This is a genomic window from Alsobacter sp. R-9, from assembly GCF_054612375.1.
This window is the reverse complement of sequence record NZ_JBTSWJ010000007.1, coordinates 56323-147623: the sequence shown is the minus strand read 5'-3', so window position 1 is coordinate 147623 and position 91301 is coordinate 56323. Positions and strand designations below refer to the sequence as shown.

Below are 91301 nucleotides of genomic sequence, written 5' to 3'. Positions count from 1 at the left end.
ACGACGGCGGCCAACCTCGCGCTTGGCCTCGCAACGCTCGGCCTGAAGGTCGGCATCCTCGACGCCGACATCTACGGCCCGTCGATGCCGAAGCTCTTCGCGCTGCACGAGAAGCCGGAGATCCTCGAGGGGCGGGTGATGAAGCCGCTTTCGGCCTATGGCCTGAAGGTGATGTCCATCGGCTTCCTCGTGGAGGAGGACACCGCCGTGATTTGGCGCGGGCCGATGGTGATGTCGGCGATCCAGCAGATGCTGCGCGAGGTGGCGTGGGGCGACCTCGACGTGCTGGTGGTCGACATGCCGCCGGGCACGGGCGACGCCCAACTCACCATGGCGCAGGCCGTGCCGCTCGCCGGCGCCGTGATCGTGTCGACGCCGCAGGACCTCGCGCTCATCGACGCGCGGCGCGGCATCGCCATGTTCAAGCGGGTCGAGGTGCCGGTGCTCGGCATCGTCGAGAACATGTCGACCTTCATCTGCCCGCACTGCGGCGAGCGGTCGGACATCTTCGGCCATGGCGGGGCCCGGCAGGAGGCGCAGCGCCTCGGCGTTCCGTTCCTCGGGGAGGTGCCGCTGGCCATGCGCATCCGCGAGAAGTCCGACGCCGGCCTGCCCGTCGTCGCAACCGAGCCGGACGGCCCGCACGCGGCGGTCTACAAGGACATTGCGCGGCAGGTGTGGGGCACGATCTCCGGCCAGCCGGTCCGGGCGGCACCGCGCATCGTCATCGGCTGACGGGCGAAGGGCCGGGCGCCTCGGACGACGGCGCCCTCCCCTCCCCTTTCGGACGCCGCCGGGCGGCGCGTCAGTAGACCTCTTCCAGCATCCGCAGGTAGTCCTCGCGCGTCGCGGTGCGCGCGTTGGTGGCGTGCGTGTGGTCGAGCAGCGCCGCGTCGGCGATGGCGGGCAGCACCTGGCGGGGCACGCCCATCGCGGAAAGCGTGGCCGGCAGGCCGAGGCCGGCGCTGAAGCGGGCCACCGCATCGGCCACATCGGCGCCCGGGGCGAGACCCATGGCGCGACGCAGCCCGTCGTACTTGGCGCCCGCGGCCGGCTCGTTGAACCGCAGCACCGGGGGGAGCAGCACGGCGTTCAGCGTGCCGTGATGCAGACGGAACTCCTTGAGGGCGCCCAGCGGGTGGGACAGCGCATGGACGGCGCCCAGCCCCTTCTGGAAGGCGAGCGCACCTTCAAATGCGGCGATCATCATCTCGCGCCGGGCTTCCCGATCCGTGCCGTCGGCGACGGCGCGCGGCAGCGCCTTCGTCGCGCGTTCCAGCCCGTCGATGGCGATGGCCGCGGCCACCGGATTGTCGACGGGCGAGATGAAGCACTCGATGCAGTGGCTGACGGCATCCATGCCGGTCGCAGCGGTCAGGAGGGGCGGCAGGCCGACCGTGAGTTCGGGGTCGCAGACCGCGCGCTTCGGGATGAGGTGGGGCGACAGGAGCGCCAGCTTGCGGCCGTCGCGGAAGGTGATGACCGCGCCCCGCCCCACCTCGCTGCCCGTCCCCGCCGTCGTGGGGATCGCCACGACCGGCGCCGTGGCGGCCGTGATGCGGGGCGCTCCGCCGAGCACGGCGGCGTAGGTCTGCAGCGGGCCCGGATGGGCCGCGAGGACGGCGACGCCCTTCGCGAGGTCCATCGGCGAGCCGCCGCCCACGGCGATCAGCCCGTCGCAGCCTTCGGCCTTGTAGACGGCCAGCGCCGCTTCGACGGCCTCCTCGGTGGGATTGCTGGGCGTGTCGAGAAAGGCGGGGGCCGTGGCGCCGCCAGGAAAGGCACGGCGCACCCTGTCGAGCAGGCCGGCGGTCTCGACGCCCCGGTCGGCGACCAGCAGGGGACGCGCGATCCCGGCGGCAGAGAGGTCCTCCGGCAGGGCGGAGAGAGCTCCGAAGTCGAGCCGGATCGTCGTCAAATAGTTGATGAGAGCCACGGGAGAGTCCTCGGAAACGCGCGGATTTCGCCGAGAATGCCCACGCTTTCGGCGTCCTGTCGACCATTGAGGCAGGGCATGCGCAAATCGCAGCCCAGCCCTGAGGGGTGCCGAATTGTGGGCCAAAGGTGGTTCCGACACTGTCGCGAACCCCAAAAGGGCCCGGAAATCTGCCGTTTCCGGTCAAGCTTACGTGGACGCGGGCGAGCCGACCTCGTCACGCATACCGGAGAGAATGCCCATGAAGCGTCGTGAGTTCGTCAAGGCGGCCGGTCTCGGCCTCGCCGCATCGGCCGTGGCCGCCCCGGCGGTCGCGCAGTCCAACCCGGAGATCAAGTGGCGCCTGGCGTCGAGCTTCCCGAAGTCGCTCGACACCATCTACGGCGCGGCCGAGGTCTTCGCGAAGCAGGTGTCCGAGCTCACGGACGGAAAGTTCCAGATCCAGGTGTTCGCCGCCGGCGAGATCGTGCCGGCGCTGCAGGCCCTCGACGCCGTCCAGAACGGCACGGTCGAGGCCTGCCACACCGTCTCCTACTACTATGTCGGCAAGGACCCGACCTTCGCCATCGCCTCGTCCGTCCCCTTCGGTCTCAATGCCCGGCAGCAGAACGCCTGGCTCTACCAGGGGGGCGGCAACGAGCTCTTCAACGAGTTCTACAAGTCCTACAACGTCGTCGGCTTCCCCTGCGGCAACACCGGTACGCAGATGGGCGGGTGGTTCCGCAAGGAGATCAAGACGCCGGCCGACCTCAGCGGCCTGAAGATGCGCATCGGCGGCATCGCCGGCCAGGTGCTCGCCAAGCTCGGCACGGTGCCGCAGCAGATCGCCGGCGGGGACATCTATCCGGCGCTGGAGAAGGGCACCATCGACGCGGCGGAGTGGGTCGGCCCCTACGACGACGAGAAGCTCGGCTTCGCCAAGGTTGCGCCCTTCTACTACTACCCGGGCTGGTGGGAGGGCGGGCCGACCGTGCACGCCTTCGTCAACAAGGAGAAGTTCGAGGCGCTGCCGAAGGCCTACCAGGCCGCCGTGCTGAACGCGTCGGCCTACGCCAACACGTGGATGCAGGCCCGCTACGACGTGCAGAACCCGGCGGCGCTGAAGCGGCTGGTGCAGGCCGGCGCGCAGCTGCGGCCGTTCTCGCCGGAAATCATGGAGGCCTGCTTCAAGGCCTCCAACGAGCTCTATGCCGAGATCAGTGCCAAGAACGAGCCGTTCAAGAAGGCCATCTCGGCCATGACGGCGTTCCGCGGCGATGCCTACCTCTGGTGGCAGGTCGCGGAGTTCACCTACGACAACTTCATGATCCGGGCGCGCACGCGCGGCTGATCGACGAGGCGCCCCAGCTGGAGCGCAGCAGGAAAGAGAGGGCGCGGATCCGATTCCGCGCCCTTTTTCGCGGTGTCTGCCGAAAAATACGTCCGGCAGCTTGAAATTTGAGGTTCCCCGGACAAGTGGGCCCGTGGTATGCGGCTCACGGGATGGACGTCCGCGTCAGGCGCATAAGGACGACAGCCCGTCATTCGTGGGAGGAACCCGATCTATGAAGCGTCGCCAGTTCATCAAAGTCGCCGGTGCCGGTCTCGCGGCCGGCGCGGTCGCCAGCCCCGCCATCGCGCAGTCCCAGCCCGAGGTGAAGTGGCGCCTGACGTCGAGCTTCCCCAAGTCGCTCGACACCATCTACGGCGCGGCTGAGGTGTTCGCGAAGTACGTGAGCGAGGCCACGGACGGCAAGTTCCAGGTGCAGGTCTTCGCCGCTGGCGAAATCGTCCCCGGCCTGCAGGCCGCCGACGCCGTGCAGAACGGCACCGTGGAGTGCTGCCACACGGCTTCCTACTACTACGTCGGCAAGGACCCGACCTTCGCCTTCGGCACGGCGGTTCCGTTCGGCCTGAACTCGCGCCAGGAAAACGCCTGGATGTACCACGGCGGCGGCCAGGAGCTGCTGAACGAGTTCTACAAGAAGTACAACATCTTCTCGCTGCCCGGCGGCAACACCGGCACGCAGATGGGCGGCTGGTTCCGCAAGGAAGTGAAGACCCCTGCCGACCTCAACGGCCTGAAGATGCGCATCGGCGGCCTCGCCGGCCGCGTGCTCCAGAAGCTCGGCTCCGTGCCGCAGCAGATCGCCGGCGGCGACATCTACCCGGCGCTCGAGAAGGGCACCATCGACGCGGCTGAGTGGGTCGGACCCTACGACGACGAGAAGCTCGGCTTCAACAAGGTCGCCCCCTTCTACTACTACCCGGGCTGGTGGGAAGGCGGCGCCGCGCTGCACTTCTTCATGAACCAGCAGAAGTGGGCCGAGCTGCCGAAGGCCTATCAGGCGATCGCCACGGCGGCCGCGGGCTACGCCAACGTCGACATGCAGGCGAAGTACGACGCTCGCAACCCGGGCGCGCTGAAGCGCCTCGTGCAGGGCGGCGCCCAACTGCGTCCGTTCCCGCCGGAGGTCATGGACGCCTGCCTCAAGGCCTCCAATGAGCTCTACGCGGAGATCGGCAAGGACAACGCCGACTTCAAGAAGGTGTACGACGCCTACGTCGCCTTCCGCGGCGACCAGTACCTCTGGTGGCAGGTTGCGGAGTTCAACTTCGACAACTTCATGATCCGCTCGCGCGCCCGCGGCTGATCAGAGCCAGCATCGCTTCCGGAACCCCGCGGGCCCTGCCCGCGGGGTTTTTCTTTTGGCGGGATCGCAAGCGCCGCCCCGCCAGCCTGCGTCCTTCGAGACGCAACGCTGCCGCGGGTCAGGAGCAGGACGCGCGCCTGCGGCCCTTGCCTGACGCCATCAAGGAACGCCTGACGAGAGCCCGGCCAGCCACTGCGTCCCCCCAAACGCAGACCGGGCCCGCGAGGGGCCCGGTCCGTGTCTGGCGGTGCGCTCGCCTTACTGGATCTTCGGCGGGCCGAGGTCCAGCGGCGGCAGCTCGATGCCGCCGGGCGAGAGGTTCTGCAGTTGCTCGAGCGCCTTCTTCTCGTCCACGACGGGGCCGGCGCTCTTGTAGTGCATGACCATGCCCGGGAAGATGATGACGAGCGCCACCATGATCAGCTGGATGACCACGAACGGCACGGCGCCCCAGTAGATCTGACCCGTCGTCACCGGCTCCATGGTGTGGCCGGTCACCTTGTCCTTGTAGGCCTCGCGCGGCGCCACGGAGCGCAGGTAGAAGAGTGCGAAGCCGAAGGGCGGATGCATGAACGACGTCTGCATGTTCACGCCCATCATCACGCCGAACCAGATCAAGTCGATGCCGAGCTTGTCGGCGGCGGGCCCGATCAGCGGGATGGCGATGAAGGCGAGCTCGAAGAAGTCGAGGAAGAACGCGAGGACGAAGATCAGCGCGTTGACGAAGATGAGGAAGCCCACCTGGCCGCCGGGCAGCGACGTCAGCAGGTGCTCCACCCACACGTGGCCGTTGACCCCGTAGAAGGTGAGCGAGAAGACGCGCGCGCCGACCAGGATGAACAGCACGAAGGCCGAGAGCTTGGCGGTCGCCTCGACCGCCTGCCGGGTCAGGTCGAAGGTCATCCGGCGCTTCATCAGCGCGAGCACGATGGCGCCCGCCGCGCCCATGGCGCCGCCCTCGGTCGGCGTCGCGACGCCGATGAAGATGGTGCCGAGCACGAGGAAGATGAGGCCCAGCGGAGGCACCATCACGAAGGTCACCTGCTCGGCGAGCTTCGAGACGATGCGCTTGCCGGTCAGACGCTCGATCAGGCCCGCGGCCGTGGCGTAGAGTGCGCCGGCGGCCAGCGCCTCCGACAGCAGCGCCGTCTTCTGCCAGCCGCTCTGCTTCAGCAGGTACCAGCCGAGCACGAACAGCGCCGTGACGACAGTCGTCATGACGACCCGCTTGGCGCCGAAGAGGTGGTTGAAGATGGCGCAGAGGAACGACACCACCACGCCGACCGACATGGTCAGGACGACGAAGTCGGCGCCGGGGCGCACGTCCGTCTGCTTGATGACGTAGTAGCCGACGACGCCCGAGAACAGCACGAGCAGGCCGAGCTGCCACACGCCGCGGGCGCCCGAGGGCTCGCGGAAGCCCACGGCATCGGCCGGCAGGCCGGGAGCCGCCTTCGGGAACAGCATCGAGACGAGGAACACGTAACCCGCATACAGCAGGGACAGCACGAGGCCGGGAATGAAGGCGCCCTCGTACATGTCGCCGACCGAGCGGCCGAGCTGGTCGGCCATGACGATCAGCACCAGCGACGGCGGGATGATCTGGGCCAGCGTGCCCGACGCGGCGATCACGCCGGACGCAAGCCGGCGGTCATAGCCGTAGCGCAGCATGATGGGCAGGGAGATCAGGCCCATCGAGATGACGGAGGCCGCCACGACGCCCGTCGTCGCCGCCAGCAGCGCGCCGACGAAGATGACCGCGTAGGCGAGGCCGCCGCGCAGCGTGCCGAAGAGCTGCCCGATCGTGTCGAGCAGGTCCTCGGCCATCCCCGATCGTTCGAGGATCAGCCCCATGAAGGTGAAGAAGGGGATGGCCAGCAGCGTGTCGTTGTTCATCACGCCGTAGACGCGCTCCGGCAGGGCCTGCAGGAAGTCGGGGCGGAAGAGGCCGAGCTCGATGCCGAGCAGGGCGAAGACGAGGCCGTTGGCAGCCAGCGCGAAGGCCACCGGGTAGCCCAGCAGCAGGAAGATGACGAGCGCGCCGAACATGATCGGCGCCATGTTCTGGACGATGAAGGCGGTCATGGGCGTGGATCCGGAGTGAGCGTCGGGCGGGCGTCAGCGTGTCGGCGTCGCGCCGGCCTGCGCCTGCTCGAGCAGGCGCTGGGCCTCGGCCTCGGCCGCCGCATGGTGGCCACCCCCGGTGGTGGTGTCCTCCAGGTGGCCCGTCATGATCGCGAGGCGCTTGATGAGCTCCGACACGCCCTGGATCAGCAGCAGCACGAAGCCCAGCAGGATCAGGAACTTGGCGGGCCATTGCGGGAGTCCGCCCGCATTCAGAGACTGCTCGTTGATCGAGAAGCTGCGCATGAAGAAGGGGTAGGACGTGATGATCATGATCACGCAGAAGGGCATGAGGAAGAACACATGCCCGATGACGTCGATCATGTTGCGCACGGTACGCGGCAGCAGGCTGTTCACGACGTCGATGCGGATGTGCTCGTTGGAGAGCAGCGTCCACGGGGCGCAGAGCAGGAACACGGCGCCGAACAGCACCCACTGCGCTTCCAGCCACGCATTGGAGGAGGTGTCGAAGACCTTGCGGATGACCGCGTTGACCGTCGAGATGATGACGGCGACGAAGATGAGCCACGCGACCCAGCGGCCGACGAGCGTGTGGAACCGGTCGATGAGCCGGCTGATCCCCAGGAGACCCGACACTGGCAACCCCTCCGATGGCATCCGCCCGCGGCAGCAGGCGGCAGCTTCTTGATTGGCAGGCTATGGTTATGGTGCATCGTCTGCGTCCGGGGAGGGGCAGACCCGCAGCCGCCGTATAGCACCCGGATTTCACGCCTGCCAGCGGCGTCTCAACCCGGCGGTGGATTTTTCGCAGCCAGGGCAGCCACGTTGCGATGGCGCACGCGCTCCCTGTGGAGAGTGTAGAGCCCGCTGCCCGCGATGAGCACCGCGCCGACCGTTCCCCAGAGGTCGGGCACGTCGCCGAAGACGACGAGGCCGTAGACGGCGGCGAACAGGATGACCGCGTAGCGGAACGGCGAGACCACGGCGATGTCGACGCCGCGGAAGGCGGTGATGACGCAGTAGTGCCCGAGCGTGACGAAGATGCCGGCGAGCGCGAGTTCGACGGTCACGCTCCACGTGACGGGCTGCCACGTTTCCGTCAGCAGGCCGTAGAGGCTGCCCCCTCCCGCCACCACAGCCGTGGTGGTGGCGAGGATCAGCACGGTGGGCACGCTGTGGTGCACGCGCCGGGTCACGAGGTCCCGGCCCGCGACGAGGACCGCGGACATGCAGCCCAGCACGCCGTAGATGTCGAAGCTCGGGCTGCCCGGCTTCACCACGAGCAGGACGCCCAGGAAGCCGACGAGGATGGCCAGCCAGCGCCGCCAGCCCATCTGCTCCTCCCCGGTCAGCGCCACGTAGGCGGCGAGAAGCAGGGGAGCGGATTGGCCCATGGCCGTGATGTCGGCCAGCGGCAGGTGGCCGAGGGCGACGATGAAGCAGATCGCCACGGCCAGCTCGAGGGAGCCGCGCAGCAGCACGACCCCCCGCAGCACCAGCCGCCAGCGCCCCAGCTCGCCGAATGCGACCACCATCGCGAAGGTGCACAGCGCGGCGAAGATGCCGCGCACGCCCATCACCTGACCCGCCGGGAGTTCCTCGCGGGCCATCTTCATGAGGGTGTCGTTGGTGACGAAGAACGCCATCGCCAGCAGCATCGCCACGATGCCCCGGCGGTTGGCGGCGAGGCGGGCGGCCGTCGCCTCTGACTCGGTGACGTGCGCCGGCTTCATGCGGCGAACCGCGCGAGCGCGAAGCTCGACAGGTCGAAGGCCGGCTGCCGGCCGGTGGCGAGATCGGCGAGAATCTCCCCCATCACGCTGGCGAACTTGTAGCCGTGGCCCGAGCAGGGCGAGGCGACGACGACCTGCGGGTGCCCCGGCAGCGTGTCGATGACGAAATGCTCGTCAGACGTGAAAGTATAGAAACACACACGCAATGCGAGACAGTCTCCGTCGAGGTCTGGGAGGTGGCGGCGCAGGCAATCGCGAAGGAGGTCGACGTCCGCCGGGCGCGCGGTGCGGGACAGCGTCTCCGGGTCGCACGCCTCGCGGGCATGGTGCGGCCCGCCGACCTTGACGCCGGGGTGGTTCCAGAGCGGGAAGCCGTAGTAGTGGCCGTCCTCGACCTTCAGGGTGAAGGACGGCATCGCTCCCATGCGATAGGGCGCACGGTCAGCCGGCCGGAACCAGCCGAACACCTGCCGGTAAGGGCGGAACAGCGACGCCAGCTCCGGCGCAAGCGCGCCGATCCAGCCGCCCGGCGACAGGACGACGCTGCCGGCCTCGTAGGTGCCGCGGTCGGTCGTCACCCGCACGCCTCCGGCGAACGGCTCGAAGCCGAGCACCCTCTCCTGCGCGCGGATGTCGGCGCCGGCATCCATGGCGAGGGCGGCCTGCACGACGATCCCGCGCTCGCTGGCGATGAAGCCTCCCTGCGGCTGGTACAGGGCGGCATGGCCCGCCGGCAGCCGGAACTGCGGCCAGCGGCGCATGACCTCGGCCGCCGTCATCGCCTCGTAGGGCAGTCCGTGGTCGATGCACGCCTGCCGCGCCGGCTCGACGACACCATCGCCCTCGGCCGCCATGTCGAGGGAGCCCGTCTCGAAGAGCAGCCGCTCGCCGGCAAGTGCGCCGATCTCGTGCCAGAGCGCATGGGCGCGGCGCACCATCGGCACGTAGGCGGGCCCCTCGAAATAGGCGAGGCGGATCATGCGGGTGTCGCCGTGGGAGGAGCCCATGGCGTTGGGGATGTCGAAGCGCTCCAGCCCGAGCACGCGTTTGCCGCGCCGGGCAAGCTGCCAGCACGTCGCCGCGCCCATGGCGCCGACGCCGACGACGATCGTGTCGTACACAGCCCCCATTCGTCCTCCCCGAGTTCACCCTAGCGCAAGGACCCCTGCCCCGCTTCCCGGCGATCCGCAACCGTTCCATGCGCGACGCGGGGAGCGGCATGTAACGCTGCGGTTGACGCCATTTTAACGGAGGATCCGCCTATGCTCGGGAACGGCCGGGAAGGCCGCCGCGCGAGCTTTTTCACATGTCTTTCGAGAACGACCTTCAGGCCCGGAAGCGGACCTTCTTCATTGACGAAGAGACCGTCGCGCTCGTCCGCAGCCTGCGCAAGCGGGTATCGGAGGACGCCGAAACCGTCCTGACCCGCTATTACCAGACCTGGCTGGGCCTTCCCAACTTCGACGAATTCGCGCGAGCCCACGCCGAGGAGTTCGTCGCGTTCCAGTCCCGCTACTTCGCCGACATCTTCAGCGGCGAGATGGACGCCCATTACGTCGAACGGCTGCGCGAGACCATCGCGCGGGAGATGCAGTCGGGCTTCGGCCCGAGAATCAGGCTCGCGACGTCCGTGCACCTCGCCGGCTATCTCTTCGGCGAGCTCGGGCGCCGGCACCGGTGGTCCGGGCCGAGGACCGCCGAGGATTGCCGCCGGCTGATGCGCTACATCGCCGTCGACACGCTCAACGCCATGGCCATCGAGCAGGCCGAGCTGAAGCGCTCCCTCGAGGATCGTCGCAACGCGGTGGAGCAGGCCATAGGGGCCTTCACGGGTGGCGCAGGCGCGGTCTCGAACACCATCACGCTGGCCGCAGAGGCCGTCGAGACGACGGCGGCCGCCGCCTCCGACGCCTCCGAGCACGCCCGTGTCCAGATCGACGTCGCCGACCAGGCGGCCCGGACCTCGATCGGCCTGATCACCCGGACCGCCCAGGCGACGGCGGCGCTGTCGCAGTCGATCGGCAGCATCGGCGAGCAGGCGACCAACACCCTCGCCGTGACCCACCGCGCCAGCGAGGACGTGGCCGAGATGAACCGGGCGATGCAGAAGCTCGCCGAGGCGGTGGAGCAGATCGGCTCGGTCGTCGGGCTCATCGCCGAGATCGCCAGCCAGACGAACCTTCTCGCCCTCAACGCCACGATCGAGGCGGCGCGCGCCGGAGAGGCAGGCCGCGGCTTCGCGGTCGTGGCCTCGGAGGTGAAGTCCCTGGCCGCCCAGACCAGCCGCGCCACCGCCGACATCGGCGACCAGATCGGCGCCATCCAGGAAGCGACCCGCAAGTCGGTCGAGCAGATCGCCACCATCGTGTCGACGATCGACCAGCTGTCCGGCTTCACCAAGGCCATCTCGGACGCGGCGCGGGACCAGACGATGTCGACCGCAGAGATCGCCGAGAACGCTCGCGAGGCGGCGGCGAGCGCCAATCGCGTCGGCGACGCCGCAAACGCGGTGCGCTCCGCGCTCGACCGGCTGAACTCGGCCGGCGGCGAGATGCGGCGCCGGTCCGCCGAGCTCGCCGGCCAGTCGACCGGCCTGCGCACCGACCTCGACACCTTCGTCTCCCGCCTGCGCTCAGCCTGAAGGACAGCGTCCCGTCTTGACCGCGGGCGACCGCGGTCGCATCACGGGATCTCCATCCGCAGGAGAGCCGTCCGTGACTCCCATCGCCCCCCGCCTCGCCGGTCGCTTCGCCCTGATCACGGGGGCATCTCGCGGCATCGGCCGAGCCGTCGCCGTCCGCTTCGCGGCCGAGGGGGCGACGGTGGCCGTGAATCACTTCCGTGACGCCGGCGCCGCGCAGGAGACGGTCGCCGCCGCTGCCGCCGCCAGTGCCGCCTCCGGGCACGGGGCGCGCCCCCACCTCGCCTTCGACGCCGACGTCGCCAGCGAGACCGCCGTCGAGGCGATGGTGGAAGGCTGCCTGGCGGCGTGGGGTCGGCTCGACATCCTCGTCAACAATGCGGGCATGCAGACGCCGACGCCGGGCGACAGCTTCGTCACCGCCGACCTGCGCAAGGTGCTCTCGATCGATCTCGAGGGCCCGGCCTACTGCGCGCGGGCGGCGATCCGACATTTCCTCTCCCGCCCAGGCGGCGGGACCGTCATCAACACGACGAGCGTGCACGAGATCGTGCCGAAGCCCGGCTACGCGGCCTATGCCATGGCCAAGGGCGGCCTCGGCCACCTCACCCGCACGCTGGCGCTGGAGTTCGCCGACAAGGACATCCGCGTGAACGCGGTCGGCCCCGGCGCGGTGGTGACCGACATGAACGCGGCATGGACAGGCGACGCCAGGGCCCGGGCTGGTGTCGAGAGCCACATCCCGATGGGGTTCGCGGCGGACGCGGAGCGCGACATCGCCCCGGTCTTTGCGTTCCTCGCGAGCGACGACGCGCGCTACATCACCGGCCAGACGATCTTCGCCTGCGGCGGAATCACGCTCTTCGGCGACTTCAAGCAGAACTGGGCGAGCTGACGCGGCGGCCTCAGCCGCCCGTCACGCTCATGTGGCGGCCCACGGCCGGGCGCGACGTGGCCCGGTCGATGACGAAGTCGTGCCCCTTAGGCTTGCGGGCGATGGCCGCCTCGATGGCCCGCTCCAGCCGCTCGTTGCTCTCCGAAGCGCGCAGCGGCGTGCGCAGGTCGGCGGCATCCTCCTGCCCGAGGCACATGTACAAGGTGCCCGTGCAGGTGACGCGGACGCGGTTGCAGCTCTCGCAGAAATTGTGGGTCAGCGGCGTGATGAACCCGATGCGTCCGCCCGTCTCGCGCACGCTGACGTAGCGGGCGGGGCCGCCGGTGCGGTAGTCGATGGGATCCAGGGTCCAGCGCTCCATCAGCCGCGCGCGCAGCTGCGAGAGCGGCCAGTACTGGTCGAAGCGCGAGGGCTCGATGTCGCCAAGCGGCATCACCTCGATGAAGGTGATGTCCATGCCGAGCCCGTGGGCCCAGGCGATCATCGTCTCGACTTCGTCCTCGTTCACGCCCTTCAGCGCCACGGCGTTGATCTTCACTGCGAGACCGGCCTTGCGGGCGGCTTCGATCCCGGCCAGCACGCGGTCGAGGTCGCCCCAGCGGGTGATCGACCGGAAACGGGCCGCGTCGAGCGTGTCGAGCGACACGTTGATGCGCTTCACGCCGCACGCGGCCAGGTCGCCGGCGTAGCGGGCAAGCTGCGAGCCGTTGGTGGTGACGGTCAGCTCCTCCAGCGTCCCCGCCTCGAGGTGGCGGGAGAGCGAGCGGAACAGGGTCATGATGTCGCGGCGCACGAGCGGCTCGCCGCCGGTGATGCGCAGCTTGCGCACGCCCTTCGCGACGAACACGGAGCACAGCCGGTCCAGTTCCTCCAGCGTCAGCAGGTCCTGCTTGGGCAGGAACGTCATGTCCTCGGACATGCAGTAGACGCAGCGGAAGTCGCAGCGATCTGTCACCGAGACGCGGAGATAGGAGATGGAGCGACCGAAGGGGTCGACGAGGGACTGGGGATCGGACAACACGGCTGGCATCACGGTATCGGGCATGACGGGCGCACTATCGGTCCATATATGGTCCCTTGCAACGCCCGGAAGGGGCTTTTCAGGCCTTCCGGGCCGCAGGGACACGAGATGAGCGATCACTGGCCGACCGAAATCAAGCTGTCACCCGACAAGCGCACGCTGCAGGTCTCCTTCGAGGGAGGGGAGACGTTTTCCCTGCCGGCGGAGTACCTGCGGGTCACGAGCCCGAGCGCCGAGGTGCAGGGGCACACGCCCGCCGAGCGCAAGACCGTGCCCGGCAAGCAGGAGGTGCAGATCCTCGCCATCGATCCCGTCGGCCACTACGCGGTGCGCCTGCGCTTCGACGACCTGCACGATAGCGGCATCTACACCTGGACCTATCTCCACGAACTCGGCGCCCGCCACGAGGAGAAGTGGGCGGCCTATCTCGCGGAGTTGCAGGAGAAGGGGCTGTCGCGGGAACCGGTCCGGCGGCGCTGAGAAAGCCGCGCATCGCGGCGAATATGTCACTTTTCCGTGAGCGAACCTCTGTTAAGCTTCCGCCTCGGGATCGGGCGCAACGACGTCCGCGGGAGGGTGGAGAGTGTCGGAGCGGCCCCTCGCCGAGCTGGCGCAGGACGAGGCCGAACGCAGTGGCCGGTCCTTCGAACCGGCGGTGGCGAAGAAGTTCCTGCTATTCTCGGGTGGTTTCTGGCGCGGGTCCACGCGCCGGACAGCGTGGCTGCTGACCGCCCTTCTCGCCCTCGGGCTCGTCATGCGGCTCGGCGTCGACGTGGCCGTCAACCGCTGGAATCGCTGGTTCTTCGACGCGCTGGAGCGCCGTGACGCGGCATCGGCCGGGGTGGCGGTGCTCGCCTTCGCCGGCCTCGTCTGCGCGGTCGCGGCCGTCGGCGTCATCATCGTCGTGATGCGCGAGCGCCTTCAGGTGCGCTGGCGAGAGTGGTTCACGGCCCGCCTGCTCGACCGCTGGCTGGCGCGCCACGCCTTCTACCGGCTGGGGATGGCGGGGACGGACGTCGCCAACCCCGAGTACCGCATCTCCGACGACGTGCGCATGGCGACGGAACCACTCGTCGACTTCGCCATCGGCCTCTTCACCGCGCTGCTGGCCTTCGTCACCTTCATCGGCATCCTGTGGAGCGTCGGCGGCTCGTGGCGCGTCGACCTCGGCGGCGCACCGGTTGTGATCCCGGCCTTCATGGTGCTTGGCGCACTCGTCTACGGGACCATCGCCTCGCTGCTCGTTCCCATCGTCGGGCGCCGGCTCGCTCCCGTCGCAGCCGCCAAGAACGAGGCGGAGGCGCGGTTCCGCTCGCAGATGATCCGCCTGCGCGAGAATGCGGAGGCCATCGCGCTCGCCGGCGGCGAGGCGCAGGCCCGCGCCGGGCTCGACAACACCTACGGCGGCCTGGTGCGTCATTGGCTGGCGCTCGTGCGCCAGCACGGGCGCGTGACATGGGTGATGAACGCCAACACGGCGCTCATCCCCGTGGTCCCCCTCGTGCTCGCAGCGCCGAAGTACCTCGCCGGAGAGTTGTCTCTCGGGCAGGTCATGCAGCTCGCCTCGGCCTTCGCGCAGGTGCAGGTCGCGATGGCGTGGCTCGCCGACAACTACTGGCGCGTCGCCGAGTGGTTCGCCTCGGCACGGCGCGTGATCGAGCTGACCGACGCGTTCGACACCCCCGGCGCGGCCGAGGGCACCGCCCCGCTGCGCGGGCCGAGCGGCGACGCCGCGCTTCACGTCGCCGGACTGCGCCTGGCCGACGGCGAGGGCCGCCCCATCGTGGCGCAGGCGGACCTCATCGCCGCGCCCGGCGAGCGCATCCACCTCGACGGCGAGGCCGGGACCGGCAAGAGCGTGCTGGCCCGGGCCATCGCGGGCCTGTGGCCATGGGGGACGGGCGCGGTCCTGCTGCCGCAGGACGCGCGGGTGGCGGTGCTGTCGTCCCACCCCTTCGTGCCGGACGGCACTCTGGAAGCCGCCCTGCTCTTCCCGCAGCCCATCGGCTCGCGGACGCACCAGGAGTTGGCGGCGGCTCTCGCGGCGGTGGGGCTGGAGGGCCAGATCCCGCGGCTCGGGCACGCGGCCCGGTGGGAGGCCCTGCTCTCGACCGGCGACCAGCAGCGGCTGTCCGTTGCCCGGATGCTGCTGCTGCGCCCGGACATCCTCGTCGTGGACGAGGCGTTCAGTGCGCTCGGCGACGCCGCGCAGAACGCCCTGCTCTCGGCACTCGACGAGGGGCTGGCGGACGCCGTCCTCATCGTCGTGGGCGCGCGCCATGGCCTTCCCGGCCGCGGCATCCGCCGCGTGGTGCTGACCGCCGGGCCGGCCGGCAGCGCGCTGGCCGAGGCGCCGGCGGCGCCCGGGCTTTCGCTCGTCTTTCCCGACACATCACGCCGGCCGCCGCGGCCGGCCTAGCCACGGACCTCGCATGACCCCCGATACGGAGACACCGATGCTGCACTACTGGGACGCCTACTGGGGCCTGCGGGTCCAGGAATGCCCATGTGACGTCCACTTCATCGAGTGGCTGCGAAAGGACGGCCTGCGCAACGGCTCGATCTTCCACTTCGGCACGGGCGGGCATCACGTCGTCGGCATCGAGACGGCGACGGACGGGTCGAACAACGCCGTCCTCGGTATCACCGCCTCGCCGCAAGAGTACGACGACTACGTCAAGCTCTGCATCGAGCGACCGGAGGTGTCGAAGACCTACAAGGCCTATTTCGGTGACATCTACCAGCTGGATGCCCGGCTGTTCCCGATGTTCGACGTGATCACCGCCTTCCACCTCGGGGAGTTCCGCAGCGAGAAGAACGACGCCTATGGCGGCCTGACCGACCTCGAGGTTGCCTCGCTGATGGTCGACCACCTGAAGCCGGGCGGGCGCCTGCTCACCTATTCCGGCTCGTACGCCTACGATGTCGCCGAGCGCGACGTGGGCAAGCTGGTCACGGCGGGGCGCCTCGCCTTCGTCGAGAAGTTCGAAACCCTCATGGTGTTCCGCAAGACCGCCTGACCCGGCCCACCGCGATTCCCGCCCCGCACCGCCCAAGGCTGGCGCGGGGCGGCGGGTTCGGTCCATAGTGGGGCTGCCGCGCCCGCGGCATGCGCCTTGCCTGTCCCGCCCATGATCTTCGGCCTGCCCCCAAACCCCGTGACGTGCCCATGGACAAAGTGCTGATCCTGCTGTCCTGGGGCGACAAGGGGTGGCTGGACGAACTGGTGGGCGGCGCGCTCGTCACGATCCTGCTGGCACTGGCCACCCTGCCCTTCGGCCTCGCGCTCGGGCTGCTGATCGCGCTTGCCTCGCGATCCGGGAGCCGGGTGCTGAAGGGCCTCGCGACGGTCTACACGACCGTTTTCCGCGGCGTGCCGGAGCTGCTGACGCTCTACATCGTCTATTTCGGCCTGCAGATCGGCCTGCAGAAGGCGTGGAAGGGGCTCGGCTTCTCCGGCTCGGTCGAGATGCCGGCCTTCGTCGCGGGCATGATCGCGCTGGGGATGGTGCTGGCCGCCTTTTCCTCGGAGGTGTGGGTGGGCGCGCTCAACGCGGTGCCCAAGGGCCAGCGGGAGGGAGCGTTCGCGCTCGGCCTCAACCGCGGGTTGACCTTCCGCCTCGTCGTCTTCCCGCAGTTGATGCGCGTGGCCCTGCCCGGGCTCGGCAACAACTGGATGGTGCTGCTGAAGGAGACGTCGCTCATCTCGGTCATCGCCCTGCCCGACCTGATGTTCTGGACCGGGCGGGCGAACGTGGTGACGAAGGAGCCGTTCCTGTTCTTCGGCGTCGCCTGCCTCATCTACCTCGTCTTCTCGCTCGTCTCGGCCGCCGGCATCGCGGCGCTGGAGCGGCGCAGCAACCGCGGCTTCGCCACGGGCGCGGGAGGCGGGCGATGACGTGGTGCGAGTGGCCGGGCTACATCATCGGCAACGAGGCGGTGACGAACTACGGCTGCCGCATGTTCGGCGGGCTGTGGGTGACGCTCCAGCTCGTCGGCATCTCGGTCGGCCTCGGGGTGATCCTGGGCTTCCTCGTCGCGCTGGTGCGGCTCTACGGCGGCCCCGTGTCATCCCGCGTCGCGCTCGGCTACACGACCTTCTTCCGCGGCACGCCGCTGCTGTGCCAGCTGTTCCTCGTCTACTACGGGGCCGGGCAGTTCCGGCCGGCGCTGGAGGCGGTCGGGCTGTGGGGCTATTTCCGCGACGCCTTCTTCTGCGCCGCGTTCACCTTCACCATCAATACCGCCGCCTACCAGGCCGAGATCTTCCGCGGCGCCATCGCGTCCGTGCCGCGCGGGCAATGGGAGGCGGCGAAGGCGCTCGGCCTGCGCTTCCCGGCTATCCTGCGCACCATCGTCATGCCGCAGGCGACGCTGGTGGCCCTGCGGCCGCTCGGCAACGAGCTCGTCATCATGGTGAAGTCGTCGGCGGTGGCCTCTCTCGTCACGATCTTCGACCTGATGGGGACGACCCGCCTCGCCTTCGCCCGTTCGTTCGACCTGACGGTGTATCTCTTCGCCGCGATCCTCTATCTGCTGATCGTGGAGATCATCCGCCGCGTCTGGACGCTTGCCGAACGGCGCCTGACGCGGCATCTGAGCCACGCCTGACCGCGTTCAGGCCGCGCAGCGACACCGGCGGGACGCCGGTGTGACAATCGGAGCAACGATCACGATGGCGAAAGTCGCTTTCCTCGGACTGGGCGTCATGGGCTACCCCATGGCCCGCCACCTCGCCTCCAAGGGCCACGAGGTCACCGTCTACAACCGCACCTTCGCCAAGGCGGAGAAGTGGGTGTCCGAGCACGGCGGCAAGGCCGCCCGCACCCCGCGCGAGGCGGCGGCGGGCCAGGAGTTCGTCTTCGCCTGCGTCGGCAACGACGACGACCTGCGCTCGGTGACGACCGGTCCCGACGGCGCCTTCGCCGCCATGGAGAAGGGCTCGGTCTTCGTCGACAACACCACGGCCTCGGCCGAAGTGGCGCGCGAACTCGCCGCCGAGGCGGCCAAGCGTGGCTTCTCCTTCATCGACGCGCCCGTCTCCGGCGGGCAGGCCGGCGCCGAGAACGGCGTGCTGACCGTGATGTGCGGCGGCGACGAGGCGGCCTTCGCCCGCGCCGAGCCCGTGATCATGAGCTTCGCCCGCGCCTGCCGGCGCCTCGGCCCGTCCGGCGCCGGGCAGCTGACCAAGATGGTCAACCAGATCTGCATCGCCGGCCTCGTGCAGGCGCTGTCGGAGGGCGTCCACTTCGCCCGCAAGGCCGGCCTCGACGTCGAGGCGGTCATCGAGACGATTTCCAAGGGCGCCGCGCAGTCGTGGCAGATGGAGAACCGCTACAAGACGATGAATGCCAACAAGTTCGACTTCGGCTTTGCCGTCGACTGGATGCGCAAGGACCTGTCAATCTGCCTCGAGGAGGCCCGCCGCAACGGCGCCAACCTGCCGGTCACGGCGCTCGTCGACCAGTTCTACGCCGAAGTGCAGAAGATGGGCGGCCAGCGCTGGGACACGTCCAGCCTGTTCGCGCGCCTGGAGCGCTGACGCGGCGACGGAGCCGGACACCACTTCAGAAAGGCCCGCCCGTGCGGGCCTTTCGTCGTTTCAGGCGGCGGCCTCGGCCGGCTCGCGGCTGACGAAGGCCAGCGCCTCGCGCAGCGTCGCGAGTCCCGCCGACGGCTTCACGCCCTCGGTGGCGAGGTGACGGCGCCAGGCGCGGGCCCCCGGGCGGCCGTTGAACAGGCCGAGCATGTGGCGGGTGATGGCGTGCAGCCGCGTGCCCTCCGCGAGCCGGGCGGCGACATAGGGCTCGAACGCCTGCAGCGCGGCGAAGGCATCGGCGGCGGGCCCCTCCTCGCCGAACACGCGGCGATCGACATCCAGCAAGAGGCCAGGATCCTGGTAGGCGGCGCGGCCGAGCATGACGCCGTCGAGCGCGTCGAGATGCGGCAGCGCCGCGTCGAGATCCGCGAGGCCGCCGTTGAGCACCACCGGCAGGTGCCAGCCCGACGCGCTCCATCGCGCCTTCAGCCGGTGGACGCGGCCATAGTCGAGCGGGGGAATGTCCCGGTTCTCCTTGGGCGACAGGCCCTGCAGCCACGCCTTGCGGGCGTGGACGACGAGCCCGTCGACGCCCGCCGCGCGGACGGCGTCGGCCAGCGCGTCGAGCGCCGCCTCGGGATCCTGCTCGTCGACGCCGATGCGGCACTTCACCGTCACGGGGATGCGCACGGCGGCCTTCATGGCGGCGACGCACTCGCCCACCAGCGCCGGCTCGCGCATGAGGCACGCGCCGAAGCGGCCGTCCTGCACGCGGTCGGACGGGCAGCCGCAGTTGAGGTTGACCTCCACGTACCCCTCCGCCTCGCAGATGCGGGCGGCGGTGGCGAGATCCTGCGGGGACGAGCCGCCGAGTTGCACCGCCACGGGATGCTCCAGCGCGTCGAAGCCGAGGATGCGGGCCCGGTCGCCGTGGATTACCGCCCCCGTCGTCACCATCTCCGTGTAGAGCAGCGCGCGTCGCGTGAGATGGCGGTGGAACGCCCGGCAGTGGCGGTCCGTCCAGTCCATCATGGGCGCGACGGAGAAGCGGTGACTCGGGTGGGACGCCATTGCGGCGGGAACTCCTGGTGGCCGGACGGCCGGCCCTGATATCGGGATGCGACCGGCGATCCGCATTGGCATCAAATTGGGACGAACGGCAAGTCCACAAGGTCCGGGATCGCCGGGCGCCGTCGCCTCGTAGCCGCCTGAGCCGCCCCGGCGACCGCCCCTCCACACGAAGTCTCAACGCCCCTGCCCTAGCCTGACGGCGCCATCGCGTCGCGCGGCGGCAAGTTTCGATGCCAGCGCGGACATCGTTTGGCCGCGGCGGGATGTATGCTGATGGTCGGGGGAGCGTCGGCCGCAAGGCCATCGGGGAGACGCATGAGCCAACGCGACACGTTCGACCGCGAGGCCGCGGCGGGCATCATCGACGGATTGCGGCATCTCGACGGGGCGATGCTGCCGGTGCTGCACGCGCTGCAGGAGCACTTCGGCTACATCGACGACGCGGCGCTGCCGCTGGTCGCGGAGGCGCTGAACGTGTCCCGAGCGGAGGTGCACGGCGTCGTCACCTTCTACCACGACTTCCGCCGCGCCCCGGCCGGTCGCCACGTCCTGAAGCTGTGCCGGGCCGAGGCCTGCCAGTCGATGGGCTGCGAGGGCCTCGCGTCGCATCTTTCGAGCGCTCACGGGATCTCCTCCGGCACCACCTCGCCGGACGGCCGGCTGACGGTCGAGGACACCTATTGCCTTGGCCTGTGCGCCGTCGCGCCGGCCGCCATGATCGACGGCGAGCCGGTCGGCCGCCTCGACACCGCGACGCTCGACGCGCTCGTCGAGCGCGCGCTCGGCCGGGAGGGCGGCCGATGACGCTGCGGCTGTTCCTCCCCCGCGACGCGGCCGCGCTGGCGGTGGGAGCCGAGCGCGTCGCCGGCGCGCTCCTCGCTGAGGCGGCGACGTCACGGATGCCGGTCTCCCTGATCCGCACGGGAACGCGGGGCATGCTCTGGCTCGAGCCGCTGCTGGAAGTGGAGCGGGATGGCGTCCGGCACGCCTACGGCCCGGTGACGCCGGCCGACGTGCCGTCGCTGTTGCGCAGCCTCGCGACGGGCGAGCCGCATCCGCTGGCGCTCGGTCCGGTCGACGCCCTCGCCTGGATGCCGCGGCAGCAGCGCCTCACCTTCGCGCGCTGCGGCATCATCGACCCGCTGTCGCCGGCCGACCATGCGGCCCACGGCGGGTGGCAGGGCCTTTCGGCCGCGCTGGGCATGAGCCCGCAGGCGATCGTCGACGCCGTCACGGCCTCGGGCCTGCGCGGACGCGGCGGGGCCGGATTCCCGACCGGCATCAAGTGGAACACGGTGCTCAAGGCGCAGGCGGAGCAGAAGTACATCGTCTGCAACGCCGACGAGGGCGACAGCGGCACCTTCGCCGACCGAATGCTGATGGAGGGCGATCCCTTCCTGCTCATCGAGGGCATGGTCATCGCCGGCCTCGCGGTCGGCGCGACGAAAGGCTTCGTCTACATCCGCTCCGAGTATCCCCACGCCATCCGCACGCTGCGGGAGGCGGTGGCGCGGGCCTACGGGACCGGCCACCTGGGCGACAGCGTCGCAGGGTCCGGCCGCGCCTTCGACCTCGAGGTCAGGGTCGGGGCCGGCGCCTACATCTGCGGCGAGGAGACCTCGCTGCTGGAAAGCCTGGAAGGCAAGCGCGGGCAGGTGCGGGCGAAGCCGCCGCTGCCGGCGCTGCAGGGCCTCTTCGGCCAGCCGACCGTCGTCAACAACGTGCTGTCCCTCGCCGCCGTGCCGTGGATCCTCGCCCATGGCGGACCGGCCTACGCCGCCTTCGGCATGGGCCGCTCGCGCGGGACGCTGCCGGTGCAGATCGCCGGGAACGTGAAGCGCGGCGGCCTCTTCGAGACCGCGTTCGGCATGACGCTGCGCGAGATCGTCGAGGACCTCGGCGGCGGCACGGCCTCGGGCCGACCCGTTCGGGCCGTGCAGGTGGGCGGTCCGCTCGGCGCCTACCTGCCCGCGTCCCTGCTCGACACGCCGCTCGACTACGAGGCGCTGGCGTCGGTGGGCGGGATGCTCGGCCATGGCGGCCTCGTCGTGTTCGACGACACGGTCGACATGGCGAAGCAGGCCCGCTTCGCCATGGCGTTCTGTGCCCTGGAGAGCTGCGGCAAGTGCACGCCCTGCCGCATCGGCTCGACGCGCGGCGTCGAGGTGATCGACCGGATCGTGGCCGGCGAGGAGCGCGAGGCGAACCGCGCCGTGCTCGACGACCTGCTCACACTCATGACCGACGCCTCGCTCTGCGCGCTGGGGGGGCTCACGCCCTTGCCGGTGAAGAGCGCGCTCGACCATTTCCCCGAGGATTTCGCGCCGCGCCCGATTCTGCGCGCGGCGGAGTGAGGAGGCAGCCATGCCGCTCATCAAGGAAATCGACACCGGCACGCCGATCCGCGTCGCGGAGACGAGCGTCACCCTGACCATCGACGGCCAGAGCGTCACCGTTCCCACCGGCACCTCGGTGATGGCGGCAGCGATGAGCATGGGGACGAAGATCCCGAAGCTCTGCGCCACCGACATGCTGGAGGCCTTCGGGTCCTGCCGGCTCTGCCTCGTCGAGATCGAGGGCCGCCGCGGCACCCCGGCCTCCTGCACCACGCCGGCCGAGAACGGCATGGTCGTGCGCACCCAGACCGACCGGCTGGCGAAGCTGCGCAAGGGGGTAATGGAGCTCTACATCTCCGACCACCCGCTCGACTGCCTCACCTGCGCCGCCAACGGCGACTGCGAGCTGCAGGACATGGCCGGCGCCGTCGGCCTGCGCGAGGTGCGCTACGGCTACGAGGGCGCCAACCATTTCGACGCGCCCAAGGACCAGTCGAACCCCTACTTCCAGTTCGACCCGGCGAAGTGCATCGTCTGCTCGCGCTGCGTGCGGGCCTGCGAGGAGGTGCAGGGCACGTTTGCGCTGACCATCGACGGGCGCGGCTTCGCCAGCGCCGTGTCGCCCGGCGGATCCGATTTCCTCGGCTCGGAGTGCGTGTCGTGCGGCGCCTGCGTGCAGGCCTGCCCCACTGCGACGCTCGTCGAGAAGAGCGTGGTCGAGATGGGCCAGCCGGAGCACTCCGTCGTCACCACCTGCGCCTATTGCGGCGTCGGCTGCTCCTTCAAGGCCGAGATGCAGGGCGACCGCGTCGTGCGCATGGTGCCCTACAAGGGCGGCAAGGCGAACGAGGGCCACTCCTGCGTCAAGGGCCGCTTCGCCTGGGGCTACGCGACCCACAAGGACCGCATCACCAAGCCGATGATCCGCGAGAAGATCACCGACCCGTGGCGCGAGGTGAGCTGGGAGGAGGCGATCGCCCACGCGGCGGGCGAGTTCCGCCGCATCCAGGCGACCTACGGCAAGGACGCCATCGGCGGCATCACCTCCTCGCGCTGCACCAACGAGGAGACCTTCCTCGTCCAGAAGCTGATCCGCGCCGGCTTCGGCAACAACAACGTCGACACCTGCGCCCGCGTCTGCCACTCGCCCACGGGCTACGGCCTGCGCACGACCTTCGGCACGTCGGCCGGCACCCAGGACTTCCGCTCCGTCGGGCAGTCGGACGTGGTGCTCGTCATCGGCGCGAATCCCACGGACGGGCACCCCGTCTTCGCCTCGCGGCTGAAGAAGCGGCTGCGGCAGGGCGCCCGCCTCATCGTCATCGACCCGCGGCGCATCGACCTCGTGCAGTCGCCGCATGTGCGCGCAGAGCACCACCTCCAGTTGATGCCGGGCACGAACGTGGCGCTCGTCAACGCCATGGCCCACGTCATCGTGACGGAGGGCCTCGTCGACGAGGCCTTCGTGCGCGAGCGCTGCGACCTCGGCGACTTCGAGGTCTGGGCGCGCTTCATCGCGGAGGAGCGGCATTCGCCGGAGGCGACGCAGGCGCTGACGGGCGTCCCGGCGCCGGAGGTCCGAGCGGCGGCGCGGCTTTACGCGACCGGCGGCAACGCGGCCATCTACTACGGCCTCGGCGTCACCGAGCACTCGCAGGGCTCGACCATGGTGATGGCGATGGCGAACCTCGCCATGGCGACCGGCAACATCGGGCGCGACGGCGTCGGCGTGAACCCGCTGCGCGGCCAGAACAACGTGCAGGGCTCGTGCGACATGGGCTCGTTCCCTCACGAGTTCTCCGGCTACCGGCACGTCGCCGACGACGCGACGCGGGAGATGTTCGAGACGCTGTGGGGCCGGCCGCTGTCGTCGGAGCCGGGTCTGCGCATCCCCAACATGCTCGACGAGGCGGTGGGGGGCACGTTCAAGGGCCTCTATTGCCAGGGCGAGGACATCGCCCAGTCCGATCCCAACACGCAGCACGTGGTGGACGGCCTGAAGGCGATGGAGTGCATCGTCGTGCAGGACATCTTCCTCAACGAAACGGCGAAGTACGCCCACGTCTTCCTGCCGGGCTCCTCCTTCCTCGAGAAGGACGGCACCTTCACCAACGCCGAGCGCCGCATCAGCCCGGTGCGGAAGGTGATGGCGCCGCTCGCGGGCCTCGCGGACTGGGAGGTGACGCTGAAGCTCGCCGAGGCGCTCGGCTACCCGATGCACTATGCGCACCCCTCCGAAATCATGGATGAGATCGCCGCGCTGACCCCCACCTTCGCCGGCGTCAGCTACGCGAAGCTGGAGGAACTCGGCTCGATCCAGTGGCCCTGCAACGACAAGGCGCCCACGGGCACGCCCATCATGCATGTCGACCGCTTCGTGCGCGGGCTCGGCAAGTTCATGATCACGGACTTCGTACCCACCGACGAGCGCACGGGGCCGAAGTTCCCGCTCATCCTCACCACCGGCCGCATCCTCAGCCAGTACAATGTCGGCGCGCAGACGCGGCGCACCGCCAACACCGTCTGGCATGACGAGGACGTGCTGGAGATCCACCCCTTCGACGCCGAGAGCCGCGGCATCCGCGACGGCGACCTCGTCGCCCTCCAGTCCCGCTCCGGCGACATCGCGCTGCGCGCCCACATCACCGAGCGGATGCAACCGGGCGTCGTGTACACGACGTTCCACCACGCCCGCAGCGGCGCCAACGTCGTGACGACGGACTACTCCGACTGGGCGACGAACTGCCCTGAGTACAAGGTCACGGCCGTGCAGGTGCGCCGCACCAACCACCGCTCCGGCTGGCAGGAGCAGCACGACGCCGAGGACGTCGCGCTGACGCGCATCGACCACGGCCCCGTCCCCGTCCCCGAGGCGGCGGAGTGACAGGCGGAGCCGGAGCATGACCACCGACCGCATGGTCCACATGGCGAACCAGATCGCCGCCTTCTTCCGCTCCTATCCGCACGACACGGCGGTCGAGGGCATCGCGGGCCACATCCGCCAGTTCTGGGCCCGCCCCATGCGCGAGCAGCTGTTCGCCCACGTGGATGCCGGCGGACAGGGGCTCGAGGGGCTGGTCGTGGAGGCCGTGCAGCGGCTGCGGGTCGGGGCGTAGGCGCGAGCGGCTCCGGCGACTCTTCTGCCGTCAACTGGAGTGACCGTCTCCCCGCGCGAGCCAGCCTCGCGCAGGTCACGCTTGCCCTTCGCGGGGAAATGCCGCAAGGGGGGCGCGCCGCGTGCCGGCCGCATCGCCTTCCGAGGGTGTCCCCCATGTTCCATGACGTCGCCTATGCCCAGCTCGCCTTCCTGGCCGTCGGCCTCTTGGCGGCGGGCGCCTTGACCGGGCTGCTGGCCGGCGTGTTCGGCGTGGGCGGCGGCGCGATCATCGTGCCGGTGCTCTACGAGATGTTCCGGCTGCAGGGCATCCCCGAGGACATCCGGATGCCGCTGGCTGTCGGCACCTCGCTGGCGGTGATCATCCCCACCTCGATCCGCTCGTTCCGCGCGCACCGCGCGAAGGGGGCGGTGGACCTCTCGATCCTGAAGACCTGGGCGCTGCCGGTCGTCATCGGCGTGGTCGTCGGCTCGGCGGCGGCACGCTACGCCCCGCCGGACCTGTTCAAGGCCGTTTTCGTCCTGGTGGCCGGCGCCAGCGCCATCCGCCTGCTCTTCGGCCGGGACAGCTGGATGCTCGGCAACGACCTCCCGGGCGGGCTGCTGATGCAGTTCTACGGGCTGCTGATCGGCGTGCTGTCGGCGCTTATGGGCATCGGCGGCGGGCAGCTGTCGAACCTGTTCATGACCTTCTACGGGCGGCCGATCCACCAGGCGGTGGCAACCTCGTCGGGGCTCGGCGTGCTGATCTCGATTCCCGGCGCCATCGGCTACGTCTATGCCGGATGGCCGAAGATGGCCGACTGGCTCAACATCGGCGCCGGCGCCGTGCTGCCGCCGCTGTCGCTCGGCTACGTGTCGGTGCTCGGCGCAGCGCTGCTGATCCCAACCAGCATCTGGACGGCGCCGCTGGGCGTGCACCTCGCCCACAAGCTGTCGAAGCGGCGGCTGGAAGTGGCCTTCGGCCTCTTCCTGATGGTGGTGTGCCTGCGCTTCCTCCTCGGCATCATCGCCTGAAGGCTCAGGGCGTGCCGGATCAGGGTCTGGCGACAAGCGCCAGCAGCAGCACGATCTCGGACGCCTGCGTCGCAGCGCCGGCGACGTCGCCGGTCTGCCCGCCGATCATGCGGCGGGACAGGGCAGCGAGCGGGATCGCGACCGCCGCCGCGAGCGCCAGCGCGAATCCGGCACGGACGGGCCCGTAGGCCGGGAGCAGGAGAACGAGCCCGATGACCGCCGCCAGCACGGCGGCGTGCAGCATGGTGGCGTCGGTCGGGCGGCCGACGGCGGCGGACTTGCCGTCCGGCTTGGCGTTGGGCAGGTGCCAGATGAGCCCGAGGCCGGCGACCCGCGACACCGCGCCGGCCGCCACCATGGCGAGCGCCGCCGGCCCCCACCCCTTCTGGTCGACGAGCGCGGCGACGAGCAGCACGCGCCCCAGCAGCGACAGCACCAGCGCCGCACCGCCGAAGGTGCCGATGCGGCTGTCCGTCATGATCTCGAGGCGCCGGGCGGGCGTGGCGCCGCCGCCGAAGCCGTCAGCCGTGTCGGCGAGCCCGTCCTCGTGGAAGGCGCCGGTCGAGGCAACGGTCGCCGCGATGGCGCAGGTCGCCGCCAGCGCCGCCGGAAGACCCAGGCCATGCGCGAAAGCGAGCGCCAGGGCCCCCACCATGCCCAGCAGCGCCCCCGCCACCGGCAGCATGCGGACGACGCGGGTGAAGTCCGGGAGGGCGTGGGGGTCCGTCTCGCCGGGCATCCGCGGGATCGGCAACCGGGAGTAAAAGCGCAGGCATTGCGCCAGCGCAACGAGTGGGCCCACCGGGCGGGGCTGTGCGTCGTTCATCGGGGTTCCCGGCCTCCGCCGTGCTTGCTATGGCAGTCCGCCGCGCGAATCCCGCCGGCGTGACAGCGAGTATGCAGCATGGGTCCGACACCGGGCGGCACGCCTTTCGACGACATCCGCGGCCTGATGTCCATCCTGCCGGAGGGCGACGAGGCCTCGGCGGCCGCGGCCCGGGCGCGCGACGCGCAGCTGACCAAGCCGGCCGGCTCGCTCGGGCGGCTGGAAAGCCTCGTCGAGTGGCTGGCACGCTGGCAGGCGAAGCCCATGCCGGAGATCCTGCGGCCGCTCGTGTGCGTGTTCGCCGGAAACCACGGCGTGGTGGCGCAGGGCGTCTCGGCCTTCCCGCAGGCGGTCACGCGGCAGATGCTGGAGAACTTTTCCGCCGGCGGCGCCGCGATCAACCAGATCTGCGCGACCCACGACCTCGGATTCAAGGTGTTCGACCTCGCCCTCGACATTCCCACGGGCGACATCACGCGCGAGGCGGCGCTCGACGAGAAGGCGTGCGTGGCCACCATGGCCTTCGGCATGGAGGCGATTGCGGGCGGCACCGACCTGCTCGGCGTCGGCGAGATGGGCATCGGCAACACCACCGTCGCGGCGGCCATCTACGCGGCGCTGTACGGCGGCGACCCGGCCCGGTTCGTCGGCCGGGGGACGGGCGTGGACGACGCGGGGCTCTCGCGCAAGGTGCGAGCCGTCGAGGCGGCGCTCGCCACCCACGCCGGGCATCTCGAGGACCCGCTCGAGGTGCTGCGCCGCGTCGGCGGGCGCGAGATCGCGGCCATGGCGGGGGCCATCCTCGCGGCGCGCCTCCAGCGGGTGCCCGTCGTGCTCGACGGCTACGTGGCGACCTCGGCCGCGGCCGTGCTCCATGCGCTCGATCCCGCCAGCATCGACCACTGCGTCGCCGGCCACCGCTCGGCGGAGGGGGCCCATGCGGAGGTGCTGGAACGGCTCGGCAAGCCGCCGCTCCTCGACCTCGGGATGCGACTCGGGGAGGGCAGCGGAGCGGCGCTGGCGATGGGCCTGATCCGGGCAGCGCTGGCCTGCCACCGCGATATGGCGACGTTCTCGCAGGCCGGCGTCAGCGGGAAGGATTGAGCCGTCAGGCGGCCCGCTGGCGCCGCAGCGTCGGCGGAGCCTGGGGCGGGCGGACGTCTCCCCGATCGTCGACCGGGGGAACCGTGTCCATCACCCGCGATGCGGGGAAGGTCACGATGGCGTCCGTGCCCTCGCGCAGAACGGAATTCAGCGTCAGCGTGCCCCCGTGCATGTCGATGAGGCCCTTGACGATGGGCAGGCCGAGCCCCGTGCCCTGTTCCGCCGTCTTGATGGCGAGAGAGCCGCGCCCGAAGGACTGCAGCACCACCGGGATCTCCTCCTCGGGAATGCCGGGGCCGTTGTCCTTGACGCTGAGATACTGGCCGCCCGCAGCGGTCCAGCCGATCTTGATCACCACCTCGCCGCCCTGCGGCGTGAACTTGATGGCGTTGGAGAGCAGGTTCAGCGCGATCTGGCGCACGGCGCGCTCGTCGGCCCAGAGCCGCGGGAGGTCCTTCTCGACGCTCTCGCGGATGGTGATCGAGCGGCTCCTCGCCCGCATCTGCAGCATGTGCCGGCAGTCCTCCACCACATGGACGAGGCTGATCGCCTCCTCCTTGAGCTCGTAGCGCCCGGCCTCGATGCGCGAGAGGTCGAGGATCTCGTTGATGATGTCGAGCAGGAGCTGACCCGACGCGTGGATGTCGTTGGAGTACTCACGATAGGCCGGCACCTGGTGCTGGCCGAAGAGCTCGGACTTCATCACCTCGGAGAAACCCAGGATGGCGTTGAGCGGCGTGCGCAGCTCGTGGCTCATGGTCGCGAGGAAGTGCGACTTGGCGACGTTCGCCTCCTCGGCGCGGCGCCTGGCCTCGTCCGAGTTCGCCTTCGCCTGTTCCAGCTCCGCGATGAGGGCGTCCTTCTCGGCACGGAATTCCATCGATGCGAGCGTCGTCGAATAGAGCCGCTTCGACAGGGACGCGAAATAGAGCTGTCCGCCGACCGCCATCGCCACCATGGCCGTCCATTCGATCTCGCCCGGCGCCACGGCGAGGTGCGCCGTGATCACCGCCGTGATCGGCAGGATGCCGGCGTAGACGCTCAGTGGCAGGTTGAACGACAGCATCACCGTGACGGCGGTCACGAGGAGGCCGAGGAACAACAGGAAGGTGCGCGCCTCGGGGCTGTCGACCTGCAGCAGCAGGTTGATCAGGATCGACCAGCTCAGGCCGTTCAGCAGGGACGACAGCGCGAAGATTCGGCGCCACGTCGCCGTGGAGGCCTTCTCCGGGTCCATCCTGAGGAAGCGGCCCGCGATCACCGTCGAGACCGCGATCGCGGAGGTTGCGACCACCATCCAGCGCAGGATGCTGGGGACGTCGAGCCAGATCTTGCAGGTGACGCCCACCACGAGCGCCAGCAGGAGCATCGCCGTGAGGCTGCCCCGCTGCGTCTCGGCATAGAGGCGGAGCAGCTCGTGCTCGAAGGCGCGCTCGAGCCCGCTGCTCGACGTCAGTTTCTCGCGCACGGCGCGCAATTCCGACGTCACCTGCCGGCGGCGGGCCACCGTGGCGGGGTCTGCGCCGCGTCCCCGCTGGATGATTTCTGGCGTAAGGTCAGTCATTGTCCCTGCCGCTCCGGCCCCGGTGCGGCTCCCCATGGGGACCATGTCCCAAAAGAGTTAACGTCGGGATGCTTCGACCGCTCGAATTGCTTTCGTTCAGCCTGAATCCTTCATGAGCAGGATCCTTCGCCGGCCGGTCCGTGTACTCGTCACGGCCGCGCTCGCGGTCGTCGTCTCGGGGCTCCTCGCGCGGCTGGGCCCGCTTCAGACATGGCTGGAACGGCGGCAGGATCTCGCCGGGGCGGTCAGCGTCATCGACGGTGACAGCCTGAGGCTCGCCGGCGTCGAACTGCGGCTCGAGGGCATCGACGCGCCCGAGCTGGCGCAGACCTGCCTTGCCGAAAAGGGCGAGGTGGCCTGCGGGCGCATGGCCAGGGAAGGGCTGGCCGGCATGTCCGCGTCTGGCCCCGTGCAGTGCCGCGTCGGCCGCGAGGACCGCTTCGGCCGGGGCCTGGCGCTCTGCCGCGCCGGCGACCTCGACATCAACCGGGAAATGGTTCGCCGCGGGCTTGCCGTCTCGTTCGGCCGGTACGAAGCCGACGAGGCGGAGGCGCGCCAGGCGCGGCGGGGGATCTGGGCCATGCGCTTCGAGCCGCCGTCGGCCTGGAGGGGGCGCCACCCCAGGCCCTGACTGCCCCGATCGCCCAGACGCGGCCTCCCCGCCGTTGACCGCATGGCCCGCCCATGGTGGGGTCGGCGCATGAAACTCTACGACTCCGTCTTCGCGCCCAACCCGAGGCGCGTCCGCATCTTCCTCGCCGAGAAGGGCATCTCCGTACCCACGGAGACGATCGATCTCGCGAAACTGGAGCAGAAGGCCGAGGATTTCACCCGCCTCAATCCGCTCCAGCGCACGCCGGCCCTGGTCCTCGACGACGGAGCGGTGCTGACGGAATCGGTGGCGATCTGCCGCTATTTCGAGGAGTTGCAGCCCGAGCCCGCTCTTTTCGGCCGATCGGCGCGGGAGAAGGCCTTCGTCGAGATGTGGAACCGGCGAGTCGAGCTCGGGCTCTTCGCCAGCGTCGCCGCGGTGTTCCGGCACCTCCACCCCGCCATGGCCGCGATGGAAGAGCAGATGCCGGCCTGGGGCGAGGCCAACAAGCCCCGCATGATGGAGCACCTCGCCTTCCTCGACCGCGAACTCGCCGGGCGGGAGTTCATCGCCGGGGACGCCTACTCGATCGCGGACATCACGGCGCTCTGCGCGGTCGACTTCATGCGACCGACGCGCATCCGGGTGCCGGAGGACCACGTCCACCTCCTGCGCTGGCATGCCGCCGTGTCGGAGCGGCCCAGCGCCAAGGCCTGATGCCCAGCGAGACCCTCGACGACCTGCTGGCCCGCATCGCCGCGTGCCGGATCTGCGTCGAGACGCCGCGCGGGCGTCCGCTGCCGCATGAGCCGCGCCCGGTGGTGCGCGTCGGCGCCGGCCTCGCCCCCGTCCTGGTGTGCGGCCAGGCCCCCGGCATTCGTGTCCACGGCAGCGGGCGGCCCTTCACCGACCCCTCGGGCGTGCGGCTGAGGGAATGGCTCGGCGTCGACGAGGAGACCTTCTACGACACCGACCGCTTCGCCGTCGTCCCGATGGGCTTCTGCTTTCCCGGCTACGACTCGAAGGGCGCCGACCTGCCGCCGCGGCGCGAGTGTGCCGCCACCTGGCACGACCGGCTGTTCGCGCTCATGCCGAGGGCGCGGCTCGTCGTCGCGCTTGGCTACCACGCCCAGGCCTACCACCTGCGCCGGCTGGGACGCGCCGACCTGCTCGGCAGGACCTTGGGCGAGACCGTGGGGAAGTGGGAGAAAATCCGCGCGGAGACGGGCATTTATCCCCTCCCCCATCCCTCCTGGCGCAACAATGCGTGGTTGAAGCGCCACCCCTGGTTCGCGGAAGAGCTCCTCCCCCGGCTCCGGGACGACGTGGCCGCGCTGCTCGCCACGACGGACAGGACCTGAGCTCGAGGGTGGACGCGGCGGAGCCTCCAGTCCAAAAAGGGGGCCTGCAGCGAGGGGAGTCCCGATGATCAGGTCCGTAGTCCGGCACGCCGCACTGTCGATCGTGGCCATGATCCCGGCGGTCGCCGGTGCCCAGACGCAGCAACAGCTTCCTGCCGTGCTGGTGACACCGGCCGCGATGCAGGCGGTCTCGACCACGGCAGACTTCCTCGGCCGCGTCCAGGCCGCCGAGAAGGTGGACCTGCGGGCCCGCGTCGAGGGGTTCCTGACCGAGCAGCGCTTCAAGGAAGGGCAGATGGTGAAGAAGGGCGACGTCCTCTTCGTCATCGACAAGGCGCCCTACGAGGCCACCGTCGAGCAGCGCAAGGCCGACGTCGCCTCGACCGAGGCGATCGAGGCCAACGCCGTTGTGCAGCTGGCGCGAACCCGGGAACTGGCCGAGCGCGGCAATGCGCCCACCGCGACGCTCGACCAGCGCATCGCCGAGGAGGCGAAGGCCAAGGCCGACATCGCCAAGGCCAAGGCTGCGCTGCGTTCCGCCGAGATCGACCTTTCCTACACGAACATCATCGCCCCGATCGACGGGCGGATCGGCCAGGCCGCGGTGACGCCGGGGAACCTCGTGAACCCCGCGACCGGGACGCTGGCGACGATCGTCAGCATCGATCCGATCAACGTCACCTTCCCGGTCACCCAGCGCGAGCTGCTGCAGGCCCGGCAGCGGGCCGGCGGCGTGCCGGAGAAGATCATCGTGCGGCTGCGACTGGCGGACGGCACGATGTACGACCAGACCGGCCGCATCCAGCTGCTCGACGTCGCCGCGAACCAGGGGACCGACAGCGTCACCGCCCGCGCGACGATCCCGAACCCGAAGGGTACGCTCATCGACGGCTCCTCGGTCCGCGTCATCCTCGACGTGGGCGAGCCGGAGGAGCGGCTCGTCGTGCCCTCGGCGGCCGTCGCCATCGACCAGCAGGGACCGTTCGTCCTGATCGTGGGACAGGGCGACAAGGTCGAGGTCCGGCGGCTTCAGCTCGGCGCGCAGCGCTCGGGGCTCAGCGTCGTCGAGAAGGGCCTCAATGCCGGCGACCGCGTCATAGTCGAGGGCCTCGTGCGGGTGAGGCCGGGCATGCAGGTGGCGCCGTCGCTGGCGCCCGCCGCCCCGCGCAGCTGACCGCCCGCAGCCTCGACAGGACCCGCCCATGATCTCCGCCGTCTTCGTCGACAGGCCCCGGATGGCCTTCGTGATCTCGATCGTGATCACGATCGCGGGCCTGCTCGCCATCTTCCGCATCCCGGTGGCGCAGTTCCCGGACATCGTGCCGCCGCAGGTGTCGGTGAAGGCGAGCTACCAGGGCGCCTCGGCGCAGGTGGTGGAGCAGACGATCGCGCAGCTGATCGAGCAGCAGGTCAACGGCGTCGACAAGATGCTGTACATGAAGTCGACGTCCGGCAACGACGGCAGCTACAGCCTGTCGGTGTCGTTCGAGGTCGGCTCCGACCCGGACATGAACGCGGTCAACGTGCTCAACCGCGTGCAGCTCGCCCTGCCGAAGCTCCCGCAGGAGGTGCAGCGCTCGGGCGTGACCGTCGCGAAGGCCTCCTCGGCGCTGCTGCAGGTCCCGGTGGTGTACTCGCCGAAGGGCACCTTCGACGGGTTGTTCCTGTCGAACTACGTGACCATCAACATGCTCGACACGCTGGGCCGCGTGCCGGGCGTGGGCAGCGTGACCCTGTTCGGGCCGCTCGACTACGCGATGAACATCAACGTCAACGTCGAGCGCCTCACGGCGCTGTCGCTGACGCCGGGCGACCTGATCCGCGCGGTCCAGTCCCAGAACGCGCAGGCCGCCGTCGGCCGCATCGGTGCCGCGCCCCTCACCTCCGACACTCAGTTCCAGCTGACGATCACCACCCAGGGTCGGCTCAGCACGCCGGAGGAGTTCGGCGCCATCATCGTGCGGGCCAACCCGGACGGCAGCACGGTGCGCGTGCGCGACGTGGCGGACGTCTCCATCGGGGCGCGGCGACTCGACGCGGAGAGCTTCCTCAACGGTCGTCCGGGGGCGGCGATCGGCATCTACCAGGCGCCCGGCGCGAACGCCGTGGCCGTGGCGGAGGGCATCCGCAAGGCCATCGGAGAGATGAAGAAGCGCTTCCCGGAGGACATGGACGTCGAGGTCATCTACGACACCACCGTCTTCGTGAAGGACACGATCAACGAGGTCATCCGCACCCTCGTCGAGGCCTTCGTGCTGGTCGGCATCGTCGTCTTCATCTTCCTCGGCAGCCTGCGGGCGACGCTGGTCCCGATCATCGCCGTGCCGGTCTCGCTCGTCGGCACCTTCGCGGTGATGCTCGCGCTGGGCTTCTCGGCCAACACCGTGTCGCTGCTGGCGCTCGTGCTCGCCATCGGCATCGTCGTCGACGACGCCATCGTGGTGGTCGAGAACGTCGAGCGCGTGCTGCACGAGCATCCCGAGCTTTCGCCCGCCGAGGCGACGAAGAAGGCGATGGGCGAGATCACGGGGCCGATCATCGCCATCACGCTCGTGCTGCTGTCGGTGTTCGTGCCGACGGCGTTCATCCCCGGGATCACCGGCCAGCTCTACCAGCAGTTCGCCGTCGCCGTGTCGGTGGCGATGCTGATCTCGGCGGTGAACGCCCTGTCGCTCTCGCCGGCCCTGTGCTCGATCCTGCTCAAGCACGGCATGAAGCCGATCGGCATCGTGCGTCGCATGCAGGCGGGAATCGACAAGGCCCGCGACGGCTACGTCGCCGGGTGCCGCGTGCTCGTGCGGCGGGTCGCGCTCACGCTCGGTCTCCTCGTGGTGTCGCTGGCGCTCGCCGGCTGGTTCGGCAAGATCACGCCCACCGGCTTCCTCCCCGACGAGGACCAGGGCGCCTTCATGGCGGAGCTGCAGCTGCCCCCCGGCGCCTCCGTCAACCGCACGAAGGAGGTGGCGTCGGCGGTAGCGGAGATTCTTCGCAGCGAGCCGGGCGTCGCCAACCTCATCACCATCAGCGGCAACTCGATCACCGAGGGACTCGTCCTTTCCAACCGCGCCTCCTTCATCGCCGGCCTGAAGTCCTTCGAGGAGCGGCAGAAGCTGGCGAAGGAGACGGGGCAGCCGCAGAGCGTGCAGGCGATGATCCGGCGGCTGCAGCCGAAGCTCAACGCCATTGCCGCGGGCATCACCTTCCCGTTCAACCTGCCGCCGATCATCGGTCTCGGCACCGGCTCGGGCTTCGAGTACCAGCTCCTCGACCTGCAGGGCGCGTCGGTGGAGACGCTGGCGCAGGCGGCCCGCGGCCTCGTGTTCAACGCCAACCAGGACCCCGACCTCGCCGCGGTCCGCACCAGCTTCGCCGTGTCCACGCCGCAGCTGCAGCTCGACCTCGACCGCGAGCGGCTGCAGCAGCTCGGCCTCGACCTGTCACACGTCTTCGCCGCCCTGCAGGCCACGCTCGGCGGATACTACGTCAACGACTACAATCAGTTCGGCCGGACCTGGTCGGTCATGCTGCAGGCCCGGGCCGAGGACCGCATGGCGGCCGACGACATCTACCGGGTGAACGTCCGCAACACCCGCGGCGAGATGGTCCCGCTGCGGGCCTTCGCCTCGACCAGCCTGCAGGTCTCCACCGCGAGCCTCGTGCGCTACAACAACCTGCGCTCGACGACGATCAACGGCGAGCCGCGGCAGGGCGTGGCGTCCGGCACGGCGCTCGCCGCGATGGAGCGCATCTCCGAGAAGACGCTGCCGGCCGGATTCGGCTTCGCGTGGACGGGCACGGCGCTGCAGGAGAAGGAGGCGGCGGGGAAGACGGGCTTCATCTTCGCCCTGTCGATCCTGTTCGCCTACCTGTTCCTCGTCGCGCTCTACGAGAGCTGGTCACTCCCGGTGGCGGTGATGCTGTCCGTCGGCGTCGCGGTGGCGGGCGCCATGGGCTTCCTGCTGCTGATGGGCCTCGACAACAACCTCTACGCCCAGATCGGCCTCGTCGTGCTGGTGGCGCTTGCCGCCAAGAACGCCATCCTCATCTTCGAGTTCGCCATGGAGGCGCGCAGCCACGGCAAGGAGATCGTCGACGCGGCGCTCGAGGCGGCGCACCTGCGCTTCCGCGCCGTGATGATGACGAGCTTCGCCTTCATCCTCGGGCTGGTGCCGCTCGTGATCGCGCAGGGCGCGGGCGCCGCCAGCCGGCAGGCCGTGGGGTCCGCCGTCTTCGGCGGCATGCTGGCCGCCTCCATCGTCGGCATCTTCCTGATCCCCGGGCTCTACCGCGTCGCGCAGCAGCTGCGCGAAAAGGGCCACGCCTTCGTCGGACGCGGGAAGACGGCGGCCGAGCCGCCGGCGCACGGCTGAGGAACCGCAGCGGCGTTGCCGCTCCCTTCTCCCCGCCCGCGGGGAGAAGGGAGAGCTCGGCGATCCCGGACGCGGCTGGGACGGGCGCAGGGGGCCCGGCGCCTACGTCGTCGGCAGGCGGTAGCCCTGGAAGTCCTTGCGCAGGGTGGTCTTCTGGATCTTGCCGGTGGCGGTGTGGGGGATCTGCTCCACGAAGACGACGTCGTCCGGCATCCACCACTTGGCGATCTTGCCGTCCATGTAGGCCAGCAGCGAGTCGCGCGTGGGGTTGGTGCCGGGCTTCGGCACCACGATGAGCAGCGGCCGCTCGTCCCACTTGGGGTGCGGCACGCCGATCACCGCCGCCTCGGCGACTTCGGGATGGCCGACCGCGAGGTTCTCGAGGTCGATGGACGAGATCCACTCGCCGCCCGACTTGATCACGTCCTTGGCGCGGTCGGTGATCTGCATGTAGCCGTGCGCGTCGATGGTGGCGACGTCGCCGGTATCGAAGAAGCCCTCCTCGTCGAGGATGTTGCCGCCCTCGCCCTTGAAGTAGGCGCTGGAGACCGCGGGCCCGCGCACCTTCAGGCGGCCGAAGGCCTTCCCGTCGTGCGGCATGCGCTTGCCCTCGTCGTCGGTGATCTTCATCTCAACGGTGAAGGGCGCGTAGCCCTGCTTCATCTTGAGGTCGTAGAGCGCGTCACCGGAGAGGTTGCCGAGTTCCGGCTTCACCTGGCAGACCGAGCCGATGGGGCTCATCTCGGTCATGCCCCAGGCGTGCACCACGGTGACGCCGTACTTGCGCTCGAAGGCCTCGGTCATCGCCCGCGGGCAGGCCGCGCCGCCGATGAAGACGCGGTTCAGCGTCGTCAGCCGCTTGCCCTGCTGCTCGAGGAAGGCCAGCAGCCCGAGCCACACCGTCGGCACGGCGGCCGAGATGGTGACGCGCTGGCTTTCCAGAAGGTCATAGACCGAGGCGCCGTCAAGTTTCGCGCCGGGCATGACCATCGTCGCGCCGGCCATCGGCACCGAGAAGGCGAGCGACCACGAGTTGGCGTGGAACAGCGGCACGATGGGCAGCACGCGGTCGGTCGGGGAGAGCCCCATGGCCTCGACGGGCAGCACGGCCATGGCATGCAGCACGTTGGAGCGGTGCGTGTAGAGCACGCCTTTGGGGTTGCCGGTGGTGCCGGAGGTGTAGCAGAGGCCGGCCGCCGTGCGCTCGTCGAAGGCCTTCCAGCCGAAGTCGCTGTCCGCCTCGGCGATGTAGTCCTCGTAGGCGACGGCATTCTTCAGCGAGGTCGCCGGCATGTGGGCGCCGTCCGTGAGGATGACGTAGCGCTCCACCGTGTTGAGGCGCGGTGCCATCTTCTCGACCATGGGCACGAAGGTCAGGTCGAGGAAGAGGATCCGGTCCTCCGCGTGGTTCATGATGTAGACGATCTGGTCCTCGAACAGGCGAGGATTGACCGTGTGGTAGATCGCGCCGATTCCGGTGATGCCGTACCAGGACTCGAGGTGGCGCCACGTGTTCCAGGCGAGCGTCGCCACGCGGTCGCCGATGCGGATGCCGTCGCGCTCCAGCCGCTTGGCGAGCTGCAGCGCCCGCCGCCGGACGTCGATGTAGCTGATTTCGTGCAGCGGCCCCTCAACGGAGCGGCTGACGACCGTGCGCCGGCCATGCTGGCTCGCGGCGTGGTCGATGATGCGGTGGATCAGAAGCGGCCAATCCTGCATCAAGCCGAGCATGCAATTCCCCTCCGGTCGCGGCGCCGTCCGGCGCCCATCCGCGGCTCTGTGGCCGCCTGCGGGGCAACGCTAGACCAAGCCGCGGGCGAGGGGAATGGCCGGCCGAGGCCGGTTCAGCGGATGAACCGCTCCACGTAGTCGGCGCCCAGCCCGACGGCGGCGTAGTGCTTCTTGCACATCTCGATCTTGGTGAAGACGTCCTCGTAGCCCTGCACGCGGCCGTCCGGATCGACGTAGATCATCGCCCCGTTGACCTGGAAGAGCGTCATCATCTCCTCCACGTCCTCGTCGACCACGAGCGTGTGGGTCTCGCCCGGCGCCTCGTAGACGTAGCCGCCCTCGGTCGCCACCCAGTCGTGCTCTAGATAGCGCCACCTGCCCTTCAGCACGAACCCATGCACCGGCTGCGGGTGGCGGTGCCGGGACAGCACGCCCGACTTGCGCACCCGCAGGATGTTCTGCCAGTAGCCGCGCGAGGCGGAGAGGCAAAGCGGGCGGAACCACACGTTCTCCGCCTGCGGCACCCAGATGCGCTCGTCGGTCGGCACGGCATCCGGGATGACGATCTCGGGCGGCGAGTACTCCGGCTGCGGGTGGCGGTACGGCATCCGCTTCTCGGCCTCGGTCTCGGTCAGGCCGGAGCGGTTGGTGCGGTCGATGGCGTTCATCGCGTTCTCCTCGATCTCGCGACGGCTGGGCCGCCGATGAACTGAATCAGGCGACGGCGGTGCCGCCGAACGCTCCTCAGGCGACGGCGTAGCCGCCGTCCACGGGCAGGATGGTGCCTGTGACGAACCGCGCGGCGTCCGACAGCAGGAAGCCGACGACGCCGGCGACGTCCTGCGGGGAGCCCCAGCGGCCCATCGGCGTGCGGCCGACGATGCCGGCGGAGCGCACCGCGTCCTCGACGGCCGGCTTCGTCAGCGGCGTCTCGATCCAGCCCGGCGCGATGGCGTTGACCCGGATGCCTTCGGGCGCCCACGCGACGGCGAGCGACTTGGTGAGCTGCATCACGCCGCCCTTCGAGGCGGCATAGCCGGGAGCATGGGGTGCGCCGAAGAACGAGTACATCGAGCCGAGGTTGACGATCGCGCCGCCCCTCTCGGCCAGCTTCGACCGGGCGGCGAGACAGGTGCGCATCGTGCCGAACAGGTTCACGGCGACGGTCTTCTCGAAGGCCTCCATCGTGAATTCCGCCCCGCCGCGGATCAGGATCCCGGCGCAGTTCACGAGGCCGTCCAATCGCCCGCAGCCGGACACGACCTCGGCGACCGAGGCGTCGGACGTCACGTCGAGCCGGACAGCGCGGATAGCGGGGTCGGGAGCGAAGGCGGCGATTTCCTCCTCGGAGGCGCTGCCGACGACGACCTGCCAGCCGGACGCGGCCAGGGCGCGGGCGATGCCCTCGCCGATGCCACGCGTTCCCCCGGTGACGAGCGCTGTGCGCGGTGCGTCCTGCGGCATCGACGACATCCTCCCGGCCGGCCTGCGCATCGATGACGCAGCCGCCATCCTGATGTGGCAGGCCCCGAACGGGAGGACAAGGGCGCCACCGTCAAGCCTGTGATGCCCTGGTGGCACGCCGCATGCTAGAAGCGACGGGCTTTCGCCACCGTGGAGTGCCATGCGCTGCCTTTTCGTCGCCGACCTGCACTATTCGCTGCCGCAGTTCGACTGGCTGCTGCACGCGGCGTCCGGCTACGACCTCGTCGTGCTGGCCGGCGACGCGCTGGACGTTGGATCCATCGTCGACTTTCGTGCGCAGACCCTGGTGGTGACCAAGTACCTGCAGCGCATCGCCGGGGTGACGCGGCTCGTCGTCTGCTCCGGCAACCACGACCTCGACGCGCGCGGTGACGATGGCGAGAAGTATCCGCGCTGGATCGCGGAACTGCGCGGGCTCGGAATCGGCGCGGACGGCGACACGCTGGAGATCGACGACGCGCTCATCACCGTCTGCGCGTGGTGGGACGGACCGCTGGCGCGCGAGCGCCTGCTGGCGCAGATCGCCGCGGACGCCGGGCGGCGCCAGGGCCGGCGCTGGATCTGGATTCATCACGCGCCGCCGAAGAATTCGCCGACCAGCTGGTCGGGCAGCCGGACCATGGGCGACGGCGACGTGGAGCAGTGGATCGCCCAGTACGAGCCCGACATCGTCGTGGCGGGCCACATCCATCAGTCGCCGTTCGTCCGGGAGGGCTCCTGGGCAGACCGGATCGGCAAGACATGGGTGTTCAACGCCGGCCACCAGTTCGGCGCGCCGCCGGCGCAGGTCGCTCTCGACACGACCGCCGGCGAGGCGGTTTGGGTGTCGGCGATGGGCGTCCAGCGCGTGCGGCTCGACGCTCCGCTGGAGCGGCCGATTCCGCCGGCGACCGCCCTGCCCGACTGGTTTCCGGCAGGCTGACGCAGCCGGGCGCGACGCTTCAGGTGCCGAGAGGGTCGCGGTCGGAGCCGGGGCGGAAATCGCGCTCCTGCTGGTGCATCAGGGTCTCGAGCACCTCGCCCACCATCTCCAGGTGGTCGCCATGGTTGGCGAACTGGCGCTTCAGGTCCACGAGGTAGGTCGTCGCCGCGTTGAGGCGGTGGGCCAGCAGGCTCGCCACCAGCCAGCTCAGCGCCGGATGGGCGCGAAAGAAGCTCGCGGCGTCCTCGACCCAGTGCAGCTGCGTCTCGCCGTGCGTCCGGGCCGTCGCGGTATGCGGCGCCCCGAGCAGGACCGACATCTCGCCGACCATGGATCCGGGCTCCTGCAGCAGCGTCACCTGCGTGCCGCCGCGCAGCACCTCGATGGCGCCCGACACGAGCACGAAGACGCGTCCGGTGGTCTGACCCTCCTCCAGCAGCACGGTGCCGGAGGGGATCGTGCGGACGGGGACGCCGGCGCAGAGGTCGAGGATGGCGCGCATCAGCCCGCCTTCCCGCCGCGGGCGGCCGCCGGCGCCGCCTTGCGGGCCTTCTTCGCCTTGCCGTAGCCGATCTTGTCCATCAGCGCGGCAATCTCCTCGCTGGCCTTGGGATCGCGCGGGCGCAGCTCCGTCACCGCAAGCCCGGCCGTCGCCGCCTTGGCGTAGGACTTCCGGTTGCCCAGCGCGACAGGCAGGAACTTCAGCGCCGGCTGCTTGCGGATGATCTCGGCCGCGGCCTCGTTCTCACCGCCCTTCGCGTCACCGCGGTTGAGAAAGGCGACCGCCTTGAGGTCCGGGTTGGTGACGCGGGCCTCCTCGACGAGCTCAGCGACCTTGTCGAGCGTCCAGACATCGAAGGAGCGCGGCGCGAGCGGGACGACGCAGATATCGGCCACCGCCAGCGCTCCGCGCTGGCTCGCCGTGTCGCCGGCGCCCACGTCGATGATGATCTCGTCGTACTTGGGCGCAAGGCGGCGGATCTCGGTGACGACCGCACGCCCCTTGAGGGCGATGCAGGTGTAGCCGGCCCCCTCCTCGCGCGACTGGTTGCGCATGGTGGTGAAATCGGTGGCGGTGCCCTGCTCGTCCGCGTCGACGAGCAGCACGTCCTTGCCGGACGCGGCCAGAAGCACCGCGATGTTGGTGGCGACCGTCGACTTGCCGGTGCCGCCCTTCGTTCCACCCACTGCCGTGATCACGCCCAACCCCCAGCCTGCCGCGGTCCCGCGCGGCCCCGGCCCGAAATCAGACAAGCCTTGCTGCACCGCGTCAAGAACGGATCGGCGGGAGACCGGCGCCTTGCCGCAAAAGGCTGAGCCCCTGCAGCGCCGATCATCGAAAGATCCGCCTGCCGCGATCCCGGCACCGTTGTCGGAGGCTCCCCGGCAATCTACATGAGCCGCACGCGTGACCGGCACCCCGCCGGGCGCGGCGGAAGCCTGACGATGAGCGCACTCGCCCACGACGCCCCCGGCTCCCTTGCCGGGCCGCGCGTCCCGCCCGCCCCGGCGCCTTTGCCCGCGCAGCTGCCGTTCTGGGACTTCTTCCGCGCGCTGCGGGCCAACCCCATCGCCGCATGGCCGCTCGAGGCCTACGAGAAGCCGTACCTGCTGCTCGAAGGAGGGCCGCTGCGGCCGGACCTGCTGTTCGTCAGCGACCCGGCCATGGTGAAGCGGATCTTCCTCGACGCCGTGGACGTCTATGACAAGGGCGAGGTCGTGCGCCGGCGGCTGCGGCCCTTCCTCGGCGACGGCGTGCTGATCGCCGCGACTGAGAGCTGGCGTCCCCAGAGGCGCATCGCCGCGCCGATGTTCCAGGCCCGCCGGGTCGAGGCGTTCTTCCCCGACATGCTGGCCGCTGCCGTTCAGGAAGCGGAACGGCTGGAGGCGCTGGGGCCCGACGCGGTCACCGACATGCACGACGCGCTGGTCGGCTTCACCTACGACGTCATCGCGCGCACCGCGTTTTCCGCCGACAGCGTCAGCGATCCGCACGCCTTCTCGCGCGCCATCGCCGCCTATTTCGACACGCTGGGCCGGCTCGACGCGGCGAGCTACCTCAACCTGCCGAGCTGGGTGCCGACGCTGGGCCGCCTTCGGGCGATGCCATCCCTCGCGCTCTTCCGGCGCGAGATCGGCGGCATCATCGCCCGGCGGCGCAAGCGGCTGGAGGACGAGGGCGCGCCGGCGCTGCCCGACGACCTGCTGACCCGCCTGCTGACGTCGACGGACCCGCAGACCGGACAGACCCTGTCTCCCGAGCGGGTCTACGACAACGCCGTGACCTTCCTCGCCGCAGGCCACGAAACCACGGCGAACGTGCTCGCCTGGACGCTGTTCCTGCTGTCGGAGAACCCGGAGTGGGACGACCGGGTGGTGCACGAGATCCGTCGCGAGGTCCCCGACGGCGTTCCCACCCCGGCCGCGCTGGCGCGGCTCGAGGCGACGCGGATGGTGGTCGACGAGGCCATGCGGCTCTACCCGCCCGCCCCGCTGATCCCCCGGATGCCGCTGTCGAACGACCGGCTCGGCCCGGTCGACGTCAGGGCGGGCACGATCGTGATCACCGCGCCCTTCGTCTCGCACCGGCACCGGGCGCACTGGGACGAGCCGGACGCCTTCCGCCCGGAGCGCTTCGCCCCCGGCCGGCGGGAAGCGGTGGACCGCTACGTCTACTTCCCCTTCGGCGTGGGACCGCGGGTGTGCATCGGCGCGACCTTCGCGGTGCAGGAGGCGCTGACGGCGCTCGCCGTCCTGCTGCCGCGGCTGCGCTTCGTCGCGACGGCGCCGCAGGACGTGTTCCCGCAGGCGACCATCACGCTGCGGCCCGGCTCCAGCCTGCCGATGCGGCTGGAGCCGCGTGCCGGACGCCGCTGACCCGACCGGTCAGAACGTCTTCGCCCCGCGCACCAGCGTGAAGTAGGAGTAGAGCGAGGTCGTGCCGCAGATGTAGAGGCGCGAGCGGTGGCGACCGCCGAAGCAGACGTTGGCGACCACCTCTGGCACGTGCACCTTGGCGATCAGCGTGCCGTCTGGGTGGTAGACATGCACGCCGTCGGCGGCCGACGTCCAGATGCGCCCGTCCTCGTCGAGGCGGAAGCCGTCGAAGAGGCCGGCCGTGCAGGTGGCGAAGACCTTGCCGCCCTTCAGCTTCGTGCCGCCCTTGCCCGTCACGTCGAAGACGCGGATGTGGCGCGGGCCGTTCTCGACGTGCGTGGCTCCGGTGTCGGCGATGTAGAGCTTGCTCTCGTCCACCGAGAAGGCGATGCCGTTCGGGCGCACGAAGTCGTCGGCCACCATCGTCACCTCGCCCGAGGCCGGGTCGACGCGGTAGACGTTGCAGGCGCCGATCTCGCTCTCGGCCCGCTCGCCCTCGTAGTCCCAGTCGATCCCGTAGGCGGGGTCGGTGAACCAGATCGAGCCGTCGGACTTCACCACGACGTCGTTGGGCGAGTTGAAGCGCTTGCCCTTGTAGCGGTCGGCGACGACCGTGATCGTGCCGTCGAACTCGGTGCGGGTGACGCGGCGGCCGAGGTGCTCGCAGGAGACGAGCCGGCCCTGCCGGTCCACGGTGTGGCCGTTGGTGTTGTTGGACGGCTGGCGGAAGACCGAGACCGAGCCGTCGGTCTCGTCGTAGCGCATGATGCGGTTGTTCGGGATGTCCGACCATACGAGGTAGCGGCCCGCGGGGAAGTAGGCCGGGCCCTCCGCCCAGCGGCAGCCGATGTAGAGGCGCTCCAGCTTGGCCGTGCCGTTGAAGAGCCCATTGGCCCGCTTGTCGAGGATCTCGAAGGGCGTCGGGTGGATGTCGGCGTAGGCGGGCTGGGGGGCGTTCGGCTTGTCGGTGAACATGGGCGTCTCTCTCCGTGTCGTCTCTGCAGCGTCTGGCGCGCCGTGGTTCGGGATCAGACCGCGGCGGTGAAGCCGCCGTCGACCATGAGCAGGTGTCCGTTGACGAAGTCCGAGGCCGGCGAAGACAGGAAGATCGCCGCGCCGACGAGTTCGTCGAGGCGTCCCCAGCGGCCCGCCGGGGTGCGCTTGGCCAACCAGTCGTTGAATTCGGGATTCGCCATCAGCGCCGCGTTGAGCGGCGTCTCGAAATAGCCGGGGCCGATGGCGTTGACCTGCACGCCGTGCTTGGCCCACTCGGCCGCGAGGCCGCGCGTCATCATCTTCACCGCGCCCTTGGTGGTCGTATAGGGCACGATGGTCGGCCGGCCGAGCTCGCTCATCACCGAGCCGATGTTGATGATCTTGCCGTGGCCGCGGCCGATCATGCGCCGGCCCACCGACCGGCACATGAAGAACACGCTGTCGAGGTTCACGCGGATCATGTCGTGCCAGCCGTCATCCGGGAACTCGGCGGCCGGGGCGCGGTGCTGCTTGCCGGCGTTGTTGACGAGGATCTCGAGCGGACCGATCTCCGCCTCGATGGCGGCGACGGCGGCCTCGGCGGCCGCGGGGTCCGACACGTCGAAGGCGCGGCCCAGCACGTCCAGCCCCTGCTTGCGCAGCCCCTCGACGGCGGCGTCGAGCTTGGCCGCGTCACGGCCGTTCAGCACCACCTTCGCGCCCGCCCGTGCAAGGCCGGCGGCGAGGGCGAAGCCGATGCCCTGGCTGGAGCCGGTGACGAGGGCGAGGCGGCCGGAGAGGTCGAACAGCGCGAGCGACATGATGCAGGGGATTCCGGAACAGCAATGACGGGAGCGTCACTGTGGTCGAGGTCGCCGGCCCGGGCAAGACGAGCGTGCGGGGCACCAGCCCTGCACGGCACGGCGAGGCTCAGCGGCCGCGGACGCGCGCGATATGATCCCGCAGGACCGCCACGACGGTCTCCTCGGGGCGGTCCCCCGCAGCGAAGAAACCCGCCACGTCCGGCGGCAGTGTCACGGTCAGCCCCGGCGACGGTCGCGACGCCGGCGGCCCCGGAACCGGCGCGGGTGCCGGCCTGACGGCCGTGGGCCCGGCAACGGACGACGGTTGGGCAGCGAACTCCGCGGGGACAGCCGATGCGGGCGGCGGAACGGCCGGCCGCGCCTTGCGCTCGACGATCTCGGGGGACGGGCCCAGCGGGCCGTCGAGGACGGAGGGAAGCCGCAACCGGCGCGGCGGGACATCGGACGACACGACAACCTCCCGGCGGCGGGGGCCGCTGGACCGCACCAGCATGCACAACCGCCGCGCGTTCGCCAAACGGCGGCGCGATCAGGCCGCGAGCATGCGGTCGAGGTGCAGCGAAGCGTCGACGAGGGCGCGCGTCACCGCATGGCGGGGCGCATCGAGCACGGACTGCGTCGGCCCCTCCTCCACCACACGGCCGGCGGACATCACCAGCACGCGGTCGGTGATGGCGCGCACGACGGTGAGGTCGTGGGTGATGAAGAGGTAGGTCAGGCGCAGACGCGACTGGAGGTCGGCCAGCAGGTCCAGCACCTGCGCACGGATGGAGACGTCGAGGGCCGACACGGGCTCGTCCAGCACGATCAGGTCCGGCCGGGTGATGAGGGCGCGGGCAATGGCGAGGCGCTGGCGCTGGCCGCCCGAGAACTCGTGGGGGTACTTGCCGGCGTCGGCGGGGGAAAGCCCCACCTCCGTGAGAGCCTGTGCCACGCGGCGGACCCGCTCCGCGCCGTCGATCTCCGGGGCGAGGTGGAGAGGTTCGGCGACGATGCGCCCGGCCTTGTGACGCGGGTCGAAGGATCCGTACGGATCCTGGAAGACCATCTGCACGCGGCGGCGGAACGTGGCGAGCGCGGCGCCCGATAGACCGTCGGTCCGTCCTCCGGCCAGCCGGATCTCCCCGCCCTGCAGTGGCTCCAGCGCCAGGATCGCCCGCGCCAGCGTGGACTTGCCGCAGCCGGATTCGCCCACGAGCCCGAGGCTCTCTCCCCGGCGAAGCGTGAAGCTCACCCCGTCCACCGCCTGGTGCGCCAGCGCCGGCGCGAAGGGGTGCGGACGCGGCAGGCGGTATTCGCGCACGACGTCCGTGACGGTGAGAAGATCCTCCCCGGGCGGCTCGGCCGAGCGCACGGGACGATGCGAGGACGCCTCCTGCAGCGCCTGCGAATAGGGATGCCGAAGCGTGGCGAAGGCCTGCGCCCCGCCGGGGCCGCGCTCCACCACCTCGCCCCGGCGCATCACCGCGACGCGGTCGGCCATGGCCGAGACGACGGCGAGATCGTGGCTGATGAGCACGAGGCCGGCGCCGTCCTCGGCGACCAGTTCGCGCAGAAGGCGTAGGATCTGCGCCTGCGTGGTGACGTCGAGGGCGGTCGTCGGTTCGTCCGCGATGACGAGGCGCGGCTTCAGCGCCACCGCCATGGCAATGACGACGCGCTGGCGCTGGCCGCCCGACAGTTCGTGGGGATAGCGCGTGGCCGGCACCCGTGCGGCCGGCAGGCCAACCCTCTCTAGCACCGCCGCCGCCCGGTCCGCCGCCTCGGCGCGCGGCAGGCCGAGATGCAGCCGGAACCCTTCCGCCACCTGGTCGCCGATGGTGCGCAGCGGGTTCAGCGCCGTCATCGGCTCCTGGAACACCATGCCGACGGTGCGCCCGCGCAGCGCGCACATGTCCCGCTCGGACGCCGCGAGGAGGTCGCGGCCCTCCAGCGTCACGGCGCCGGTCGCCCGCGCGCCGCGCGGCAGCAGGCGCATGACCGAGAGCGCCGTCATCGACTTGCCGGAGCCTGACTCGCCCACGATCCCCAGCGTCTCGCCCGCCTCCACCGACAGCGAGACGTCGCGCAGGATCGGCACGCCGGCGATGGAGAGGTCGAGACCGCGGATGTCGAGCAGCGGCACGTCAGCGCTCCCTCGCCAGGCGCGGGTCGAAGAGGTCGCGCAGCCCGTCGCCCAGCAGGTTGAGGCCGAGCACGGTGACGACGATGGTCAGGCCGGGCGCGATGGCGAGCCGGGGCGCGAGGGCCATCATGGTCTGCGCCTCGAACAGCATCCGCCCCCAGCTCGGCAGGGGCGGCTGCACGCCGAGGCCGATGTAGGAGAGCGCTGCCTCGGCGAGGATGCCGAGCGATAGCTGGATCGTCGCCTGCACGATGATGAGGCTGCCGATGTTGGGCAGGATGTGCTCGGCCGTGATCCGCGCGGGAGACTTTCCCGCCACCCGCGCGGCCATGACGAAGTCGCGCTGCCACAGCGGCAGTGCACCGCCATAGGCGACCCGCGCGAAGACCGGGATGTTGAAGATGCCGATGGCGATCATCGCGTTGATCGCGCCCGGCCCGAACACCTCGCGCAGCATGATGGCGATGAGCAGCGCCGGGAAGGCGAAGACGAAGTCGGCAAGGCGCATGATGCCCTGGTCGACGACGCTGCCGCGCCGCTGCGCGGCGAGCAGCCCCAGCGGCACGCCGATGCCCGCGCCGATGCCGACCGCGACGAACGACACCGCGATGGACGTGACGGCGCCACGCATGATCATCGAGAACGTGTCGCGGCCGAACGGGTCGGTCCCCAGCCAGTGCTCCGCCGAGGGCGGCCGCAGGCGGCGCGCCACCTCGATGGCGGTGGGATCGTGCGGCGTCCAAACGAGCGACAGCGCTGCCATCGCGGCGATCGTCGCCGTCACGACGGCGCCGACGAGGAAGCTCGGGTGGCGCAGGGCCCGCGCTGCGAAGCCCGCCGGCGCGGTGGCGGCGACGTCGCTCATCGTCCCCTCCGCAGGCGCGGGTCGACGACGGCATAGGCGATGTCGACGAGGAAGTTGACGACGATGACGCTGGTGACGAGCAGCATCACCACGCTCTTCACCACCATCAGGTCGCGCTGGTTGATCGCCTGGAAGACGAGGCGACCAAGGCCGGGCAGGTAGAAGACGTTCTCGACGATGATCGTCCCGGCGAGCAGGAAGGAGAACTGCAGCCCCATGATGGTGAGCACCGGGATGAGCGCGTTGCGCAGCGCGTGCCGGCGCAGCGCCTGGCCCTCCGACAGCCCCTTCGCCCGCGCCGTGCGCACGTAGTCGTCGGAGAGGGTCTCGAGCAGCGAGGAGCGCATCACGCGGGCGAGGATCGAGGCCTGCGGCAAGGCCAGTGCCACCGCCGGCAGGATCAGCGCGCGGAAACCCGGCCACACGCCGGCGTTCCAGCCCGGGAAGCCGCCGGCCGGCAGCCAGCGCAGGGTGATGGAGAAGAGCAGCACCAGCAGCATTGCGAACCAGAAGTTCGGCACGGCGATGCCGACCTGCGTCGCCCCCATGATGGCGACGTCCGCCGGACGGTTGCGGCGCGCCGCCGCCACCGCCCCGACGGGGATCGCGATGAGCGCGGTCAGCGAGAGCGACAGCAGGGCGAGCGGCAGCGAGACCTGGATGCGTTCGCGGACGAGCTCGGCGACGGGCGTGGAGTAGGTGTAGCTCTTGCCGAGATCGCCGCGCAGCAGCCCGCCGACCCAGTCGACGTAGCGTTCGACCGGCGGCCGGTCGAGGCCGAGCTGGAGCCGCAGCGCGGCCAGGGTATCCGGGCGGGCCTGCGTGCCCAGCATCACCTGCGCCGGGTCGCCCGGCAGCACCTCCATGGCCGTGAACACCACCGCCGACGCCACGACGAGCGTGACGAGCAGGGCGACGAGTCGGCGCAGGGCGAAGGACAGCATCGGCTTCCGGGAACTGCGGCCGCAGGGACGGCGCCGCGTGGCGAGTCGGTTCGATGGTGTCAGCTTGGCGGGGGCCGATGCAATGGCCGAGACGGCCGGCCGGACGCGCTGGCGTTAACCCTTTTTCAAGAATTCACGCGCTCGGGTTTAACTTTTGTTAACCTTCACGGGTTGCGCGCGCCCGACGCACGAGGTGCGCCGCCATGGCTTCTGAAGGGGGACCCATATGCAGAAGAAATTGATCGCCGAGGCTTTCGGCACGTTCTGGTTGGTTTTCGGCGGCTGCGGCTCGGCGCTGTTCGCCGCGGCCTATCCGCAGCTCGGCATCGGCTTCCAGGGCGTCGCCTTCGCCTTCGGCCTGACGGTCCTCACCATGGCCTACACGGTCGGCCCGATCTCGGGAGGCCACTTCAACCCGGCCGTGACCGCCGGCCTTGCCGCCTCGGGCCGCATCCCGTGGTCGCACTTCGTGCCCTACACGCTCGCGCAGCTGGTCGGTGCCGTGCTGGCGGCGGTGGTGCTGTACCTCATCGCCTCGGGCAAGGCGGACTTCTCGCTCGCCGGCGGGTTCGCTGCGAACGGCTACGGCGAGCACTCGCCGGGCAAGTACTCCATGTTCTCGGCCCTCGTGGCCGAGGTGGTGCTCACCGCCTTCTTCCTGCTGGTGATCCTCGGCTCCACCGAGGACCGCGTGCCGCCGGGCTTCGCGCCGATCGCCATCGGCCTGTGCCTGACGCTCATCCACCTGATCTCGATCCCGGTCACCAACACGTCGGTGAATCCGGCGCGCTCCACCAGCCAGGCGCTGTTCGCCGGCGGCTGGGCACTGCAGCAGCTGTGGCTGTTCTGGGTGGCGCCGATCGCCGGCGCCATCGTGGCGGGCGGCCTGCACAAGGCGCTGTTCGCCAAGGACGCCGTGGTCGGCGAAGGCCACTGAGCCAGGACGACGGCGCGGCGGACCTTCCGCCGCGCCGTCCATCATCGCCGGCTGCCTCAGCCGATGAAGTCCATCTTGCCGAGTTCGACCCCGTTGTGACGCAGGATCGCGTAGGCGGTCGTCACGTGGAAGAAGAAGTTCGGGATGACGTTGTGCAGCAGGTAGGGCTGCCCGACGAAGGTGCGCGTCTCGCCGCGGATCTGCATCGACACCTCGCGCGTCTCCGCCCCGGCGAAGGCCGCCTTGTCGAGCCCGCCGATGAAGTCGAGCGTCTTGCGGATGCGCGCCGAGAGCTCGGCAAAGGTCTTCTCCTCGTCGGCGTACTTCGGCACCTCGACTCCCGCGAGGCGGGCGGCGCCACCCTTGGCGAAGTCGCTCGCCAGCTGCACCTGCCGCGCCAGCGGGAACATGTCCGGCGCGAGGCGCGCCTGCAGGAACACCGCCGGATCGATCTTGCGCGCCTCGGCATGGGCCGCCGTCTTGGCGAGGATGGCGTCCAGCGCCTTCAGGGTGCGGGTGAAGACCGGGACGGAGACGTCGTACATCGACAGCGACATGGCGGTGCCCTTCTCAACATGTGGGACGGAGGCGACGGCCCCGTGCCGCCGACTCACTCCCCGGAAATGACGGCGACACCGTATTCCGCGGAACTCTCCTCCAGCCAATGCCAGAAGCTGCCGGCGAAGCCGCGCGGGATCACGAGGTCGTAGGTGGGCTCCGCGTCGCGCTGCCAGAGCGTGACGTCAACATGCGCGCACCACGTCATGGCGGCGTCGCCGGGAGCGAATGCGCGTGGGTGCAGGTCGATCCCGGTGCCCTTAGCCAGGACATCCCGGGCGCGGGGACCGGAGAGGCGCAGCACGCCGCGCCCATCCGACTGGTCGATGACGGACGCGGACTGTCCGACGGCCTGCCGGAGAGTGTCCGCGAAACGGGCTCCAGCGGCCGGAGAGAGACTGTCCCCGCCGCAGAGGGGGGCGAGGAGGGACCGTTCCGCCACGGCCAGCCACTGTCCCGGACCGGCGAAGACGAGCGAGAGCCCCTCCCCCGCGGTTCCCGCGGCACCTTCGATCCGCTTCCCTCCGGGCGGAAGCGAGAGCCCGAAGGCGGCCGACAGGGCCGCGCCGAGCGCCCCCTCCTGCCCGCGCCGCGCGATGACGCTGGCGAGCGCGAGGCCCGAAATCTCCTTCACCGTCAGGCCCGGAGCGCCGTCGGCGGCGCCGAGGCGGCCCGGAAGGGCCAGTCCCGCGAAGGCGGAGCGGCGGGTCATCGTCACGTCAGCCACGCAGCCGCTCCCCCTGCGGATCGAAGAAGCACGGGTGCCGCAGCTCGACCACCACGTCGCGCCCCCGCACCCCGTCCCAGCAACGGACTTTCTCACCGATCCGCTGCGGACCGCGCCGCATCAGGCCGAGGCCGATCCAGCCGTTCTCAAAGGGTGAGAACGCCGTGGCCGTGACGTGCCCGAGGTCATTGGCGAGCGTCGGCTCCTTGCCGATATCGAGGAAATGCGAGCCTGCGCCGACGCGCTGCACCGGATCCAGCACCTTGAAGCCGACCAGCGTCTCGCGGTCCGGATCGACCAGCGCCGGGCGCGTGGCCATGACCCTGCCGATGCAGTCCTTCTTCTGCGACACCATCTTGCCGAGCCCGAGGTCGGCGGCCGTGGTCTGGCCGTTGAGCTCGCCGCCGGCGACGTGGCCCTTTTCGATGCGCATCACGCTCATCGCCTCGAGGCCGTATGGCGTCACGCCGAGGTCCGCGCCCGCTTCCATCAGCGCGCGCGGCAGCGCGTCGCCGCAACTGGCGGGCACGCCGAGCTCGTAGGCCAGTTCGCCGGAGAACGACAGGCGGAAGAGCCGCCCCGGCACGCCTCCACGCAGCATCACCGGCGCGCAGGCGAGGTAGGGGAAGGCCTCGTTCGAGAGATCCTGCCCGGGCTCCAGGACACGCTGGAGCAGCGCGCGCGAGTTCGGGCCGGCGACGGCGAACTGGGTCCACTGCTCCGTCACCGACCCCGCCTGCACGTCGAGGTCGGGCCAGAGCCACTGGAGGCACAACTCCAGATGGGCCATCACCTCGCCAGCCTTCGCCGTGGTGGTGGTCATCAGGTAGTGGTTCTCGCCGAGGCGGGCGATCGTGCCGTCGTCGAAGACGAAGCCGTCCTCGCGCAGCATCAGCCCGTAGCGGCACTTGCCGACCGGAACGGTGGACATGGTATTGACGTATACGCGGTCGAGGAATTTCGCCGCGTCCGGCCCCTGGATGTCGATCTTGCCGAGGGTGGAGACGTCGCAGATGCCCACGGCGGAGCGCGTAGCCTTGACCTCGCGGGTGCAGGCGGCGAGCCAGTCCTCGCCCGGCTTCGGGAACCAGCCGGCGCGCAGCCACACCCCCGTCTCGATGAAGACGGCTCCCTGCTCCTGAGCCCAGCCGTGCGCGGCCGTCAGCCGCGTCGGGCGGAACGCCTTGCCCCGGTGATGACCCGCCAGCGCGCCGATGGCGACCGGCGCATAGGGCGGGCGGAACGTGGTGGTGCCGGTCGCGCCCAGCGGCTTTCCGGTCAGCTCGGCCATCAGCGCCATGGCGTTGACGTTGGACGTCTTGCCCTGGTCGGTCGCCATGCCGAGAGTCGTGTAGCGCTTCATGTGCTCGACCGAGCGGAAGGCCTCGCGCTCGGAGAGCTCGATGTCCGAGGTCGTGACGTCGTTCTGGAAGTCGACGAAGGCCTTGCCGCCCGCCTTCGGCGACCGCCACAGCGGCGCGACGGCGGCGCTGTCGCGTTCGGCGCGCGGCACCTCGACGGCCGGCGGCTCGAAGCCCGCGGCCCGGGCGGCCTCGATCCCGGCCCAGGTGCCCGTCGTCAGGCATTCATCGAGCGAGAACGCCCCCGCAGCCGAACCGGCGACGGCCATGCCGGGCGGCAGCGCGCCGGGCAGGAAGGCGAGCTTCGCGTCGTCCCACACCGGCTTGCCGCCGAGGTGCGAGGTGAGATGCACGGCGGGAGACCAGCCCCCGGACATGGCGACGAGGTCGCAGTCGAGGCTCAGGCGGGCCCCGCGGGGGCCCTCGATCTCGAGGCCCTGCACGCCGGCGCGGCCATGCGCCTGCAGGGGCACTGACCCCGTCAGGAGCCAGGCGCCCGCGGCATTGGCCGCAGCCCGGACCGGCTCCGACACCTCCGGACGGCTGTCGACGAGCGCCTGCACGCTGACCCCGGCCGCCGTGAGGTCCGCGACAGTGCGGGCCGCGTCGTCGTTGTTGGCGACGACGACGGCGCGGTGGCCCGGCAGGGCGGCAAAGCGGTTGACGTAGGTCCGGACCGCGCCCGCGAGCATGACGCCGGGCCGGTCGTTGTCGCCGAAGACGAGCGGGCGCTCGATGGCGCCCGCGCAGAGCACGGCCCGCCTGGCGACGATCCGCCAGAGCTTCTGGCGCGCGCCGTGCTCGGGCGGCGTCGGCCGATGGTCGGCGAGGCGCTCCACCGCGCCGTAGGCGCCGTGGTCGTAGACGCCGAAGACCGTGGTGCGCGTCAGCAGCGTCACCTCGGGCATCGCGGCGAGTTCCGCCGCCATGCGTGCGGCGAACGCCGCCGCGGGCTCGCCGTCGACGGCGGTGGTCTCGGCGTTGAGCCGCCCGCCGACGAGCGTGTCATCCTCGGCCAAGACGACACGCGCGCCGGACCGCCCCGCCGCCAGCGCGGCCATCAGGCCGGCCGGACCGGCGCCGATGACGAGCACGTCGCAGTGCAGCGTCGCCTTTTCGTAGCGGTCGGGGTCGTGCTGGTCGGCGGCGCGGCCGAGGCCGGCGGCGCGGCGGATCAGGGGCTCGTAGACCTTCTCCCAGAAGGGCGCAGGCCACATGAAGGTCTTGTAGTAAAAGCCGGCACCGAAGACGGGGGCGAGCAGCTGGTTGACGGCCATGGCGTCGAACCGCAGCGACGGCCAGCGGTTCTGGCTCGCGGCGACGAGGCCGTCGTAGAGCTCGACGCCCGTCGCGCGCGTGTTCGGCTCGCGCCGCGCGCCCTGGCGCAGTTCGACGAGGGCGTTCGGCTCCTCCACCCCCGCCGACAGGATGCCGCGCGGCCGATGGTACTTGAAGGACCGGCCGACGAGCCTGACGCCGTTGGCGATCAGCGCCGAGGCCAGCGTATCGCCGGCGAGGCCCGTGTAGGACTGCCCGTCGAAGGTGAAGGACAAGGGCCGCGACCGGTCGACGAGCCCGCCGTCAGGCCGGCGGTGTGTGTCGGAACGACCCGCCATCACGCGCCTCCCTTCCGGGCGAGGGCAACGGCGCGCGCGTCCTCCACCGCCGCGATGGCGTGGGTGCGGATGTCGCGCGTCACGACCAGCCAGGCGCGGCAGCCGTGGACATGGTGCCACAACTCCCGGTGCTCTCCCGCCGGGTTGTCGCGCAGGTAGACGTAGTCGTACCAGGCGTCGAACCCCTCCCCGCCCGCTCTGGCGTCCGGCAGGTGGTCGGGCCGGCGCACGGTGGCGTCGCCGAGATAGGCGAACTCCTCGTTCCCGCGTTCGCCGCAGTGGGGGCATCGGATGCGCATGTCAGGCCTGCCGCCGCGAGGGAAAGGGTGGAAGGCCCCTCATCCGGCGCTGCGCGCCACCTTCTCCCCGTGCACGGGGAGAAGGTGCCCCGAAGGGACGGATGAGGGGCGGGCGGAACTGGACGCGCATCAGTGCTTGTTGGGCGTCGCGCCCGTTCCCTTCTCGTCGATGAGGCGGCCGGTGGCGAAGCGGTCGAGGCGGTAGGCGGCGTTGAACTCGTGCGGCGCGTCGCGGGCGATGGTGTGGGCGAAGCACCAGCCGGAGGCCGGCGTCGCCTTGAAGCCGCCGTAGCACCAGCCGCAGTTGAGGTAGAGCCCCTCGACCGGCGTGCGGTCGATGATGGGAGATCCGTCCATCGACATGTCCATGATGCCGCCCCAGTGGCGCAGCACACGCAGACGGCCGATGGAGGGCATCAGCGCGAAGCCCTCCTCCATCACGTCCTCGATCGTCGGGAGGTTGCCGCGCTGCGCGTAAGAGTTGTAGCCGTCGATGTCGCCGCCGAAGACGAGGCCGCCCTTGTCGGACTGGCTGATGTAGAAATGGCCGGCGCCGAACGTGATGACCTGGTCGATCATCGGCTTCACGCCCTCGGACACGAAGGCCTGCAGCACGTGGCTCTCCAGCGGCAGGCGCAGCCCCGCCATGGCAGCGACGCGGGAGGTGTTGCCGGCGCACGCCAGGCCGATCTTCTTCGCCCGGATGATGCCGCGGGTCGTCTCGACGCCAACGGCCCGGCCGTTCTCGACGCGGATGCCGGTGACCTCGCAGTTCTGAATGAGGTCGACGCCGCGCTGGTCGGCGGCGCGGGCGTAGCCCCACGCCACGGCGTCGTGGCGCACGGTGCCGCCGCGCTTCTGCAGCAGGCCGCCCTGGATGGGGAAGCGGGCGTTGTCGAAGTCGAGGTAGGGCGCGAGGCGTCGCACGCCGTCCTGGTCGAGCAGCTCGGCATCGACGCCGCACAGCATCATCGCGTTGCCGCGACGGGCGTAGGCGTCGCGCTGGCTGTCGGAGTGGTAGAGGTTGAGGACGCCGCGCTGGCTCACCATCGCGTTGTAGTTGATGTCCTGCTCCAGCCCCTCCCAGAGCTTCAGCGACCACTCGTAGAAGGGCGTGTTGCCGGGCAGCAGGTAGTTGGACCGCACGATCGTGGTGTTGCGCCCGACATTGCCCGAGCCGAGATAGCCCTTCTCGACGACGGCGACGTTGGTGAGGCCGTGGTTGCGGGCGAGATAGTAGGCGGTGGCGAGGCCATGGCCGCCGCCGCCGACGATGACGACGTCGTATTCGGCCTTCGGCTCCGGCTCGCGCCAGGCGGGCCGCCACCCCGTGTTGCCCTTGAGCGCCTGGGAGAGAAGCGAGAAGACCGAGTACCGCACGTGCCTGCCCCCGCGCGCCGTCCGCGCGCGTTTGGACGAGGAGGGAACGCGGTCGCCTGCGTCGAGTCAATGGGTGGCGCTGCGCACAGGCCCCTCATCCGCCCCTTTGGGGCGCCTTCTCCCCGCTGGCGGGGATAAGGTGCCGGAGCGCAGCCGAGGCGGATGAGGGGTCGGTGGTCGGTTTCCCCTCATCGGCCCTTCGGGCCACCTTCTCCCCGCGGACGGGGAGAAGGGCAGAGCGGCACGAGGTTCGGTGAGCTCAATCCAGCATCGCGAGCGACTTGGTGAAGAAGTCCACGGTGCCGAAGTTGCCGGACTTGAGGGCGAGCGCCAGCGGACGGCCATCGGCGGCCAGCGTCCACGGCACACCGGGGTCGATCTCCGGGCCGATCTCCAGCATGGACACGCCGAGCGCGCCCACGACGGCACCCGAGGTCTCGCCGCCGGCGACGACGAGGCGGGTGACGCCGGCCTGCGCCAGCCCGACCGCGACCTCGCCGAGCAGCCGCTCGATCATCGCACCGGCCTCCTCGCGGCCGAAGCGCTCCTGGATGGCGCGCACCGCCTCGGGGGCGGCGGTGGAATAGACGAGGACCGGCGTCCGCCCGAGGCGCGGCTTGGCCCAGCCGAGCACATCGGCGGCGCCCATGCGCTTCTCGGCGATGGCGACCGGATCGAGCGGAAAGGCGGGGACGCCGCGGTCGACCGCATCCTTCACCTGTGCCCGCGTGGCGGCCGAGCAGCTGCCGGCGAGGACGGCCGTGTGGCCGGCCGGCGCGGCGAAGGGCCGCGGCCCGGCGGCCGGCGCCAGAAGGCCCGCGCGGCGGAAGTTCTCCGGCAGGCCGAGCGCGATGCCGGAGCCGCCCGTGAGCAAGGGCTGGCCGTCGAACGCTTCGCCGAGGACCCGCAGGTGGCGGTCGGCGATGGCGTCGCCGACGCCGATGGCCGGCCCGTCCTTGGCCAGCGCCTCGAAGGCGGCGCGGGTGGCGGCAGGGCCCTGCTCCACCGTCTGCACCGGCACGAGCCCGACCGGAAGGCGCGTCTGGCGGGCGAGCACACGCACGAGGTTCGCGTCGCGCATCGGCGTCAGCGGATGATCCTTCATCGGGCTGTCGGAGAGCAGTTCGCGGCCGACGAAGAGGTGGCCCTGGTAGACGGAGCGGCCGTTGGCCGGGAAGGCCGGGCAGGCGATCGTGTACGGCGCCTTGAGCCGGGCCATCAGCGCCTCCGCGACGGGGCCGATGTTGCCGGCGTCGGTCGAATCGAAGGTCGAGCAGTACTTGAACAGGATCTGGCGGGCGCCTGCCTCCAGCAGCGCCTCGCAGGAGGCGAGCGACCACGCCACCGCCTCGGCGGCCGGGTTGGTGCGCGACTTCAGCGACACCACGACGGCGTCGGCCTGCGGCAGTGCTGCGGCGGAGGCCGGCACGCCGACCGTCTGCACGACGCGCATGCCCTCCCGCGAGAGCATCAGCGCGACGTCGGTGGCGCCGGTGAGATCGTCCGCGATGACGCCGAGCAGCATGGGCTTACCCCTCCCCTGCCCCCTCGCCCAGGCTCACGGCCGATGCTCGGGGGACCTGCCCCTCCCCTACCACCGCGCGCCGAAGGTGTCGCGCAGTTCGGCGATCTCGGCCTTGCCCAGCGGCGGCAGGCAGGCGCCGCGCGTGAGGAAGAAGAGCTTCGCGGTTTCCTCGGCCTCCTCCAGCGCATATGCGGCGGCGGAGACGCTCTCGTGCCAGAAGGTCGGGCCGATGCGCGACAACATGACGCCGCGGCAGGCCTTCACGTGCGGGCGCACGAGGTCGGCGACCGCCGGGTCGCCCGGGCGCCGGTAAGGGATCAGCGGGATCCGTCCCGCCTTCATCACGTGGTAGGCGGTGAGCGGCGGCAGGATGTTGGCGGGATCGACGCCGGGCGTGAGCGACAGCGCGACGAGGTGCGTCGAATGGGTATGGACGACGCCGCCCACTGCCGGGTCGGCCTCGTAGATCGCGCGGTGCAGGCGGATGGTCTTCGAGGCCCGGTCTCCCGAGACCTGCTCCCCGCCGGGCCCGACCTTGGCGAGGCGCGCGGGATCCAGCGATCCGAGGCAGGCATCGGTCGGCGTGATCAGCCAGCCGTCCGGAAGGCGTGCCGAGATGTTGCCGGCGCTGCCGACCGTATAGCCGCGCGCGTGCAGGCTCGCGCCGATGCGGCAGATCTCCTCTCGCAGCGCTGCCTCGGCGCCCATCGGCCTCTCCTCAGGCGAAGGTGAGCCAGGCGTGGTCGGGCGCCATCGTGAACTTCCACGAGCGCACCGGGCCTGCCATGACGTTCAGGTAGTAGAGGTCGAAGCCGTGCGGCGCGCCGACGGGATGGTAGCCTTTGGGCACCAGCACCACGTCGCGGTCGCCGAAGGCCATCGTCTCGTCGAGCGAGCGGTCGTCCGTGTACACGCGCTGCACGCCGAAGCCCGAGCCGCGCGCGAGGCGGTGGTAGTAGGTCTCCTCGAGATAGGTCTCGCGGGGCGGGTCGTCGACGTCGTGCTTGTGGGGCGGGTAGCTCGACCAGTGCCCGCCGGGGGTGATGACCTCGACGACGAGCAGGCTCTCCGCGTGGGGCGACGTGTCGGGCAGGATGTTGCGCACGTAGCGCGTGTTGGTGCCCTTGCCGCGGGTCTCCTGACCCACCTCGGACGGCGGGATGAGCCGCGCCGGCAGCCGCCCCTGCGCCGGAGCCGAGCAGACGGCGAGTTCCACCGGCGTCCGGGCCGTTGCGCTCCAGGCAGCGCCGGCGGGCACGTAGACGGAGGCAGGCGAACCCTCGAACGGGCTCGTCCGGTCGCCGACCGCGCCGAAGGACTGCCCGGCGGCCTCGATCTCCGCGGTGCCCGACACGAGCACGAGGCAGACCTCGGTGCCGGGCGTCCCGCCGGTCGCCGTCTCGCCCGGGGCGAGGACGTGGACGTCGAAGCCGACATAGCGCCACCCGGCGCTCTGCGGCGTGACGTGGTGGATGCGGCCGGCCGTGCCGGATGGGTGGACGAGGAGGCGGGGCATGGTCAGGCGAGCCCCGCGGCGGCGAGCGTCTTGCGCAGATGGGCGACGCCCTTCTTCGCGTAGGGCAGCGCCGGGGCCTTCTTCGGGTCCTGCTCGGCCTCGACGACGACCCAGCCCGAATAGCCCGGCAGCGCGCGGAAGACGGCCTCGTAGTCGACGCAGCCGTCGCCCGGGACGGTGTAGACGCCCAGTTCGTCGCCCTTGCCGAGGATCGAGTCGAGGAAGCTCCAGTCGCCGGCCTCGGCCTTCGCCTTGATCGCCGGGCGGACGTCCTTGCAGTGCACGTGACTGATGCGCTCGCGATAGCGCTTCGCCAGGGCTGCCGGGTCGGCCCCGCCCCAGGTCGCGTGGCCGGTGTCGAGCAGCAGGTGCACGGCGGGGCCCGTCGCCGCCATGAACGCGTCGATGTCCGCCTCGCTCTGCACCACCGTGCCCATGTGGTGGTGGTAGACGACCCGGACGCCCTCCGCGAGCGTTGCGTCGGCGACCTGCGTCATCCGACGGCCGAACTCCGCCCACTCGGCGCCCTTGAGGTGCGGACGCTTCGAGAGCGGCATCGCGCGGTCGCCGTGGATGGCGTTCGACGTCTCGGCGATGATGAACACGTTCGAGCCCACGGCCTTGAGGAGGTCGAGGTGCTTCCGGAGCGCCTTGATCTCCTCCTCCGCCGAGCGCACCAGCAGCTCGCAGGAGTACCAGCCGCCGATGCAGGCCATGCCGTAGGGGGCGAGCGCCGCCTTCAGCGCGTTCGGCTCGCGCGGGAACTTGTTGCCGAGCTCCATGCCGACGAAGCCGGCCTCCTTCGCCTCCGCGAGGCAGGTCTCCAGCGGCGTGTCGCCGCCGATCTCGAGCAGGTCGTCGTTGGACCAGCCGATGGGGTTGGCGCCGATGCGGATGGGCATGGTGGGCTCCTTCGTGTTCGAAAGCGGGCGGCAGCCGGCTCAGTCGCCGACGCGCTGGCGGGCGAGCGCGGCCTCGTAGCGGCGGCGGGCCTCCAGCACCTCGCCGCGCTGCGACACCTCCGGCACCGCGACGTCCCACCAGTGGCCGCCGGCGTCGGTCGACTTCAGCGGGTCGGTGTCGATGACGAGGACGGTGGTACGGTCGCTGGCGCGGGCGCGCTGCAGGGCGGCCTCCAGCTCCGCGATCCCGGCGACCTTCTCCGCCGTGGCGCCCATGGCGGCGGCATGCGCGGTGAAGTCGATCTCGGGCAGCACCTCGTGGCGGGCGTGCTGGAGCAGGTTGTTGAAGCTCTCGCCGCCAGTGGCGCGCTGCAGGCGGTTGATGCAGCCGAAGCCACGGTTGTCGAGCACGACGATGGTGAGCTTGAGCCCCAGCATGACCGAGGTGGCGATCTCGGAGTTCATCATCAGGTAGGACCCGTCGCCGACCATGACGAAGACGTCGCGGGAGGGGTCCGCCATCTTCACGCCGAGGCCGCCGGCGATCTCGTAGCCCATCGTCGAGTAGCCGTATTCGAGATGGTAGCCGCCGGGCGCGCCCGCCTGCCAGAGCTTGTGGAGCTCACCGGGAAGGCCGCCGGCGGCGCAGACGACGACGTCCGTCTCGCGGGCCTGCCGCTGCACCGCGCCGATGACCTGCGCGTCGGAGGGAAGCTCGGCGTTGGTCGGCGCCGTATAGCGGGCGGCGACCGGCGCCCACCCGGCCTTCTCCTCCTGCGCCCGGGCCGTCCAGGCGGCCGGCGCCTTCCAGCTGCCCAGCGCCTGGTCGAGTTCCTCGAGCCCGACTCGCGCGTCGGCGAGGAGCGGCAGGGCCCGGTGCTTGCCGGCGTCGAAGAGCTGGGTGTTGAGGCCGACGATCCTGCGCCCCTCGCCCTGGAACAGCGCCCACGATCCCGTGGTGAAGTCCGCGAGCCGGGTGCCGACCGCGAGTACCACGTCCGCCTCCGCCGCGAGCGCGTTGGCGGCCGCGGTGCCGGTGACGCCGACGGCGCCCATATTGAGGGGATGGTGGTCGACGAGGCTCGACTTCCCGGCCTGCGTCTCCATGACGGGGATGCCGTGGGCCTCGGCGAACACCCGCAGCCGGGACTCCGCCTCGGAGTAGAGCACGCCGCCGCCGGCGACGATCACGGGCCGAGTCGCGGCCTTGAGGGCGGCTGCGGCCTCGGCGAGCTCCCTGTCGTCAGGGCGCGGCCGGCGCGGCGTCCACAGGCGCGGCTCGAAGAAACTCTCCGGCCAGTCGAAGGCCTCGGTCTGGACGTCCTGGCAGAGCGCCAGCGTCACCGGCCCGCACTCAGCCGGGTCGGTCAGCACCTGCATGGCCCGGGCGAAGGCAGGGATCAGCTGCTCGGGACGGGTGATGCGGTCGAAGTAGCGCGACACCGGGCGGAAGCAGTCGTTGGCCGAGACGGTGCCGTCGGCGAAGCTCTCCACCTGCTGCAGCACCGGGTCGGGGCGCCGGCTGGCGAAGACGTCGCCGGGCAGGAACAGCACCGGCAGGCGGTTCACGTGCGCCATCGCGGCGGCGGTGATCATGTTGGTCGCGCCGGGGCCGATGGAGGTGGTGACGGCCATCATGCGGCGGCGGCGGCTCGCCTTGGCGAAGGCGACGGCAGCGTGGGCCATGGCCTGCTCGTTGTGCGAGCGGAAGGTGGGCAGGACGTCGCGCGCGGCGTAGAGCGCCTCGCCGAGGCCGGCGACGTTGCCGTGGCCGAAGATCGCCCAGCACCCGGCGAAGAGCGGCACCGACGTCCCGTCGATCAGCGTGTCCTGCGCGGCGAGCGCCCGGACGAGGGCCTGCGCCATGGTGAGACGAACGGTGGCCATCGACTTCTCCTAGCTGCGTGGCGCGCGCCGACGGGGGCAGCGGCCGTTCAGGCTCATCGCATGCCGGGACGCTGTGGGCCAGCGGTCCGGTGACGGCGTCATCGGCCCGCCGCCGCCAGCGCGTCGTCCCAGGCCCGGCCGAGCGCGGCGAAGCGCGTCGCCATGTCGTCCACGGCGGCCGCGTCGTCGATGCGGCCGGCGAGCCAGGCCCGCGCGGCGTCGGCGAAGATCGTGCGCCCGACGGCGAAACCCTTCACGCGCCGGCAGCCTGCCGCGATGCGGAACGCCTCCGCCAGTGTCTCGTGCGGCGCGTCGAGGCCGAGCATGACGATGCCGCGGCAGTGCGGGTCCTCGCGATCGATCACGGCGGCGATCCGGTCCCAGGCCGCGGCCGAAGCCTGCGGCTCGAGCTTCCACCAATCGGGCTTCACATCGGCCGCGTAGACCGCCTCCACCGCGCGGGCGGCGGTGGCGTCGTCCACGGGTCCGTTCTTCGAAGCGATGATCTCGACGAGGAGCTCCCGGCCCACCGTGCGGCACGCGTCGAAGACGCGGCGCAACTCCCGGTCCTGCCGGGCCCGGAGGTCCGCAGGATCGTCCGGGTGGTAGAAGCAGAGCACCTTCACCGTGTGCAGGACCGGCCATTCGGCGAGGTGGGCGCCAAGCGAGTCCATGCCGTCGAAGTCGAGCGGACGGGACCCCGGCCTCTCGACCGGCCGGCCGATCCAGAACGGGTGGTCGGCAGCCCGAAAGAGCGCCTCGCGACCGTGCGTGCCGTCGATCAGCATGCCGAAGCCCTCGCGACCGCCGGCGACGCGGGCTGCCGCGTCCACCGCGAGCCGCTTGAAGGCGGCGATCCGCTCGTGCGGGGCCCCTGCGGCGTCGGCCATCTCCTCCATCTGGGAGCGGTGGTCGATGGCGAGCGCGACCAGCCGGTCGGGCTGCGGCCGGCGCGTGGTGGCCCAGTGGACGTGGTTCAGCGCCTCGTCCTTGCGCAGCGCCCTGAGCGGCGAGCCCTGCTTCAGGAACAGCTGCAGTTCTTCCCAGGTAGGATACTCGGGCGCGCACATCAGGCGCGACACTGCGAAGGCGCCGCAGGCGTTCGCCCAGGCGCAGCAGGTGGCGATCGGCTCGTCGCGCAGCCAGCCGCGCAGGAAACCGGCCATGAAGCCGTCGCCCGCGCCCAGCACGTTGTAGACCTCGACGGGAAAGCCCGGGCCCTTGATGCCGTCCTCGAGGCTGTCGGGGATCGGGCCGGGGAACACGACACAGCCCATCGGCCCGCGCTTGCACACGATGGTGGCGCTGCTGAGGGCGCGGACCGCGCGGATCGCGGCGAGCGTGTCGGTGGTCCCGCCGGCGATGTGCAGTTCCTCCTCGGTGCCGACGATCAGGTCGCACGAGGGCAGGATTTCCTGCAGGTGGGCCGTGACGGTGTCGGAGCGGATGTAGCGCTCCTCTCCCGCACCGTGACCGGCGAGGCCCCAGAGGTTCGGCCGGTAGTCGATGTCGAAGGCGACGCGGCGGCCGTGCTTGCGGGCGAGCGCCATCGCCTTCTTCTGCGCGGCGGCCGTGTTGGGCCGCGAGAAGTGCGTCCCGGTGACGACGACGGCCCGGGCCGAGGCGACGTAGGTCTCGTCGACGTCGCTCTCGTCGAGGGCCGCGTCGGCGCAGTCGGTGCGATAGAAGATCAGCGGGAACTGGCGGTCGTCGCGCACGCCCAGCACGACAAGGGCCGTGAGGCGGTTCGGGTCCGTCTTCACGCCGCGGGTGTCGACGCCCTCCCGATCCAGCTGCTCGCGGATGAAGCGACCCATGTGCTCGTCGCCGACGCGGGTGATCAACCCGGGCCGGAGACCGAGGCGGGCGACGCCAACGGCCATGTTGGTGGGGCTGCCGCCCACCGCCTTGACGAAGGCCGCCATGTCCTCCAGCCGCCCGCCGACTTGCTGGCCGTAGAGATCGACGGACGAGCGCCCGATGGTGACGACGTCGAGGACGGGCTCGGCCATGGATCAGGCCTTCCGGGCCGGTTTCGGCGGGTGCGGCGCGTCCTGGTAGGCGCCCAGCACCTGCTGGTCGAAGTCGATGTTGGCCCCGGTCATCAGCCCGGACTCGGAGGACGAGAGGTAGGCCACGGCCCGGGCCACCTCGCGCGGGTCGAGCAGCCGGCCGAAGGGCTGCTCCGCGGCGGCCTTCTCCAGCCAGCCGTCCTGCGCGCCGTGGTGCCGGCGCATGACGGCGTCCTCGCCCGGCGTCGACATCCAGCCGATGTTGAGCCCGTTGACCCGGATGCGGTGCGGCATCAGCGAGAAGGCGGCGTTCTTCGTCAGTGTCGCCAGCGCGCCTTTCGAGACGCAGTAGGCGGAAATGAAGGGCTGGCCGCCATGGGCCGACATCGACTGGATGTTGACGATCGAGCCCTCGATCTTCTCGCGCACCATCACCTTCGCGGCGGCCTGGATGAGGAAGAAGGGCGCCCGGCAGTTCACCGCCATGATGCGGTCGTAGAGCGCCGGCTCCGTGTCGAAAATCGTGCCGCGGTCCGTATCGCCGGCGGCGTTGACGAGGATGTCGACGCGCCCGAAGGCCTTGTCGGCGGCGGGGATGACGGCGGCCGTCTCCTCCACGCTGGCGAGGTCGGCCGCCACGAAGAGGGTGCGGCAGCCCTTCGCGGAGAGATCGTCCGCGACCCGGCGTCCGCGCTCCGCGTTGCGGCCGGTGACGACGAGCCCGGACAGACCGCGGGAGACGAGTTCGCGGGCGATGGCCTCGCCGAGGCCCTGGGTGCCGCCCGTGACGACGGCGACCTTCCCCGCCAGGGATGCTCCCTGGTGAGCTCCCTGGTGTCCAGCCGTCTCCGCCATGACGAACCTCCCCTGACCGGCTCAGCCGGTGCCTTGCCCGGTCGCGCCGGGACTCACGTCGTGCCGCGACACCCTTGCGTCGCAGGGCTGATGAAACAAAAACTCCATTCGCAGGTCAATTCGGAACATGTATTCTCCCGGCAGGGCTGCGAGAGACGCAGCACTGGCGCGAGCATGCCCCGGGGGCCGGACCGGCCGTCAGCCCGGCGGCTGCGACAAACGGAATTGGGCGGGCGACGGACCCGCGGGGAGGACGCGATGCTGCGAGTGGGGCTTCTGGGCGCGGGGCGGATCGGCAAGATTCATGGCGGCAACGTCGCGGCGCATTCCGCGGCGCGGCTCGTGGCCGTCGCCGACGCCGTGCCGGCCGCCGCCGAGTCGCTTGCCGCGGCGACCGGAGCGGCGGTGTCCTCCATCGACGCGATCATCGCGAGCCCGGAGATCGACGCCGTCGTCATCTGCACGCCGACCGACATGCACGCCGACCAGATCGAGGCGGCGGCGAAGGCCGGCAAGGCGGTTTTCTGCGAGAAGCCGGTCGACCTGTCCTCCGACCGCATCCGCGCCTGCCTCGCCACCGTCGCGAAGGCCGGGACGCCGCTGATGATCGGCTTCAATCGCCGCTTCGACCCGAACTTCGCGGCGCTGAAGGCGCGGCTCGCGGCCGGCGAGGCCGGCGCGGTGGAGATCGTCACCGTGATCTCGCGCGATCCCGGCCCGCCGCCGGTCGACTACGTGAAGCGCTCGGGCGGGCTCTTCCGCGACATGATGATCCACGACCTCGACATGGCCCGCTTCCTCCTCGACGAGGAGCCGGTGGAGGTGCACGCGGTCGGATCGTCGCTGGTCGATCCGGCGATCGGCGCGGCGGGCGACGTCGACACGGCAGCGGTGATGCTCAAGACGGCGTCCGGGAAGATCGCGCAGATTTCCAACAGCCGCCGGGCCACCTACGGCTACGACCAGCGGATCGAGGTGCACGGCTCCAAGGGCATGCTGCGGGCCGGCAACGTGCACGAGACGACGGTGGAAATCGCCACCGGCGCCGGTTTCCGCGCCGACCCGGTGCAGAACTTCTTCCTGGAACGCTACGCCGCCGCCTACCGGGCGGAACTCGATGCCTTCATCGCGTCCGTGCGCGACCGCAAGTCGCCGGCCCCGTCGGGCGAAGACGGGCTGAGGGCTCAGATCCTCGCGGATGCCGCGACGGAGTCGGCCCGCACGGGCCAGACGGTCCGCGTCGGCTGATCACGCTGAAGGACGGGCGCGGCCGCAGGAGGCCGCGCCGCCGGTGGTGCGTCAGGTTCCGACGGCGTCGGAGACGCACTTCTTGGTGAAGCTCGTCTTGGCGGCGCCGGCGAGCTTCTTGTCGGCCGCCTGCTTGTCGCAGGAGGCCTGCGCGTCGCTCTGGCACTTCTTCATGAAGCTCGTCTGCGCGGCGCCGGCGAGCTTCTTCTCGGCCGAAGTCGCCTTGCACGTCGCTGCCGCCGACTGGGCCATCGCCGGTACCGGCAGCAGGGCCGCGACCACGGCGGCCATGACGATCCATCTCATCGTGCTATCCCCTCGTCTCCCGAGCCTGCGACTCACTACAGGCAATCCATCTTGCAACCGGAAGTACGGCATGGTGGAGTCGGTTCCGTGAGGACCTCGGGGCCCCGCGCCGCACCTCGGCACGGGAAGGGGTTTCGCGACTGGCTCCACGTGGGGCGACAAGAGATTCTCAAGAAAAAACTGTGCAAAGCGGGCGGGTGTCCTGAACAACGGACTCATTGTCGCCTTATGGTTGTGGAGGAACTTTAGTTCCGGCTCGAGCGTTGCAAGGCGGATGTAGCGTAGGGGTGGAGTGGGTGCATGACGTATGAGGCAGGCGTCGACCACAACGATGCGGCTCCCAGGCAGGGGCTGCACGATCTGAAATCGGACGTGGCGATCGTGCCGCGGACCGAAGGGGCATCGATGGTGGCGTTCCACCTCGAGGACGGCCAGGGCAGCGCGTCCTACCTCCTGACCCAGGCCCAGGCGGAGGCGCTGTCGAACGCGCTGATCCTGGCGGCCGACCGGGCCCGGTTCCACGACGCGATGCGGCCGCGCCGGCCGATCCAGCGGATGCGGCGGGCCTGAGCCGATCCACCGGCGGATCAGACGAGCGGCGGATGAGACGAGGCGGCGGCGCGGCCCGCCGCCTGCCGCTAGCGCGTGACCGCGCGGGTGATGGCCTCGGCCACGAGTTCCGGAAGGCACATCTGCGGAGCCTCCGTGGCGTCGGATTGCGCCGTGCGCCGGCGTTGCTGGTCGAGGTGCTGTGTCGCGGCGTAGCGGCGCAGCAGGTTGATGTTCGACTGCGCGGAAACCTGCTCGATCTTCCCGACGATGCGCGCATAGAGCGTCTCGTGCCCGACATTGGGCACGAAGGGCGGATCGATCAGGATGAGGTCGATGGCGTGCGAGCGCAGCCACTCGGCCGCCTGCACGAGCGTCCGGCCCAGGGCCTCCGGATCGGCGTGCTGCAGGGCGTCGGGCGTTCCCACCTGCCAGAGCACGAGGTCCGGCTTCACCCGCGCGATCTCCTCGCGCATGGCCTCGAAGCTGCGCGCGGCCGGCACGGCGCCGCCACGACCCTCGTCGATCAGTTCCACGTCGGTGCCCGGGAGGCGCCGCTCGAGTTCGTGCAGCAGTCGGCTGCGCTTGCGCTCGGAGAGGGAGGGCCCGCCGATGCGCGGTCCGACCACCAGGATGCGCAGCGGCGTGCCGCGGTCCACCAGGCGGACCGTTCGCGGCAGTTCCCCCGGCATCTTCAGGTAGACCTCGGGCACGCGGCAGTTGGGCGCTGCCGCCGCCGGTGCAGCCAGCGCGACGAGGCCGGCAAGGACCAGCGACAAGGGCCGCATCAGGCCGGAGCCCGCGCGTCCTGTGTCGCCGTGCGAGAGGCCGGGGTCGGCCTTGCTCCCGTCCGATACCATTCCAGCATCCAAGCCAGCACGAGCTGGACCGCGATTCCCCCACCAACCACGAAAAAGTCAAGCGCGGGGTGCCCGAGCTCGCTCGCGCGAAGCGGCATCGCGGCCACTGCCATCACGGTTCCAACGCAGAACACGGGCAGGGAGTGCCGCCCCAGCGCAGCCACGGGCTGGATCATGGCGCTGCGACGCAGCCACGCCTCGAGCGGCAGGGCTGCGATGACCACGGCGAGCGCCAGCACGTGCAGCAGCCGCGGCAGGCTGAGGTTCGTCTTGTCGAAGTCCCACATGAACCGCGGCAGCGGCGCGAGGTCGTACGGGTTGTAGAACCCCGTCCGCGTCCACGCGAGGGCGACGACGAGATAGGCCACGGCGCTCCACCACAGCCAGCGCGGGATCGTCAGCGTCCGGCCCTGCACCACGGCCGCCCCGGCGCAAAGGCCCGCGCAGAACAGCAGCTGCCAGGCCAGGGGGTTGAAGTACCACGCCCCCTCCCCCGGATAGCTCGGCAGCGCGAGGTCGAGCAGCTGCGTCGCGACGTAGAGCGCGACGGATGCCCCCAGCGCGAGCCGCGCATCGATCACGGCGAGGCACATCACGGCCGGCGCCATCAGCAGGAACACGACGTAGATCGGCAGGATGTTGAGGTACGCAGGCTGCAGGCCCAGCGTCGCGACGCCGATCGCAGCCTCCAGCGGCGCTCCGATGATCTGGTCGAACTGGGTCGCCTCGAGAATCCGGACGTCGCCCGTCACAAGCACGCCGTAGGCGACGGCCGCCCCGCAGAGGGCGATGACGGCGAGGTGCGCCATGTAGATGGTCCAGGCGCGCAGCACCATCCGCGCCGTCTGGCGGGCATAACCGGCCGCGCTCAGGCCAGGAAGATAGGCCAGCGCCGCCGACACACCCGCCAGCAGCACGAAGCCTTCGGCGGCGTCGGAAAAGCCGAAGTTCTTGTGCGTCCAGGCCTCGGCCGGATTGCCTGGCACGTGATTGACGAAGATCGTCATCAGCGCGAGGCCGCGCCAGAAATCGATGCTCACATATCGGGGCACGGTCGGTCCTGTCACGGGTCGGCCTCCTGCGAGGACAAGCGGTGCCTGCGGAACTCCGGATGTGCCACCATGGCGGCCGGCGCCACCGCCGGCAAGGCCGCGTCGTTCACTGTTTCGGGAGCCGTCGGCGTTCCCGTTCACTTGCGGTTCAGCCGGCGCTCGCCACGATGGTCTGCTGGATTGCCGGAGGGCCCGCATGCGCTTCGTCCCGTTGTTCCGCGTCACGGCGCTCGCGCTGGCCGTCACTGCGGCCGCGCTCGCGTCGACGTCCGCGCGGGCGGAAGGCTTCGCCTGCGATCCCGGCAAGCGCGTCCTCGTCCATGCCAGCCGGCTCCCGGCGGTGGCGGCCGCGCTGGAGCGCGGCCGGCCGGTGAGCATCCTGGCGATCGGGTCATCGTCGACGGAGGGCGCGGGCGCCACCGATCGCGACCACAGCTATCCGGCGCGCCTGCAGGCGCTGCTCGCCCGGCGGTGGCCGCGGAGCCCCGTGACCGTGATCAACGCCGGAATTGGAGGCGAGACCGCACCGCAGACGCTGGAACGGCTGGCGCGCGAGCTCGAGAGCCGGCACTACGACCTCGTCATCTGGCAGGTCGGCACCAATGACGCGGTGCGCGGCGAGAACGAGGCCGCGTTCCGCGAGCGGCTGGAGCACGGCATCCATCTCGTGAGGGACGCGCGTGCGGACCTCGTGCTCATGGATCCGCAGGATTTCCCGACGGTCCGGGACCGGCCCACCTATGAACGCTTCGTGCGGATCATAGGCGAGGCAGGCGAGGCGAACGGCGTCCCGGTGTTCTCCCGCTACGCGCTGATGCGCGCCTGGGCGGAGCGCGGGGAGGACCAGCTTGCCATGACCCTCGCGCCGGACCGCTTCCACATGAACGACACCGGCTATGCCTGCGTCGCCCGCGTTCTCTCCGCCGACCTCGGTGACATGGCCCGGATGGGCCGCGCAGTCGCCGGCGGACGCTGATCCTCCCGATTCTCCGGCTGTCGTCTCTTCCGCTCAGCCCTTGGTTGCGCCGGAGCCGCGGGATTGCGCCATGAGCTTCTCCCACAGCGTCGACTCGCGGTCCCTGGCGTGGCGGGCGGCCGCCGTCGCGGCCAGGGCCGCGCGCTCTGCGACGAAGCTGACGCCATGGTCGTCGCCATCGCTCCAGCGCAGCGCCACCTCGACCGCCAGCCTCCGGGTCGGGATGAGGAGGACGAAACGGGGCGGGAGCGGTCCAGCATGCCGGATGCGGGCCCCGGCCTCGCTCAGGTCCACGACGGCGACCGGGCTCAGCAGTCCCCTCGGACAGACGAACAGGCCGGAGAGGAGTGTCCGCGTCCTCGGATGACGCCGGGCATCGCGTCCCATGATCAGGCTCTCCCCCGTGACCTCGCCTTGCTACCCACCGGTAGATGCAAACGTGTTGCCGCGGCGGTGACACCGGAGAGGTGGTGAATCGCGCTGCTCCCTTGAGGATCCGCCACTTGATGCCTGCGGTCCCGGCGTTCTTCGGCAGATGATCTAGCGATCCGGGCCGCGCTCGCCCCAGGGCCAGAGCCGGCGTCCGCCATCCGCCGCCATGGGGCGGTTGACGAGCGTCACGAGCACCACGCTGATGATCATCAGCAGGTACCAGGAGCCCAGCTTGGCGAGCGACACCATCGTCCAGCCGTCCTTCTGGCTCGGGTAGATCCAGGCCCGGCTGTAGGTCCCGACGTTCTCCGCGACCCAGATGAACAGGGCGACGAGCAGCGTCGAGACCAGGACGGGCATGCGGCGGGGCGTGCGGTGGATCCGGTAGTAGAGCGTCGTCGGCCCGAACAGCACCGCGAAGGCCGCAAACAGCGCGAGGCGCGTGTCCGGCAGGTAGTGGTGGCTAAAGAAGTTCACGTAGATGGCGAGCGCCAGCACGATCGTCGCCGGAAAGGGCGGATAGCGGGTGAAGCGGAAGTCGAACAGCCGCCACGCCCGCGCGATGTAGCTGCCCACGGCCGCATACATGAACCCGGTGAACAGGGGGACGCCGCCGATGCGGAACAGGCTCGGCTCCGGGTAGATCCACGACCCCATGGCCGTCTTGAAGACTTCCATCGCCGTTCCGACGAGGTGGAAGACGAGGATCACCCTGGCCTCGTCCAGCGTCTCGAGGCGGAACGCCAGCATGCCGGCCTGGATCGCCAGCGCCGCAAGGAACAGGGCGTCGTAGCGCGCCAGCGCGGCGCCTTTCGGGTACCACCACGCCGAGGCGAGGAGCAGGGCCACCATCGCCCCGCCGAACAGGCAGGCCCACGCCTGTTTCAGGCCGAAGCGGACGAACTCGTAGGCGAAGACGGCACCGGGTCCCCGCCGAGCCGCCCACACGGCCACGCGCTCGTCGGTCCGGATGAACCGCGCGAGCGGCGCCCACTGCCGGGCCGCGGAGGTCATGGCTCGGCCGGACGAGGCGGGATCACCCCGCCACCTTGTCCTCGAGGCGGAACCGGACGATGCGGAGCACCTGCGCCAGCGCGGTGAGCCGCTCCTCCTCCGCCGTCCCGCCGACCCGTGCCTCGAAGGCAGCCAGGATGGCGTGCTTGGTGGCCCCGCGCACGGCGAAGATGAAGGGGATGCCGAAGCGGGCGCGGTAGGCATCGTTGAGCGTCGTGAACCGCGCGAACTCGTCGGACGAGAGGCGGTCGAGGCCGGCGCCGGCCTGCTCGCTCGCCGACTCGCGCGTCAGGTCCCCCGCGACCGCGGCGCGGCCGGCAAGGTCGGGATGAGCGACGAGGAGCGCGGTCTGCTCCGCCTCGGACGCGCCGAGGATCGCGCGCTGGAAGGCGGCGACCATCGCGGCCCGGTCGGCGAAGGGGCGCGCCGCGGCGGCCCTGGAGGCCACCCAGGACGTGTGTTCGGCGATGCCGCCGAAGGCTTCGACGAAGGCCTCGCGGTCGAGGCCGTTGACCGCGTCGAGCGTCAGGACAGCGGCGGCCATGGCGTCACTTCTGCTGCAGGAAGGCGCCCAGCGTGGCGCGCTCGGCATCCGTCATGCCGGTCTCGTTGCCGAGCGGCATCGCCTTGCCCTGTACAGCCTGCGCCATCACCTGCGGGGCGTTGCGGCGCAGGCTTTCGACGGTCTCCAGCACGACGTTCTTGGGCGGCGGGTTGCCGCGGAACGCTTCGTGCGTCGGCTTCGCCGCGTGGCACATGACGCAGTGAGTCTGCACGATGCGCATCGCCTCCGCCTCCGGCACGGCGGCGGCGTTCCCGGCGCCGCGCGGGGCGGTGAGCACGATGGTGGCGACGAGCGCGACGAGTGCGACCGGCACGGTCCACGCCACGGACATCGGGGGATCGCCCGCCTCGGTCCGGTTCAGGAAGTGCCGGATGGTGCCGCCCGCCAGCACGATCAGCGCCACGACCAGCCACGAATGCGGATGGGCGTAGAGGAACGGGTAGTGGTTCGACACCATGAACAGCAGGACGGGCAGCGTCAGGTAGTTGTTGTGCAGCGAGCGCTGCTTGCCCATCTTCCCGTACTTCGCGTCGGGCGTGCGCCCGGCGAGCAGGTCGGCCGTGACGATCTTCTGGTTGGGGATGATCACGCGGAAGACGTTGGCGGCCATGATCGTGCCCACCATCGCCCCGACGTGGATGAAGGCGCCCCGTCCGCTGAACACGTGCGTGAAGACATACGCCGCCCCGACGATGAGCACGAACACGGCGAGCGCCAGGGCGGCGGTGTTCTCCCCGATCCGGGAACGGCACAGCGCGTCATAGGCGAACCAGCCGGCGGCCAGCGATACCACCGAGATCAGCACCGCCTCGCCGCCCGTGAGCGGCATCACGGAGGGATCGACGAGGAAGGCCGTGGCGTTCCAGTAGTACTGCACGCCGAGCAGCAGGAAGCCGGAGATGAAGGTGAGGTAGGCCTCCCACTTGAACCAGTGCAGGTCCGGCGGGAGCGCGGCCGGCGCCACGCTGTACTTCTCGACGTGGTAGAAGCCGCCGCCGTGCACCAGCCACGACGTGCCGTACACGCCCGGGTTCATCTTCTCGCGGGCCTTCAGGCTGTAGTCGAGCCAGACGAAGTGGAAGCTCGCGCCGATCCACGCGATCCCGACGATGAGGTGGAACCAGCGCAGCGCGAGGTTGATCCAGTCGAGGGCGAAGCCTTCCATCGTCGCGTGCGTCCCGCCTGCGTTCCGTCTGGGGTTCAGTAGGTGATCTTGTCGGCCTTGGCCATCCACGCGGCGAAGGCGGCCGTCGCCTCCGCCGAGGGGACGTGCTCCATCGCGATGGCGCGCTGTCCCGGAGCCTTCGGCATCTCGTCGTAGATGAAGGCATCGTCGAAGCCGATGGCGGCCGCGTCGTCGCGCGTGTTGGCGTAGACGATCCGCGAGATGCGGGCCCAGTAGGCCGAGGCGAGGCACATCGGGCACGGCTCGCAGCTCGTGTAGAGCGTCGCGCCGGCGAGGCTGAAGTCTCCGACCGCCGTGCAGGCCCGCCGGATGGCGACGACCTCGGCATGGGCCGTGGGGTCATTGGTCGAGGTCACCTCGTTCCAGCCCTCGGCCAGTACCTTGCCGTCGCGCACGATCACCGCGCCGAACGGCCCGCCGAGGTTGGCCTCCATGCGCTCGCGCGACAGTTGCGCCGCGCGCGCGAGATGCTTCTGGTCGGTGTCGGCCATGGCGGGTCTCCGGTCGGCGGTCAGCGCGCGCGGGCGAGCCACTCGTCGAAGGCCTGCGAGGCCTCCGGCATGGGCACGTGGATGCAGGGCATGCTGCGCTCGGCGGGCGGGCGCGGATACTCGGCGTAGATCGCCTCGGTCAGGTTGCCGATGCGCGTCGCCTCCTCCTTCGTCGTCGCGTAGAAGCAGCGCGAGACGCGGGCGAGGAACATGGCGCCGAGGCACATCGGGCAGGGTTCGCCCGAGGCATAGAGCGTCGCGCCCGTGAGGTCGGCGCTGCCGATGGCCTCGCAGGCGCGGCGCACCGCCATGATCTCGGCATGGGCCGTGGGGTCGCGGCTGGTCAGGATGCTGTTCCAGCCTTCGCCCAGCACCTTGCCGTCGCGCACCAGCACGGCGCCGAAGGGCTTGCCCTCGCCCGAGCGCATGTGCGCGACGGAGAGGTCCACGGCGCGCTTCAAGTGCGCGCGGTCGGCGTCGTCGAACGTCATTCCTGTCCCCCTGCCCTGGCAGCCGGCCCGCGCCGGCGGGCGATCCGCGGCAGGCTTCCCAGCCGGGCCCGCGCCGTCGCCTCCTCGCGCCACTGCAAGACCTGCGCCGCCGCCGCCGCGGCGATGACCGCGGGCTCCTTGCCCGTGATGCCGGTGACGCCGATGGGGCAGACGAGTCGCGCCGCCGCGGCGTCCGCGAGGCCCGCGTCGCGCAGCCGCGACAGGAAGCGCGCGCGCTTCGTCGCCGAACCGATCAGGCCGACCGGACCGAGGTCCTCGCGGCGCAGCGCCGCCGCGACGACGGCGAGGTCGAGCGCGTGGTCGTGGGTCATCACCATCACCGCGGCGCCCGGCGGTGCATCGGCGACGACCGCAGCCGGTTCGGGCGGCGACAGCAGCGTCACGTTGGCGGGGACGACGGAGGGGAAAGCGTCCGGCCGGCCGTCGATCCAGGTCACGTCGACAGGCAGCGGCGCGAGCGCCAGAACGAGCGCGCGGCCCACGTGCCCCGCCCCGAAAAGCAGCAGCGTGCTGCGATCCTCGCCCCACGCCTCCGTCCAGCCGCCCTTCTCCGTCGCGGCGTGGCCGCGGACGACGCGGCCGTCGTCGTCCATGCGTGCGGCAAGGCGCAGGGGCCGTTCGTCCGCCTCGCGCGCCGCCAGCGCCTTCAGGTCGGCGAGGTCACGGGCGTCGAAGCGCTCGGTCAATGTGGTGACGCTGCCGCCGCAGCACTGGCCGAGGTCGGGCCCGAGCGGCCAGTCGCGCACCAGCGCCGGGCCGCGGCCGGCGTCGAGCGCACGGCGCGCGGCGGCGATGGCCTCGAACTCGAGCGCGCCGCCGCCGATCGTGCCCCAGAACCCGCCGTCCGGCCGCACGACGAGGGCCGCGCCCTCCTCCCGCGGCGCCGAACCGCGGACGGCGTGCACGCGAACGAGCGCGGCCGCGCCCTGCGCCTCCACCGCCTCCACGAGGCGCGCGAAGACCCGGCTCACGCGCCGGCCTCCTGCAGCGCCATGGCCGCGCGCAGGATCGCCTCCGGCGTCGCCGGGGCGTCGAGCGGCACCGGCCTGCCCGGTGAGAGGGAGTGCAGGGCATCGGCAATGGCGCAGAACACGGCGTTCGCCAGCATCACCGGCGGCTCGCCCACCGCCTTGGAGCGGTAGATCGTGTCCTCGCGGTTGGCGCCGTCGAACAGCGCGACACGGAAATCGGCCGGCACGTCTGAGGCGACGGGGATCTTGTAGGTCGACGGCGCGTGGGTGCGCAGCCGGCCGTCGCCGTCGAACACGAGTTCCTCGGTCGTCAGCCAGCCCATGCCCTGCACGAAGCCGCCCTCGATCTGGCCGATGTCGATGGCCGGGTTCAGCGAGCGGCCGACGTCGTGGAGGATGTCGACACGCGTCACCCGGTTCTCGCCGGTGAGGATGTCGACCACGACCTCGGCGCAGCACGCCCCGTAGGCGAAGTAATAGAAGGGGCGCCCGCGGACGTTGTCGCGGTCCCACACCACCTTCGGCGTCCGGTAGTAGCCGGCCGCCGACATGTGCACGCGGTCGAGATAGGCGCGGCGGGTCAGTTCGCCGAACGGCATGCTCTCGTTGCCGGCGAAGACCCTGTCGTCGCGGAAATCGACCTCGTCCGGCGCCGCCCCGAGAATCCGCCCCGCCAGTTCGGCGAGGCGGTCCCTGATCTGGCGCGCGGCGATCTGGGCGGCCTTGCCGTTCAGGTCCGAGCCGGAGGAGGCTGCGGTGGGCGCCGTGTTCGGCACCTTGTCGGTGGTGGTGGCGGTGATCCGCACCCGGTCCATCCCGATGCCGAACTCCTCGGCGACGACCTGGGCGACCTTCTGGTAGAGCCCCTGCCCCATCTCCGTGCCGCCGTGGTTCAGCTGAACCGAGCCGTCGGCATAGACGTGGACCAGCGCACCCGCCTGGTTGAGCTGGGTGAGCGTGAACGAGATGCCGAACTTCACAGGCGTCAGCGCCAGGCCCTTCTTCAGGATCGGCGAGGAGGCGTTGAAGGCGCGGACCTCCTCCCGGCGCCGCCGGTAGCCCGAGGTCTCGACGAGCTGCTCGACCAGGCGGCGACCGACGTCGTGGTCCTCCACGGTCATGCCGTAGGGCGTGACGTCGCGGCCGGGCCCGTAGTGGTTGGCGAGCCGCACGTCGAGCGGGTCCATCCCCAGCCGCCACGCGATGGCATCGATGACGCGTTCCATCGCCAGCATGCCCTGCGGGCCGCCGAAGCCGCGGAAGGCTGTGTTGGAGACGGTGTTCGTCTTGACCCGCTTCGAGGCGATGACGAGCTCGGGCAGGAAGTAGCTTGAATCGGCGTGGAACATCGTGCGGTCCACGACGCCCTGGCTGAGGTCCGCCGAGCAGCCGCAGCGGGCGAGCAGGTCCAGCGTGGTCCCGGCGATCCGCCCTTCCCCGTCGAAACCGACCGACCAGTCGACGCGGAAGTCGTGGCGCTTGCCGGTGAGCGCCATGTCGTCGTCGCGGTCGAGCCGCAGCTTGCACGGACGCTTCGTCGCCACCGCCGCGAGCGCGGCCAGCGCCGCCCACTGGGTCGCCTGGCTCTCCTTGCCGCCGAAGCCTCCGCCCATGCGCCGCACCTCGGCCGTCACCAGCGCATCCGGGATGCCGAGCACGCGGGCGCAGACGTGCTGCACCTCGGTGGGATGCTGGGTCGACGAATAGACGTGCACCGCGCCGTCCTCGCCGGGGACCGCCATCGCGATCTGCCCCTCGAGGTAGAAGTGCTCCTGCCCGCCGATGCGGAAGCTGCCGGACAGCGCATGCGGCGCCCGCCCGACGGCGACCGCGGCGTCGCCGCGGCGGAAGACGTAGTCGGGCAGCACCGTCTCGCCGCGGGCGAGCCCTTCCTCGACCGTCACGCTCGGCCGCTCCGCCTCGACCGAGACCTGGCCGAGCCGGGCAGCGCGGCGCGCCGTGTCGCGGTCCGCCGCGACCACGGCGAACACCGGCTGTCCGTGGAACAGCACCTCGCCGGTCGCGAGCGCCGGCTCGTCGCCCTTGGCGGGGGAGATGTCGTTGCGGCCCGGCACGTCGGCGGCGGTCAGCACCGCCACCACGCCTGGCATCGCCCGGACGGCGGTGAGGTCGAGGCCGGTGATCCGACCCCGCGCGACCGGCGCCCCGCCGATCGCGATGTGCAGCGTGCCCTCCGGCTCGGGCATGTCGTCGACGTAGAGCGCCGTACCCTGCACGTGCTTGCCCGCCGAGTCGTGCGGCAGCGGCTGGCGCACGTGGCGGAGCGGACGGTCCTCGTCGAAGGCGGCGCTCATCGTCCCGGTCCCCGTGTCATTCCGCCGCCTCGCGGACGCCTGCCACGCGGGTGGCGGAGGACGGCGCGCCGGCAATCTCGGCCATGGCCTTCACCACGAGGTTGCGGGCCACGGACATGCGATAGGCGGCGGAGGCGCGGTGGTCGTCGAGCGGCGTGAAGTCCTGCGTCACGGCATCGCCGGCCCTGCGCCACGTGGTTCCGTCGGTGAGCGAGGCGGCACGCATCGCGGCTTCGACCGACGGCGCGCGCTTCGGCGTTCCGGCCATTCCGCCGAAGGCGACCCGCGCCTCTCGAACGGACGTGCCTTCCACCGTCAGCCTGCAGGCCATCATCACCGACGAGATGTCCTCGTCGAGCCGCTTGGAGATCTTGAAGACGCGGATCCGGTCGGCCGGCCCCGGCTTCGGGACGACCAGCCTGCGGACGAACTCGCCCGGCTCGCGGTCCTGCTTGCGGTAGGCGAGGAAGAAGTCCTCCAGCGGCAGCGTCCGGATGCGCGCGCCCTTGCGCAGCTCCACCGTCGCGCCCAGCGCGATCAGCGCGGGCGGCAGGTCGCCGATCGGCGAGCCATTGGCGACGTTGCCGCCGACCGTCCCGGAGGCCCGGATCTGGGCCGAGCCAAAGCGGCGCATGAGCTCGCCCAGGTCGGGATCGAAGGCCGCCAGCACAGGCATGGCCTGCGCGTGCGTGACCCCGGCCCCGAAGGCGATGGCGTCACCGAGGTCCTCCACCCGGTCGAAGCCGGCCACCCGGCCCACCGCGATGATCCGTTCGATGGGCGCCAGCGCCTTGGTGATCCAAAGCCCGACATCCGTGGCGCCCGCCACAACGGTGGCCAGCGGGAAGGCCTCGGCCAGCTCGGCCAGCGTGTCTTCCGAGGCCGGGCTCGCGAAGAACCGCTCCTCCGTGCCCGCGAAGACATCGGCGCCGTCGGCGAGGTCGCGCAGGATCGCCTCCGTGGCCTCCCGTCGTTCGGTGAGGTGGTCGGCGGGCGCGACGGCACAGGCGTCCAGAGCGGCATCGAGGATGGGGCGATAGCCCGTGCAGCGGCACAGGTTGCCGGCCAGCGCGTCGCACGCGGCGTCACGCGTCACGGGACGGGACCCCTCGAGGTAGAGCCCGGTCAGGCTCATCACGATGCCGGGCGTGCAGAAGCCGCACTGGGAGCCGTGGTGGTCGACCATGGCCTGCTGCACCGGGTGCAGGCCCCCTGGCCCGGCGAGATCCTCCACGGTGACGACCTCGCAGCCGTCGAGCTGTCCCACCAGGGCTATGCAGGCGTTGACCGGCTCGTAGACCAGCCGGCCCTCGCGCAGGCGGCCGACGAGGACCGTGCAGGCGCCGCAGTCGCCTTCCCCGCAGCCCTCCTTTGTCCCGCAGGACCGCTCCGACAGGCGCAGCCAGTCCAGCAGCGTCGTGCGCGGGTGAAGGCCCCTCAGCTCGCGGACGGCACCGCGGCGCAGGATGCGGATGGCGTCGCGCGTGCCCTCCACGCTCAGCTCCCCCGGTAGGTCGAGTAGGACCACGGCGAGACGAGCAGCGGCACGTGGTAGTGCGCGTTCTCGGCCATGGCGAAGCGCAGCGGCACGACGTCGAGGAACGGCGGGTCCGCGAGGGCCGCCCCGAGGCCGCGGAAATAGTCGGCGACATGGAAGGAGAGCTCGTAGGGCCCGGGAGCCGTCTCTGCCCCCTCCAGGAGCGGTCCGTCGATGCGGCCGTCGGCGTTGGTGCGGCGGTCCGCCAGCACGGCGCCGTCGGATACACGGGTGAGGACGATGCGAAGACCCGCCGCCGGGCGGCCGTTCGCGGTGTCGAGGACGTGCGTGGTCAGTTTCATGGTTCGATCATGCCAAAGGCCGACCGCTCGCAGAAGCGCAGAGTTTCGTCACGAGTGTGCGCGAAGAGCGCGCAGTCGAACCTTGTGAACCGGAACCTCGTTCAGCAGCGGCTCCCAGGCCCCTCACCCATCGGGACATGCTCGGAAACGGATCAGGAAATCCGGCGAAAACCTGCTCTTCGCCATTGGTTCGCCACGGCAACCCCGCATAAGCTTTCAACCTGACGCTGCAAAGCTCATGTTTCCGGAGCCTCCCGCCGATGTCCGACCGCTCCCCCAGCGACCGCCGCCTGCGCCTCCTTGCCGGGACTGCGGCCCCCAGCCGACGCGAGGTGGTGGCGGGGGCCGGCGCGGCCGCGCTCGCCGGCCTCCTCGGCGCGCCGATGGCGCTGGCCCAGTCGGCGTCGCCCCGCGTGAAGCTGCGGATCCTCGAGACGACCGACCTGCACGTCAACGTGCTGCCCTACGACTACTACCGCGACAAGGCGGACGACACGCTGGGCCTCGCGCGCACGGCCTCGCTCATCCGGGCAGCGCGGGCAGAGGCGAGAAACAGCCTGCTCTTCGACAACGGCGACCTGATCCAGGGCAGCCCGATGGGCGACTACATCGCCTACAAGAAGGGCATCAAGGCCGGCGAGGTGCATCCGATGTTCGCCGGCATGAACGCGCTGGACTATGTCTGCGCGACGGTCGGCAACCACGAGTTCAACTACGGGCTGAGCTACCTGGGATTCGCGCTTTCGGGCGCGCAGTTCCCGTTCGTGTGCGCCAACATCGTCAAGGCGGACGGTTCGCCGCTGCTGAGGCCGACGATGATCTTCGACCGCGACGTGACCGACGAGGCGGGACAGCGCCAGCGGCTGAAGATCGGCGTCATCGGCTTCGTGCCGCCGCAGATCATGCAGTGGGACCAGGGCCACCTCGCCGGCAAGCTGGTCGCCTCCGACATCGTTGACGCGGCGCAGAAGTACGTTCCCGACCTCGCCCGGCAGACCGATGTCGTCGTGGCGCTGTGCCACTCGGGCATCGAGGGCGGCGAGCGCAAGGGCGGGGAGGAGAACGCGGCGCTTCACCTCGCCCGCGTCCCGGGGATCGACGTGATCCTCACCGGCCACCAGCACAAGGTGTTCCCGGGCAAGGACTTCGCCGGCATCCCCGGCGTCGATGCCGAGAAGGGCACGCTGCACGGCGTTCCGGCCGTGATGGCCGGCTTCTGGGGCAGCCACCTCGGCATCGTGGACCTCGACCTCGAGCGAACCGGCGACAGCTGGAAGGTCGCGGCATTCCGCACCGAGGCCCGGTCGATCTACGAGCGCAAGGACCGCGCCATCGTGGCGCGCGTCGAGAACGACCCGCCCGTGGCCAATGCGGTGAAGGGCGACCACGAGGCGACGCTGGCCTATGTCCGCCAGCCGGTGGGAGAGGCGAAGGCGCCGATCAACTCGTTCTTCGCGCTCGTCGCCGACGATCCGTCCGTGCAGATCGTGAGCAAGGCCCAGACCTGGTACGTGGCCCAGATCGCGGCCACGATGCCGACGCTGAAGGGCCTGCCCGTTCTCTCGGCGGCCGCCCCCTTCAAGAGCGGCGGTCGCGGAGGGCCGGAGGCCTACACCGACGTGAAGGCCGGCCCGATCGCCATCAAGGACGTGGCGGACATCTATCTCTATCCGAACACCGTCCGGGCGGTGAAGGTCACCGGCGCGCAGGTGCGCGAGTGGCTGGAGCGCTCGGCGGGACTGTTCAACCGCATCGACCCGGCCGCCACGGGCGAGCAGGAGCTCATCAACCCCAACTTCCCGGCCTTCAACTTCGACATCATCGACGGCGTCACCTACCAGATCGACGTCACGCAGCCCTCCCGCTACGACGGCAATGGCAAGCTCGTGGCCCCGGACGCGCGGCGCATCGTCGATCTCCGGTTCAACGGCCAGCCCATCGACGACGCGGCCTCGTTCCTCGTGGCGACGAACAACTACCGGGCCGGCGGCGGCGGCAACTTCCCCGGCGCCGACGGGACGACGATTGTCATCGACGCGCCCGACACGAACCGCGACGTCATCGTCCGCTACATCGTGGAGCAGAAGGTGATCGACCCCGTGGCCGACGGGAACTGGCGGTTCAAGCCGGTGAACGGCTCGCCGGTCGTCACCTTCCTGTCCTCGCCCGCAGCCGCGAAGGCGATCCCGAAGGGCCTCAAGGTGACGGCGGCCGGCGACGGCCCCGGCGGCTTCGCGCGCTTCCGCATCGACCTGGGCGCCTAGCGGGCACCGGTCGTTCGACAAGCGGCCCCTCATCCGCCTCCGCTGCGCGGAGGCACCTTCTCCCCGCGAGCGGGGCGAAGGGACAGACGGCGCCTTCAGCCCGGAGCGCCTCCCTTCTCCCCGCCCGGCGGGGAGAAGGTGGCCCGCAGGGCCGGATGAGGGGCCGCGCCCGAAGGATGCGGGAGCGGGCAACAGCCTGCGCCCGCGAGCCGGATGAGGGGCTCTCGCCATCTTCCGGCGCCCCGCGGTTGCCGCTAGCATGATCCGCAGGCGTCCGGGCAAAGCCCGGCGAGAGCTTTCAAGGGAGGGGTTGATGGCGACGGCGTTCACGGTATCCCGGCGCGTGTTCCTGGTGTCGTCCGTGGCGCTGGCGGCGCTCGGCGGGCCGGTGCAGGCGGCGCCGCGCAAGGATCTCTCCGTCGGCCTGCGGCTCGAGCCGCCGCACCTCGACCCGACGGGCGGCGCGGCCGCCGCCATCGGCGAGGTCGTCTACGCCAACGTCTACGAGGGCCTGACCCGCATCGACCGCGCCGGCCAGGTGAAGCCGGCGCTGGCGGAGAGCTGGGAGATCTCGCCGGACGGCAAGGTCTACACGTTCAGGCTGCGCAAGGGCGTGACCTTCCACGACGGCTCGCCGTTCTCGGCGGAGGTCGCCAAGGCCTCGCTGGACCGCGCCCGCGCGCCCGACAGCACCAACCCGCAGAAGGGCCTGTTCGAGCCCATCGAGAGCGTCGAGGTCGTCGATCCGTCGACGCTGAAGGTGACGCTGAAGCGGCCGACCGGCCTGTTCCTCTTCAACATGGGCTGGCCGGCGGCCGTCATCATCGCGCCGGGTGCCGTGGCCGACGCCAAGACGAAGCCCGTCGGTACCGGCCCGTTCCGCTTCGACCGCTGGGCCAAGGGCGCCAGCCTCGACCTCGTGCGCAACCCCTCCTACTGGGGCCCGGCGCCGAAGCTCGACAAGGTGACCTTCAAGATCATCGGCGACGCGGCAGCGGCCTTCGCGGCGATGATGTCGGGCGATCTCGATGCCTACCCGCTCTACCCGGCGCCCGAGCAGCTCGACCAGTTCCGCGCCGACCCGCGGTTCAAGGTGGTGGTGGGCAACACCGAGGGCGAGACGATCCTCGCCATGAACAACGGCAAGAAGCCGTTCGACGACATCCGCGTGCGCCGGGCGATCAACCACGCCATCGACCGCAAGGCGATCATCGACGGGGCGATGTACGGCGGCGCCAAGCCGATCGGCTCGCACTTCCCGCCCACCTCGGCCGGCTATGTCGACCTGACGGGCCAGTACCCGTACGACCCCGCCAAGGCACAGGCGATGCTGAAGGAGGCGGGCGTCGCGCCCGGCACCAAGCTGCGCCTCGTGCTGCCCCCGCCAGACTACGCCCGCAAGAGCGGCGAGATCATCGCATCGCAGCTGAAGAAGGTCGGCCTCGACGTCGAGATCGTGCCCATGGAGTGGGCGCAGTGGCTCTCGGACGTCTTCAAGCAGCGCAACTACGACATGACGATCATCTCGCATGTCGAGCCGCTCGACCTCGATATCTATGCCCGCGACGACTACTATTTCGACTACAAGTCGCCGGCCTACCGGGCGATCTACGCCGAGCTTGCGGCGACGACCGACCAGGCCAAGCGCCTCGAGCTCTACGGCAAGGCCCAGCGCCAGCTCGCCGACGACGCTGTCAACGTCTGGCTCTTCGTGCTGCCGAAGAACGGCGTCTGGAACGCCAAGGTGAAGGGCCTGTGGGAGAACGTCCCGATCCCGGTCAACGACCTCACCGAGGTCAGCTGGGACGAATAGCGGGCACCCTGCCGGCCGTCAGCCCGGCAGGAGCTCCTTCAGCCGCTCCCGCGCGTGCTCGAAGAACGCCGCGGGGGCGAGCTTCAGGTTGCGGCTTTCCGCTGTCACCATCATGAAGCGGTCCATCGGCAGGTGCGGCTCGGCGATGGGCAGGAACACGAGCCGCCCGTCGCGCAGGTCGTCCTCGATGCCGATGGCGGGCTGAAAGGCAACGGCTCGGCCTTGGCGGGCCAGCGTCGTCATCAGCTTCAGCGAGTTCGCCTCCACGAGCACCCGCGGCCGCTTGCCCGTCGCGGCGAGCCCCTGGTCGAGGATGTCGCGCAGTGAGAGGCCCTTGGCCGGCAGCGCGACCGCGTGGTCGAGGCAGGCCGAGAGCGTCACCTTGCGCTCGGCGGCAAGCGGATGGTCCGGCGCCACGACAGCGCCCACCGGCAGGTCGCGGCGCAGGGCCACGGAGAGCCCGCGCGAGGAGGGCGGGTTGAAGGTGAAACCCATGTCGGCCTCCCCCGCCTCGACCATCGTCGCGACGGCGGCGGAGCCTGCGACCGTCACCGCCACCTCCACGCCCGGGAGCCGCTCGGAGAAGCTGGCGACGAGGTCGGGCAGCAGGCCGACCGAGGCGCTCTCGACTGTGGCCACCGTCACCCGCCCGCGGCGCAGGCCGCGCAGCAGGTCGATGTCGGCGAGCGTGCCCTCGAAGTCGCGCTGCGTGGTGCGCACGTGGCGCAGCAGCATCTCGCCGGCGCTGGTGAGACGCAGCCCCCTGCCCCGCCGCTCGAACAGCGCCACGCCGAGCGCGTCCTCGAGCAGGAGGATCTGCCGGTTCATGGCGGAGGACGCGACGTTCATTCGCCGCGCCGCGCCGCGGATCGAGCCGTGCTCCGCCACGGCAGCGAAATAGAGGAAGGCAGGCGAGAAGAGCGCGCGCGACGGCTGCATGCCGCGAGCGTGGCAGGGCCGCGCGCCGGCGGCAAGCGAGCCCTGGGGTCAGGGCGCGCCGTGCTTCTCCACGAGGTCGGCCGGGAGCGCGATGCCGTCGCGGCGCGCCGCCTCGCGCAGCGCGAGACGCCGGGCCCCCGAAAGCCGGGCGCCGTCCTGCCCCTCGATCGCCGCCGCCAGCGCGGTCATGCGGGCGCCGAACCCGGGGCCGCCGGCGCCGAAGGCCGTCGGGTCGATGGCGAGGATCAGTTGGCCGGTGCGCGGCGGGCCGCCCTTGTCGTCGAGGAAGGACGAGGCCTCGAAGGCGAAGTGCGAGCCCACGAGCGCGGCCGCCAGCACCTCGACCATGAAGGCCAGGGCTGCGCCCTTGGCGTCGCCCATGGCGACCATCGTGCCGGCGAGCGCCGCGCCGGCGTCCGTCGTGGGCCGGCCTTCGGCATCGAGCGCCCAGCCCTCGGGAATCGCCTCGCCCTTCTGCTTCGCCGCGACGATGTTGCCGCGCGCCACCTTGGAGAGGGCGAGGTCGACGACCGCCGGGGCCCGGCCGGGGATCGGCGCGGCAAAGGCGATCGGATTCGTGCCGAACACCGCCTTGCGCCCGCCCCACGGCGCGATCGCCTCGGGCGTGTTGGCGAAGAGCAGCGCGACGAGGCCCGCCTCGGCGAGCCGCTCGACGTGCAGGCCGGCGGCGCCGCAGTGGTTCGAGTTGGTGATCGGTGCGGCGGCGATGCCCTGGGCGCGCGCGATCGCAGGGAGCTCGGCCAGCGCAAGGTCGATGGCGGGATAGGCGAAGCCGTCGGCGGCGTCGATGGCGAGGACGCCGGGCCGCGGCCTCGTGGCGACCGGCGTCGCCGCGCCGACTATCTTTCCGGCCTTCAGCATGCCGAGATAGGTCGGCACGCGGGAGAGGCCGTGACCCTTCAGGCCGTCCGCCTCGGCACCGACGAGGGCGCGGGCAACAGAGGCGGCGTTGGCCGGGGCGGCGCCGCCCTGCTCGAAGATGCGGGCCAGCCACGCCTGCGCGCGGTCGAGCGAAACCTTGGTCATCGGCTGCGTCCCTGTCTCACGCCCCGTCGAGCACGCGGAGCACGTTCTGCGCGGTCACGGCCGACACGCGCACGTTGGATTCGGCCGTCACGCCCGCGATGTGCGGCGTGAGGATGAGGTTGGGGCAGTCGACGAAGATGTAGCCTGCCTCCGCCTTCAGCGGCTCGTCCTCGAACACGTCGAGCACCGCGCCGCCGATGGTGCGGTTGCGGAGGGCGACCGCGAGCGCCTCCTCGTCGACGATGCCGCCGCGGGCGGCGTTCACGAGGATCGCGTCGTTCTTCATCAGGTCGAGCGCCATGGCGTCGATCATGCCGCGCGTCTCCTCCGTCAGCGGCACGTGCAGGCTGACGACGTCGCCCGTGGTCATCACCGTGTCGAGCGAGACCGGGCTCACCCCGAGGGCGGCCCAGGCCGGATCGTTGTCATCCACGAAGGGATCGTGGGCGACGACGGTCATGCCCAGCGCCACGGCGCGCTTCGCCGTCTCGCGGGCGATGGAGCCGAAGCCGACGAGGCCCATCGTCTTGCCGGAGATCTCGCGGCCGTTGATGAGGGCGGCGCGCGGCCAGCGCCCGTCTGCGACGGACGCCGTGGAGCGGAAGGCGCCGCGCAGCAGCAGCATGGCGCTGGCGATCACATACTCCGCCACCGAGACATCGTTGGCGCCCGTGGCCGGGAACACCGGGATGTTGCGGGCGCGGCAGGCCTCGACGTCGATGTTGTCGAGCCCCACGCCGAGCCGTCCGACCACCTCGAGCGCGGCGCAGGCGTCGAGGAGTTCGCCGCGCACCTGCGTCCGGTTGCGCACCACGAGGGCCCGGCAGTCGCGCACGGCGGCCATCAGGGCGTCGCGCTTGTCGACGAGGTTGGGGTCGTAGAGCGTCTCGTAGCGGGCCTTGAGCGTCTCGACGGAGGCGTCGTCCATGAACTCGGTGATGACGATGTCGGCCATGGCGAACCTCTCGGTCTGGCGTGGTGACGGTTGGCGACGAAGACTGGACGCCGATCAGCGCAGGAGCAACAGCCCGCCGATGGAGACGGCGAGGATGACGACGGTCGTGGCGCAGACGGTGGCGACGTGCCGCCATCCCACGCGGGCGATGGCCGCCACGGACGTGCCGAGGCCCAGTGCCGCGATGGCGATCAGCAGGCCCCAGCGGGACAGCTCCGACACCACCATGCGGACGGGCCCGGGCACGAGGCCGGTGCTGTTCACCAGCACGAGCACCAGGAACACGATGGCGAAGAGCGGCACCGGCACCTTCGCCTTGTCGGCCCCGCCGCCGCGGCTGGCGAACCACCAGCCGATGCCGAGCACCACCGGCAGCAGCAGGAACACGCGGAACAGCTTGACGATGACCGCCGAGTTGCCGGCCGTGTCGGACACCGAGTAGCCGGCGCCTACCACCTGCGCGACGTCGTGGATGCTGGCGCCGAACAGGATGCCGAGCGTGCGGTCGTCGAAGCCGAATAGCGGCCCGAACGAGGGATAGGCGACCATCGCCAGAGTCGACAGCGCGTTGACGGCGACGACGACGAAGACGGTGTCGGCGTCGCGCGACTTCGAGGGCGGCAGCACCGTGGCCGTGGCCAGAGCCGCAGACGCGCCGCACACCGCCGTGGCCCCGCCGGCCAATGCGCCGTAGGCGTCGTCGCGGCCGAGCAGGCGCGCCACGACGACACCGCTGACGACGGTGACCGCCATGGCGACGATCACCAGGATCACCGTGCCGAAGCCCAGCGCCAGGATGTCGCCGAGCGCGATGCGCAGGCCGAGCAGCGCGATGGCGACGCGCAGCAGCTTCTTGACGCAGAACACCATGCCCACCTCGAACCGCGGCGTCGCCGCGACGGTGTGCAGGGCCATGCCGATGAAGAGGGCGATGACGACGGCCGGAACGGCCACCGGCCGGCCCGTGACGAGGCCGACGAGCCGCCCCGTGAGGGGCTCGGCCAGCACGGACACGACGGCGACGGCGAGCGACAGCGCGAAGCCCGGCGCGATGCGCCGGGCCAGCGTGGTCATCTGGCCGCGGCGGTCGGCCGCGACGGCCTCCGGTGCGGCGGCGGGGGAAGCGGGGTCCGGCATCGACCGGCGGCCTCGGCTGGATTCGCGGGGGACGTGGGGTCGGCGCGGGAGCCCCGGAGGGCAACCCGCGCCGCGTTTCCTGTCAGGCCCGGCGATGCCGGGCCGGTGCCGATCAGGCGCTGCGATACAGCTTCGTCATCACGAACTCGCGGTGCCCGAGGGACTCCGCGGCCGTGAGGCGGCCGTTCGCCGTGCGCACGATCATGTCGATCAACGCGTCACCGGCCTGCGAGATCGTCATGTCGCGGCGCAGGATGCCGGACACGTCGACGTCGATGTGCTCGGCCATCGTGCGCATCGTCTTCGGGTTGCCCGTGATCTTGATCACCGGGACGATCGGGTTGCCGATAACGTTGCCCTGCCCCGTGGGGAAGGTGTGGATGACGTAGCCTCCCGCCGCCATCAGGGTCACGCACTCGGCCGCGGCCGACGACGTGTCCATGAAGTAGAGGCCGGGACCCGCCTTCGGCGCTTCCGCCGGCTCGAGGATGTCGATGAACTTCGAGTCCCGTCCGATCTTTTCGAGGTTGCCGAGCGCCTTCTCCTCGATGGTCGTCAGGCCGCCGGCGATGTTGCCCTTCGTCGGCTGGCTATCGGAGAGGTCGTCGGTCTTGTGGGCCTCGATGACGTCGTCCTGGTAGGCCTTCCACATCTTGTACCAGCGCTCGCCGACCGCGGGGGTCGCGGCGCGGGCCTTGCAGAGATGCTCGGCGCCGGTGATCTCGGACGTCTCGCCGAAGACACCGTAGATGCCGCGCGGCAGCAGCTTGTCGTACATGTTGCCGACGGTCGGGCAGGACGACAGGCCGGTCGTGGTGTCCGACTCGCCGCACTTGGTCGAGATCCACAGCTCGGAGATGTCGACCTCCTCGCGCTGCAGCTCCGACGCCCACTGCACCATCTTCTTGGCCTCGTAGGAGGCCTTGGCGATGGTGGCGATGTCGCCGTGGCCCTCGATGCCGAAGCCGACGACGGGCTTGCCGGTCTTGGCGATGCCTTCGACGACGCGGCTGGTCCAGCCGTCCTCGATGCCGATCACGACCACGGCGGCGACGTTCGGGTTGGAGCCCGTGCCGATCAGCGTGCGGAAGTGGAGCTCGAGGTCCTCGCCGAACTGCAGGCGCCCGTAGGCGTGCGGCAGGGCCATGGTGCCCTTGATGTTGTTGGCGACCGCCTCGCAGGCGGCGTTCGACAGGTCGTCGAGGGGCAGGATGACGACGTGGTTGCGCACGCCAACGCGGCCGTTCTCGCGGCGCCAGCCCATCACCTTCAGCGAGCCGTTCGTGGTGGCGCGAGCGGTCACGACGTTCGACGCGGCGGCTTTGCCGGCCTTCCGCGCAGGCTTCGCCGGCGCCTTGGCGGCAGCCGCCGGCTTCGCGGCGACCTTGGCGGCCTGTGCAGCCTTGCCCTTGGCCGGCTTGGCGACCGCGGCCTTCTTGTCCTTCTTGGCCATCTCCCGCCTCCTCACCAGCGCTTCGTCTTGACGTTGTGGACGTGCAGGTGCTCGCCCTTCTTGATGTTGGCGACGGCGCGGCCGATGTCCTCGCCGTACTTCCAGATCGTGTCGCCCTTCTTGATGTCGCGCAGCGCCACCTTGTGGCCGATCGGGATGTCGCCCTTGGCCTTCAGGTTGAAGGTCGTGTCGGTCTCGGTGATCAGGCACAGCATGTCGGTGCCCGACTTCAGGCCCTCGACCACCACGACCCCGACACTGTCCTTGGGGCTGTGGACGAGGCAATGGGGAATGCTCATCGCGATGTCCTTCTGGCAGGAGCGGCCGACCGGCATGCGGGCGACCACGGCGTGACCTCGTCTGCTTGCGTCGGCCGCTGCTGTCCGCAGGACGGAGGCGGCAGGAGAAACGGGGACGGGTCATGCCCGTCAGTCTTGTATAAGATATAAGATGGAGTATCGTGTCAACGCATGACGGCTCTTCCGCCCCCGCCGAAACTCGGGTTTCGACCGCTCTACCAGCAGGTCAAGGATGCGTTCGTGCAGCGGCTCGTCGACGGCCGCTGGACGGCGGGCCAGGCGCTGCCGAGCGAGATGGAGCTCGCCGCGGAGGTCGGGGTCAGCCAGGGCACCGTCCGCAAGGCGCTCGACGCCATGGCGTCGGAGAACCTGGTGGTCCGCCGCCAGGGTCGCGGCACCTTCGTGGCTGAGCACGACGAGGCGCGAATCCTCTTCCAGTTCTTCAAGCTCGTGCCGGATGCGGGCGAGGCGAGCTTCCCGGAAAGCCGAATCATCAACGTCGCCGAGGGCGAGGCCGCGCCGGTGGAGCGCGAGCGGCTCGGCCTCGCGGAGGGTGCGTCCGTGCTGCGAATCGCTCGCGTCCGCTCGCTCGGCGGGCGCCCGAGCATCGCCGAGACGGTAACGCTCCCCGCCGCGCTGTTCCCTGGCTTCGCGGGCAGCGAGATCCCCAACAACCTCTACGCCTCCTATGCGTCGCGCTACGGAATCACCGTCGCCAGTGCCCGGGAGAAGCTGAAGGCCGTCGCCCTCGACGGGTCCGACGCGGCCCTGCTCGGCGTGGCGCCCGGCCATCCCGCCCTGCTGATCGACCGCGAGGCCATCGCGCTCGACGGGTCGGTGGTCGAGTGGCGCGTGAGCCGTTGCCTCACCGGGGACTTCCACTACATCTCCGATCTCAAGTGAGGCGCAGCCCGGACGGGCAGCGCGCGAACGAACGACAACGGGAGGATCCTCGATGAAGCGTGTTGCACGCTGGGCGCTGGCCGCCGTGGCCGGCATGGCGGCCGGATGGGTGGCCGCCGGGCCGTCAGTGGCCCAGACCTATCCGGACAAGGCAATCACGGTGGTGGTGCCCTATGCCGCGGGCGGGCCGTCGGACGTCATCGCGCGCCTGCTCGGCCAGCACATGTCGGCGACGCTCGGCCAGCAGATCGTCATCGAGAACGTGGCCGGGGCCGGCGGTACCACGGGCGCCGCGCGCGTCGCCAAGGCGGCGCCGGACGGCTACACGCTGCTCATCCACCACGTCGCGCTGGCAGCCGGCGCATCGCTCTACCAGAAGCTGTCGTACGACACGGTGACGGCATTCCAGCCCATCGGTCTCGTCAACACCGGTCCCTTCGTCCTGACCTCGAAGCTCGGCTTCGACGCGGCCGACGGGAAGGCGCTGCTCGCCAAGCTCAAGGCCGAAGGCCCGAAGATCAACGTCGCCCATGCCGGCATCGGCTCGGGCTCGCACCTGTGCGGCCTCATGCTGACGCAGGCGCTCAACACGAGCTTCACCTACATCGCCTATCGCGGCACGGGGCCGGCCATGAACGACCTCGTCGGCGGCCAGGTGGACATGCTGTGCGACCAGACCACCAACGCCATCCCGCAGATCACCGGCGGCAAGGTGAAGGCCTTTGCCGTCACGGCACCGAAGCGGATCGACCAGCTGCCCAACCTGCCGACCGTGCAGGAGCTCGGCATCGCCGGCTTCGACGTCGCCGTATGGCACGGCCTCTACGCGCCGGCTGGCACGCCGAAGCCCGTCGTCGACAAGCTGCACGCGGCGCTTCAGGCGGCGCTCGCCGACGCGACGATCCAGGCCCGCTTCACCGAGCTCGGCACCGTCCTCTTCCCGGCCGACCGCCGCTCGCCCGAGGCCCTAGGCGCTCATCTCAAGGCCGAGGTCGCCCGCTGGGGCGACGCCATCACAAAAGCCGGCGTGAAGGCCGAGTAAGGGCGGAAACCTCGAGGATCGAGCCGGCCCGTCCGTCCCATGGGAGACCCTTCCCGGTCATCGCCGCCAAACGGCGGCGTCATCCCGGTCGCACTCGCGCTCTTTCCGTGCGGCATCCCGGCGGTCCGCGCAGCGGACCGGGAAGGGGATCCAGAAACGGCCCGGCCGAAAGACTGGATCCCCTTTCCGGCGCTTCGCGCCGACGGGAATGACGCGCGGTGAGCGGGGGCGTCAGGCGGATCCTCAGCCCCTCCAGACCGTCTCCACCCGCGGTGCGCCGCCCGTGTCTGCCGTGGAACCGGCGGTCGACGGACCCAGCGGGATCGCCGCGCCCTGGCGGGCGAACACGGCGATCTCGTCGAGCGCGAGCGTGAGCCTCAGCACACGTCCGCCCTCGATCGCCTCGCCGCCGCCCGGGAACCGGGTCCACCGTCCGGCGGGCAGGTAGACCTCCACGGCCCCGCCGGGACGCGGGCAGGCGGCAACCAGCAGGTCCGGGCCGCACATCCACTGTTCCTCGAAGGCCCAGGAGGCCGGGTCGTCCGGATACGCCAGCACCATGGCGCGCTGCACCGGCAATCCGCTTCGGCTCGCCTCCTCCACCGCCGACCACAGGTAGGGCAGCAGGCGGTAGCGCAGGTCCAGCGCCGCACGGATCGCCGCCTCGGCCTGCGGCCCGTAGGCCCAGGGCTCGCGCTCGCCGATGCCGTGGAAGCGGAAGTGGGAGATGAACAGCGCCGCCTGCGTCCAGCGGACGTAGAGTTCAGGGTCGCGCCGGTCCTTGTAGAAGCCGCCGATGTCGCTGGCATGGAACGGCCCGCCGCTCAGGCCCCAGGAGAGCCCGCCGCGGATCGAGGCCGCGAGACCCTCCCAGTCCGCCTGAGGGTCGCCGCCCCATTGCACCGGATAGCGCTGGCTGCCGGCCCAGCCGGCCCGGCCGAACAGGAAGGCGCCGGAGGGGCAATAGGCCT

84 protein-coding genes (1 of these 84 running past the window's edge) are annotated in these 91301 nt (G+C 70.7%); 32 read left to right on the top strand and 52 right to left on the bottom strand.

Annotated elements, in window-relative coordinates; all coding sequences use genetic code 11:
- Positions 1-735 (top strand): Mrp/NBP35 family ATP-binding protein (locus ACX9GQ_RS13150; RefSeq protein WP_459630006.1); only part of this gene is annotated, 735 nt, incomplete at its 5' end.
- A gap of 70 nt (positions 736-805) precedes the next feature.
- Here ACX9GQ_RS13150 and ACX9GQ_RS13145 read toward each other — a convergent pair.
- A complete protein-coding gene (locus tag ACX9GQ_RS13145; protein WP_459630005.1) occupies positions 806-1936 on the bottom strand; it encodes an iron-containing alcohol dehydrogenase in 1131 nt (376 codons plus the stop codon).
- Between the two features lie 241 nt (positions 1937-2177).
- Here ACX9GQ_RS13145 and ACX9GQ_RS13140 point away from each other — a divergent pair, with 241 nt between their 5' ends.
- Both ACX9GQ_RS13140 and ACX9GQ_RS13135 read left to right on the top strand, forming a co-directional pair.
- Positions 2178-3266 (top strand): TRAP transporter substrate-binding protein, encoded by a 1089-nt coding sequence (locus ACX9GQ_RS13140; RefSeq protein WP_459630004.1) that lies wholly within the window; start codon positions 2178-2180, stop codon positions 3264-3266.
- Positions 3267-3480: 214 nt separating this feature from the next.
- Complete coding sequence (locus ACX9GQ_RS13135) at positions 3481-4569, top strand: TRAP transporter substrate-binding protein (RefSeq protein WP_459630003.1); 1089 nt, start codon at positions 3481-3483, stop codon at positions 4567-4569.
- 258 nt (positions 4570-4827) lie between these two features.
- Here the strand turns inward: ACX9GQ_RS13135 and ACX9GQ_RS13130 are convergent, their stop codons facing one another.
- The 4 genes from ACX9GQ_RS13130 to solA all read right to left on the bottom strand — a co-directional run bounded on the left by ACX9GQ_RS13130 (position 4828) and on the right by solA (position 9517).
- On the bottom strand, positions 4828-6654 hold the full coding sequence (locus ACX9GQ_RS13130) for a TRAP transporter large permease (protein ID WP_459630002.1): 1827 nt from the start codon (positions 6652-6654) through the stop codon (positions 4828-4830).
- Between the two features lie 33 nt (positions 6655-6687).
- The gene (locus ACX9GQ_RS13125; RefSeq protein ID WP_459630001.1) at positions 6688-7290 is read right to left on the bottom strand and encodes a TRAP transporter small permease subunit; all 603 of its coding nucleotides are present in this window, start codon (positions 7288-7290) and stop codon (positions 6688-6690) included.
- 149 nt (positions 7291-7439) lie between these two features.
- Positions 7440-8387 (bottom strand): DMT family transporter, encoded by a 948-nt coding sequence (locus tag ACX9GQ_RS13120; protein WP_459630000.1) that lies wholly within the window; start codon positions 8385-8387, stop codon positions 7440-7442.
- On the bottom strand, positions 8384-9517 hold the full coding sequence (solA, locus tag ACX9GQ_RS13115) for an N-methyl-L-tryptophan oxidase (RefSeq protein ID WP_459629999.1): 1134 nt from the start codon (positions 9515-9517) through the stop codon (positions 8384-8386). Before solA ends, ACX9GQ_RS13120 begins: the two co-directional genes overlap by 4 nt.
- 176 nt (positions 9518-9693) lie before the next feature.
- Here solA and ACX9GQ_RS13110 point away from each other — a divergent pair, with 176 nt between their 5' ends.
- Both ACX9GQ_RS13110 and ACX9GQ_RS13105 read left to right on the top strand, forming a co-directional pair.
- Complete coding sequence (locus ACX9GQ_RS13110; RefSeq protein ID WP_459629998.1) at positions 9694-11028, top strand: methyl-accepting chemotaxis protein; 1335 nt, start codon at positions 9694-9696, stop codon at positions 11026-11028.
- 73 nt (positions 11029-11101) lie between these two features.
- Complete coding sequence (locus ACX9GQ_RS13105; RefSeq protein WP_459629997.1) at positions 11102-11923, top strand: SDR family oxidoreductase; 822 nt, start codon at positions 11102-11104, stop codon at positions 11921-11923.
- 10 nt (positions 11924-11933) lie between these two features.
- Here the strand turns inward: ACX9GQ_RS13105 and moaA are convergent, their stop codons facing one another.
- Positions 11934-12953: a GTP 3',8-cyclase MoaA gene (moaA, locus tag ACX9GQ_RS13100; RefSeq protein ID WP_459629996.1), complete on the bottom strand. Its 1020-nt coding sequence runs from the start codon at positions 12951-12953 to the stop codon at positions 11934-11936.
- Between the two features lie 99 nt (positions 12954-13052).
- Here moaA and ACX9GQ_RS13095 point away from each other — a divergent pair, with 99 nt between their 5' ends.
- The 6 genes from ACX9GQ_RS13095 to ACX9GQ_RS13070 all read left to right on the top strand — a co-directional run bounded on the left by ACX9GQ_RS13095 (position 13053) and on the right by ACX9GQ_RS13070 (position 18486).
- Positions 13053-13424, top strand: coding sequence for a gamma-butyrobetaine hydroxylase family protein (locus ACX9GQ_RS13095; protein ID WP_459629995.1), 372 nt, complete (start codon positions 13053-13055; stop codon positions 13422-13424).
- A gap of 103 nt (positions 13425-13527) precedes the next feature.
- Positions 13528-15363 carry an ABC transporter ATP-binding protein/permease gene (locus ACX9GQ_RS13090; protein ID WP_459629994.1) on the top strand — a complete coding sequence of 612 codons (1836 nt, stop codon included), beginning with the start codon at positions 13528-13530 and terminating at the stop codon, positions 15361-15363.
- A 13-nt stretch (positions 15364-15376) separates the two neighbouring features.
- Positions 15377-15964, top strand: a complete 588-nt coding sequence (locus tag ACX9GQ_RS13085) for a methyltransferase domain-containing protein (RefSeq protein ID WP_459629993.1) — start codon at positions 15377-15379, stop codon at positions 15962-15964.
- A 149-nt stretch (positions 15965-16113) separates the two neighbouring features.
- Entirely contained in the window at positions 16114-16842 is a 729-nt protein-coding gene (locus tag ACX9GQ_RS13080; RefSeq protein ID WP_459629992.1) for an ABC transporter permease, read from the top strand.
- Entirely contained in the window at positions 16839-17555 is a 717-nt protein-coding gene (locus tag ACX9GQ_RS13075; RefSeq protein ID WP_459629991.1) for an ABC transporter permease, read from the top strand. The genes ACX9GQ_RS13080 and ACX9GQ_RS13075 overlap by 4 nt, the downstream gene beginning before the upstream one ends.
- A 64-nt stretch (positions 17556-17619) precedes the next feature.
- Entirely contained in the window at positions 17620-18486 is an 867-nt protein-coding gene (locus ACX9GQ_RS13070; RefSeq protein WP_459629990.1) for an NAD(P)-dependent oxidoreductase, read from the top strand.
- A 60-nt stretch (positions 18487-18546) separates the two neighbouring features.
- Here ACX9GQ_RS13070 and dusA read toward each other — a convergent pair whose 3' ends face one another.
- Entirely contained in the window at positions 18547-19554 is a 1008-nt protein-coding gene (dusA, locus tag ACX9GQ_RS13065) for a tRNA dihydrouridine(20/20a) synthase DusA (RefSeq protein WP_459629989.1), read from the bottom strand.
- Between the two features lie 315 nt (positions 19555-19869).
- On the opposite strand from dusA, the gene ACX9GQ_RS13060 reads away from it, so the two are divergent.
- The 5 genes from ACX9GQ_RS13060 to ACX9GQ_RS13040 all read left to right on the top strand — a co-directional run bounded on the left by ACX9GQ_RS13060 (position 19870) and on the right by ACX9GQ_RS13040 (position 26022).
- Positions 19870-20358, top strand: coding sequence for a formate dehydrogenase subunit gamma (locus ACX9GQ_RS13060; protein ID WP_459629988.1), 489 nt, complete (start codon positions 19870-19872; stop codon positions 20356-20358).
- A complete protein-coding gene (locus tag ACX9GQ_RS13055) occupies positions 20355-21908 on the top strand; it encodes a formate dehydrogenase beta subunit (RefSeq protein WP_459629987.1) in 1554 nt (517 codons plus the stop codon). The genes ACX9GQ_RS13060 and ACX9GQ_RS13055 overlap by 4 nt, the downstream gene beginning before the upstream one ends.
- Positions 21909-21918: 10 nt before the next feature.
- On the top strand, positions 21919-24774 hold the full coding sequence (gene fdhF / locus ACX9GQ_RS13050) for a formate dehydrogenase subunit alpha (RefSeq protein ID WP_459629986.1): 2856 nt from the start codon (positions 21919-21921) through the stop codon (positions 24772-24774).
- Positions 24775-24790: 16 nt separating this feature from the next.
- Positions 24791-25006: a formate dehydrogenase subunit delta gene (locus ACX9GQ_RS13045; protein ID WP_459629985.1), complete on the top strand. Its 216-nt coding sequence runs from the start codon at positions 24791-24793 to the stop codon at positions 25004-25006.
- 155 nt (positions 25007-25161) lie between these two features.
- Positions 25162-26022, top strand: coding sequence for a sulfite exporter TauE/SafE family protein (locus ACX9GQ_RS13040; protein ID WP_459629984.1), 861 nt, complete (start codon positions 25162-25164; stop codon positions 26020-26022).
- Positions 26023-26041: 19 nt separating this feature from the next.
- On the opposite strand, the gene ACX9GQ_RS13035 is transcribed toward ACX9GQ_RS13040, so the two are convergent.
- Positions 26042-26848: an adenosylcobinamide-GDP ribazoletransferase gene (locus tag ACX9GQ_RS13035; RefSeq protein ID WP_459629983.1), complete on the bottom strand. Its 807-nt coding sequence runs from the start codon at positions 26846-26848 to the stop codon at positions 26042-26044.
- Between the two features lie 78 nt (positions 26849-26926).
- Here ACX9GQ_RS13035 and cobT point away from each other — a divergent pair, with 78 nt between their 5' ends.
- Positions 26927-27952, top strand: coding sequence for a nicotinate-nucleotide--dimethylbenzimidazole phosphoribosyltransferase (gene cobT / locus ACX9GQ_RS13030; protein ID WP_459629982.1), 1026 nt, complete (start codon positions 26927-26929; stop codon positions 27950-27952).
- 4 nt (positions 27953-27956) lie between these two features.
- Here the strand turns inward: cobT and ACX9GQ_RS13025 are convergent, their stop codons facing one another.
- Positions 27957-29516, bottom strand: coding sequence for a sensor histidine kinase (locus ACX9GQ_RS13025; RefSeq protein ID WP_459629981.1), 1560 nt, complete (start codon positions 29514-29516; stop codon positions 27957-27959).
- Between the two features lie 112 nt (positions 29517-29628).
- On the opposite strand from ACX9GQ_RS13025, the gene ACX9GQ_RS13020 reads away from it, so the two are divergent.
- The 5 genes from ACX9GQ_RS13020 (at position 29629) to ACX9GQ_RS13000 (ending at position 35839) form a co-directional block, all read left to right on the top strand.
- The gene (locus ACX9GQ_RS13020) at positions 29629-30147 is read left to right on the top strand and encodes a thermonuclease family protein (protein ID WP_459629980.1); all 519 of its coding nucleotides are present in this window, start codon (positions 29629-29631) and stop codon (positions 30145-30147) included.
- A gap of 69 nt (positions 30148-30216) precedes the next feature.
- Positions 30217-30825 carry a glutathione S-transferase family protein gene (locus tag ACX9GQ_RS13015; RefSeq protein ID WP_459629979.1) on the top strand — a complete coding sequence of 203 codons (609 nt, stop codon included), beginning with the start codon at positions 30217-30219 and terminating at the stop codon, positions 30823-30825.
- Complete coding sequence (locus ACX9GQ_RS13010; protein WP_459629978.1) at positions 30825-31469, top strand: uracil-DNA glycosylase family protein; 645 nt, start codon at positions 30825-30827, stop codon at positions 31467-31469. Before ACX9GQ_RS13015 ends, ACX9GQ_RS13010 begins: the two co-directional genes overlap by 1 nt.
- 64 nt (positions 31470-31533) lie before the next feature.
- The gene (locus ACX9GQ_RS13005; protein WP_459629977.1) at positions 31534-32643 is read left to right on the top strand and encodes an efflux RND transporter periplasmic adaptor subunit; all 1110 of its coding nucleotides are present in this window, start codon (positions 31534-31536) and stop codon (positions 32641-32643) included.
- A gap of 28 nt (positions 32644-32671) precedes the next feature.
- Positions 32672-35839: an efflux RND transporter permease subunit gene (locus tag ACX9GQ_RS13000; RefSeq protein WP_459629976.1), complete on the top strand. Its 3168-nt coding sequence runs from the start codon at positions 32672-32674 to the stop codon at positions 35837-35839.
- A gap of 102 nt (positions 35840-35941) precedes the next feature.
- Here the strand turns inward: ACX9GQ_RS13000 and ACX9GQ_RS12995 are convergent, their stop codons facing one another.
- The 3 genes from ACX9GQ_RS12995 to ACX9GQ_RS12985 form a co-directional block, all read right to left on the bottom strand.
- On the bottom strand, positions 35942-37570 hold the full coding sequence (locus tag ACX9GQ_RS12995) for a long-chain-fatty-acid--CoA ligase (RefSeq protein WP_459629975.1): 1629 nt from the start codon (positions 37568-37570) through the stop codon (positions 35942-35944).
- Positions 37571-37683: 113 nt separating this feature from the next.
- Positions 37684-38238, bottom strand: a complete 555-nt coding sequence (locus ACX9GQ_RS12990) for a 2,4'-dihydroxyacetophenone dioxygenase family protein (protein WP_459629974.1) — start codon at positions 38236-38238, stop codon at positions 37684-37686.
- 76 nt (positions 38239-38314) lie between these two features.
- On the bottom strand, positions 38315-39034 hold the full coding sequence (locus ACX9GQ_RS12985; protein WP_459629973.1) for an SDR family NAD(P)-dependent oxidoreductase: 720 nt from the start codon (positions 39032-39034) through the stop codon (positions 38315-38317).
- A 160-nt stretch (positions 39035-39194) separates the two neighbouring features.
- Here ACX9GQ_RS12985 and ACX9GQ_RS12980 point away from each other — a divergent pair, with 160 nt between their 5' ends.
- Complete coding sequence (locus ACX9GQ_RS12980; RefSeq protein ID WP_459629972.1) at positions 39195-39977, top strand: metallophosphoesterase family protein; 783 nt, start codon at positions 39195-39197, stop codon at positions 39975-39977.
- Positions 39978-39996: 19 nt separating this feature from the next.
- Here the strand turns inward: ACX9GQ_RS12980 and ACX9GQ_RS12975 are convergent, their stop codons facing one another.
- Positions 39997-40479 carry a Crp/Fnr family transcriptional regulator gene (locus tag ACX9GQ_RS12975; protein ID WP_459629971.1) on the bottom strand — a complete coding sequence of 161 codons (483 nt, stop codon included), beginning with the start codon at positions 40477-40479 and terminating at the stop codon, positions 39997-39999.
- Positions 40479-41177, bottom strand: a complete 699-nt coding sequence (locus ACX9GQ_RS12970) for an AAA family ATPase (RefSeq protein WP_459629970.1) — start codon at positions 41175-41177, stop codon at positions 40479-40481. The genes ACX9GQ_RS12975 and ACX9GQ_RS12970 overlap by 1 nt, the downstream gene beginning before the upstream one ends.
- Before the next feature lie 246 nt (positions 41178-41423).
- On the opposite strand from ACX9GQ_RS12970, the gene ACX9GQ_RS12965 reads away from it, so the two are divergent.
- Entirely contained in the window at positions 41424-42854 is a 1431-nt protein-coding gene (locus tag ACX9GQ_RS12965; protein WP_459629969.1) for a cytochrome P450, read from the top strand.
- Between the two features lie 9 nt (positions 42855-42863).
- Here the strand turns inward: ACX9GQ_RS12965 and ACX9GQ_RS12960 are convergent, their stop codons facing one another.
- The 6 genes from ACX9GQ_RS12960 to ACX9GQ_RS12935 all read right to left on the bottom strand — a co-directional run bounded on the left by ACX9GQ_RS12960 (position 42864) and on the right by ACX9GQ_RS12935 (position 48587).
- On the bottom strand, positions 42864-43829 hold the full coding sequence (locus ACX9GQ_RS12960) for an SMP-30/gluconolactonase/LRE family protein (RefSeq protein ID WP_459629968.1): 966 nt from the start codon (positions 43827-43829) through the stop codon (positions 42864-42866).
- A gap of 53 nt (positions 43830-43882) precedes the next feature.
- Positions 43883-44650 (bottom strand): SDR family oxidoreductase, encoded by a 768-nt coding sequence (locus ACX9GQ_RS12955; RefSeq protein ID WP_459629967.1) that lies wholly within the window; start codon positions 44648-44650, stop codon positions 43883-43885.
- 109 nt (positions 44651-44759) lie between these two features.
- Entirely contained in the window at positions 44760-45104 is a 345-nt protein-coding gene (locus ACX9GQ_RS12950; RefSeq protein WP_459629966.1) for a hypothetical protein, read from the bottom strand.
- A 78-nt stretch (positions 45105-45182) separates the two neighbouring features.
- Positions 45183-46778 (bottom strand): ABC transporter ATP-binding protein, encoded by a 1596-nt coding sequence (locus tag ACX9GQ_RS12945; RefSeq protein WP_459629965.1) that lies wholly within the window; start codon positions 46776-46778, stop codon positions 45183-45185.
- Between the two features lies 1 nt (position 46779).
- Complete coding sequence (locus ACX9GQ_RS12940) at positions 46780-47643, bottom strand: ABC transporter permease (RefSeq protein ID WP_459629964.1); 864 nt, start codon at positions 47641-47643, stop codon at positions 46780-46782.
- A complete protein-coding gene (locus ACX9GQ_RS12935; protein ID WP_459629963.1) occupies positions 47640-48587 on the bottom strand; it encodes an ABC transporter permease in 948 nt (315 codons plus the stop codon). Before ACX9GQ_RS12935 ends, ACX9GQ_RS12940 begins: the two co-directional genes overlap by 4 nt.
- 226 nt (positions 48588-48813) lie before the next feature.
- On the opposite strand from ACX9GQ_RS12935, the gene aqpZ reads away from it, so the two are divergent.
- Entirely contained in the window at positions 48814-49524 is a 711-nt protein-coding gene (gene aqpZ / locus ACX9GQ_RS12930; RefSeq protein ID WP_459629962.1) for an aquaporin Z, read from the top strand.
- Between the two features lie 56 nt (positions 49525-49580).
- Here aqpZ and ACX9GQ_RS12925 read toward each other — a convergent pair whose 3' ends face one another.
- The 12 genes from ACX9GQ_RS12925 to ACX9GQ_RS12870 form a co-directional block, all read right to left on the bottom strand.
- Complete coding sequence (locus ACX9GQ_RS12925; protein WP_459629961.1) at positions 49581-50081, bottom strand: DUF1993 domain-containing protein; 501 nt, start codon at positions 50079-50081, stop codon at positions 49581-49583.
- Positions 50082-50134: 53 nt separating this feature from the next.
- Positions 50135-50809: a sarcosine oxidase subunit gamma gene (locus ACX9GQ_RS12920; protein ID WP_459629960.1), complete on the bottom strand. Its 675-nt coding sequence runs from the start codon at positions 50807-50809 to the stop codon at positions 50135-50137.
- Positions 50802-53786: a sarcosine oxidase subunit alpha family protein gene (locus tag ACX9GQ_RS12915; RefSeq protein WP_459629959.1), complete on the bottom strand. Its 2985-nt coding sequence runs from the start codon at positions 53784-53786 to the stop codon at positions 50802-50804. Before ACX9GQ_RS12915 ends, ACX9GQ_RS12920 begins: the two co-directional genes overlap by 8 nt.
- The gene (locus tag ACX9GQ_RS12910; RefSeq protein ID WP_459629958.1) at positions 53786-54085 is read right to left on the bottom strand and encodes a sarcosine oxidase subunit delta; all 300 of its coding nucleotides are present in this window, start codon (positions 54083-54085) and stop codon (positions 53786-53788) included. The genes ACX9GQ_RS12915 and ACX9GQ_RS12910 overlap by 1 nt, the downstream gene beginning before the upstream one ends.
- A 129-nt stretch (positions 54086-54214) precedes the next feature.
- Entirely contained in the window at positions 54215-55465 is a 1251-nt protein-coding gene (locus ACX9GQ_RS12905) for a sarcosine oxidase subunit beta family protein (RefSeq protein ID WP_459629957.1), read from the bottom strand.
- 259 nt (positions 55466-55724) lie between these two features.
- Positions 55725-56990 (bottom strand): 3-oxo-tetronate kinase, encoded by a 1266-nt coding sequence (gene otnK, locus ACX9GQ_RS12900; protein ID WP_459629956.1) that lies wholly within the window; start codon positions 56988-56990, stop codon positions 55725-55727.
- Positions 56991-57056: 66 nt separating this feature from the next.
- On the bottom strand, positions 57057-57698 hold the full coding sequence (gene otnC, locus ACX9GQ_RS12895; RefSeq protein ID WP_459629955.1) for a 3-oxo-tetronate 4-phosphate decarboxylase: 642 nt from the start codon (positions 57696-57698) through the stop codon (positions 57057-57059).
- A gap of 10 nt (positions 57699-57708) precedes the next feature.
- Entirely contained in the window at positions 57709-58506 is a 798-nt protein-coding gene (gene iolB / locus ACX9GQ_RS12890; protein WP_459629954.1) for a 5-deoxy-glucuronate isomerase, read from the bottom strand.
- Between the two features lie 2 nt (positions 58507-58508).
- The gene (gene iolE, locus ACX9GQ_RS12885) at positions 58509-59408 is read right to left on the bottom strand and encodes a myo-inosose-2 dehydratase (protein WP_459629953.1); all 900 of its coding nucleotides are present in this window, start codon (positions 59406-59408) and stop codon (positions 58509-58511) included.
- 39 nt (positions 59409-59447) lie between these two features.
- Positions 59448-61295 (bottom strand): 3D-(3,5/4)-trihydroxycyclohexane-1,2-dione acylhydrolase (decyclizing), encoded by a 1848-nt coding sequence (gene iolD / locus ACX9GQ_RS12880; RefSeq protein ID WP_459629952.1) that lies wholly within the window; start codon positions 61293-61295, stop codon positions 59448-59450.
- Positions 61296-61393: 98 nt separating this feature from the next.
- On the bottom strand, positions 61394-63307 hold the full coding sequence (locus tag ACX9GQ_RS12875; RefSeq protein WP_459629951.1) for a bifunctional 5-dehydro-2-deoxygluconokinase/5-dehydro-2-deoxyphosphogluconate aldolase: 1914 nt from the start codon (positions 63305-63307) through the stop codon (positions 61394-61396).
- 3 nt (positions 63308-63310) lie between these two features.
- Complete coding sequence (locus ACX9GQ_RS12870) at positions 63311-64162, bottom strand: SDR family oxidoreductase (protein ID WP_459629950.1); 852 nt, start codon at positions 64160-64162, stop codon at positions 63311-63313.
- 258 nt (positions 64163-64420) lie between these two features.
- Between ACX9GQ_RS12870 and iolG the strand changes: the two genes are divergently transcribed.
- Positions 64421-65410, top strand: coding sequence for an inositol 2-dehydrogenase (iolG, locus tag ACX9GQ_RS12865; RefSeq protein WP_459629949.1), 990 nt, complete (start codon positions 64421-64423; stop codon positions 65408-65410).
- A gap of 51 nt (positions 65411-65461) precedes the next feature.
- Here the strand turns inward: iolG and ACX9GQ_RS12860 are convergent, their stop codons facing one another.
- Positions 65462-65716 carry a hypothetical protein gene (locus ACX9GQ_RS12860; RefSeq protein WP_459629948.1) on the bottom strand — a complete coding sequence of 85 codons (255 nt, stop codon included), beginning with the start codon at positions 65714-65716 and terminating at the stop codon, positions 65462-65464.
- Between the two features lie 300 nt (positions 65717-66016).
- Between ACX9GQ_RS12860 and ACX9GQ_RS12855 the strand changes: the two genes are divergently transcribed.
- On the top strand, positions 66017-66286 hold the full coding sequence (locus ACX9GQ_RS12855) for a hypothetical protein (protein ID WP_459629947.1): 270 nt from the start codon (positions 66017-66019) through the stop codon (positions 66284-66286).
- 68 nt (positions 66287-66354) lie between these two features.
- Here ACX9GQ_RS12855 and ACX9GQ_RS12850 read toward each other — a convergent pair whose 3' ends face one another.
- Together ACX9GQ_RS12850 and ACX9GQ_RS12845 are read right to left on the bottom strand one after the other, a co-directional pair.
- The gene (locus tag ACX9GQ_RS12850) at positions 66355-67044 is read right to left on the bottom strand and encodes a hypothetical protein (protein ID WP_459629946.1); all 690 of its coding nucleotides are present in this window, start codon (positions 67042-67044) and stop codon (positions 66355-66357) included.
- Positions 67045-67052: 8 nt separating this feature from the next.
- Positions 67053-68192 (bottom strand): OpgC family protein, encoded by a 1140-nt coding sequence (locus tag ACX9GQ_RS12845; RefSeq protein ID WP_459629945.1) that lies wholly within the window; start codon positions 68190-68192, stop codon positions 67053-67055.
- A gap of 181 nt (positions 68193-68373) precedes the next feature.
- Here ACX9GQ_RS12845 and ACX9GQ_RS12840 point away from each other — a divergent pair, with 181 nt between their 5' ends.
- The gene (locus ACX9GQ_RS12840) at positions 68374-69153 is read left to right on the top strand and encodes an SGNH/GDSL hydrolase family protein (RefSeq protein WP_459629944.1); all 780 of its coding nucleotides are present in this window, start codon (positions 68374-68376) and stop codon (positions 69151-69153) included.
- A gap of 33 nt (positions 69154-69186) precedes the next feature.
- Here the strand turns inward: ACX9GQ_RS12840 and ACX9GQ_RS12835 are convergent, their stop codons facing one another.
- From ACX9GQ_RS12835 to uraH, 10 genes are all read right to left on the bottom strand, one after another.
- Positions 69187-69540, bottom strand: coding sequence for a PilZ domain-containing protein (locus ACX9GQ_RS12835; protein ID WP_459629943.1), 354 nt, complete (start codon positions 69538-69540; stop codon positions 69187-69189).
- A gap of 153 nt (positions 69541-69693) precedes the next feature.
- Entirely contained in the window at positions 69694-70599 is a 906-nt protein-coding gene (locus ACX9GQ_RS12830) for a DUF817 domain-containing protein (RefSeq protein ID WP_459629942.1), read from the bottom strand.
- Between the two features lie 22 nt (positions 70600-70621).
- On the bottom strand, positions 70622-71143 hold the full coding sequence (gene uraD, locus ACX9GQ_RS12825; protein ID WP_459629941.1) for a 2-oxo-4-hydroxy-4-carboxy-5-ureidoimidazoline decarboxylase: 522 nt from the start codon (positions 71141-71143) through the stop codon (positions 70622-70624).
- Between the two features lie 4 nt (positions 71144-71147).
- A complete protein-coding gene (locus tag ACX9GQ_RS12820) occupies positions 71148-72329 on the bottom strand; it encodes a urate hydroxylase PuuD (protein WP_459629940.1) in 1182 nt (393 codons plus the stop codon).
- 35 nt (positions 72330-72364) lie between these two features.
- Entirely contained in the window at positions 72365-72841 is a 477-nt protein-coding gene (locus ACX9GQ_RS12815; protein WP_459629939.1) for a nucleoside deaminase, read from the bottom strand.
- Positions 72842-72861: 20 nt separating this feature from the next.
- The gene (locus ACX9GQ_RS12810) at positions 72862-73332 is read right to left on the bottom strand and encodes a nucleoside deaminase (protein ID WP_459629938.1); all 471 of its coding nucleotides are present in this window, start codon (positions 73330-73332) and stop codon (positions 72862-72864) included.
- Positions 73329-74324 carry a xanthine dehydrogenase accessory protein XdhC gene (gene xdhC, locus ACX9GQ_RS12805; RefSeq protein ID WP_459629937.1) on the bottom strand — a complete coding sequence of 332 codons (996 nt, stop codon included), beginning with the start codon at positions 74322-74324 and terminating at the stop codon, positions 73329-73331. The genes ACX9GQ_RS12810 and xdhC overlap by 4 nt, the downstream gene beginning before the upstream one ends.
- Entirely contained in the window at positions 74321-76639 is a 2319-nt protein-coding gene (gene xdhB, locus ACX9GQ_RS12800) for a xanthine dehydrogenase molybdopterin binding subunit (protein ID WP_459629936.1), read from the bottom strand. Before xdhB ends, xdhC begins: the two co-directional genes overlap by 4 nt.
- 16 nt (positions 76640-76655) lie before the next feature.
- Positions 76656-78140, bottom strand: a complete 1485-nt coding sequence (gene xdhA, locus ACX9GQ_RS12795) for a xanthine dehydrogenase small subunit (protein WP_459630122.1) — start codon at positions 78138-78140, stop codon at positions 76656-76658.
- The gene (gene uraH, locus ACX9GQ_RS12790; protein WP_459629935.1) at positions 78137-78478 is read right to left on the bottom strand and encodes a hydroxyisourate hydrolase; all 342 of its coding nucleotides are present in this window, start codon (positions 78476-78478) and stop codon (positions 78137-78139) included. The genes xdhA and uraH overlap by 4 nt, the downstream gene beginning before the upstream one ends.
- Positions 78479-78738: 260 nt before the next feature.
- Between uraH and ACX9GQ_RS12785 the strand changes: the two genes are divergently transcribed.
- The gene (locus tag ACX9GQ_RS12785; protein WP_459629934.1) at positions 78739-80742 is read left to right on the top strand and encodes a bifunctional 2',3'-cyclic-nucleotide 2'-phosphodiesterase/3'-nucleotidase; all 2004 of its coding nucleotides are present in this window, start codon (positions 78739-78741) and stop codon (positions 80740-80742) included.
- Between the two features lie 313 nt (positions 80743-81055).
- Positions 81056-82555 (top strand): ABC transporter substrate-binding protein, encoded by a 1500-nt coding sequence (locus ACX9GQ_RS12780; RefSeq protein WP_459629933.1) that lies wholly within the window; start codon positions 81056-81058, stop codon positions 82553-82555.
- A gap of 18 nt (positions 82556-82573) precedes the next feature.
- Here the strand turns inward: ACX9GQ_RS12780 and ACX9GQ_RS12775 are convergent, their stop codons facing one another.
- The 6 genes from ACX9GQ_RS12775 to ACX9GQ_RS12750 form a co-directional block, all read right to left on the bottom strand.
- Positions 82574-83494: a LysR family transcriptional regulator gene (locus ACX9GQ_RS12775; protein ID WP_459629932.1), complete on the bottom strand. Its 921-nt coding sequence runs from the start codon at positions 83492-83494 to the stop codon at positions 82574-82576.
- Positions 83495-83542: 48 nt separating this feature from the next.
- Complete coding sequence (locus ACX9GQ_RS12770; RefSeq protein ID WP_459629931.1) at positions 83543-84541, bottom strand: Ldh family oxidoreductase; 999 nt, start codon at positions 84539-84541, stop codon at positions 83543-83545.
- A 16-nt stretch (positions 84542-84557) separates the two neighbouring features.
- Positions 84558-85496: a hydroxyacid dehydrogenase gene (locus ACX9GQ_RS12765; protein ID WP_459629930.1), complete on the bottom strand. Its 939-nt coding sequence runs from the start codon at positions 85494-85496 to the stop codon at positions 84558-84560.
- A 54-nt stretch (positions 85497-85550) separates the two neighbouring features.
- Positions 85551-86633: a YeiH family protein gene (locus tag ACX9GQ_RS12760; RefSeq protein ID WP_459629929.1), complete on the bottom strand. Its 1083-nt coding sequence runs from the start codon at positions 86631-86633 to the stop codon at positions 85551-85553.
- Positions 86634-86745: 112 nt separating this feature from the next.
- Positions 86746-87897 carry a UxaA family hydrolase gene (locus tag ACX9GQ_RS12755; RefSeq protein WP_459630121.1) on the bottom strand — a complete coding sequence of 384 codons (1152 nt, stop codon included), beginning with the start codon at positions 87895-87897 and terminating at the stop codon, positions 86746-86748.
- 200 nt (positions 87898-88097) lie between these two features.
- Positions 88098-88385 (bottom strand): UxaA family hydrolase, encoded by a 288-nt coding sequence (locus ACX9GQ_RS12750; protein WP_459630120.1) that lies wholly within the window; start codon positions 88383-88385, stop codon positions 88098-88100.
- Positions 88386-88556: 171 nt separating this feature from the next.
- On the opposite strand from ACX9GQ_RS12750, the gene ACX9GQ_RS12745 reads away from it, so the two are divergent.
- Both ACX9GQ_RS12745 and ACX9GQ_RS12740 read left to right on the top strand, forming a co-directional pair.
- Positions 88557-89288, top strand: a complete 732-nt coding sequence (locus ACX9GQ_RS12745; protein WP_459629928.1) for a GntR family transcriptional regulator — start codon at positions 88557-88559, stop codon at positions 89286-89288.
- A 52-nt stretch (positions 89289-89340) separates the two neighbouring features.
- Positions 89341-90330 carry a tripartite tricarboxylate transporter substrate-binding protein gene (locus tag ACX9GQ_RS12740; RefSeq protein ID WP_459629927.1) on the top strand — a complete coding sequence of 330 codons (990 nt, stop codon included), beginning with the start codon at positions 89341-89343 and terminating at the stop codon, positions 90328-90330.
- Between the two features lie 243 nt (positions 90331-90573).
- Here ACX9GQ_RS12740 and ACX9GQ_RS12735 read toward each other — a convergent pair whose 3' ends face one another.
- Positions 90574-91301: the 3' portion of a TIM-barrel domain-containing protein gene (locus ACX9GQ_RS12735; protein WP_459629926.1), read on the bottom strand. It continues 1369 nt past the right edge of the window; the window shows 728 of its 2097 coding nt (coding positions 1370-2097); its start codon lies beyond the right edge, outside the window — the gene reads right to left on this strand; it ends in the stop codon at positions 90574-90576.

Bases quoted from the DNA above. Each gene is read 5' to 3' on its own strand.
- ACX9GQ_RS12915 (WP_459629959.1), bottom strand. From the start codon at position 53,786: ATGGCGGGTCGTTCCGACACACACCGCCGGCCTGACGGCGGGCTCGTC.
- ACX9GQ_RS12910 (WP_459629958.1), bottom strand. From the start codon at position 54,085: ATGCGCATCCGATGCCCCCACTGCGGCGAACGCGGGAACGAGGAGTTC.
- ACX9GQ_RS12990 (WP_459629974.1), bottom strand. From the start codon at position 38,238: ATGAACGCCATCGACCGCACCAACCGCTCCGGCCTGACCGAGACCGAG.
- ACX9GQ_RS13130 (WP_459630002.1), bottom strand. From the start codon at position 6,654: ATGACCGCCTTCATCGTCCAGAACATGGCGCCGATCATGTTCGGCGCG.
- ACX9GQ_RS12955 (WP_459629967.1), bottom strand. From the start codon at position 44,650: ATGTCGCTCGCGCTGTTCGACCTCTCCGGCCGCCTCGCCCTCGTCACC.
- ACX9GQ_RS12870 (WP_459629950.1), bottom strand. From the start codon at position 64,162: ATGGCGGAGACGGCTGGACACCAGGGAGCTCACCAGGGAGCATCCCTG.
- ACX9GQ_RS13020 (WP_459629980.1), top strand. From the start codon at position 29,629: ATGAGCAGGATCCTTCGCCGGCCGGTCCGTGTACTCGTCACGGCCGCG.
- iolG (WP_459629949.1), top strand. From the start codon at position 64,421: ATGCTGCGAGTGGGGCTTCTGGGCGCGGGGCGGATCGGCAAGATTCAT.
- ACX9GQ_RS12750 (WP_459630120.1), bottom strand. From the start codon at position 88,385: ATGAGCATTCCCCATTGCCTCGTCCACAGCCCCAAGGACAGTGTCGGG.
- ACX9GQ_RS12765 (WP_459629930.1), bottom strand. From the start codon at position 85,496: ATGGCCGACATCGTCATCACCGAGTTCATGGACGACGCCTCCGTCGAG.
- ACX9GQ_RS13075 (WP_459629991.1), top strand. From the start codon at position 16,839: ATGACGTGGTGCGAGTGGCCGGGCTACATCATCGGCAACGAGGCGGTG.
- ACX9GQ_RS13005 (WP_459629977.1), top strand. From the start codon at position 31,534: ATGATCAGGTCCGTAGTCCGGCACGCCGCACTGTCGATCGTGGCCATG.
- ACX9GQ_RS12785 (WP_459629934.1), top strand. From the start codon at position 78,739: ATGTCCGACCGCTCCCCCAGCGACCGCCGCCTGCGCCTCCTTGCCGGG.
- ACX9GQ_RS12855 (WP_459629947.1), top strand. From the start codon at position 66,017: ATGACGTATGAGGCAGGCGTCGACCACAACGATGCGGCTCCCAGGCAG.
- ACX9GQ_RS12780 (WP_459629933.1), top strand. From the start codon at position 81,056: ATGGCGACGGCGTTCACGGTATCCCGGCGCGTGTTCCTGGTGTCGTCC.
- ACX9GQ_RS13025 (WP_459629981.1), bottom strand. From the start codon at position 29,516: ATGACTGACCTTACGCCAGAAATCATCCAGCGGGGACGCGGCGCAGAC.
- ACX9GQ_RS12830 (WP_459629942.1), bottom strand. From the start codon at position 70,599: ATGACCTCCGCGGCCCGGCAGTGGGCGCCGCTCGCGCGGTTCATCCGG.
- ACX9GQ_RS12995 (WP_459629975.1), bottom strand. From the start codon at position 37,570: ATGCTCGGCTTGATGCAGGATTGGCCGCTTCTGATCCACCGCATCATC.
- xdhB (WP_459629936.1), bottom strand. From the start codon at position 76,639: ATGAGCGCCGCCTTCGACGAGGACCGTCCGCTCCGCCACGTGCGCCAG.
- ACX9GQ_RS13070 (WP_459629990.1), top strand. From the start codon at position 17,620: ATGGCGAAAGTCGCTTTCCTCGGACTGGGCGTCATGGGCTACCCCATG.
- ACX9GQ_RS12810 (WP_459629938.1), bottom strand. From the start codon at position 73,332: ATGACGTTCGACGACGCCGACCGCGCGCACTTGAAGCGCGCCGTGGAC.
- uraD (WP_459629941.1), bottom strand. From the start codon at position 71,143: ATGGCCGCCGCTGTCCTGACGCTCGACGCGGTCAACGGCCTCGACCGC.
- ACX9GQ_RS12835 (WP_459629943.1), bottom strand. From the start codon at position 69,540: ATGGGACGCGATGCCCGGCGTCATCCGAGGACGCGGACACTCCTCTCC.
- fdhF (WP_459629986.1), top strand. From the start codon at position 21,919: ATGCCGCTCATCAAGGAAATCGACACCGGCACGCCGATCCGCGTCGCG.
- ACX9GQ_RS12925 (WP_459629961.1), bottom strand. From the start codon at position 50,081: ATGTCGCTGTCGATGTACGACGTCTCCGTCCCGGTCTTCACCCGCACC.
- ACX9GQ_RS13055 (WP_459629987.1), top strand. From the start codon at position 20,355: ATGACGCTGCGGCTGTTCCTCCCCCGCGACGCGGCCGCGCTGGCGGTG.
- uraH (WP_459629935.1), bottom strand. From the start codon at position 78,478: ATGAAACTGACCACGCACGTCCTCGACACCGCGAACGGCCGCCCGGCG.
- ACX9GQ_RS12740 (WP_459629927.1), top strand. From the start codon at position 89,341: ATGAAGCGTGTTGCACGCTGGGCGCTGGCCGCCGTGGCCGGCATGGCG.
- ACX9GQ_RS12960 (WP_459629968.1), bottom strand. From the start codon at position 43,829: ATGTTCACCGACAAGCCGAACGCCCCCCAGCCCGCCTACGCCGACATC.
- iolE (WP_459629953.1), bottom strand. From the start codon at position 59,408: ATGCCCATCCGCATCGGCGCCAACCCCATCGGCTGGTCCAACGACGAC.
- ACX9GQ_RS12875 (WP_459629951.1), bottom strand. From the start codon at position 63,307: ATGGCCGAGCCCGTCCTCGACGTCGTCACCATCGGGCGCTCGTCCGTC.
- moaA (WP_459629996.1), bottom strand. From the start codon at position 12,953: ATGCCAGCCGTGTTGTCCGATCCCCAGTCCCTCGTCGACCCCTTCGGT.
- ACX9GQ_RS13095 (WP_459629995.1), top strand. From the start codon at position 13,053: ATGAGCGATCACTGGCCGACCGAAATCAAGCTGTCACCCGACAAGCGC.
- ACX9GQ_RS13080 (WP_459629992.1), top strand. From the start codon at position 16,114: ATGGACAAAGTGCTGATCCTGCTGTCCTGGGGCGACAAGGGGTGGCTG.
- ACX9GQ_RS12745 (WP_459629928.1), top strand. From the start codon at position 88,557: ATGACGGCTCTTCCGCCCCCGCCGAAACTCGGGTTTCGACCGCTCTAC.
- ACX9GQ_RS12775 (WP_459629932.1), bottom strand. From the start codon at position 83,494: ATGCAGCCGTCGCGCGCGCTCTTCTCGCCTGCCTTCCTCTATTTCGCT.
- ACX9GQ_RS13135 (WP_459630003.1), top strand. From the start codon at position 3,481: ATGAAGCGTCGCCAGTTCATCAAAGTCGCCGGTGCCGGTCTCGCGGCC.
- ACX9GQ_RS12820 (WP_459629940.1), bottom strand. From the start codon at position 72,329: ATGGAAGGCTTCGCCCTCGACTGGATCAACCTCGCGCTGCGCTGGTTC.
- aqpZ (WP_459629962.1), top strand. From the start codon at position 48,814: ATGCAGAAGAAATTGATCGCCGAGGCTTTCGGCACGTTCTGGTTGGTT.
- otnC (WP_459629955.1), bottom strand. From the start codon at position 57,698: ATGGGCGCCGAGGCAGCGCTGCGAGAGGAGATCTGCCGCATCGGCGCG.
- ACX9GQ_RS13120 (WP_459630000.1), bottom strand. From the start codon at position 8,387: ATGAAGCCGGCGCACGTCACCGAGTCAGAGGCGACGGCCGCCCGCCTC.
- ACX9GQ_RS13035 (WP_459629983.1), bottom strand. From the start codon at position 26,848: ATGAACGACGCACAGCCCCGCCCGGTGGGCCCACTCGTTGCGCTGGCG.
- ACX9GQ_RS12935 (WP_459629963.1), bottom strand. From the start codon at position 48,587: ATGCTGTCCTTCGCCCTGCGCCGACTCGTCGCCCTGCTCGTCACGCTC.
- ACX9GQ_RS12755 (WP_459630121.1), bottom strand. From the start codon at position 87,897: ATGGGCTGGCGCCGCGAGAACGGCCGCGTTGGCGTGCGCAACCACGTC.
- ACX9GQ_RS12840 (WP_459629944.1), top strand. From the start codon at position 68,374: ATGCGCTTCGTCCCGTTGTTCCGCGTCACGGCGCTCGCGCTGGCCGTC.
- ACX9GQ_RS13040 (WP_459629984.1), top strand. From the start codon at position 25,162: ATGTTCCATGACGTCGCCTATGCCCAGCTCGCCTTCCTGGCCGTCGGC.
- solA (WP_459629999.1), bottom strand. From the start codon at position 9,517: ATGGGGGCTGTGTACGACACGATCGTCGTCGGCGTCGGCGCCATGGGC.
- ACX9GQ_RS13010 (WP_459629978.1), top strand. From the start codon at position 30,825: ATGCCCAGCGAGACCCTCGACGACCTGCTGGCCCGCATCGCCGCGTGC.
- cobT (WP_459629982.1), top strand. From the start codon at position 26,927: ATGGGTCCGACACCGGGCGGCACGCCTTTCGACGACATCCGCGGCCTG.
- ACX9GQ_RS13000 (WP_459629976.1), top strand. From the start codon at position 32,672: ATGATCTCCGCCGTCTTCGTCGACAGGCCCCGGATGGCCTTCGTGATC.
- ACX9GQ_RS12760 (WP_459629929.1), bottom strand. From the start codon at position 86,633: ATGCCGGACCCCGCTTCCCCCGCCGCCGCACCGGAGGCCGTCGCGGCC.
- ACX9GQ_RS12860 (WP_459629948.1), bottom strand. From the start codon at position 65,716: ATGAGATGGATCGTCATGGCCGCCGTGGTCGCGGCCCTGCTGCCGGTA.
- ACX9GQ_RS13140 (WP_459630004.1), top strand. From the start codon at position 2,178: ATGAAGCGTCGTGAGTTCGTCAAGGCGGCCGGTCTCGGCCTCGCCGCA.
- ACX9GQ_RS13085 (WP_459629993.1), top strand. From the start codon at position 15,377: ATGACCCCCGATACGGAGACACCGATGCTGCACTACTGGGACGCCTAC.
- ACX9GQ_RS12770 (WP_459629931.1), bottom strand. From the start codon at position 84,541: ATGACCAAGGTTTCGCTCGACCGCGCGCAGGCGTGGCTGGCCCGCATC.
- ACX9GQ_RS13110 (WP_459629998.1), top strand. From the start codon at position 9,694: ATGTCTTTCGAGAACGACCTTCAGGCCCGGAAGCGGACCTTCTTCATT.
- ACX9GQ_RS12980 (WP_459629972.1), top strand. From the start codon at position 39,195: ATGCGCTGCCTTTTCGTCGCCGACCTGCACTATTCGCTGCCGCAGTTC.
- dusA (WP_459629989.1), bottom strand. From the start codon at position 19,554: ATGGCGTCCCACCCGAGTCACCGCTTCTCCGTCGCGCCCATGATGGAC.
- ACX9GQ_RS12815 (WP_459629939.1), bottom strand. From the start codon at position 72,841: ATGGCCGACACCGACCAGAAGCATCTCGCGCGCGCGGCGCAACTGTCG.
- ACX9GQ_RS13015 (WP_459629979.1), top strand. From the start codon at position 30,217: ATGAAACTCTACGACTCCGTCTTCGCGCCCAACCCGAGGCGCGTCCGC.
- ACX9GQ_RS12985 (WP_459629973.1), bottom strand. From the start codon at position 39,034: ATGCCGCAGGACGCACCGCGCACAGCGCTCGTCACCGGGGGAACGCGT.
- ACX9GQ_RS12965 (WP_459629969.1), top strand. From the start codon at position 41,424: ATGAGCGCACTCGCCCACGACGCCCCCGGCTCCCTTGCCGGGCCGCGC.
- ACX9GQ_RS13060 (WP_459629988.1), top strand. From the start codon at position 19,870: ATGAGCCAACGCGACACGTTCGACCGCGAGGCCGCGGCGGGCATCATC.
- otnK (WP_459629956.1), bottom strand. From the start codon at position 56,990: ATGCTGCTCGGCGTCATCGCGGACGATCTCACCGGCGCCACCGACGTC.
- ACX9GQ_RS13045 (WP_459629985.1), top strand. From the start codon at position 24,791: ATGACCACCGACCGCATGGTCCACATGGCGAACCAGATCGCCGCCTTC.
- ACX9GQ_RS12940 (WP_459629964.1), bottom strand. From the start codon at position 47,643: ATGAGCGACGTCGCCGCCACCGCGCCGGCGGGCTTCGCAGCGCGGGCC.
- iolD (WP_459629952.1), bottom strand. From the start codon at position 61,295: ATGGCCACCGTTCGTCTCACCATGGCGCAGGCCCTCGTCCGGGCGCTC.
- iolB (WP_459629954.1), bottom strand. From the start codon at position 58,506: ATGCCCCGCCTCCTCGTCCACCCATCCGGCACGGCCGGCCGCATCCAC.
- ACX9GQ_RS12975 (WP_459629971.1), bottom strand. From the start codon at position 40,479: ATGCGCGCCATCCTCGACCTCTGCGCCGGCGTCCCCGTCCGCACGATC.